This window comes from Rhodoplanes sp. (assembly GCF_013377085.1).
Taxonomy (GTDB): Bacteria; Pseudomonadota; Alphaproteobacteria; order Rhizobiales; family Xanthobacteraceae; genus Rhodoplanes.
Genome location: NZ_JACAAX010000003.1, coordinates 1 through 115,343 on the forward strand (window position 1 = coordinate 1; position 115,343 = coordinate 115,343).

Genomic DNA, 115,343 nt, shown 5'->3' on the forward strand with positions numbered 1-115,343 from the left:
ACTGCTTCGCAACAGTCTCGGAATCCTCCGAGTCAATCACCCGGAAACCGTATGACGTCTGCGCGCGGGGCTTCCCCCCACCCCCGACCCCTCCCCGCCGCTTCGCGGGGGGAGGGGAGCCGCAGCGCCGTCTTCTCCCCTCCCCCCGCTCGCGAAGCGAGTGGCGGGGAGGGGTCGGGGGTGGGGGGCTGCAGCCGAGCTGACCAGCTAAAACGCGGATGACATGCGGGCCGCCCGGGCGCGTGCCCGAACGCCGTCAGCCCGGCAGCCAGCCGTCGAGCGCCCCGAAAGTCTGCAGCAGCAGCACGACGTTGAGGAGCGACACCGCGACGGCGCCGACGATCGCGGCGGTCTGCAGCACCCGCCCGTTGGCGTGCTCGCCCATGATGTCGTGACGGCCCGTGAACCACACCAGCGCCACCATCGGGATCGGCAGAGCGAGGCTGAGCACCACTTGGCTCATCACCAGCGCATCGGTGGCGTTGGCGCCGAGCGCCACCACGACGAAGGCCGGGATCATGGTGACGAGCCGACGCAGCCACAGCGGAATCGAGAAGCCGACGAAGCCCTGCATGATGAGCTGGCCCGCCATGGTGCCGACCACCGAGGAGGAGATGCCCGAGGTGATCAGCGAGATCAGGAACACGGCGGCGGCCGCGGCGCCGAGCAGCGGCGTCAGGGTCTTGTAGGCGGTCTCGATCTCGCCGACGTCGCTGTGGCCGAGATGGAAGGCGGCCGAGGCCATCATAACCATGGCCATGTTGACCAGCCCGGCGATGCCGAGCGCGATCACCACCTCGCGGTTAGACCAGCGTAACAGAGCGCGACGCTCACGCGTGTCGCGGGCCGGGGCGCGGGCCTGGGTCAGCCCCGAATGGAGGTAGATGGCGTGCGGCATCACGGTGGCACCGATGATGCCGACCGAGATGGTCAGCGCCTCGGCCGACGGGATGCTCGGCGTCACCAGGCCGACCAGCGCCTCGCCCCAGGCTATGGGCGCGATGAACACCTCGGCCAGGTAGCAGAGGCCGATGATCGCCACCATGGCGCCGATGATGATCTCCATGGCGCGAAAGCCGACCCGCTCGAACAGCAGGATGCCGTAGGTGATCACCGCCGTCAGCGCCATGCCGGCCATCAACGGCATGCCGAACAGCAGCGACAGGCCGATGGCGCCGCCCAGAAACTCGGCCAGATCGGTCGCCATGGCGGCGATCTCGCCGACCACCCACATGCCCCACACCACCGGCTTGGGGAAATGGTCGCGCGAGATCTCGGCGAGGTTCCGGTTGGTGATGATGCCGAGCTTGGCGGACAGGCCCTGGAACACCATGGCGACCAGGTTGGCGAGCAGCACCACCCACAGGAGCGTGTAGCCGTATTTGGCGCCGGCCTGGATGTTGGTGGCGAAATTGCCGGGGTCCATGTAGGCGATGGACGAGATCACGGCCGGGCCGGCGAACAGCAGGAACGACAAGCCGCCGCGCCGTCGCCCCGCCAGCACGTCCCGGATCGCATCGGTCGTGCGGTCGGACGGCTGGTCGCCGGTTGCTTCTCTGGAGCCGATCACCATGGGGCGCCCCGAATGTTCACGCTCGCATTATAGCCGTTGCTATACATTGGGGGTATTGCTAATTCGTCAAGGGTGCCATCCGGTCGCGCCATACCGGCGCGATCGACGCGCCATACCGGCGCGGGGATCCCCGCCCCTGTCGGCGGCGTGGCCGGGCTGCCGAGACGCGGGGTGGTCCCGCCGGCCGGCAGCGGTAGAATGAGCCTGGATCACGCACCGGCGACTTGCGGATGACGGCCCGATGACGATCAAAAGACGACAGCCCCGGGACGGGCGGGACGACCCGACCGCGTCGGCCGGTCCGCTGCAGCCCGAGGCCCGTGCCGAAAGCTTCCGGCAGGCCCGGCACGCGCGCCGCATCGAGCTGTCCGAGGACTATGTCGAGCTGATCGCCGACCTGATCCGGGCGGCCGGCGAGGCCCGCCAGGTCGACATCGCGGCCCGGCTGGGGGTCGCCCAGCCGACGGTCGCCAAGATGCTCAAGCGGCTCGCCGAGGAGGGGCTGGTGCAGCAGCGCCCCTATCGCGGCGTCTTTCTCACCGAGGCTGGCGAGGCGCTCGCCGACCGCAGCCGCTCGCGCCACCGGGTGGTGGAAGCCTTCCTTTGCGCGCTCGGGGTCAGCCCGGAGACGGCGCGGCTCGATTCGGAGGGGATCGAGCACCATGTCAGCGACGAGACGCTGACCGCGATGCGCCGCTTCACCGAGCGGGCCCGCAAGGCCGGGCCGGCGAAGGGGTGACAAGGGGGGCCGGCGCCGATGGCCGGCTCCCACTCCCCCTCACCCGGATCGCTGACGCGATCCGACCTCTCCCCGTCGGGGAGAGGCGAAAAGAGCGCTCGCTCGCTCCGTTGCGCCCGGAAGTCCTTTCCGCCATCCTGCCGGAAAACCAACTCTCCCGAGGAGCCGGCAGCATGGCCGTGTCGAAACGCGTCGGCCTCCTGGTCACGTGCCTGGTCGATCTGATCCGCCCATCGGTCGGTTTCGCCGCCGTGGGGCTCCTCGAGCACGCCGGCTGCACCGTCGAGGTGCCGCCGCAGACCTGCTGCGGTCAGCCGGCCTTCAACTCCGGCGACCGCGCGACGGCGCGAAAACTCGCCGAGCAGGTGATTTCGGCGTTCGAGCCGTTCGACTATGTGGTGGTGCCGTCCGGCTCCTGCGCGGGGCAGGTGCGGGTGCATTATCCCGAGCTGTTTCAGGGCGATCCCAACTGGCAGCCGCGCGCCGACGCGGTCGCCGCCAAGACCTACGAGCTGACCCAGTTTCTGGTCGACGTGCTGGGCGTCAGCGGCGTCGAGGCGCGCGTGCCCGGCGCCGCGACCTATCACGACTCCTGCTCCAGCCTCCGCGAGCTGGGCGTTCGCCTGCAGCCGCGAAAGCTGCTCGCCACGGTCGAGAGCCTGAGCGTGACCGAGCTCGCCGACAGCGACGTCTGCTGCGGCTTCGGCGGCACCTTCTGCGTCAAGTATCCGGAGATTTCCGACCGCATGGTCGGCAAGAAGGCCGCGGCCGTGACGGCGACCGGCGCCGGCCTGCTGCTCTCCGCCGATCTCGGCTGCCTCCTCAACATCGCCGGCAAGCTTCTACGCGACGGCGCTGCGGTCCAGGTCCGCCACATCGCCGAGGTGTTGGCCGGCGATCTCGACGCGCCGCCGATCGGGATGCCTGCCGCCGCGCCAGCGCCTACACCTACTGCGGAGGCAAAGCGATGAGCCGCGCCGCTCACATGCGCCGGTCATTCCGGGGCGCCGCGCAGCGACGAACCCGGAATCCAGCCACGTGCACCGAAATCGCCGCTGGATTCCGGATCGCCTCGCTGCGCGAGGCGTCCGGAATGACGACCGTTGATCATGGAGGCGCCGCATGAGCCGCGCCGCGACGTCGGAAAAATTCGACGACAACGCCAGGCGCGCGCTCGCCGATCCGGCCCTGCAGGGCGCGCTCGCCTTCGTCGAGGCCAATTTTCCGGCGCGCCGCCGCGCCGTGGTCGACGCGCTGCCCGAGTTCGACGCGCTGCGGGATTCCGCGCGCGACATCAAAGCCCACACGCTCGCCCATCTCGACCTCTATCTGGAGGCCTGGGAGGCGCGCGTGAAGGAGCAGGGCGGCCACGTGCACTACGCGCCGACCGCCGCCGACGCCAACCGCATCGTCCTCGACATCTGCCGTGCGGAAAACGCCCGCACGGTCACCAAAGGCAAGTCGATGGTGGGCGAGGAGATCGGCATCAACGAGCATCTCGAGCAGCACGGCATCGTGCCGGTCGAGACCGATCTGGGCGAGTACATCATTCAGATCCGCGACGAGCTGCCGTCGCACATCATCATGCCGGCCGTGCATCTCAACCGCCAGCAGATCGCCGCCGACTTCCGCCGCGTCCACACCGACCTGCCGAAGGACCGCGACCTCGACACCGCGATGGCGCTGCTGTCGGAGGCCCGCACGACGTTGCGCAAGAAGTTTCTGGCGGCCGATGTCGGCATCACGGGCGCGAACTTTCTCATTGCCGAGACCGGCTCCTCGGTGATCGTCACCAACGAGGGCAATGGCGATCTCACCTGCACGCTGCCGCGCGTCCACATCGTGCTCGCCTCGATCGAGAAGCTGGTGCCGACCATGGAGGACATGGCCCAGCTCCTGCGCGTGCTGGCGCGCTCGGCGACGGCCCAAGAAATGTCGGTCTACACCACCATCACGACCGGCCCGCGCCGGGGCGAGGATCAGGACGGACCGGACCAGTATCACGTCGTCATCGTCGACAACGGCCGCTCCGCCATGCTGGCCGGCGAGTTCCGCGACATGCTCCGCTGCATCCGCTGTGGCGCCTGCATGAACCACTGCCCGGTCTATCACGCGGTCGGCGGCCATGCGTATGGCTTCGTCTATCCGGGGCCGATGGGCGCCGTGCTCACCCCGAGCCTGCTCGGCGTGGACCGGGCCGGTCGCCTGCCCAACGCCTCCACGTTCTGCGGCCGCTGCGAGGAGGTGTGCCCGGTCAGGATTCCGCTGCCGCGGCTGATGCGCTTTTGGCGCGACCGCGAGTTTTCACGTCAGCTCTCGTCGCCGGTTTCTCGCGCAGGCCTCGCGGCCTGGGGCTTTTTCGCGCGACGCCCGTGGCTTTATGGCGCCGTCACCGGAATTGGCGTGCGGGCACTCGCCTGGGTCGGCCGCGCACGCGGAAAATTCGGCTGGCTGCCCCTCGCCGGCGGCTTTACGGCGACGCGCGACATCGCCGCCCCGCAGGGCCCGACGTTCCAGGCGCAATGGCGGCGACGCGCGGGGACGCAGGGCGTGGCGGAGCATGCCCGCACGGTTCCGTCCGGAAACCCGCACGGCCGCGGCAGCGAGCCGCAACTCACCGAGCCCGCTGCGTCCGATCCGGAGTCCCGGCCATGAGCGCCCGCGACCAGATCTTCGGAAGCATCCGTCGTGCGCTCGCCGTCACGGGCGAGGAAGCGTCGCGCAAGAAAATCGTCGCCGATCGGATTGCCGACCATCCGCGCGGCGTCATCCCGGCGCGGGGCCAGTTGCCGGACGCCGAGCGCCTCGCGCTCCTGGTCGGCAAGATCGAGGCGGCGGCCGGCAGTGTCGTGCGGCTGGCGACGATCGAGGAGGTGCCGGCCGCGGTCGCCGACTATCTGCGCACCGACGGGCTGCCGCTCGCGGCTCGGCGCGGCGCCGATGCGCGGCTCGCCGCGCTGCCCTGGGAGCGCGAGCCGGCCCTCGCCGTGACGGTCGGCGCCTCGAGCGGCGACGACCTCGTCGGCCTTTCGCATGCGACCGCGGCGGTCGCCGAGACCGGCACGCTGGTGCTCCTGTCCGGCCCCGACAACCCGACGACGCTGAATTTCCTGCCCGACCATCATCTCGTGGTGGTCGCGGCCGCGACGGTGGTCGGGGATCTGGAGACCGCCCTGGCACGGCTTCGCGAGGAGCGGGGGGCGGGCGGCACGCCGCCCAGCGGGCTGCCGCGCGCCGTGCATCTGATCACCGGGCCGTCGCGCACCGCCGACATCGAGCAGACGCTGATTCTGGGCGCCCACGGCCCGCGGCGGCTGCACGTGATGCTGGTGGGTGGGCCGGCCTGACAGCACCCGAATCTGAAAGCAACTCTCAGTCATTCCGGGGCGCCGCGAAGCGGCGAGCCCGGAATCCATATCCCCTGTCTGTGAGTATGGATTCCAGGCTCGCGGGCCTGCGGCCCGCGCCCCGGAATGACGGACTTCTTCGAGAACCCGGCCTCCCAAAGCCGCACCACGAAACCATGATCCTCCGCCGGCGTTGAGGTCCGGACATCCCGCACGCGCGCCGCCCCCGCGGCGTGCCCTGTCGCGCGGAAACCCCCGAGGAGCCGTCCATGCCCAACGCCGCCGAGAAGAAGCCCGCCGTCGAAACGAAGCGCCGCGAGAAGCTGCCGCTCGGCAAGTCCAAGGAGGCCCTGGACCGCAAGCTCGACGAGGCTCTGGAGGAGAGCTTTCCGGGGTCCGACCCGGTCTCGATGAGCCAACCGGCCCCGAGCCCGGCCGACAAGGAGGAGACGTGACGCCCCAAAACCTCAAGTTATTGTGCTTGTTGATGTTATCGGCCCCGCCCCGGGTCCGGTGAGCAGCGGCCGGGTCGAGCACCGCAGCCTCTCCTCCGTCGTGCTCCGCGAAGGCGGAGCACCCGGGACGCCGCAGCGGTTCGAGTGACACGATGGAGTCCGGTGGACACTGGATCGTCTGCCTTCGCGGGCGATGACGACCGAGAGGGCGATGGCCGCGCCGGATGCGCCGTGACGGACCCTCGCCGCATTCACGATAAGACAATTTTCTTAAAGCGCGCCCGGCCCCGAAGCCCTACAATCCGCCCAAACCCGGCCGCGCGAAAAGCCGCGCCGCCGGAACGATTCACGATTCTTCCCAGGGGCCTCATGTCTCGCAAATATTTCGGCACCGACGGTATCCGTGGGCGGGCCAACGGCGTCATCACGGCGGACTTGGCGTTGCGGGTCGGCCAGGCGACCGGTCTCGTCTTCCGGCGCGGCGAGCATCGCCACCGGGTGGTGATCGGCAAGGACACCCGCCTGTCCGGCTACATGATCGAGACCGCCATGGTGGCGGGCTTCACCTCGGTCGGCTTCGACGTGCTGCTGCTCGGCCCGATGCCGACGCCGGCCGTCGCCATGCTGACCCGCTCGATGCGGGCCGATCTCGGGGTGATGATCTCGGCCTCGCACAACCCCTACGACGACAACGGCATCAAGCTGTTCGGCCCGGACGGCTACAAGCTCTCGGACGACGACGAGCGCGAGATCGAGCAGATGATCGACGCCGATCTCACCAAAAAGTTCGCCAAGTCGGCGGCGCTCGGCCGCGCCAAGCGCATCGAGGGCGTGCACGACCGCTACATCGAGTTCGCCAAGCGCACGCTGCCGCGCAACATGTCGCTCGACGGATTGCGGGTGGTGGTCGATTGCGCCAACGGGGCGGCCTACAAGGTGGTGCCCGAGGCCCTGTGGGAGCTCGGCGCCGAGGTGATCCCGGTCGGGGTCGACCCCGACGGCCTCAACATCAACCACGAATGCGGGAGCACGTCTCCCGAGGCGTTGCGCGCAAAAGTGCGCGAGATGCGTGCCGATGTCGGCATCGCGCTCGACGGAGACGCCGACCGGGTCGTGATGGTGGACGAGCAGGGGCACCTGGTCGACGGCGACCAGCTCCTCGCCGTCATCGCCGAGAGCTGGCAGGAGGACGGCCGGCTGTCGAAGCCCGGCATCGTCGCCACCGTCATGACCAATCTCGGGCTCGAGCGGCATCTCGCCGGCCTCGGCCTGTCGCTGGTGCGCACCGCGGTCGGCGACCGCTACGTGCTCGAGCAGATGCGCGAGCAGGGCTACAATGTCGGCGGCGAGCCGTCCGGCCACATCATCCTGTCGGACTATGCGACGACCGGCGACGGCTTCGTCGCGGCCCTGCAGGTGCTGGCGGTGCTCAAGAAGCTCGACCAGCCGCTGTCGAAGGTGTGCCACCGTTTCGATCCGCTGCCGCAGGTGACCAAGAACGTCCGCTACAAGAGCGCCGGCGGCAGGCCGACCGAGCACGCCAAGGTCCTGGGCGCCATCGCCGACGCCGAGCAGCGCCTCAACGGCCACGGCCGGCTGATCGTGCGCCCCTCCGGCACCGAGCCGGTGATCCGCGTCACCGGCGAGGGCGACGACCCGGACCTGATCGAGGAGGTGGTCGACGAGATCGCCGCCGCCATCACCGAGGTCTCGGCCGGCTGATTTTTTCGCGCATCGCGCTTCGACGGGCGGACGAGCAGCCGGCGCACCCGGCGCACCCTCTATTCATTTCTCCCGGCGCGCCGGAGAGGGATGCACAGATCTCGTTTTGTCGAGACGATCCGGTGGTGAGGCAAGGCGCGCGCCTTTCCCGCCGTCGTCATCGCTGGGCTTGACCCGGCGATCCATCGTCCTGCGACCAAGCCGTTTTTGCGAAGCTCGAGGGATGCGTGGGTCGAGCCCGCGCATGACGGCTCCCATGCATGGCAAGCGAGATGTGCATGCGGTAGCCAGCGTGCGGGGAGAGGCGAAACGCAGCCGCGCCGCGCCCGAGACAGCGATTCGCTGCGGTGCGGCGGCCCGTTCTGCAACCCCCACGATCATGCCGCGTGGCCCGGATCGGCGTCGCCGCGGGCCGCGGGCGGGTGTCTTCGCGACGCCGCCCGGCGCACCGCCGAATCCGCGTTTTTCGTTCCGGGGCAGGCGCTTGTCACCCGTGTTAAGCTTTCATAAATGCTTAATTCTCATTAATCATTAGGGTTAAGTTTTAGGGTTAAGCCCCTTTTAACCGTTGGTTGTCAGGATGGTCCGGCCAGTGAGTAACAAGTTGGGTCGCGTCCTCGCGCCCTGCCACACGGAAGGACGAAGTCATGGCAAGCGTGAAAATCTCAGCAGTCGCGGGGGCGGCCGTGCTCCTCTCCCTGAACGCGGCCGGCGCCGCGGACCTCCCCCTCGCACCGCCTCCGATGCCGATTCCTCAGGAGTACTCGGGCTGGTATCTGCGCGGCGACATCGGCTTCAGCAACCAGCAGGTCAAGAGCATCGACAACGCCAACTATCATGGGGCGTCGATCACCGGGGTCAACGTCAACAACAAGAGCTTCGATGCGGCGCCGTTCTTCGGCCTCGGCGTCGGCTATCAGTTCAACAGCTGGCTGCGCTTCGATGCGACCGGCGAATATCGGGCCAATGCCAACTTCCACGGCTCCGACATCATCACCAACACCTCCTACGGGCTCCCGAGCTGGGAAAGCAACACGTTCACGGCGAGCAAGTCCGAGTGGCTGGTGATGGCCAACGCCTATGTCGACCTCGGAACGTGGTGGTGCGTGACGCCGTTCATCGGCGCCGGTATCGGTGCGTCGTACAATCGCATCAGCAACTTCCAGGACCACTCGACGTCGCTGCAGTACTATGGACCGAGCATCGGATACGCCACGGGCGTCGGTGCCGCCTTCGGCGCGGACACCGGCAAGTGGAACCTCGCCTGGGCCCTGCACGCCGGTCTCGCCTACAAGGTGACGCCCAACTTCACGGTCGAGCTCGCCTACCGCTATCTCAATCTGGGCGATGGCCTCGCGGGCGACCTGTACACCTACACGGGCGGCAACAGCTATTATAACCCGACGGAGTTCAAGACGATCACGTCGCAGGACCTGAAGCTCGGCCTGCGTTGGATGCTGCAGCCGCCGGAGCCCGTCTATCAGGCCCCGCTGATCCGCAAGGGCTGAGCGGTCCGGACGTCCGAGCTCTCGAGAATTCTCTTCCGCCGGGCCGTATAAGGTCTCGCGTAACGGCACCGGCGGCGACAAACGGCGCGGAGCGATCCGCGCCGTTTTTATGTTTGTCCGACCCTTTTTCGACGCGCATGAAATGCTTTTTGCGTGCATCTCCCATAAGCCCCGCACGGGCCAGTAACCGCGCATTAAGGTTAATGCCCGATGATGGGCGTGGTCGCGGGAGTGCGCGGCCCGGACAGAGGATCAGTCCATGCGTATCGCCGGCCTGTGCGGCCTCGGGCTCGTCGCCCTCACCACCTCGTCTTTCGCCGCCGACATGCCGACTCTGCGCGGCTCGCAGGCATTTGCCCCGGCCGAGCCGGTCTATTTCCGCTGGCAGGGCGTCTATTTCGGCGGGCACGCGGGCTATTCGACCGGCAGCGCGGACCTGTCGCAGGGGACCAAGGACCTGGTCGCCTACATCATGCGCAACACGATGGAAGAGGAGCAGATGAACGTGTCGTCGTGGACGACGCTGCCGACGCACAACGGCGTGTCCGGCGCCGGCTGGGGCGGCTTCATCGGCTACAATGCGCAGTGGGACGACGCGGTCCTCGGCGTCGAGCTCAACTACACGCGCGTCAACATGCAGGCGAACGCCAGCGATTCGATGTCGCGCTACATGATGCTGACCGACGGCTACTATCACGCGGTCAGCGTCTCCACCAATGCCGGCATCAACCTCACGGATCTCGGCACGGCACGGCTGCGCGGCGGCTGGGCGGCGTCGTGGTTCATGCCCTATGCCTTCATCGGCGTGGCGGTCGGGCGCGCCGACGTGACACGATCGGCGACCGTGTCGGAGCGGGTCTCCGATGCGAACTGGAACCTGCTCTACACCGTCGCGCCACAGACCGCGTCCGACAACCGCACCGCCGCCTACGCGTTCGGCTACACGGCCGGCCTCGGCATCGACGTCGCAATGACGAGCAACGTGTTCCTGCGGGCCGAGTACGAATACGTCAATTTCAGCGACTTCCAGAGCCTGAAGCTCAACGTCAACACGGTCCGGGCCGGCCTCGGCGCGAAATTCTAGAGCGCTTTTCGGCAATCTCGATCCACCCTCCGCGCATTCCCGCGCATGCGGGAATTTAGGGGCCACGCCCGGGGCTTCGGGTCCCCGCTGTCGCGTCACGGGATGCGCACATCTCGGCCCACGCCTTCGGAAACTCCGACCCGTCATGGCCGCGCTCGTCGCGGCCATCCACGTCTCGAGCGCTCGTCGGAAGAAAGGTCGTGGATGGCCGGGACAAGCCCGGCCATGACCAGGGAGGCGAGTCGGCGCAAATGACGGGAGGCTGGTCGTGGCGCCTATGGGGCTCGACCCTCTGGTGACGGCCCCGCGTCGATCGCGGGACTCAGGTCAGCCGATTGAGCGCCCCTGATCCCGCCGTCGTGCCGGACGTCTGTGCGATCATCTGGGATTGCAGCTTGATCAGTTGCTCGAGCATGTTCCAGGTGTTGGTGGTCGAGGCGGCCGTGCCGGTGGTCGACTGGCCGGTCGACGACGAGGCCGGGACGTTCATCGTGACGGTCGACCCGTCGGCGAACGTGATCGTGGTCGATGTCGCGCCGTCGGTACCGGTCGCGCTGCTGCTGCTGGCGCCCTGCGCGGCGGCCATCAGTTGGGCGAGAGGATCGCCGCCGCCGGACCCGTCTCCGTCCTGGTGACGATGGTGGCGATGCCGCGCGTGGCTCTGCTGGGCCGCCGACGTCAGCTCGGCTTGGCTGATCGACCCGTCCGCGTCGGCATCGAGGGCGGAAAACAGCCCGTCGACCTTGGTCGTGTCGGCGCCGGAGCCGAACGCCGCTTCGAGCTCCGACTTGTTCACCGCCCCGTCGCCGTCGGCGTCGAGCTGAGAAAAGATCGACTGGGACCGCGCCGTGATCCGATCGACTCCCGATCCCGCGCTCTGCATCGACAGCATGGCGCCGTACATGTCGGGGCTGAACGCCACGCCGCCGCTCGACGATCCCGACGTCGTGCCGGTGCCGGACGCGCCGGTGCCGGACGCGCTCGTGCCCGACGATCCCGCGCCTGATTTTCCGTTCGGATAGAACGCATCGAGCAGCGTCTGGATCGGATTGGCTCCGGCCTTCGACGATTGCTGCTGCTGCTGCAGGAGGGATCTCAGATACGCATAGGCTCCGCCGGAGCCGACGGCTGACGTCGACACGGTACGCTCCCTTGCCATCGACACGACCGGAACGGTCTGTCCGAGACAGGCAATGCAAGCGGCGGGCCGCGCCGAAGCCGTTGAAATAATGAGATGTCGACGCGGCGACGGGAGTCGATGCGGCGAAATCGACCGACACACTGGGAAATATTTGCTGGCCTGCGCGCCTGCACCGGACCGGCGGGGAAGTTGCTAGCGATCCTGCTGCTCGGGGCGCCCCGCGGCGGCCTCGGTCGGCCGCGACGCGTCGCCGGATCGGTGCCGCAGCGCGTAGACGGCCTGGACCAGATATCCGAGTTGCCGAGCGCTGACGGCCGCGCCGACCTCGCGTTTGATCAGCATCGCGAGCGCGACGGGGCGGGCGGGCATGTCGTCCGACAGAGTCGGCATGAATGCGATTCCTTCGACTGATCGCAATCTTGTCAGATCATGCCAGCTTGCCTGACGTCATCAGGAAGGTCCGATTAAATCTTGTTAATATTTCGCTCCGGCCGGTCCGGCGACAGCTCGGTGACGGCTAGGCGACAGTCGGCGCCGAGCGGCATCAGGCGCGGGTCGCATCGATTTATTCGCGCGTGAAGGGCGACCGAGGGTTGACTCGCGCGGCCCGCTCTCATATTCCCGGCGGCGGGACACCCCTCCCCACCGAGGGGCGCCTATCTGAAAGGGTAGACACCATGACAGACGCTCCTGCCGCGCGCCCGCGCGTGCCGAATTTCTCGTCCGGCCCCTGCGCCAAACGGCCCGGCTGGTCCCTCCAAAACCTCGCAGACGCTCCGCTCGGACGCTCGCACCGTGCCAAGATCGGCAAGGCGAAGCTCGAGCGCGCCATCGAGCTGACCCGCTCGGTGCTCGGCGTTCCCGCCGACTATCGCATCGGCATCGTGCCGGCCTCCGACACCGGCGCCGTCGAGATGGCGCTGTGGTCGCTGCTCGGCGCCCGCCCGGTCACCATGCTGGCCTGGGAGTCGTTCGGCGAGGGCTGGGTCACCGACGTGACCAAGCAGCTCAAGCTGAAGGACGTGACGGTATCGACCGCCGCCTACGGCACGCTGCCCGATCTCTCCAAGGTCGACTGGTCGACCGACGTGGTCTTCACCTGGAACGGCACCACCTCGGGCGTCCGTGTCCCGAACGGCGACTGGATCGCCGCCGACCGCCAGGGCCTTTCGATCTGCGACGCCACCTCGGCGGCGTTCGCGCAGCCGCTCGATTGGCAAAAGCTCGATGTCGTGACGTTCTCCTGGCAGAAGGTGCTGGGCGGCGAGGCCGCGCACGGCATGCTGATCCTGTCGCCCCGCGCCGTCGAGCGTCTGGTCACCTACAAGCCGGCCTGGCCGCTGCCGAAGATTTTCCGGATGACCTCGGGCGGCAAGCTCAACGAGGGCATCTTCAAGGGCGAGACCATCAACACGCCGTCGATGCTGTGCGTCGAGGACTATCTCGATGCGCTCGACTGGGCCGTGTCGATCGGCGGCCTCGACGCCCTGATGGCACGCGCGAACGCCAATGCCGGGGCCATCGCCGACTGGGTGGCGAAGACGCCGTGGGTCGACTTCCTCGCCGTCGACCCGGCGATCCGCTCCAACACGTCGGTTTGCCTGAAGGTGGTCGATCCGCAGATCGCGGCCCTGTCGGCGGATGCCCAGGCGGCGTTCGCGAAATCGCTCGCCTCGGCAGTGGAAAAGGAGGGGGTCGGCTACGACCTCGGCGCCTATCGCGACGCCCCTCCGGGCCTGCGCATCTGGTGCGGCGCGACGGTCGAGCGCGACGACGTCGTCGCGTTGACGGCCTGGCTCGACTGGGCCTTTGCCAAGACCAAGTCCGCGCTCGCCAAGGCGGCGTGAGAGTCGCGTCGCATCCTGTAGACGCCGGTCATGCCCCGCGCAGGCGGGGCATCCAGTCATCACCGAGCCTCGCTTCGAACCGAGACGTCACGGACTACTGGATCGTCCGCCTTCGCGGACGATGACGGCGGCAAAGCAAACGATTGGACATCCCATGGCTCCTCGCGTTCTCATCTCCGATGCGCTGTCACCCGCCGCCGTGCAGATCTTCAAGGATCGCGGCATCGAGGTCGACTTCCAGCCGAATCTCGGCAAGGACAAGGACAAGCTCGCCGCCATCATCGGCGACTATGACGGGCTCGCCATCCGCTCGGCCACCAAGGTGACGCCGAAGATCATCGAGCAGGCCAAGAACCTGAAGGTGATCGGCCGCGCCGGCATCGGGGTCGACAATGTCGACATCCCGGCCGCGACCGCCAAGGGCATCATCGTGATGAACACGCCCTTCGGCAACTCGATCACCACGGCCGAGCACGCCATCACGCTGATGCTGGCCTTGGCGCGCGAGATTCCCCAGGCCGATGCCTCGACCCAGGCCGGCAAGTGGGAGAAGAACCGCTTCATGGGCGTCGAGATCACCGGCAAGACGCTGGGCGTGATCGGCTGCGGCAATATCGGCTCGATCGTCGCCGACCGCGGCCACGGCCTGAAGATGAAGGTCATCGCCTTCGACCCGTTCCTGTCGCCGGAGCGTGCCGTGGCGCTCGGCGTCGAGAAGGTCGAGCTCGCCGATCTCTTCCGCCGCGCCGACTTCATCACGCTGCACACGCCGCTGACCGACAAGACCCGCAACATCATCAGCGCCGAGGCGCTCGCCACCACCAAGAAGGGCGTGCGCATCGTCAACTGCGCCCGCGGCGGCCTGGTCGACGAGGTTGCGCTGCGCGCCGCGCTCGATTCCGGCCATGTCGCCGGCGCCGCCTTCGACGTGTTCACCGAGGAGCCGGCGACCAAGAACGCGCTGTTCGGCCATCCCAACGTGATCTGCACGCCGCATCTCGGCGCCTCGACCTCGGAGGCGCAGGAGAACGTCGCCCTGCAGGTCGCCGAGCAGATGTCCGACTATCTGCTGCAGGGGGCGATCTCCAACGCCGTGAACTTCCCCAGCATCACGGCGGAAGAAGCGCCGCGCCTGAAACCGATGGTCGAGCTCGCCGAGAAGCTCGGCTCGTTCGCCGGCCAGCTCACCGAGACCGGTCTCACCAAGGTGCAGATCGTCTACGAGGGCGAGGTCGCCACCATGAACACCAAGGCGCTCACCTCCGCGGCGATCGCCGGGCTGCTGCGCCCCATGCTGCAGGACGTCAACTTCGTCTCGGCTCCGGTGATGGCGCGCGAGCGCGGCATCGTGGTCGAGGAGGTCACCCGTGAGCACGAAGGCGACTACGAGAGCCTGATCACCGTCACGGTCGTCACCGAGAGGCGCACCCGCTCGGTCTGCGGCACGGTGTTCGCCGACGGGCGGCCCCGCATCGTCAACATCAAGGGCATCCGGGTCGACGCCGAGTTCGGCAAGTCGATGCTCTACGTCACCAACGACGACGCGCCTGGCTTCATCGGCCGCTTCGCCTCGCTGCTCGGCGAGGCCGGCATCAACATCGCCACCTTCAATCTCGGCCGCGACGCGCCGGGCGGCAACGCCATCGCGCTGGTCGAGGTCGACGGCGAGGTGCCGCAGGCCGTGCTCGACAAGGTCGGCGCGCTGCCGAACGTGCAGCAGGCCCGCGCCCTGCGGTTCTGATCTTCGCGTTGCCCCCGAGGCCGTGATGGCCGGGCCCGTCCCGGCCATCCACGTCTTTCTTCACGGAAACTCGGACAAGACGTGGATGCCCGCGACAAGCGCGGGCATGACTGCGCTCACCGGACGGCACCGCCTCTCTCACGCCGCTCGCCGCATCCGCCGCCAGGCGCCGGGCGTCTCGCCGGTGGTGCGGACGAAGACGCGCGCGAACCGGCTCCCGCCGGCGGCCGCTCGGCGTCGTGTCTCGATGATCGCAACAACCCCCCCGCACCCCCTGCGAAAGTCGAGGGCGCGCGCCGCGCCGTCATGACAAAACGCAAAGTCGCCGGTTGCAGGATCTGATCGGATCGCAACCGTGTCGTGCTCGCATGCAAGCTCACCAATGAAGTGAAGCCTCGAGCGCCGTTCGGACAAGATCGATTCCGGAATTGCGTCCGGACGCGCTCTGAACGTTCAGAACTCGCCGCTCCGGCGGCCGAGACCAGGGGGAAGACGTTGCGATGAGTGAAGCAGTCTATGCGCGGATCCGCGCCAATCCGAAGTTCGTCGAGCTGGTGACCCGGCGCGGCCGGCTGGCCTGGGCGCTCGCCTGGGTCGTCTGGGTCCTGTTCTACGCATTGGTCCTGACGGTGGCCTTCGCGCCGACCGTCATCGGCATGCGGGTGATGGAGGGGTCGACCCTGTCGGTCGGCATCGCGGCGGGCCTGTTCCAGTTCGTCTTCTTCTGGATCCTGACGGCCTTCTACGTGAACAAGGCCAACACCGATTACGACGCGCTCACGGCCGAGGTGATCGAGGACGCGCTCGCCGCCGGGGCCGCCGAAAGGGGCTCGGGGAGGGCGGCGCGATGACCCGCACGACCTCTCGCACGCCCGTGCGCATGGCCATCCGTACGCTGCTCGGCGCCTGTGCCGGCGTCGCGCTCGCCGCCCCGGCGCTGGCGGCCGGCCCGGCCCTCGGGGCCGAGGCCAAGTCGTCGATCAACATCCACGCCATCTCGATGTTCGTCGCCTTCGTGCTGCTGACGCTCGGCATCACCTATTGGGCGGCCAAGCGCACCCGCTCGACGGCGCATTTCTACACGGCCGGCGGCGGCATCACGGGCCTGCAGAACGGGCTCGCCATCGCCGGCGACTACATGTCGGCGGCGACGCTGCTGGGCCTCACCGCCATGGTCTACACGACCGGCTACGACGGCTACATCTACATGATCGCCTTCTTCGTCGGCTGGCCCATCATCCTGTTCCTGATGGCGGAGCGGCTGCGCAATCTCGGCCGCTACACCTTCGCCGACATCACCTCCTACCGGCTCGATCAGGGCAAGGTCCGCACCATGGCGGCGGTCTCCTCGCTCACCGTCGTGTGCTTCTACCTGGTCGCCCAGATGGTCGGCGCCGGCCAGCTCATCAAGCTCTTGTTCGGGCTCGACTACGTGTTCGCGTTGTTCATCGTCGGCGGCCTGATGATGATCTACGTCACCTTCGGCGGCATGATCGCCACCACCTGGGTGCAGATCATCAAGGCCGGCATGCTCTTGTGCGGCGGCACCTTCGCCATGGTGCTGGCGATGAGCCATTTCGGCTTCAGCTACGCCACCGTGGTCAACGAGGCCACCGCCGTGCACAAGCTCGGCTTCAAGCTGTTCCAGCCAGGCGCGCTTCTGGCCGATCCGGTCAACGCGGTGTCGCTCGGCGTCGGCCTGATGTTCGGCACGGCCGGCCTGCCGCACATCCTGATGCGGTTCTTCACGGTGTCCGATGCGAAAGCGGCGCGAAAATCGGTGCTCTACGCCTCCGCCTTCGTCGGCTACTTCTTCAACGTGATCTTCCTGATGGGCCTGTGCGCCATCGTCATCGTCGGCACCAATCCGGAGTTCTTCGAGGGCGGGCAGGTCGGCGGCCGCATCATCGGCGGCGGCAACATGGTGGTGATGCATCTCGCCAAGGCGGTGGGCGGCGATCTGCTGCTCGGCTTCCTGGCGGCCGTCGCCTTCGCCACCATCCTGGCGGTGGTGTCGGGGCTGGCGCTCGCCGGCGCCTCGGCGATCAGCCACGACCTCTACTCGCGGGTGATCATGAAGGGCAAGGCGACCGAGACGTCGGAGCTGCGCGTCTCCAAGATCGCCTCGATCGGGCTCGGCATCGTCGCCATCACGCTCGGCATCCTGTTCGAGCGGATGAACGTCGCCTTCATGGTCGGGCTGGCCTTCGGCATCGCGGCCTCGGCCAACTTCCCGGTGCTGATCCTGTCGATGTACTGGCGCGGCCTCACCACGCTCGGTGCGCTCGCCGGCGGCTATGCCGGGCTCGTCTGCGCCGTCGTGCTGGTGGTGCTGTCGAAGCTGGTGTGGGTGTCGGTGCTGGGCTTCGCCCAGCCGATCTTCCCCTACGACCAGCCGGCGCTGTTCTCGATGCCGCTCGCCTTCCTGGTCACCATCGTGGTGTCAATGCTCGACACCAGCCGGACCGCGACGGCCGAGAAGAAGGCCTTCGAGGACCAGTGGGTCCGCGCCCAGACGGGCTTCGGCGCCGCCGGCGCGTCCTCGCACTGAGGCGCAACGCCGGTTCGGTCACGCACGAACAAGACAAAGCCCCGGAGCCGTCGCTCCGGGGCTTCTTCTTCTACGGCCTCATCCCTTCCGGCTGTTCTCCTCATGCCAAGGGCGAGGGACGACGACCCGTCCGGACCGTCACCGCCGGACTTGATCCGGCGGTCCATCTCTTCGAAACAAAGCGTTATGAGATGATGGATTCGCGGGTCGAGCCCGCGAATGACGAGTCGAGAGCTCCCGGTCTCCGCCTCAGCCGGCGCGGACCGAGCCGAGGAACTTGCCGACCTCGGTCTTGAGCCGGTTGCTGTCCTGCGACAGCGATCGGGCCGCGGACAGAACCTGCGAGGAGGCCGATCCGGTCTCGGCGGCGCCGCGCTGGACGTCGGCGATGCGGGTGCTCACCTGGATGGTCCCCTGCGCCGCCTGCTGGACGTTGCGGGAGATCTCCCGCGTCGCGGCGCCCTGTTCCTCGACGGCGGCCGCGATGCTCGACGAGATCTCGGACAGCCGGCCGATGGTGTCGCCGATCTCCTTGATGGCGGCGACCGAGCCCTGGGTCGCCTGCTGCATGCCGGCGATCTGCGCCGCGATGTCGCCAGTCGCCTTGGCGGTCTGGGACGCCAGTGCCTTGACCTCCGAGGCCACCACGGCGAAGCCGCGCCCGGCCTCGCCGGCGCGGGCGGCCTCGATGGTGGCGTTGAGCGCCAGCAGGTTGGTCTGCTCGGCGACCGCCGTGATCAGCTTGACGACGTCGCCGATGCGGCTCGCCGCCTGCGACAGCTCGGCGATGCGCTCGTTGGTGTGGCGGGCCTGCTCGACGGCGCCGTCGGCGAGTTTCGCCGAGTCCTGCACCTGGCGGCTGATCTCGTCGACCGACGACGACATCTCCTCGCTCGCCGAGGCGACCGACTGCACGTTGGCGGAGGCCTGCTCGGACGCCGCCGCGACCGTCGTGGTGGCCTCCTGGGTGTGCTCCGCCGTCGACGCCAGCGTGTGGGCGGACGCTTCCAGCTCGGTCGACGCCGACGACACGGTCTCGATGATCTCGCCGAGCGCGTTCTCGAAGTCGCCGGCGAGCTGGAGCATCGCCTGCCTGCGCTGGGCGGCCGCGCGCTTCTCCAGGTCTTTCTGGGACTCCCGGTCGAAACCGAGCTTCGATTGCATCGCCTGGACGTTGCGCAGCGCCGTGCCGATCTCGTCGTCGCGCTGGATCAGGATGCGGCCGTTGAACTCGCCGCGGGCGATCCGGTTCATGGCGGCGTTCAGGCCTTCGAGCGGCCGGACCACGGCCCGGATGGTCAGAACGCCGAGCCAGCCGCCGTAGAGGAGGCCGAGCAGCAGCATGACGGCGACGAAGCCCACCACATAGGCGTATCGGCTCTGCGCGGCGTCGAACTCCGACTTGGCCTCCGTGACCTGGATGGCGACGAGCTTGTCCAGATCCTGCTTCGCGGCGCCGAACAGAGTGGCCCCGGTGCCGGACAGGAGATTCGCCAGCTCGTCGTACTTGCGGTCGGCGAGCAGGGCCAGCCCGGGCGTGACGGCTTCCGCGGCGTATTTCTGACGCTTCGGCGCGAACGAGTCGGCGACCGCCTTCTCCTCCGGGGTGAGATAGGTCGCGAGGTATTCGCCCCAAATCTTGGTGACCGTCGCGATGTTGGTCCCGACGCGCCCGGCGACGTCCCCGGTCGGCGCGCCGGCGCGGCCCTTGGCGATCGCGTCGTACATCGCGATCAAATTGTCCTTCATGCGGTCGTTGATCTCGAACAGTTGCTCGAGCGGGACCGCGCGATCCTCGTAGAGCGACTTGAGCCGCGCATTGCTGTCGCGGGTCGCGAGCACGCCGGCGAGGCCGACGACCACCAGGACCGTCGCCATCACCGCGGTCAGGGTGGTCAGGCGCGCCTTCAGGGTGCCGGTGAAGATGGAGAGGCGGTCGGCCAGCGAGCGTTTGCGTATGAGGCCGCCCGTGACCGCGTAGGCGCCCGCCTTCTTGGCGCGCAGCAGCGCAGAGACGTGCTCGGCCTCGGCGCGTTGCTCGGCGGGCAGCTTGGTGCGGACCGACATGTAGCCGGTGACGGTGCCGTTCTCGAAGATCGGCGTGGCGCTCGCCAGCACCCAGTAGAAGTCACCGTTCTTGCGGCGGTTCTTCACCGCGCCGGCCCACGGCTTGCCCGCCTTCAAGGTGTCCCACAGATCCGCGAACGCCTCCGGCGGCATGTCGGGATGCCGCACGATGTTGTGCGGCTGGCCCATCAGCTCCTCATCGGTGAAGCCCGAGGCCAGGACGAACTGATCGTTGAAATAGGTGAGCTTTCCCTTGGTGTCCGTCTTGGACACGATCAGCGTGTCGTCGGAGAGCGGATACTCGACGCTGGTCACCGGGAGATTCATGCGCATCGGGTTGTTCCATGCAGTTTGCAAACTGCCTCGCCCGAGCGGCGCCCGGACATCTGGCGACACGTGGAGACGCACGGCATCATCCGGCGGATACGCCGTGCCGTGGAACGACGGAGCTGATCAGCAGGCCTGAGAGGGCACGTCGAAATGAAGCCCGACCAGAAGCGATGACGCGACGTTGCGCCGTCCGGGCTCAATTTTGCGTTAAACTGTATATATAAATGACCGACCGAATACTCGTACGTGTAATGCAATCGTTCAGGTGATCCAATCGACCCTAGTCGCTTCTGGTTGGTCGGACTCAATTCTCGTAAATTCGGGTGATGACGGCCTCCACAAACGCGGACTTCTCATGACCGCGCTCGTCGTGGCCAGCCACATCTTGAAAGCCTTCGGAAGAGAGACCGTGGAGGGCCGGGACAAGCGCAGCCGTGATCCGGAGGGTGAGCCTGCGCAAAAGACGGTTGGGACGGGACGCGGCGCGGGGCGGTGAGAACAGCGTCAACGGGCTCTCGCCGCGATCGCCGAAAACCACACCTGACGACGGACGGTGCGGCGCGGGCTGCGGCGGACGCGGCAGCACGGCGCGTGCGGATCGGCTGGTCGCCGATCGTCGCGAGTTTGGCGATCATCACATGGATCACGAACCACGGCCGGGCGCCCCGATCGTGTCGACTCCGTGTTCGGCGTGGTGCAGTCGCCGCTCGCGCTATACGCGATGAACGGCTGAACCAACGTGCTGCCGACCTCGTGCGATCCTGCTCGCCGGCGAACGACCAGATATGATGGACCAGAGCGCCAGCGGACCACGGGCCGGTTTCTGCGGCGCATCGCCGGTCCCTGCCGGCTGTCGGCCGTCGGGAACGCCGTGCCGACGAATGACCGGGACGATGGCGTGCACCACGCGCGGCCCATGAGTGTCGGGCCTGAACGGAACCACCGGCCGTGGGGTCGGGGGCGATTTTGAATCCGTTCTCCAGCGGTCCGATCGTCACGCCGTCATTGACCGGGACCGTTCTGCTGAACGCAAGGTTCTGCTGAAATCAAAGAGGACCCCAGGGGGGCTCCGCCCGGGGTCCTCTTCTCAATCCTCACCTATCGGAGTTCCTTGCTGGGACTCCGGTTCTCCGAATAAGAAGGATCAGTAGCGTGCGACCATCGGAGCACCGCCGCCGAAGCGGTAGTTGAGGCCGATCTTGGCGGTCGAGATGCCCGGCAAATCATGGCTGTTGCAGCCGTAGACACCGACGCGAACATAATTGCCGCATGTCTGGATGGTGTCGTTCATGCCGATATACATGTACTCGGCCTTGACGCTCCAGTTCATGTCGAGCGCGTATTCGAGGCCGCCGCCGACCGTCCAGGTCGTCACCGTCTCGCTCGCGGAGATGCCCACGCCCGTCACGGTGCTGTAGATCGACGCTTCGGCATTCACGAAAGCCGCGCCGCCCTTCACGTAGATCATGGCGCGGTCGAAAGTGTAGCCGACGCGGCCGGTGATCATCCCATACCAGTCGCCGACCTTGCTGTTCGCAGCCAGCGTGGTCAGCCAAGGCGCGTAGGCGTTGCCTTCCAGATTGAGGTAGCCGAACTCGCCCTCGAGGCCGAGCACGAACGGCGAGCCGACCGGCTGCCAGTTGCATCCGACGGTGCCGCCGCCGGTGAAGCTGGCGTCGTTCTTGTAGCTCCAGTTGTTGAGATAATAGCTGTCGGTCGCCGTGTAGTTGCCGGCCCATGCCGCGCCGACGTAAGCACCGACGTAGCAGCCGGTCCACGAGAACACGGGCGCGTACACGGGCGGCGCCTTCACGGGCATCCGTGTCGACAGGTCGGCCGCAGCAGCAACGCCGGTCATGGCGAGCGTCGCGATCGTCGCAAGCAGGATCTTCTTCACGTGAGTTCCCCCTCAGCAGAGTTTTACCGTCGTGGCTACCCCTACGCCGGGTCCTTTCTTCAGTGGTTGCAAATCTGCCACACTCGATAGATGACGCCGCCAATTTGCAGCGTATTCGCTCCGCACCTTCGTTGGAAATTCCGCCATTCGCGGCCGAAACGGGTGCTGTGCACATTGAGATAAACTATTGAAAAATAATATTAAATAGCATTGTCAGGGCGATCCTTGGCTGCCCGCTAGGGCCGGTGCTCGCCCGCGCTTTGGGGCGCGGGTACTTGAAGCTTGAAGTTAAAACAAGGTTAGCGGCCAGTTAATTCGTACGGCGGCCGTTTCGGCGGCTCCGGCCGCCGCCGGGGATATATGCCATGACCTGCCGGATCTTGGTCTTCACCGGATAAATGCCGGGCAACGCCGATATACCAGTCTTCGTCGGCTTCGACCTTCACCGTCATTGCCGGGCTCGACCCGGCAATCCATCGATCTTCGAAAGAAGCTCAATTTCAAGCGATGGATGCGCGGGTCGAGCCCGCGCATGACGAGTCGGAGTTTGTGAAGACAGGTATTATGTCTCGACCGAATCGCCGACGATGCCGGCGACGGCAGACCCGGCGTGAACCGACCCGGCGTGGAAGACTGCGTTACTTCTTGAGGCTCGACGTGGCGTCGATGCCCTTCGGATACGGCAGGTCGGCAATCGGGATCGTGGCCGGCTTGTCCTGGGCGAAAATGGTGTTCAGGTCGAGCGTCAGGTAGGTCAGCCGGTGATTGTAGTCCGTGATCATCAGGCGGTTGTTGGTGAGATCCTTGATCGCGACGAACTGCGTGTAATCGGAGACCAGTTGGTTGCCGTCGCGGCTCTGGGCGATGCCGAGGGGGATGTCCACGGTGTTGAGGATATGCCCGACGGCCTGCACCGCGTCGGCGCCGGTGGCCGGCTGCGTCGCATGGTGGCGCAGGAAGGTCGCCCGCACGAAGCGCGACGGCGGCGTGTAGTCGCCGGGGATGCCGACCATGCCGCCGCCCTGGCCCAGCGCCGTGACGTTCGCCGTGCCGATGCGGACGCTCTGCACGCCGACCGTGGAGACGTTCAGATAATTTCGGACGTTCAGCAGTTGCCAGTCGTAGGTAGGCGCGTTGGTGAGCACGTGCGTCGCATTGTCGTAGAGCCGCAGCTCGCCCGCCACATACTCGACGACGACGCTCGCGCCGGTCTTGTCGGTGAAGACGAAATGCAGGGTCGTGGGCGTGTCGCCGGTGCCCAGCGCGGCGGCGTCGAACCACACCTTGGTGCTCTGCAGCGCCGCTTTCAGCTCGGCGACGGTCGCATAGCTGCCGAGACTCCAGGTGCCGAACGACAGCACCGACACGTAGTTCCGGTCCTGCGGCGTCACCGTCTGGTACTGGGTGAAGCCCGGGAGAAAATTGGCGCTCATGCCGAGGCCGGCCGAGTTCTGCCCCTCCAGCAGGGCGTTGCCGGGGATGACACCGGGCGCGACGCCGACCACCGCGTATTTCGTCGTGATGGTGCGGGCCGGCAGGCCGAGGCTCGGCGGCGCCGACATCGTCAGCGACGTGCCGACCGGCTGGCTCACCAGGGTCCATTTCATGTCGACGGCCCACTCCATGGTGCGGCCGGCGACGACGGTGCCGTCACCGGCGACCACGTCCACGGCCGTGCAGGCGAGCGAGGCATTCAATGTCGCGAGAACGCAGACGGAACTGAGCAACGTTCGCAGCACCATGGGGAGGCTCCCGGCGTCGGTTTGAAATTTCGCTCGGTGTTTAGCTGAGTCGTCCCATCCCCGCTCGCGAAACATGCGGGTGGCCGGGCGGCACCCGACCCGAGCCGATCGAGCGGGATCATACGACCTCTCAGAAGCTCCGACCCGTCATGCGCGGGCTCGACCCGCGCATCCATCTAAACGTGAGATGCAGTTGTCTTCTCTTGATGGATACGCGGGTCAAGCCCGCGTATGACGGCCCAGAAGCTTCGCCTATCGCCTATCTTAGCGCCTATGGGGGCGAGCCCGGCAATGACGGTGAAGGTCGAGGTCGCCGGAACATGCATCAGCCCGGTTCATCGGCGTGGCTGGTCGAGCGCGCCCCCGGGGCTGTGGCGCGGCGCGGGTCAGCTCAGGCGCGGCGTCAGCGGTCGTAGGCGGCGTCGTCCGGATAGCGGCCGACATTCGGCCATGCGTCGAGCCAGCCGCGGCCGACCTTGCGGCCCTCGGCCCGCAGCGTGTCGATGAAGATGCGGCTGCGGTCGTATTTCGACGACACGCGCAGCCCGAACGCCGTCTCCCTGGTCATCTTGATGGTGCGTACCGTGACGGGCTTATAGGTGTGCGCGACGCCGTCGCCGAAGCGGGCGATCATGCTGTTGACGATCAGCAGGAAGTCGAGCTCCTTGTTGAGCGAGAGATTGCCCATCAGCTCGTTCTCGCGGTCGATGATATCGGCATTGGAGACCGGCACGGTCGGGGTCTGCTGCGGGTTGATGCGGATCACCCAGATCTCGTCCGGCACCGCCTCCTTGCGCACGCCGGAGAAGAACTCGCGCACCGGCGGGTTCTGCGAGTAGAGGCCGTCCCAGTAGAAGCCGCCGTCGACCTCCTCGGCCTCGCGCACGCCCGGCAGCGTGCCGGAGGCGGCGGCGCCGCGCAGCGACAGCGGCTTGCGCGTGCGCCAGCGGTTCTCGATCGAGGTGGGGGCGTGCTTCTCGGCCGTCGTCGCCGCCGTCGTCTCGGCCGCGGCGTTGCAGTCGGAGTCGAACACGGTCTCGATGCCGTCGACGATCTCGGAGGCGCCGAGCAGGAGGCGCGTCGGCGCGCTCGTCCAGTCGATCGCGTCGAAGCCCGGGAACGCCGTCTGCAGCAGCACGTCGAAATCGAAATACGTCTCGCGCACGCCGAGCTGCCGGAACGTCGTGATCAGCGCGTGACTGAACAGGCCGCGCGGTGTCAAGCCGAAGCCCGGCAAAGTGAGGCCGAGCAGCGGCACCTCCTGCTCCTGCGCCCTGATCGCGAACTGCGCCGTGCTGTTCTGAAGGATCTCGGCCGGGGTGACGGCGGCGAAGCCGTCCCAGAATCCGTTGAGGGTTCTGATCGCCTCGTCCGGCGATCCGGGCTTGCCGTCCTTGCCGACCAGGCCGTACCAGGCGGCGAGCGCGCACAGGGCGCCGGCCGAGGTGCCCGAGAGCCCGGTCAGCCTGAACCGTCCCGCCGACAGGTCGCCCAAGATTTCGGTCAGCACGCCGGCCTCGAAGGCCGCATGGGTTCCGCCGCCCTGGCAGGCGACCGCCACCGTCGGAATGCCGTCGTCCACGCTCGCGTCCCTCCGATCGCCCGAGACGAGTCAGATTACGTGGATCGTGCCGTCGCGGCCAGCGCGTGATGCACTCTCGGGGCAGCGACGATCCGGATCGGACGCACGGGATGGCGTCGAGAACAATTTCGAGGCCTACGCATGTGTGCGTACGCGGAGATGCGGCGTCGTGCTTAGGTTGACGACATCGGTGCTGCGGATGGGTGCGAGCGAACAGGCCCCTCGGCGCGCTCGAGAGTCACCTCCGTGGAACTGCCAGTTCCAGCGTCACACTCGACATCGACATCGACATCCGCGTTCGTCGACGGCCGCTGATCGCACGCGCGATCGCGTCGACCGCCGCGTCGTGCGTGTCCATGCTGTTGCAGTTGGTTCTGTTGCAGTCGGCACGTGCGCGACGCCGCGCATGTCGGTCCATCACGCCCGCCTCGGCGGCTCGCGCGCATCAGACGAGAGGACAGGCCATGCAAGCCCCAATCGGAAACCGACACGTGTCGACGGGAGCATCATCGGACCAGACCTCGTACGAGGTCACGGCATCGGGTCCGACGAACCCGGGAGCGTGGGCGGAGAGCGACGATCGCGGCGCGCCGCGAGAGGCGTTATATGTCGACGACATGTCCTGGTACACGGCGCCCGTCTGTGCTGCGCCCCCGAACGGGGCCGCGTGCTGGCCCGGACGGCATCCCCTCTTCAGGCAATGACGAGCGGGGACTCGGGACGCCGCGGCGATCCCGAGTCCCGCTCGCACGGAAACGGCGGGAGCCTTGGGCCGCCCTCGGGCCCGGGCCTCGCCATAGCAGGGCTTCGGCCCGGCCGCCGGCGGTTTCACGCGGGCGGCGGCACGGCGGCGCTCAGCGCCACGAACAGCTCAGCGCGACGAACATCAGGGCGCCGACGGCGAGCAGCACCAGCGGGTGCAGCCGCGGCCAGCGGAACTGCAGCGCCGCGACCCCGAGTGCCGTCGCCCAGCCGGCGATGCCGGCGTCCTCGTCGCCCGCCAGGATCGTGTAGCCGCCGGCCAGCACCAGCCCGGCGGCGACCGGCGCCAGCGCGTCCTCGATCAGGCGGTGCCAGGCGGAGCCGCGCCATCGGTTCCACACCTGCGAGGTGACGTAGACCAGCACCGACGACGGCCCGAAGAAGGCGAGCGAGACGGCGACCGCCCCCTGCCATCCGGCCGCCTGCCAGCCGATCAGGGGGGCGAGCAGCGAGCCGGGGCCGGGCGCCGCCCGCGCGATGGCGAACAGGTCGGCGAACTCGCGCTGCGTCATCCAGCCGTGCACCGCCACGGCCTGATGCTGCATCTCGGAAAACACCGACGGCCCGCCGCCGATCGAGACCAGCGAGAGCTGGACGAAGACGACGACCAGCGCCGCCAGGGTCGCGTCGTGGTCACTCATCGGGCGCCTCGCCGCCGGCCTTGGCGGTCGCCCGCCGGGTCAACAGCACGCTGACCGGCACCAGGCACAGCACCGCGGGGACGAGCGGCACCCGCAGCACGCCGACCACCACGAAGGTGCCGGCGAGCACCAGCCAGCCGGTGCGCCCGTTGCCGCTTCGCATCTCCGACCGGATCGCCATGACGATCAAAAGCCCGACGGCGGCCGCCGCGGCGCCGCCGAACAGCGCGTGCAACAGCGTCGCGCCGGCGACCCGGCGGTAGGCGGCCGCGATGGCGATCACCAGCAGGGTCGGCCCGAGCAGCAGGCCGAGCAGCGCCGCGGCGGCGCCGGCAAGCCCGCGCGAGCGCTGGCCGATCAGCACCGCGAGGTTCGCCACATTGGTGCCGGGCAGCACCCGGCAGATCGCCAGCATGGCGGCAAAATCCTTCTCGCCGATCCAGCCGCGGTGCTCGACGAAGGCCCGGTGCACCCAGGCCGACACCCCGCCGCCGAAGCTCGACAGGCCGAGCTGGGAAAAGATCAGAAACAGCCGCAGCGCCGTGGGGTTTTGCGGCGGGTCGACGGCGGCCGCGGCGTCGGCCGGCGGAAGGGCGGGATTTGGCGGGGCCGGCACCGCAGAACCCTGCGGGCCGGGGGAGGGGATGTCGGTGGCCATCGTCGCGCCTCGTGTCGGACCGGGATCGCGGCGCCCCGATCGTCCGCCTATCGAGACCGGATTCTCGGGAAAACCAAGGCCGCCGCGCGCCGGCGTGGCATGCATCGCCATCCGCGCCGAGGAACTTGACGGCCGTCAATGCCATGCGCCCGAAAGCACGGTTCGAGCAGACCGGACAACTCCGGATGGGGGGAGGCACGAGCCGGCCGCCGTCGGAAGGAGGATGTCATGCTCAGGACCTTGTTGGTCGCCGTCACCGCCCTGGCCCTGGTGGTCGCCGCCACGCCGGCCGCGGCGCGTCCGCCCGGAACCGGGTCGGGGCGCGACTGCACCGGCGGGCGCCACTGGGATGCCGTGCAGGCGCGCTGCGTCTGCCGCAGCGGATCGGTGTGGAACGAGGCGCGGCAGCAGTGCATGCGCCCCGCCCCGGCGCCGCCGGCCTGCACGGGCGGTCGCGTCTGGAACGCCGCCGCCGGCCGCTGCATCTGCCCGCCGGACCGCCGCTACTGGGACGGCAAGAGCGGGCGCTGCACGTCGACGCCGATCCCGCCGCAGCAGATCCCGCCGGGAGGTCGCCGGCAGCCGCAGCCGCCGCGGTAGCGGCATGGCGAAGCGTGACGGCCGACGGTCGTGATCTGGTCGTGAGATCGCGGGGTGCCGGCGCTTGCGCGCCGTTGCCCGCGTGGAGCGCGCTGCACTGCAACGCAGATCGCTGTGCTCGCACCGCCACGCACAAGCGAGATCAGAAACGATGAAGCGGGTGTTCAGGTGATTTGATTCTCGCCAAGTGACAGTTATGTGTCATCATTTGTCGATCCCATGCGGCTGAACGACATGGGACCAGGGGCGTCGTTGCCGCGACAGGGGCTGCGCTCGCGAAAAGTCAGGGAAGAAACTGAGAAGGAGGGGACCATGCGAACCCAAGAGATGGGCGATCGTCGGACCTTGGACGCCCACTGCCGCGCCTGCGGCAGCGACGTCGAGGCGCCGCGCTTCTTCGACACCCGCGGCCATCACTACTGCGCCCCCGAATGCTGGGAGACGGTCGGCGATCCCCGGCCGCTGGCCCGCGGCGGGGTGGAGCTGGTCTGATCGCGCGTCGATCGCCGGCGTCGGCGACGCGTCCCCGCGTCGCCGGGCGAGATCGGAGTCCGGGCGCCCGCGCACGGACTCCGGCTGAAGCGGCGGCCCGGCGGATCGCGGCTTTCGCGGGGCCTCCCGCGACTCGAAAAACATTCGTCGGTGCGATGGAACCGATCGGCAAGAGCGGTGTTGTCCTCGCAGACGCGATCGCTGGTCCCCGACGGCCCCCCCTTCTGAGCCGGTGATGTCGTCTCCGAGAAAGCCGCAAGGCAAAGGGTCGCCCTTTTCCCAGGGCGACCCTTTTCGTGTGTGCGACCGACCGATGTGCGACTGCCCGATGTGCGACGGGCCGGCATCCGGAGCCGGCCGCGGTCTGCACCGCGACTGTTCAGCGAACCCGAGGGCCCGTCATGACCATTCCGTGCAAATTCGAGAAGAGCGTTCTCAGCCACGACGAGCACGCCATCGTCGCGCGCAGCCATCACCCGGGCATCTACGAGGTCGGGCTCGACGCGCTGAAGGCGCTGCGCCTGCGGCTGCGCGACATGCGCGACCGGGAGCGGACGCTGGCGCGCGAAAAGCGCGGCGAGGTGCGCGGCAAGCGCGCGCCGCGCGGCGGCAGCTTTCCGGGCACGGCCGAGCATCCGCTGCAGCGCAAGCAGGTCTTCTCCGGCGCCCTCAAGCGGGTGAACAAGGAGATCGACCGCATGGAGAAGCTCGAGGTGCGCTCCGCCCATGTCGAGGCGGCGCGCCGCGCGCTGGCGCTGCGCCGCGCCGCCTGGTTCCCGTCGCCCCCGCCGGGCGGCCCGACGGCGAACCAGGGCATGCGGTCGCTGCCGAGCAGCCGGCGCAAGACCATCGTGCCGCCCTCCCGCATCGGCCGCGTCTCCCAGGCCACCAAGCGGGCGCAGGCCGCCCGCGACGCGCGGACCTAGCAGGACGTCGAAACTCGGTTTCCGGTCGTTCCGGGGCCGGCCGAAGGCCGGAGCCCGGAACCCATAACCCCTGTCTTTCCGTAACAACGTCGACCGGGCTTATGGATTCCGGACAGCCGCTTCGCGGCTTCCGGAATGACGAGCAGGGCTTTTCAACGACCTGCCAGCGCTTGCTGGAGGCGCAGGGTGGGCCGAGCGCAGAGGCGTCGCAGAGGTGTAGGATGCGTCGAGCGCAGCGAAACCCATCATTCCGATCGGGGCGAGCAAGCGATGGGTTTCGCCTCCGGCTCGACCCATCGACGGGCTCCGCAATCAGCACCAATCGTCGCGCTGCCGTAATTACGGTAATTACGGTGACAGTGCACTTTATTCCTGCTTTGGTTTAGGGCCGCGTTTGGCGGGGCGCAGCTTGCGGCCGGTCGAACGCTCGACGGCGGCCAGGAACATCTCGTCGCCGAGCGGCCGGCCGATGCTCTCCGCGGACCGTAGCCGCGCGAACGCTTCGGCGTCCTCGGCCCCGGCCAGGAACGCGGCGAAATCCGGAATGCGCTCTCGAACCGGGGCCGTCGCCGTGAGGCCGTCGTCGCGGCCGGTCAGTTGCGCGCGCGTGCTCGCCCACCGCCAGTCGCGCGCCCGCGCCACCAGCCGGGCGCGCACCGGATTGAGCGCCACATAGGCGAGCGCGGCGAAGAGATGCGCCTCGTCCAGGGCGACGGCGCCGAACCGGCCCTGCCAGAAATGGCCGGTGCGCCGGCGGCGCGCCTGGACGATGCCGGCGTAGCGCCGGTGCACCGGCGCGAGCGCCCGACGCAGCCCGTCGGCGTCGGCGGGCACCAGGATCAGATGGACGTGATTTGGCATCAGGCACCACGCCCAGATGGCGACGCCGGCCGTCCGGCAGTGCTCGGCGAGCAGGTCGCGATAGAGGGCGTAGTCGTCGTCGCCGAAGAAGGTGCGGGCGCGGCCGTTGCCACGCTGGGTGACGTGATGCGGATGATCCGGAACGACCACGCGGGCGAGACGAGCCATGCCGCATGATCACCGAAATCCATGCTCTCGTCAATTTAGTGCACTGTCACCGTAATTCGCCGTAATTCGCGCTATGCTCGCTGGCAGTTAATCTGTCAGAAAGCCCGCCGGGCGCTCCGATAGGTCTTGCGGGAGGAGGTGCCGAGGCCCAAAATTCCATTCAATAACGTGCCGATTCTTAGCGCGGATCCTTACCACTCCCGGTGCTTGGCATGGAAATAGATGCCATTGCGAGGCTTGCCCAAGCTTGTTTTACAAGCGGCCCTGTCGTTGTGTTGGGTAGCGGTGCGTCAGCTCCGCACGGCCTTCCCGGTATGGATGCTCTCAAAGATTGTTTGTTGGAAGAAGTTGTCCCAGCCGGCCCGGAAGAAGAAGCCGCATGGTTGCTTGTTAGAACCGCTCTTGCCAATGGTGACCATCTTGAGCAAGCGCTCGTCGGAAAGGTGCTCCCCCACTCTTTGATCAAAAAAATAGTTGCCTCTACGTGGGCGTGCATAAATAGCAAAGATCGTACGCTTTTTTTTAGAGCGGTACAGCTACAGGAGCGGTTTCCTGTCGGCGATTTGATGAAAGCATTGTTCCAAAGCAACCAGAAAACGGTTGATGTCGTGACGACGAATTACGATCGGGCTGCAGAATATGCATGTAATTCGATGGAAATCGTTCATTCGGTGGGGTTTCTGCCAGGCTACATACAATCACGTGAAGGAACTGCCCCCATCTCATTCCATCGAAGCGGGAAGCCGCTGCGAACCGTCCGAATCTGGAAGGTCCATGGCTCTCTTGATTGGTTTGAACGGCCAGATGGAACGACAGTCTCAGGGCCATTTTTTGAGTTGCCTGCCTCAACTCTTGCGCCTCTAATCGTAACGCCTGGGTTTAATAAGTACGAACGAACACACGATGAGCCGTTTCGTTCGGCTATTCAAGGGGCCGACCGTGCACTTGAAGGTGCGGAAGGCTATCTTTGTGTTGGATTCGGATTCCGAGATTTTCATATCGAACCTAAGATGCTTGAGCGCTGCCGCCGGAAGAATATACCGATCGCCGTAATCGCTCGCACATTGACGGATGAAGCTAAAGCATTTCTTAAAGGGAAGGCAGGCTCGAAGTACGTTGGCTTGGAGGCGACCTCGGCCGGCTCTCGAGCCTATATCGCGGAAAGACCGGATGGGATCGACTTGCCGGTTCGTAACCTATGGTCTCTCGATGGTTTTCTCAAACTTGTCACGTAGGTTAACATGTCTATATTTGACTATACAGATGATGAGACCCTTGGCTGTGTGATCTCTGTTGATACCGCGACCGTGACTATTCGGGTCGATGCGATCGAGCGACTGAGGCGGATCCAAGTTAATCGACTGGCCGTTTTACAAAGCAGTAGGGCGGGCCAACATTTGATCGGTGTTGTGACCCGCATAACCCGTCGAGCGGATGATGAGCGCGAAGTTCAAGCGAGCTCTATTGGCCCGGATGAAGAAGCTCCGCCGAAAAATAATCTCGTTCGCATTACATTGATAGGAACGCTGCTCGATCGTGTTGGAATGCAAGAAAATGTCTTTCGTCGGACGCTTGAGACCGTTCCAGAAATCGACGCAAACTGTTTTTCTATGGAAGGGGGGCGCCTTACGAAGTTTATGCAAGTTATATCCAACGTCGGGGCGGGCGGACCCAGATTATCGTTGGGTGCATTTACTATCGACGAAGAAGCTGAAGCTTTTTTAAATGGAAATAAGTTATTCCAGAGACATGCAGTTATCGTTGGTAGCACAGGCTCCGGAAAATCATGGACGACCGCTCGCTTGCTCGATCAGGTAGCCCAACTTCCGCAAGCCAATGCAATTCTGTTTGATATTCATGGCGAATACAAGCCCTTGGATGGCGATGAGTTTCGGCACATCAGGATAGCTGGGCCTGTCGATATCGAGCGAGGGGTCGGCCTTGCGGATGGGGTTCTCCATTTGCCTTATTGGCTGCTGGGGTATGAGGCATTATTATCTTTATTCGTGGATCGCAGCGATCAAAACGCACCTAATCAAGCTATGATGATGACTCGCTGTGTTACCGATGCGAAGAAGGCAACACTTGCCGATCCGGCCCACAAAGACATCCTTGCAAATTTTACAATAGATAGCCCGGTTCCCTTCGATATAGGCTCGGTGCTGGCGGAGCTGGAACGTTTAAATAGCGAGATGGTCCAAGGTGCTCGCGGCGACAAGCAAGGGCCTTATTTCGATAAGCTGAGCCGACTGATCGCGCGATTGGAGGCGAAGCGACAGGACCGCCGTCTTGGCTTCCTGTTTCAGCCGCCAGTCGAGTGTATGGACATGGGCTGGCTGGAGAAAATTGTTCACATCCTCATCGGCGGGCGCGGCTCTCAACCAGACAGTAAGGGCGGCATCAAAATCGTTGATTTTTCTGAAGTTCCGTCGGATGTCCTGCCGCTTATGGTCAGCTTGTTAGCAAGACTTATCTTCACGACAAATCAGTGGACTGAGCTTTCAAAACGACACCCGATCGCTTTGCTTTGTGATGAGGCACATCTCTACATTCCCGAGCGCGCAAACGCGGACAGCAGTGATGCCGTTTCTGTTCAAATCTTCGAACGGATTGCTAAGGAAGGTCGAAAATATGGTATTGGTCTTGTTGTTATAAGTCAAAGACCAGCGGAGGTTAACAGAACAGTTCTCAGCCAGTGCAATAACGTGATTGCGATGCGTTTGACAAACGGAGACGATCAAAGTGTTATTCGTAGATTATTGCCGGACAGTCTTGGAAGCTTTGGCGATCTTTTGCCTGTACTTGATATTGGGGAGGCGCTAGTTGTGGGTGATGCGAGTTTACTACCAACGCGCGTGCGCGTCGCTGAACCTCGTAGGAAGCCCAACAGTCAGACGGTCGCATTCTGGGATTGCTGGAACGAAGATACTCCAAAGTCGGACACCCCTAACGCCGTGAAGACTTGGCGGAGGCAGAGTTTCCAAAAGTAATATGTGGAACGTTTCTGATTAAAGTCATATTGCGACCAATGATCTGGGCGCATCACCCGCGTCCGCCTGTGGCGCCGGTTCAGCTCCGGTCGATCTCTCCCTCCAGCGCCGCCTCGAGGGGCGGGAGCGCGCGTAAAACCGTATCCCACACGAATTGCGCCGCCACGTCCTCGTAGTCGTGACGATACACGTTGCCGGCGCCCGCCATCTGCTTCCATGCGATGTCGGGGTGGCGGGCCTTCAAGGCGTCCGGCAGGCGGCGCGAGGCTTCGGAGATGATTTCCAGGCAGCGGGTCACGGCATAGATCGTGCGCAGGTCCTGCTTGAACGTCGCGGCCGTGAAGCCGCGCGTAAATTCGGTCGCGAGGTCGATTTGATGCAGGATGTCGCGCAGCGCGGCTTGCGCCGATTTAGAAGGCGCCGAATTAGAAGGCATAGTGCGCGTCGGCGGTCGCGGCCGGCCCGACATGGGGCTTGAGGCTGTCGCGGTTCACCACGTCGACGGGGCCGTCGAACAGGCTGGCGATGTAATCCTTGAGGTCGACGTAATCGTAAACCGTCAGGTGCGCCTCGGGATCGATTTCGACCATGATGTCGAGGTCGCTGCCGGGCCGGTTGTCGCCGCGCGCGACCGAGCCGAACACGGCGGCGCGCCGCACGCCGCGCGCGCGCAGAGCCGCCTCTGAATGCTTCAGGGTTTCGAGGGCATCGGCGCGGGTCATGAGACAAACATAACATGCAGCGCGCGGTTTTGGAGGTCGCACCCCGGTCGGCTCAGAGCGAATTCCGGTGATGAAGAATCGGATCCTATTTCCGTTCGTCCCCGCGAAAGCGCTACGGGATGCACAGATCTCGTTTTGTCGAGACCATCTGGTGGTACGGCAAAAAGAGCGCCTTCCCCACCGTCGTCATCGCCGGGCTTGACCCGGCGATCCATCATCCTGCGAACAAAGCATTTTTGCGAAAATCGATGGATGCGCGGGTCGAGCCCGCGCATGACGCTCTCATGCATGGCAAGCCTTGTGTGCATCCCGTAGCGCGAAAGCGGGGACCCAGGAGCGGCTCGACGTGTGGGACCTGGATTCCCGCTTTCGCGGGAATGAGCGGAGGGTGGGGCGAGTCAACGGAAATGGCTCCAATTGGCGCGACCACGAGGTCCGGAATCGGTGATTTTGTCCCGGACTTACAGCCCTGCGCCCGCCATTCCGGTTCCACCAACCCCGCTCGACCAATTCCTCCCTCTCCGTCATCCCCCACTCGACCGCCCCCTCCCGAAGCGGTAAACACCCGCCGGCGGCTCGGACTCGGTCCGGGGGCTGGATTTCCTCGAAAATCCGGCGCCAAGGCGGGCCGGGCGGTTTTGGCGTGCCGCAATCTCGGCACGGCGAGGGTGCAGGGGTCCGGGACGGCACCGGCGAAGCCGGCAAGGCATACCGGCGAAGCCGGCAAAGCATACCGGCGAAGCCGGCAAGGCATACCGGCGGAGCCGGCGAGACATACCGGCGAGAGGCCGGCGAGACACACCAGCGAGACAAGAAGGCAGCACATGGCGAACGTCGTGGTCGTCGGCTCCCAGTGGGGCGACGAGGGGAAGGGCAAGATCGTCGATTGGCTGTCCGAGCAGGCCGACGTGGTGGTGCGGTTCCAGGGCGGCCACAATGCCGGCCACACGCTGGTGATCGACGGCAAGACCTACAAGATGTCGCTGCTGCCCTCCGGGGTGGTGCGCGGAAAGCTCTCCGTCATCGGCAACGGTGTGGTCTTGGACCCGCGCGCGCTGGTGGAGGAGATCGAGCGGCTGGCCGGGCAGGGGGTGGCGATCAGCCCCGAGACGCTGCGGATCGCGGAAAACACCTCGCTCATCCTGTCGCTGCACCAGGAGCTCGACGCCAACCGGGAGGCGGCGGCGAGCGAAAAAGCGCGGCTCGGCACCACCAAGCGCGGCATCGGCCCGGCCTACGAGGACAAGGTGGGGCGGCGCGCCATCCGGCTGATGGACCTCGCCGACCTCGACTCGCTGCCTCCAAAAATCGAGCGGCTGCTGGTGCACCACAACGCGCTGCGGCGCGGCCTCGGACTGCCCGAATACGACCCGAAGAATCTCTATGACGAGCTCGCCGCGGTGGCCCCGAAAGTGCTGCCCTACATGGATTCGGTGTGGGTGCTGCTCGATCACGTGCGGCGCGAGGGAAAGCGCATCCTGTTCGAGGGCGCGCAGGGCGCGCTCCTGGACATCGACCACGGCACCTATCCGTTCGTCACCTCGTCCAACACGGTGGCGGGCCAGGCGGCCACCGGCTCCGGCATGGGGCCGTCGGCGATCGGCTATGTGCTGGGCATCTGCAAGGCCTACACGACCCGGGTCGGCGCCGGGCCGTTCCCGACCGAGCAGGACAACGAGATCGGCCGGCTGATCGGCGACCGCGGCCACGAGTTCGGCACCGTCACGGGACGCCGGCGGCGCTGCGGCTGGTTCGACGCCGTGCTGGTGCGCCAGACCGTGCGCACCAGCGGCATCCACGGGCTGGCCTTGACAAAGCTCGACATTCTGGACGGGCTCGACGAGATCCAGGTCTGCACCGGCTACCGCCTCGACGGCCGCACCATCGACTACCTGCCGGCCAGCGAGCACGCGCAGGCGCAGGTGGAGCCGATCTACGAGACCATCCCGGGGTGGAAGGACAAGACCGCGGGCGCCCGCTCGTGGGCGGAGCTGCCGGCCCAGGCGATCAAATACGTGCGGTGGATCGAGGAATTGGTCGGCTGCCCGGTCGCTCTGCTCTCGACGAGCCCGGAACGCGATGACACTATCCTGGTGCACAATCCCTTCGAAAGCTGAGCCTCGGGGGCGAGGATCGCTCGAGAACTGCTGAACCTGATGGCTGACTACTATCCCCTGATCGCCAAGGCGGTCGCCGGCCTCGAGAAGAACACCGGGGAAGCGCGCCGCATTCTCTACGAGCGGGCCCGCAACGCACTGGTCACCCAGTTGCGCGGCGTGACGCCGGCGTTGGGTGAATCCGAGATCACCCGCGAGCGGCTGGCGCTCGAGGAGGCGATCCGCAAGGTCGAGGCCGACGCGGCCCGAAAGGCGCGCAGCGATTCGATGCCCGGCCGGGCCGAGCGGGCCGAGCGCACCGAGCGGGAGCGGGCGGAGCGGGCCGAGCGCACCGCCGAGCGGGCCGAGCGGACCGCGCTGGGGTCGCCGGCTTCGAGTAGCGCAGTCGACAGGGCGGGTGCCGACAAGCCGGCCGAGAAGCCCGCCGACAAGTCGGCCGACAAGTCGCCCGATCGGCCGGGCGACCGGCCGGGCGGTCTCGGCGCGGCGCCGTCCGCGCCCGATCGGCCCGTCGGCGCCGGAATCGAGGGGCGCAACGAGGGGCGCGAGGCGGGGCGCGAGGGGCGCAACGAGGGGCGCGAGGCGCGGCGGCCGCTCGGCCCGTCGCTCACCGACCGTGGCCTCAAGGGCTTTCGCGATGTCGTCGCGGAGGCCGAGAGCCTCGGCGAAGCTACTGCCCAGGCTTCGAAAACCGCCCGCGAGGCGTTCGCCGCCACGGCCCCGAGCCGCGACGGCACCAGGATCGAGCCGCATGTCGAGCCGGAGGGCCTGCGCCCGTCCGGCAAGCGCGGCTCGCCGGCCCCGCTGACGCGCGAGAACCCGCCGTTTTCTCGTGATATTCCAAAGCGTTCGCCGCCGGCCTCGGAGGCGCCGCCGCGCTCCCCCGGAGGCTCCGACAGCGGCCGTGGCGACAGCGCGGATCTCGACTTCAGCACCAAGTCCGGGGTGCGTCCGTATCTCGACGACCACGATTATCGCGAGACCTCGGGACGCCCGTTTCCCCTGCAGCCAGAGGCACTTCCGCGCGGCGAGGAGGATCTCGGCTCACCCCTGCGGATGCCGATCGGCGGCAAGCTGATCAAGGGCGCGGTGGCGCTCGTCGCCGTGCTGGCCGTGGTCGGCCTCGGCTGGTTCGCCTGGCCGACCCTGTCCGGCCTGTTCGGCCCATCCAAGTCCGTGGTGACGGCGCCGGCCCAAACCCCCTCGGGCGAGCCCGGCCGCGGCGGCAAGATCACCGACCGGGTCGGATCGCAGCAGCCGGGGGCCGGCGCGCGGCCTCAGCAGGACGCCCCGGCGGTCGCCCAACGCGTTGTTCTGTATGAGGAAGATCCTGCCGACCCGGGCGGCAAGCGCTCTGTCGGCACGGCGGTCTGGCGGACCGAGACGATCGTCGCGGCGCCCGGACAGGCGCCCGACATGGTGGTGCGCGCCGACATCGAGATCCCCGAGCGCAACACCTCGGTGCGCTGGTCGCTGCGCCGAAACTCCGACCGCTCGCTGCCGGCGAGCCACACGATCGAGATCATGTTCACCTTGCCGCCGGACTTTCCGAACGGCGGAATCTCCAACATTCCCGGCATCTTGATGAAGCAGGCCGAGCAGACCCGCGGGGTGCCGCTGGCCGGCCTCGCCGTCAAGGTGACGACCGGCTTCTTCCTGATCGGCCTGTCGTCGACCGACACCGACATGCAGCGCAACATCCAGCTCCTCAAGGAGCGGGCCTGGTTCGACGTGCCGGTGGTCTTCGGCAACGGCCGCCGCGCCATCATGGCGATCGAGAAGGGCACCCCGGGCGAGCGCGCCTTCGCCGAGGCCTTCGCCGCCTGGGGCGAGTAATATCGGCGTTTCGATGAACCGATGTCGGCGCCCTCGTTTCGAGGGCGGGGCTCGTCGTGCCGGATCAGATTCGATCGTCGGCGAGCACCGCAGTGGCCGTGATCGCAATGTGGTCGCGAAGCGTCGCGACGGCCTTCTCGACATCGCCGTCGAGCACGAGTGACATGATCTCTTCGTGCTGGCTGCTGCCGATCTGTTCGGAAAACCCCATCTCCTTGAGCATGCGGCGGTATCGCGTCATCTGCGTGTAGAGATCCTCGCAGAACTGCTTCAGCGCGGTGAGCGGGCACGCGGCGATCAGGGCGAGATGGAAGCGGCGATGGCGCTCCTCGTATGCATCCAGCCATTCCTCGGAACGAGAGTCGCGCCGATCGATCTCCCATTTGAGCAACTGGAAGCTGGTGAAGATCTCTTCCTCCCACGCCTCGGTGCGGTTGGCGATGGCGTGACGCAGAGCCTCTCCCTCGACGATCTGGCGCGTCTGGGTGATGTCCACCAGATGGGAGCGGCTGACCGGCGCGACGCGAAAGCCCTTGTTGGATTCGATGTTGACGAACCCGCCCGAGGCCAGTTGTGCCAGCGCCTCCCGCATCGGGCTCGCGCCGATGCCGTAGCGCTCGGTCAACTCGCGAATCTTGAGCTTCCGGCCCGACGGAAGCACGCCGCGGATGAGGTCGCGCTTCAATCTCTTGAGCGCCGCCTCCGTGGCCGTCGACGGGGTGTCGTCGTCCGCCTCGTCCGGCCGGAACAACCGAGACGCCGGTTCCGCCACCGGACACGATCCTGATTTCACGTCCACGCTCCGATTGGCTCGTCGTTCCACGATGACCGTCGTTTCTGCTGGCCGATTCCTTGACCGTTCGATCCGGGCCCCCGGCATCCGTCATCGTACTTATACGCCCACAGGGTCGTTGCCGGTAGCCAAAAATAGCGATAAACACATTTTTATCGATAAAAAGAGGGCGAGCCATGCCTCCTGTCCTGATCGACCTGTCAGTCGCATTGCAGAACGATCTGCCCGTGGACAGACCCGGAAATGGGCCTTCCATCAGATACTTCAACCACCAGGAGACGTTCGCCGCGCTGGCCAAGCCATTTGCCGGGCTGCAGTCATCCGACCTTCCGGACGGAGAAGCCTGGGCGGTGGAACGCGTCGATCTTTCGACCCACAACGGCACTCACCTCGATGCGCCGTGGCACTTCGCGTCCACCATGAACGGTGGCGAGCGCGCCGCCACGATCGACGAGGTGCCGCTCGAGTGGTGCTTCTGCCCCGGCGTGAAGCTCGACTTTCGCCGCTATGCCGACGGCTACGTGGTGACTGCCACCGACGTCGAAGCCGAATTGAAGCGGATCGGTCATGTTCTGAAGCCGCTCGATATCGTGCTGATCAACACGTCCGCAGCAGCACGATATGGCGAGCAGGACTATCTCGACTCCGGCTGCGGAATGGGGCGGGACGCCACCCTGTATCTCACCGAGCGCGGTGTTCGCGTTACCGGCACCGACGCTTGGTCGTGGGACGCTCCGTTCGTATCGACTGCCAAACGCTATGCCGCGACCAAGGACCCTTCCATCATCTGGGAGGGCCACAAGGCCGGGCGCACCATTGGGTACTGCCATCTGGAGAAGCTGCACAATCTCGAGCAGCTCCCTCCCACGGGCTTCACCGTCGTCTGCTTTCCGGTGAAGATCCACGCGGCTTCCGCGGGCTGGACGCGGGCCGTCGCCATTCTCGAACAATGAGGTGCATCGCATGTCCCCTCCCTTCGCAGCAGGGCGGCTCGACGCCGCCCGATTTCTCGGCGCCTGGAAGCTCCACACGTGGGACATTCTGTACGCGGACGGGCGCGCGCCGACCTATCCGTTCGGCGCCGATGCGGCCGGATGGATCATGTACACGCCCGACGGGCGTATGTCGGTGACCATCTGCCGGCCGAAGCGAGCGCACCTCGCCACCGAGAACGTGCGCAAGGCGCCCGTGGAGGAGAGGTTGGCCGCGTTCGACAGCTACTTCACCTATTCGGGCCCCTACACGATCGAGGATACCGACGTGGTGCATCACGTCGAGTTCTCGCTCAATCCGAACTTCTGCAATACCGAGCAGCGGCGCCACGTGACCTTCGAAGGCCGCCGTCTGACACTTTCCACAGACGACGAGGTCGGCGGGGTTCGCCGCACGCACCGGCTTGTCTGGGAAAGGCCCGACTGATCCCCGTCCTCGAGCTCTCGGGCGACGCGACAAGGCCCTACTCACGGCGCGCGACGACCGTCATCGCGCAAGGCTGACGATCGCGGCTGCGGAGTCCCGAGTCCGCCTCGACCCCAGGCCATCCAACAATCCCTGCGCACGGCCGCTCGCGGCCGAAGGAGAACTATTGTGTCGCAAGCGTCCAAACCCGCGGCCAACTCACGGGCCGTCATCATCACCTGCGCGATCACCGGTGGCGGCGACACCGTCGGCAAGCATCCCGCGATCCCGGTCACGCCCGAGCAGATCGCGGCCTCGGCGCTCGAGGCAGCCGATGCGGGTGCAGCGATCGTGCACATTCATGTCCGCGATCCGAAGACCGGCAAGCCGAGCTCCGAGCTGGAGCTTTACCGCGAGGTCGTCGATCGCATCCGATCCGTCAACGACGACGTCATCGTCAATCTCACCACGGGCGCGGGCGCCCGGTTCGTTCCGTCGCAAGACCATCCTCACATCGGCGGCGAAGGCACGACCATGGCGTCTCCCGAAAACCGGGTTCGCCACATCCAGGCCCTGACACCCGAGATCTGCACGCTCGACATCACCACGATGAACTTCGGCGAGTTCGTGTTCATCAACACCCCGAGCCACCTTCGCATCATGGGCAAGGCGGTCGCCGACGTCGGCGTGTTGCCCGAGCTCGAGTGCTTCGACACCGGCAATGTGCGGCTCGCCCTGCGCCTGATCGAGGAAGGCGTGATTCTCGCACCGGCGATGTTCCAGATCTGCCTTGGTGTGCCGTGGGGCGCCCCTGCAACGACCGAGGCGATGATGTTCATGCGCGACATGCTTCCCGAAGGCAGCTTCTGGACCGGCTTCGGTATCGGCAGCGCACAGTTCCCGATGGTCGCGCAGGCGGTTCTGCTGGGAGGCCATGTCCGCGTCGGCCTCGAGGACAATCTCTATCTCGGCCCTGGTGTGCAGGCACCTTCGAACGCCAGGCTCGTCGACAAGGCGGCCGCCATCGTGCGTGCTCTCGACCGCGAGCCGGCGACACCGTCCGAAGCCCGCCGCTTCCTCGCGCTTCCGCGACCTGCGGCCGGCCTCGCCTCCCATTCGACCATGACGGCCGGCGCGTAGAGCGTCGGCGCGAGACAACCGAAACGGGCGAGCTGCCATGGGAAAGAAACCGCTCTACAAGACGTTGTATTTCCAGGTCATCGTCGGACTGATCCTCGGCGCGATCTTCGGATATCTCTATCCGAGCTACGGCGCGCAGATGAAGCCGCTCGGCGACATGTTCGTGAAGTGCATCAAGATGCTGATCGCGCCGCTGGTGTTCGTCGTCCTGGCGGTCGGTATCGCCCAGCTCGGCGATCTCAAGCGAGTAGGACGCGCCGGCGCGAAGGCGGTCGTCTATTTCGAGATCGTCACTACGCTGGCGATGATCATCGGCATCGCCGCAATGTATCTGACGCAGCCCGCGGCCGGCATGAACATCGATCCCGCGTCGCTGGATTCGTCCTCGGTCAAGATGTACATGGCGCCCGGATCGATGCCGACCTTCTTCGGCGTCGTCCTCGGCCTGATCCCCAACACCTTCGTCGGCGCGTTCGCCGAGGGCAACAGCCTGCAGGTCGTGGTCCTCGCCTGTCTGTTCGGCGTGGTTCTTGGCAATTCGGGAGCCGTCGGCAAGCGAACGACCGACATGTTGAACGACTTCGTGATCATCCTGTTCCGAGTCATCAACATCATCATGTACCTGGCGCCGATCGCCGCGTTCGGCGGCATCGCCTTCACGGTCGGTCGCTTCGGTCTCGGGTCGCTCATGTCGCTCGGCAAGATGGTGGCTGTCGTCTATCTGACGAACATCATCTACGTCGCCGTCGTGCTGGGCGGGAGCTGCTGGCTCGCCGGCGTCAGCCTGTGGAAGTACATCAAGTACATCCGCGAGGAGATCCTGATCGTCTTCGCCACCTGCTCGACGGAGCCGGTGTTCCCGCAGATGATGCGGAAGCTCGAGAAGCTCGGCTGCCAGCGCTCGATCATCGGGCTTGTTCTGCCGGCCGGCTATTCCTTCAATCTCTGCGGCACGGTCCTCTATGTGGCGATGGGCGTCCTGTTCATCTCTCAGGCCGTGAACAAGCCGTTGAGCCTCCAGGACCTGCTCATGCTCATCGCCATCATGACCGTGACGACCAAGGGCGTCGCCGGAGTAGCGGGCATCGGCTTCATCACTTTGGCGCTGACGCTGTCGACCCTCGACGGTCTGCTCCCGATCGAAGGCCTGGCCCTGCTGATCGGCGTCGACCGCTTCATGTCGGAGGCGCGTGCCCTCACCAGCCTGATCGCCAACGGCGTCGCGGTGCTGACCGTCGCCCGGTGGGAGAACGCGATCGACCTGACCGTGGCGCGCCGCGAGCTCGACCGCGGTCCGCAGCCGGACCTGGTGGTGGCCGAAGCCGGCGCCGGGTCTGCGAACACCCAGATGGCGACGAGCCACTGACCGGCGGGATCACGATACGAAACCGCCGTGGAACAAAGACCGTCCCGGACGCCGTCGTCCGGGACGTCGATACCGTGAGCCGCTACGAAAAACCGCCACTCGAACGAGCGGCGGTTTTTACTTTTGCCAAGGCGGCGTGCCCGGAGGCTGCGCCAGGCGGCACCGTGCCTCAGTGGGCTGACGCTGCCGCCGCCGATATCGTCTCGCGGGCGGCCGCCGGCTGCTCCATGGTGGCAATGCGGTTGCGCACCGCCTTCTGGACCTTCTCGAACGCCCGCACCTCGATCTGCCGGACGCGCTCGCGCGATACGCCGAACTCCTCGGCGAGCTCTTCCAGCGTCACCGGGTCGTCCGCCAAACGGCGGGCCTGAAAGATGCGCCGCTCGCGGTCGTTGAGCACGTCCATCGCCTCGGACAGCGCCTTGCGGCGGTTGCCGAGCTCCTCGCTCTCGGCGAGCCGCGTCTCCTGGCTGTCGCTGTCGTCGACCAGCCAATCCTGCCATTCGCCGGAATCGCCGTCGTCGCGGATCGGGGCGTTGAGCGAGGCGTCGCCGCCGAGGCGGCGGTTCATGTCGATGACGTCCTGCTCGCCGACGCCGAGACGCTTGGCGATGATCTTCACCTGGTCGGGCCGCAGATCGCCTTCCTCGAGGGCGGAGATCTTGCTCTTGGCCTTGCGCAGGTTGAAGAACAGCTTCTTCTGGTTGGCCGTTGTGCCCATCTTCACCAGCGACCATGACCGCAGGATGTACTCTTGAATTGCGGCCTTGATCCACCACATCGCGTAGGTTGCGAGGCGGAAGCCCTTGTCCGGCTCGAACCGCTTCACGGCCTGCATGAGGCCGACATTGCCTTCCGAGATCACCTCGGCGATCGGCAGGCCGTAGCCGCGATAGCCCATGGCGATCTTGGCGACGAGCCGGAGATGGCTGGTGACGAGCTGCTGGGCTGCGGTACGGTCGCCGTGCTCACGCCACCGCTTGGCGAGCATGAATTCCTGCTGCGGCTCCAGCATCGGGAACCGGCGGATCTCGTCGAGATAGCGGGCGAGGCCGGATTCGGCGGTGATCAGCGGCAACGCTGAGGTTTGGGCCATGGAAGCGCCCTCCTTGTTTTGCCCCCGTGTCGCGGCGGGCGGTTCGGCGCCGCCGCTCCAGGAGCCGACGACGCCCTGCTGTGCGCGACCACTTCGGTCGATCGCGCAGTGCAGCATACACGGGTGGGTCCTTCGAAGAAACACGTAGGGCCGTCACTGTGGCGTGACGACCCTGTGACCAATCGCCATACGAATGATGACGCGCTGGGCGCTGTCGCTCGTCCGAATAATCGGCGCACGCAGCATCAACGCCGCGCAAGGTCGATGGTTCCCCCACCCAGCACCTTATGTAGGTGGGCCAGGTCGGAAGGCAAGCCGGCGCGGTAAACCAAGTGTTTCTTCGTCTTGGGGTGCTGTATTCCAAGCAGATAGGCGTGCAGGGCCTGTCTGCCAAGCTCCTCGAGGACCGCCTGCGCCTCGGCCTGAAGCAGCGCCGCCTTGGTGCGGAAGCCGGGCCCATAGACCGGATCGCCCATCAGCGGATGGCCGATCGAGGCGAGATGCACGCGTATCTGGTGTGTGCGGCCGGTCTCCAGCCGGCAGGCGAGCAGGGCGGCGATCGGCTCGCCGGCCTTCCCACGATACCGCTCGACCACCTCCCAGTGCGTGATCGCCTCGCGCCCGTCGGCCCGGACGGACATTTTGTCGCGGGCCTGCGGGTGGCGGCCGATCGGCTTGTCGATGGTCCCGCGCGGCCGATCCGGCGCGCCCCAGACGAAGGCGAGATAGCCGCGCTCCAGCGGCCCGCTGCGGCCGTGGTCGGCGAACTGGCGGGCGAGCGAGCGGTGGGCGCGGTCGGTCTTGGCCACGACCATCAAGCCCGTGGTGTCCTTGTCGAGCCGGTGGACGATGCCGGGCCGCGCCACCCCACCGATCCCCGACAGTGAGTCACCGCAATGGGCGATCAGCGCGTTCACCAGGGTCCCGCTCCAGTGGCCGGCGGCCGGATGCACGACCAGGCCGGACGGCTTGTTGATCAGCAGGAGGTCCTCGTCCTCGTAGACGACGTCGAGGTCGATCGGCTCGGGCTGCGGCTCCGGCGGCTCCGGCGGCGGCACCGTCACGCGCACGCGGTCGTTCGCATTGACGCGCTGACCGGGATCGCGGATCGTGCGCTCGCCGATCGCGACGTGTCCGCCCAGGATCAGGCTCTTGAGGCGGGAGCGGGAGAAATCGGCGAGGCGGGCGGCGAGCACACGGTCGAGCCGGTCGCCGGCCTCGGCAGGCGCCACGACGACCGTCTCGATCCGGCGATCCTCCTCAGTCATGGTCTCTCCGCAGTCTCCCGTCGACAAACCCGGCCCCGACGACAAGCCGCTTGACCCCGAGCAGGCGAGCTTCATGGCGCGGGTCAAGCTGCTGATGGCGTTGTCGGGGGTCGCCACCTTCCTCGGCATCGCCGTGGTGCTCGGTGTCGTGGGCTACCGCGTTTCCCGCAGCGGGGGAAGCGCCGAGACCGACGCCACTGTGCTGCTGCCCAAGGGGGGCCGGGTGGTGGCGACCGCGGTCGCCGGCGACCGCATCGTCGTCACGGTCGAATCGGGCGCCGGGCTGGAGATTCGCACCTTCGACGCCCAGACGCTGAAACCGGCCGGCCGCCTGCGCTTCGCGGTCGAGCCCTGAGGTCGGGCAGGGCGGCCGGGAAGGTGTGCCCGCGGGCACGCGGCGCGGCGGTCTTTTGCAGGCGCGTGCGGGTTCGCGCCGGGCCGCCCGGACAGCGTGCTCAGCCGACTTGCGCTCCGGAACGATCGAGGCTATGTCGAGCGCCACGCTCCCTTCGTCTAGCGGCCCAGGACGTCGCCCTCTCACGGCGAAAACAGGGGTTCGAGTCCCCTAGGGAGCGCCAACCGGCTGCTCTTCAATTTGATTTCCCTACAGAATTGGCGTGATTCCCCAAACCGGTCGACGCGGTTTGGGTGGACCTGTTCGCCTTGTGGGCTTCTCCGCGCGCGATCGTCACGCGGCCGGTGCGGCGCCGGTCCGCCTCGCGGGTGTACCGCTCGGCCCCGGCCTGGGTTGTGTGGCCGAGCACGGCCATAATTCCGAGAGCAGAAGATCAGCCCCCCAAACTGCATCGATCTCCTGCCAAGTCTTTTTGTGCACGTCGACGCGGGCTGTTCCGGCGCAGAGCATCAAGACTCGTGTGTGACGGCGCTCGCTGTCCCGCGGCGACGCTCACCGCAAGTCGGGCGAGGCTCGACGCTCCGTGTTCGGCACAGGCGATCGAAGCGTCGGCCAGCTCGCCGAACACGCGGCGCAAATCGATCAGAGATGTATGCGGCCGGCGGCAGAGCCACAGAATGACCCGGCTCGGTGCAGCGATCAGCCGATGATCATCCCCTCGACTTTGGCCGCGAGCGCGTCCAGTGCGAACGGCTTCGTCATGACCTCCATGCCCTGTTCCATTCGGCCGTTGCCGACGGCGGTTGCATACTCGGCGTATCCGGTGAGAAACAGAACCTTGAGGCCGGGACGATGCTCCCGCGCCGCATCGGCGAGCTGACGTCCGTTCATTCCGCCGGGCATGCCGACATCGGTGAGGAGGAGATCGATGCGGGCGCGGGACCTCACGATATTCAATCCCGACTGCCCGTTTTCAGACTCCAACACCTTGTAGCCGAGATCCGAGAGCGCGTCGGCGACGACCATCCGCACCGCACGCTCGTCGTCGACCAGCAGCACGACCGCATCCGTCTTCGCCTCCGGCGGCTTGTTCCGGGCGTTGGCCTTCTCCACTTCGACCACCAACCCGATATGCCGCGGCAGGTAGACAGACACCGTGGTGCCCCGCCCCTCTTCGCTGCTCAGGAGCACGTGGCCACCCGACTGCTGGACAAAGCCGTACGTCATCGACAGGCCGAGGCCCGTGCCTTGCCCGATCGGCTTCGTCGTGAAGAAAGGATCGAAGGCGCGCGCGATCACGTCCGGGGGCATTCCGATGCCTGTGTCGGTGACGAACAGACCGATGTATTCACCGGCGGGCATTTTGCCCGCCGGCGTATCGTTTGCCCCGCCGTGCCATGCGGGGAGGACACTGTTTCTGGTCTCTATCAGCAAATGCCCGCCATCGGACATTGCGTCACGGGCGTTGATGACAAGATTGAGCAGCACGTTTTCGAGTTGGTTCGAGTCGCACAGGGCCGGCCACGGGTTGCCTGCCAGCTTGGTCTGGATCTGAATTCCCGGCCCTACCGTGCGCCTGAACAGGTCCTCCATTCCGCCGATCAACTTGTTTACGTCGGTCGGCTTGGGGTCGAGCGTCTGGCGGCGCGAGAAGGCGAGCAGCCGGTGGGTCAGTGCGGCTGCGCGGTTGACCGAGGTCGTCGCAATCTCGATTTAGCGGCCGATTTCCGCCGCGCGCCCCTGGCTTATACGGTTGCGGATCATCTCCAGGCTTCCGGACATGCCGGTCAACAGGTTGTTGAAGTCGTGCGCCAGTCCCCCGGTCAGCTTGCCGACGGCCTCCATCTTGAGCGACTGGCGCAGCGTCTCCTCGACTTGCCTGCGCTCCTCGGCCTCGGCGTGCAGTTTGGCGTTGGCGGCGGTCAGTTCGCGGGTGCGTTCAGCCACCCGATCCTCTAAGGCGGTTCGGAGCCGTGCCTCGCTGTCGCGCACCTCCTCGATAACGCGGATGCGGTCCACTGCGGCAGCCAACAGATTGGCGTAGCTGCGCAGGAACAGCGTGTCGCTTTCGGTGAACTGGCGAGGGATGTGGCTGTCGATCTGCAGGACGCCGAACGGCGGTTTTCCGTGTCCGCCGATGATGACGACGTTGGCGACCGCTCTGACATTGTTGTCGATCAGGAACTGCGCGTACTTGAATCGCGTCTCGGTCGCGATGTCGGGGGAGATCATCGGTTCCCCGGTCCGGAGTGCGTGGCCTTCCGAGGTGTCGCTCTCGGCCGTGATGGTGGCCGCTCCGACGACACCCGGCTTCCACCCGACCCCCGCGCGCACCAACAGGGTCTTGCCGTCCGCTTGCAGTTCCACAACCTTGGCGAGATCGGTGCCCAAGGCTTCCCCCGCCAGACGGCACGCCTCGGTCAGGATCTCGTCCAGGTCGTCGGACCTCAGGGCGAGTTCCCCGAATCGGGCGAGGGTGGTCTGCTGCCGCAGCAGTTCGTTGTCTCCGCCTGCCACTGCTTTGCCCAAGTACCCACTCCACTGCGGCCACGGCGAAGCACTTGGAGCATCGCTTTCGGCGATAGAAGGTTCAGTTCCGACCCGCCTTGGGGTTCAGGAACTCTCACGGCATTAAGTGCGCCCTTGAAGGCTGGGTCTGTGCAGAACCGCTCATCGCCCCGGCACATTCGCTCGCCCTGGAAACAGATGCCCGGCGAAAAGGTTCAGTGCTCGCCTCGCCGCGGGCGGTGAGCGTTGCTGATTTCGGCTTCGGCAGGGGACGGGCCGAAGTCCGCTCCGATCGAAGGTCTGGACGGATCGGCGGCGGGGAGACCGTGATTCGGTTTGGGGTGGCCGAGAGATAGCTCTTATGCGGCACCGCGCGCTCGTCTACCCAAATTCTCTACTAAAAGATTGATACAATGGAGAATATAGGCGCCGCCAGGGAGCGCCAATTTACTCTTCGAGATCAGAGCCCTTTGTCTTCGGTGGCCGCTCCGCGGGACCTTGTCCACGGTGCGGATGCGACCGTAGATCGCCACGACGGTTTGTCGGCTCAAACCTTGGGATGGCATGCGGTCCGGATGGCCTGCCGGTCGAGGGCCTTCAGGCGACCGAGCGGATCCTGGGTGGGCCGCGCGCGGCGCAGGCCCGGCCGGCGGTCGGACGTTCCGTCCGGCCGGCGCCGACGGATCGACGGCTGCGCGCCGAGGGACTTGCGCATCAGATGGTGCAGCACCCCGACGACGAGCGCGACCAGGAGGCCGACCCCGGCCGCGACCGCGATCGTGATCATCGTGTCGTCCTCGGCGGCGCCGCGCCGCGCCCTGAGCCCGATCGACTCGCCGAGAATCTCGAAGGCCCGGCGCAGCGGATTGTCCCATCCGCGCGGTTGGGCCGACAGCGGCGGCAGCGGCTCGACGGTCCGCGGCGCGTCCGGTTCGGACAACGGGTCGCGCGCATCCTGAGTCGGCGTCGATAGACCCGCTGCCCGGCTCTCTGCCGCTGTGGTCGAAGGCCGGCTGTCCCTGGTCAGGATCGGGCTGAGCGACCCGCTGCCGCTCAAGGACAAGCCGCCGAACTCGACCGTCGGCACGCTCGCCCGCTGGTGCGGGAGGACGAGCGCATGCTGCCCGGAGCGTAGGTCCGTCACCTCGATCTGTCCGCGCACGACGTCCACGCTGGATCGGAGATCGCCGAGCGTCACCCGAAACTCGGCGTCGCCGCCGACCGCGGCGAGATAGGGCGTCCTGATCGCGAGCGACCGTGTGAGGCTTTTCTCGGCCTTGACGAGAATCGAGCCGGCACGATGGAGGATCGTCGAGGTCGTGTCGGGGTTGGCCGCGGCTGGAATCGCGACGACGGAGTCCGGCGCGATCAGGATCGACTCGTCCCCCTCGCCATGGACGAGGAGAACCCTGCCGTTTCGGCCGGTCGACGCGGTCTCGCCGGGGCCGACGACGGTGTCGGCCGTCAACACCGCGGTCCGCGCCGCCGGCGTCGTCAGACGGGCGTCGCCCGACACTTTGGCGACGCGCCACATCGGCTCGGCGGCCATCGACGACGTTCCGACGCTCGTGGTCGCGACGAGCGGCAGGAGCGCGAACCAGAGGATTTGCGATGCACGGCCCACGACGACCTCGTCGATACAGGCGGCTCGGGTCAACCAGAGACGCCGAAACGACTTCCGGGGCGCATCCTAGACAAAAGAACCGAAAAATCGCTTAGCGGTATTCTGGTCCATCCGAGCGATCGACGCTGTGTTTCGTTGACCACGTTTAGTCGACAGCGTGCGGTTGACGGTCGGCGAGAGCCGCTGGTTCCGGTCGCGGCGAACGCCGGCCGCCTCGCACAAGCGGGTCTCGCGCAAGAAAAAAGGGCGGCCCGCGAAGGACCGCCCATTTCATCGCGCACCGCTCACCCCCGTGAAGCGGCGCGAGGAGAACCGTAGGGCGCCGGCCATGGTCACGCCTTGACCTATGTCAGTCGGATCACAAAAGTCGACCCGGAGTCCGCCCGTCGGTCCGGGCACGCTCGGTGCCGGCGCGGGTCCTCACGCCTGCGCCGCATAGTCGGCGAGGTGCGTGCGCAGCACGGCCAGCATGGCGTCGCGGACGGGATCGCGCGAGCCGCGCATCCAGGCGGCGGCGAGCGGCAGCCTGGTCATCGGCCCGGCGCCGAGATCGAGCCGGATGTAGCGCACGCCGGGCGCCGCCATCCGGGAGGTCCAGCGCGGCACGATCGCCACCCCGAGCTCGGCCGCGACCAGGTTGACGATGGTCTGCTTCTCGTCGGCGACCTGGGCGACCGTCGGATGCAGTCCGGCCTCGGCGAACAGCTTCATGGTGAGGTCGTGGCTGTGCGGGCGCGAGCGGCGCTCCGGCACGATCAGGGGCGCATCGGCGAGGTCGCGGATCTTCAGGCGCTTGCGGGCGGCGAGCGGGTGATGGCTCGACACCGCGACGACCGCCGTCTCGTTGAACAGGAACATGAGCTCGACGGCGGGGCCGGTGTTTTCCGGCGGGCGCACGAAGGCGAGGTCGAGGCGGCCCGAGATCAGCCGCGGCAGCAGCCGCACGGTCTTGTCCTCGACGAGCTGCACCGCCACCTCGGGGTGGTCGCTGCGAAAATCGCGCAGCAGCAGCGGGACGAGACCGGCGGCGGCGCTGTCGATCGCGCCGATGCGCAGCGTCGCGGCGTGATCGCGGCCGCGCGCCTGAAACCGCGCCGCGAGCAGATCGGCCTGCGTCAGCAGGCGGCGTGCCTCCTCGACGAAGGCGGTGCCGTCGTTCGTGAGCGCGACATTGCGGGTGGTGCGTGCCAGGAGCCGGGTGCCGAGCTCCTCCTCGAGCAGGCGGACATGGCGCCCGAGCGCCGACGGCAGCATGCCGAGCCGCTGCGCCGCGCGGCCGAAATGCAGCTCGTCCGCCACCGCCACGACACAGCGCAACTGGTGCAGGTCCATGACCCTTTTCGCAGACCTCCGCGCTCACCCTCCGCTGGAGGGGGAGGGTCGGGCGTCCGCGAGGCGGACGACCGGGGTGGGGTGAAGCCGCAAACGCCGGCTTCGCCGAACACCCCCTCCCGACCGACCTGCGGCCGGTCGACCTTCCCCCTCCTGGGGGAGATAAGACTCACGGTATGCCGGACGGCGACCGTGGATTTCAATTATTATATCAAAAATTTGTACAATCCAACGACGATTGAACCCGCGTCGGGATCGGGCGGAAGCTCCCGGTCCGGCGCATCCGTCGCGGTGCGCGGACAAAACATAAAAAGACCCCCGGGACCGGAGACTCCAATGGCCAGCGAGCTCGAGACGCGCGTGCTGCGCAAGATCAGCCTGCGCATCGTTCCCTTCATCATGCTCCTGTACTTCATCGCCTTCATCGACCGCGTGAACATCGGTTTCGCGGCGCTGACGATGAACAAGGACTTGGGCTTCTCCCCGACCGTGTTCGGCTTCGGTGCCGGTATCTTCTTCTTCGGCTATTTCCTGTTCGAGGTGCCGTCCAACCTGGTGCTCAACAAGGTCGGGGCGCGCCTCTGGATCGCCCGGGTGATGATCACCTGGGGGCTGATCTCCGGCGCCATGGCGTTCGTCCAGGGCCAGACGAGCTTCTACACCTTGCGCTTTTTGCTCGGCGCCGCCGAGGCCGGCTTCTTCCCCGGCATCATCCTGTATCTCAGCTTCTGGTTTCCGGCCCGCAAGCGTGCCGCCGTGACGGCGATCTTCATGGCGGCGGCGCCGCTCTCCGTCGTGCTCGGCTCGCCGGTCTCGGCCGCGCTGCTGGAGATGAACGGCATCCTCGGGCTTACCGGCTGGCAGTGGATGTTCATCATCGAGGCGGTACCGGCGCTGGTGCTCGGCGTCGTCGTGTTGTTCTACATGACCGACCGGCCCGAGCTGGCCACCTGGCTGAAGGACGACGAGCGGCAATGGCTGGTCGACGCCATGGCGGCCGAGCAGGCCGGCAAGGCGGCGGTGGCGAGCCATTCGATCTGGCGTGGCCTCGCCGATCTGCGGGTGCTGGCGCTGGCGCTGGTCTATTTCGGCACCTCGGCCGGCCTCTACACGCTCGGCATCTGGGCGCCGCAGATCATCAAGCAGCTCGGCCTCTCCTCCATGACGGTGGGATTCCTCAACTCGATCCCGCCGACCGTCGCCGTCATCGTCACCATCCTGTACTCGCGGCATTCCGACGTCACCGGCGAGCGCACCTGGCACGTGGTCGCCGCCTGCCTGTTCGCCTCCGCCGGGCTCGTGTTCGCCGGCAATGCGGCATCGGTCGTCTCGGTGATGGCGGCGCTGACCATCGTCAACGTCGGCATCACGTCGGCCAAGCCGCCGCTGTGGAGCATGCCGACCCTGTTCCTGTCCGGCCCCGCCGCGGCGGCCGGCATCGCCACCATCAACTCGATCGGCAATCTCGGCGGCTTCGTCGGACCCGCCATGATCGGCTGGATCAAGGATCTGACCGGCAGCTTCATGGGGGGCCTTTACTTCGTGGCCGGCCTCCTGGTTCTGTCGGCCGTGCTCACCTTGGTGCTCGCCGGCACCGGACGCAGGGCTGCTGCTGCCGCCGCCGCCGCTGCCGAGTCGAAGCCGGCTGCCCAACACTGACATCGAACGAACAGACGGAGACGCACCATGCGTGAATATTCGATCGCGGCCATTCCGGCCGACGGCATCGGCCCCGAGGTGATCGCGGCCGGCCTGAAGGTTCTCGACGGGCTGCAGCAGCGCACGGGCGAGATGAAGTTCAACGTCACCAGCTTCGACTGGGGGTCCGCCTATTATCGCAAGCACGGCCTGATGATGCCGGCCGACGGGCTGGCGACGCTGAAAAAGTTCGACGCGATCTATTTCGGCGCCGTCGGCGCACCGGACGTGCCGGACCACATCACCCTGTGGGGTCTGCGGCTGCCGATCTGCCAGGGTTTTGATCAATACGCCAATGTGCGGCCGACCAAGATCCTGAAAGGCATCACCTCGCCGCTGCGCAATGTCGGCCCCGGCGATCTCGACTGGGTGATCGTGCGCGAGAATTCCGAGGGCGAGTATTCCGGGAACGGCGGGCGCGCCCATCGCGGCCTGCCCGAAGAGGTGGGCACCGAGGTCGCGATCTTCACCCGGGTCGGCGTCACCCGCATCATGCGCTACGCCTTCCGCATGGCGCAGTCGCGGCCGCGAAAGCTGCTGACCGTGGTGACCAAGTCGAACGCCCAGCGCTTCGGCATGGTGATGTGGGACGAGATCGCGGCCGAGGTGGCCGACGAGTTTCCCGACGTCACCTGGGACAAGATGCTGGTCGACGCCATGACGGTGCGCATGACCCTCAAGCCGCAGAGCATCGACACCGTCGTCGCCACCAACCTGCACGCCGATATTCTGTCGGATCTCGCCGGTGCGCTCGCCGGCAGCCTCGGCGTGGCGCCGACCGGAAACATCGATCCCGAGCGGCGCTTCCCCTCGATGTTCGAGCCGATCCACGGCTCGGCCTTCGACATCACCGGCAAGGGCATCGCCAATCCGGTGGCGAGCTTCTGGACCGCCGCCCAGATGCTCGATCATCTCGGCGAGGCCGAGGCCTCGATCCGTCTGATGCGGGCCGTCGAGCAGGTCACCGGTGCCGGCATTCTCACGCCGGACGTCGGCGGCACCGCCACCACCAAGGAGGTCACCGACGCCGTCGTCGATGCGATCTTCAGCTCGAACGTGTGAGGTTGCCGGGCGTCGGCGGTCATATCCCCCGGGCGTGTGTCGAGGATACGTCGTACGGAGAATCGGCAGACGATCCCGCGGGTTCTGAAATCTCGACGCCGACCTGCGGACGACCCCGAAACGTCAGGGCAAGACGATGCGTTGCGATTGTCACGTTCATGTCGTCGACCCGATTGGGCAAAGCGCCCAGGTTCCGCAACGGACCTATCTCGCGGCGCCCGCGCCTCTCGAGACGCTCGTTCGGCTCGGCGGAGCACGGGGCATCGACCGCTTCGTGATCGTGCAGCCGAGCTTCTATGGTGACGACAACTCCGTGCTCCTGAGGGCGTTGACCGATCTGAACGGGAGAGGGCGTGGCGTGGCGGTGCTGCATGCCGGCTCGGCGCGCAGTCTCGACCTCGTCGCCCTGCGCAGGCAGGGCGTACGCGGATTACGGGTGAACCTGTACAGTCCCGCGGCGGGGCGCAATCACCAGCCGTCGTCCGTCATGTTCGGCCAGGCGGCCACCATTGCCGAAAGCATGCAGTGGCATGTCGAGATCGTCGCGTCGCTGCAGGTTCTCCTCGACAACGAAAGCGAGATCGTGCGCTCGCCCGTGGCCGTGGTGATCGACCACTACGGACTGTACGGGAACGCCAGGCCGACGAGCCCCGAGGGGCGACGCCTGCTCGACCTGGTCGGAGCGGGCCATGTCTGGATGAAGCTGTCCGCTCCTTATCGTCACGACAAGGGGCCACTGGCCGTCGAGCCGGACACGGAGTGGCTGCGGGCCCTGTTGTCTGCGGCGCCGGACCGATGCGTCTGGGGAAGCGACTGGCCGCATCCTCCGCCACACGACACCCACACGGGTCCGGACGTGATCACGGCCTACCGGCAGATCGCTTACGGCGCGCTCGTGGATCGGTTCGTCGACGCGATCGGGTCGCCATCGACGATCGATGCCGTCTTCGGAGGCAATGCTGCTCGTCTCTACGGGTTCTGAGGCCGCTCGGGCGGCTGCCCCTTCGAACAGGCAGACGACGTCCGAGCGTCGATGAGACGCCGGCCGTGGTCGTCACGGCCGGACCGGACAAGGGGTGTTCCGTGACCCTGTGATCACGGCGGAAGTCGTCACGGCAGAAGACATAAAGCCGTTCCGTGCCGGCCGGCATCAGGGACGGGCCAATCGGTGGGAGGCATCCATGCGACACACGTCGTCCAAGATCCGTCGCCGGCTATCTGCGATCTGCTCGTCTTCACTGGTGCATGCGCTCGCTGTCGTCGGCATGATCGGCGGAATGCCCGCGCACGCATCGTCTTTCCCCACTCGGAACATCACGATCGTCGTGCCGTTCGCTGCCGGCGGAGCCGCGGATACGACGGCCCGCATCATGGCGGATGCCATGTCGAAGAGGCTGGGGACGTCGATCACGGTCGAGAACATCGGCGGAGCGGGTGGGGCGATCGGCACGATCCGGGTCAAGGCGTCCGATCCGACCGGCTACACAATCGGTCTCGGCCATATGGGCACGCTCGCCGCGGCGGTGCCGATCAACCGGAAGCTGGGCTACAACCCGCGTACGGACTTCGAGTATCTGGGGCTCGTCAGCGTGAGCCCGAACGTCGTCTATGTGAGGAAGGGGTTTCCGGCGAACGACCTGCAGGAGTTCATCCTCTATGCGAGGAAGAACGGGTCCAAACTGACGATGGGGCACGGAGGGATCGGCGCCGCGTCCCATGTGACATGTGTCATGCTGTTTCAGCTCATCGGAGTCGAGCCGACGCTGGTCGCCTATCGTGGGTTTGGTCAGACCGTGAACGATCTGCTCGGCGGCACCATCGACGGCGGCTGCGATCTCCTCGCGTCGGTGAGCGCCCAGGCCCAGTCGGGCAACCTGAGGGTTCTCGCTGTCGCGGCGGACGAGCGGTCGCTGGTCTTGCCGAATGCCCCGACATCCACCGAAGCGGGCCTCGCGGCGTTCAAGACCAGCACATGGACCGGGCTGTTCGTCCCGGCGGGAACGCCGGCACCCGTCGTCGAAACCCTGAGGGGGGCGGTGCTCGACGCGCTCTCCGATGCCGCCGTCCAGAAGCGCCTCGCCGATATCGGTGCGGAGGCACCGAAGCCGGAACAGCGCGGCGGCCCTTACATGAAGCGGCTCGTCGACGACGAGGTCGCCCGCTGGACCGCGATCCTCACCAAGGCGAACATCGAGCTCAGGGATTAGGGCGGCGAACGGACGCCGGGCCGTCCGGAGATCGATGATGCCCCAGACTGCCGGAGCCGGCCCGGCCGCGTCGCGCCGTGGTCCGTCAGCAACTGTAGACGCCCTGCAGATGCATGATGTGCTCCTGCAGCCGCATCTCGCGGATCACCTCGGCGTGGTGCCAGACGAGCTCGGCGAGCAGATCCGACCGCGACAGCAGATCGACCACCTGCCCGTCCGCCGTCACGGGCAGGTGGTCGAGTCTGTCCTGCAGCAAGGCCAATGCATCCGGGACGGTGGTGTCGAGCGTCGCGTGGACGGTCGTCGCCGTCATGGCATCGCGAACACGCAGATCGCGCGGCGCGCGGTCCGGATGCCGGGCCGCGGCGGCGGCGAAGCTCCTTTCGGCCAGCACGCCGACCGGTCGATCGCGCTCCGGGTCGGCGACGCCGAGGACCACCACGGCGGCGACGGCATGCGTCGCCATCAGGTGCGCCGCGTCGGCGAGCGGTGCGTCGGCCGAGATCGTGTGCACGGCCGGCTGCCGCAGGTCGAGCAGTCGTCGCATCGTTCGAAACGGTCGGTCCACGCCGGCGCACCTCGGGATAGAGCCCACCCGATCGAAGCTTAGGGGCGTTCCGTGGCGCCGGGAAGGCCCGGCGCAGTCGATGCGCCGCGGCCGACGAGTCCGGCTGGACAAGGCCGGCCCGCATTGGCATGACGACGAGGTCCGCGGGCCGGGGCCCGCGGCCTGCCGCCTGCGCGAGACGCCATGCCGTCCGACCAAGACATGATCCTCGTCACCGGCGCGGCCGGGTTCATCGGCTTCCATGTGGCGCGCCGCCTGCTGGAGCAGGGGTGCCGCGTCGTCGGCATCGACAATCTCAATACCTATTACGACCCCGCCCTGAAGCAGGCGCGGCTCGACGCGCTCGCACGCTTCGAGGCGTTCCGCTTCGAGCGGCTCGACCTCGCCGACCGGCCCGCCGTCGCGAGCCTGTTCGCCCGCGAAAAATTCCCGGTGGTGATCCATCTGGCGGCGCAGGCCGGGGTGCGCCACTCGCTCACCGATCCGTTCGCCTATCTCGATTCGAACCTGGCGGGCTTCCTCGCCGTGCTGGAGGGCTGTCGGCACAACGGGTGCCGGCATCTCCTCTACGCCTCGTCGTCCTCGGTCTACGGCGCGAACACCCGGGTGCCCTTCGCCACCGACCAGAACGTCGACCATCCGCTCAGCCTCTACGGCGCCACCAAGAAGGCGAACGAGCTGATGGCGCACGCCTACAGCCACCTGTTCGCGTTGCCGGCGACGGGCCTGCGCTTCTTCACGGTCTACGGTCCCTGGGGCCGTCCCGACATGGCGATGTGGCTGTTCACCGAGGCGATCGCCCGTGGCAAGCCGGTCCGCCTGTTCAACCACGGGCAAATGCGGCGCGACTTCACCTATGTGGACGATGTCGTCGAGGCGGTGGTGCGGCTCGTCGACCACGCGCCCGAAGGCGATCCGCATTGGTCCGGCGACGCGCCCGATCCGGCCGCGAGCCGGGCGCCGTGGCGGGTCTACAATATCGGCAACAACCGGCCCGTCGACGTGCCCGAGGTGGTCCGCCTGATCGAGGAGGCACTCGGCAAGAAGGCTGTCCTCGAGATGCTGCCGATGCAGCCGGGCGACGTGCCGGAGACCTGCGCCGACGTCGATGACCTGATGAACGCCGTCGGCTTCCGCCCGGCGACCCCGATCGCGGAGGGCGTCGCGCGATTCGTCTCGTGGTGGCGGCGATTTTTCGACGAGCGATCCGGCGGCTGATGCGGCGCCGGAGTTTCCGCTTTGTGTCCGGTCGGCCCGCGCGCGTGCCGACCGTCGCGCGCGGCCACGTCGAGCGGTTGCCGAACGCGTGGATTCGCGGGTGCGCAGCGGCTGGGAATCAGTAAAAGCGTTTACATCGGAAGCTGTTCGAGCGGAGCCGCTATTCCGGAATGGCAGTGCTTCCGGATATCCTCCCCGCCCTTTCGAGAGTAATCATCTTTCGGGTCACGAAAGAGGGCCTCCAAACCCGCCGCCGCCTTTCCGTTCAGCGAAAACCTTCGACGAAACGCGCTCCGCGGGTCGACGCCCGAGACGGCGCCGACCGGACAGGCTGGCCGTGCCCACGCCGACCCCCGAGCCCCGGGCGTCCTCACCGACGCCGCCTGGACAATCGAATAATCGACTCGGAGCAGGTCATGAGGATTCTGAAAGCCATCAACAAGGTCCCGGGTGGGCTGATGGTCGTGCCCCTGTTCATCGGCATGGTCATCAACACCTTCACGCCCAATCTGCTGAAGATCGGCGGCTTCACCGAAGCGCTGAGCGGCATCGGCTATCCGACCGTGCTGGGCATGTTCCTGTTCACGGCCGGCACCAAGATGACGCTGCGGACCGCGCCCCGCATGCTCAAGCGCGGCTTCGGCATCCTTCTCGCCAAGGTCGGCATCGCCACCACGATCGCCTTGTCGGTCGCCTATTTCCTCGGCGGCGACCTGTTCGGCCTGAGCACGCTCGCGCTGCTGGTCGCCATGAGCGACACCAATGGCGGCATGTTCCTCGCCCTCACCAGCGCCATGGGCGACAAGGAGGATGCCGGAACCTACGTGCCGCAGAGCATCGAGACGGGCCCGTTCCTGACCATGATCATCCTGGTCGGCGCCGGCCTCGCCAACATCCCGTGGATGACCATGGTGTCGGTGATCGCCCCGATCTTCGCGGGCGCGCTGCTCGCCAATCTGGACGAGGATCTGCGCGAGTTCTTCGGCTCGCACGAGCCCATCATCGTCCCCTTCATGGCCTTCACGCTCGGCCAGAACATCAACCTGATGAACGTCCTCACCGGCGGCCTGCCGGGCATCGTCCTCGGCATCATGACGCTGGTGATCACCGGCATCTGCTGCATCCTGGCCGACAAGCTCCTCGGCGGCTCGGGCATTGCCGGCGCGGCGGCGTCGAGCACGGCCGGCAACTCGGCGGCGGTTCCCAAGGCGGTCGCCATGGCCGACCCGACCTATGCGGCGATCGCCCCGATCGCGACCGTGCAGGTCGCGGCGTCGGTCATCGTCACGGCCGTGTTGACGCCTCTGCTCACCTCCTGGATGTTCAATCGCGTCCAGAAGCAGCGGGCAGCCGAAGCGGCGAGACGGCCGGTACCCGCCGCGGCCGCCGTTGCGGATTCCGTCCCGGTCGGCGCCTCCGATGCGCCCGCCGCGCCCGCCGCACGGTGATCATCGTCCAACAGACGAGGGCAGAACGTCATGAACACCATCACGCTCGACACCGCCAGCAAGCTGATCGCCCGCGCCCTCAGCCAGGCGTCCGCCGACTACCAGCGCCCGATCTGCGTCGCGGTCTGCGACGGGACCGGGACCCTGATCGCCTTCGCCCGGGTCGACGGTGCGCCGCTGCGCAGCGTCCAGATCTCCATCGGCAAGGCGTATTCCTCCGCCCGGCTCGGGGTGCACACCGACGCGTTCCTCGAGCGGCTGCACCGTGAGAAGATCACGGCCAGCGACTTCTGCGACGACAAGATCACGTCGCTGCCCGGCGGCGCGGTGCTCAAGAGCCAATCCGGCGAGGTGATCGGCGCCGTCGGCGTCAGCGGCTTGAAGTCCGAGGAGGATCAGGCGATCGTCCACACGCTGGCAGGCCTCGTCGGGTCCGGAACGCTCTGAGCCGGATCCGGACGACCGGTCTTTGTCGGTGAAGGCCCTGCACCCGGATTGCGCGGCGCGCGTCCGGGTGCGAGCCGTCTCTCCGGACGACGTCCGCGGTTCGCCGGCGCCGTCTCCGATCGTCGCCACTCGATCATCCGGTCCCGGATGAAAAATTCCATCGAACACAGAACCCGAGATCTCCCATGTCCAAGCCGAAAGTCCTCATCACGCGAATGATCCAGCAGGAGAACATCGATCGCCTGCGCGAGCATTTCGAGGTCGAGATCAACCCGGACGATCGCGCCTACTCGAAAGCCGAGTTGATGGCGAAGGTGAAAGGCAGGGACGGGGTTCTGTCCATGCTCACCGACACGATCGACGGCGAGGTGCTCGACGCCGCCGGATCGCAGTGTAAGATCGTCGCGAACTTCGCGGTCGGCTACAACAATTTCGACGTCGCCGCGGCGACCAGCCGCAAGGTGATCCTGACCAACACGCCCGGCGTTCTCGACGACGCCACCGCGACCCATACGATCACGCTGATGCTGTCGGTCGCCCGCCGCATCGTCGAGGCGGACAAGTTCGTCCGCGCCGGCAAATGGGGAAGCTGGGCGCCGCTGTTCTTCATGGGCCTCGACGTCGACGGGCAGACGCTCGGTCTCGCCGGGGCCGGACGGATCGGCAAGAACGTCGCCCGCAAGGCGGCGGCCTTCGGCATGAAGATCATCTACAGCGACGTGAAGCCCGACCCGGACTTCGAGAAGGCCCTCGGAGCCCGTTTCGTCGACAAGGCCACGCTGCTGCGCGAGTCGGATTTCGTCACGCTGCACGTACCGCTGATTCCCGAGACGCGTCACTACATCGGCGAGAAGGAGCTCGCTGCCATGAAGCCGACCGCCGTGCTGATCAATGCCAGCCGCGGTCCGGTGGTGGACGAAAAGGCGCTGGCGCGCGCCCTCAAGGACAAGGTGATCTGGGGCGCCGGCCTCGACGTGTTCGAGAACGAGCCGGCCGTCGAGCCGGAGCTGCTCGGCCTCGACAACGTGATCGTGGTGCCTCACATCGCCTCGGCCACCCCGGAGACCCGGATGAACATGGGGCGGATCGCCGTGCGCAACATCGTCAAGGTGCTGACCGGCGAGGCGCCGGAGACCTGTGTCAATCCGGACGTCCTGAAGAAATAGGATCGTCGATCCCGACAGGCCGACGCCGGCGAAACCGCCGGCGTCCTGCCGCCCCGAGGCGTCAACGCACCGCGGTGGCGTCGAAGGGGACGAACTCCTGGTGGACGCAGCGGTCGGTGCCGATCGCCGTACGGGTGTCCACCACCTTCTCCTTCTGGATGAAGAACGCGTAGTACACCGCGCCGCTCGCCTTGGGCTCCGCCTTCAGGCAGACGATCCAGGCAGGGCCGCCGACCCGTTCGATCCAGCGAGGCTCGGCGATCTGCAGCCCGGCTGGGTCGATCGGGCTGCTCAGCGTCTTCATAGCGGCGGAGACCAGCTTCCGATAGGGCGGAACCGGCTCGGGCGAGAGCACCTGGCTCTTCTCGAAGCTGTCGTCGAAGAAGGGGCCGCTCAGGCTGCAGCCCGACAGGGTTAGCGAGAGCGCCAGCGCGGCCGTCGATCGGCGGCCACACGCGACGCGCGATTCCTTGCATGCCGCGTGGGCATGGTGGCTGGAGCTTCTGCCGGTCGTCGATACCGTACGCAATACGCCCGTCCCGTCGATGCCGTCCCGCCTTTCCGGGTGCCGGAGAGTTGCGTCGAATTTGCGGTGGCCTTGTGAGGGACTGCCGGATGCACGGCCGTGGCCACGGGGCCGGCCCCGGCCTCGCGTCACCCCCGCATCAGCGCCGTCACGTGGACGGCGACCGAGCGCGCCAGGCCCTGCAGGTCGTAGCCGCCCTCGAGCAGCGACACGACGCGGCCGCCGCAGCAGCCGTCGGCGACCTCCATCAGCCGCTTGGTGACCCAGGTGAAGTCGGATTCCAAGAGGTTGATGTTGGCCAGAGGATCGCGCATGTGGGCGTCGAAGCCGGCCGAGATGACCAGGAGGTCGGGGCGGAAGTCGACGAGGCGCGGGATGATGACGCTCTCGAACGCCTCCTGGAACTCGTCGCCGCCGTCGCCGGCGCGCAGCGGCGCGTTGACGATGGTGCCGTGCTCGCCGCGCTCCGAGGCCGCACCCGTGCCGGGATAGAGCGGCATCTCGTGGGTCGAGCAGTACATGACGTTGCGGTCGGCCCACAGGATGTCCTGGGTGCCGTTGCCGTGGTGGACGTCGAAATCGATCACCGCGACCCGATCGGCGCCGTGCCGGTCGCGGGCGTGGCGGGCCGCGATCGCCGCGTTGTTGAAGAAGCAGAACCCCATCGGCTGGGTGATCTCGGCATGGTGGCCGGGCGGCCGCATGGCGCAGAAGGCGTTGGCGACCTTGCCGGTCATCACCTCGTCGACGGCCAGCACGGCGCCGCCGACCGCCCGCAGGGCGGCCTCGTAGGTGCCGGGCGACATCGAGGTGTCGGCGTCGAGCCTCACCATGCCCTCGGTCGGGCTCGCGTCACGGATCGCGTCGATATAGTCGGGCGTGTGGCACAGCGCGATGCGGTCGATCGCCGTCACCGGCGCCTGTTCCCGCGCGAGCGACTGGAACGCCTCCTGCTCGAGCACGCGGTCCACCACCCGAAGGCGGTCGGGCCGCTCGGGATGCCCGAGAGGGGGAATGTGATCGAGGCCGGCCGGATGGGTGATGTACAGTGTCGTCATTGGATGTATCGGTTATGGGAATTCAACCATATCGCGTCGTCCGCCCCCCGGTGTCAAAAAGAAATTGGGCGAAGGCGGCAGCCGGCCGCGGCCGGGGGGCGTGGGAGCCGGCCGCGCCGGCGCCCGGAGCGCCCGGTGCACGGCCCGGCAGGTGCCGAAACGGCCGGCTCGAATTCGGCGTGCCGTCCGCCCGCGCGTGTTGATCCCGGCCGACGGGGCACGTATGGTCCGCCCGCGCGGCCCGCCGCCTTGGGGCGTAGCCAAGTGGTAAGGCAGCGGATTTTGATTCCGCCATTCCCTGGTTCGAATCCAGGCGCCCCAGCCAGCCCTTTTCAAGTCTCTGTCAAGGCTTGCGAATCCTCGGCTGAAAATCCCGAATCGCGGTGATGCGCGGCGCTCCGACACACCGGTGGGCCGCGGGCGGGCGCACGCGCCGCTGGTGTCGTCTCGCGAGCGTGGCGATCCGCCGTCTCGCGTTCGCCCCGATGCCGTCGCGGAACGACGCGTCGTGCCGCCCTCGTCGGCCGAGCTCCGCCCCGCGCAGCCGACCGGCTGTTTCAGCAGGCATTCGTGGCTTGCCCTCCATCGCTGCTCGCGCCATGTTCGACGGCGACATCGCCAACGACAGTGACGCTCGACGATCCGCGCGCCCCGCCAGTCCGTGCCTTCATGCAGAAAATTTCCGCGCAGGAGATCGGCCCTCACGGCCATCCTGTCGAAGACCCTCCGCAAGGCGCGAGGCGCCCCGCCAGTGACTTCACCATCAGGGCCTGAGACCTGTTCGAGATGACGACATCCGACGAGGCATGCGAGGACAGCTACGCGTCGCAGGCGACGGGGCCGCTGACCGGCGTGCGTATCCTCGATCTGTCGCGGCTGTTCGCCGGCAATGTGCTGACCCAGGTGCTGGGCGATTTCGGCGCCGAGGTCGTCAAGGTCGAGCCGCCGGCCGGGGACACGCTGCGGGCCTGGCGCACGCGCGGCGTGTCCACCCACTGGAAGATATACGCACGCAACAAGAAGAGCCTGGCGCTCGAGCTGCGCCGGCCGGAGGCGCGCGAGCTGCTGTTGCGGCTGGTTCCGTCCGCCCGGATGCTGATCGAGAGCTTCCGGCCCGGTACGCTGGAGAAGATGGGGCTGGCGCCGGAGCTGCTGCTCGAGCGCAATCCCGGGCTCGTCATCGTCCGCATTTCCGGTTGGGGGCAGGACGGCCCCTACAGCCGGCGTCCCGGCTTCGGCACGCTGATCGAGGGCATGTCCGGCTTCGCCTCGATGAACGGCTTCGCCGATCGCGAGCCGGTGCTGCCGCCGATCTACCTGGCCGACGGCATTGCCGGCCTGTACGGGGCCTCGGCGGCCATGATCGCGCTGCGCGAGGTCGAGGTGAACGGTGGCCGCGGCCAGGTGATCGACCTGCCGCTGCTCGATCCGCTGTTCTCCGTGCTCGGGCCGCATGCCGCCAATCACCGGCTCACCGGCAAGGTCAAGCAGCGCACCGGCAGCCGGTCGACCAATTCGGCGCCGCGCAACGCCTTCCTGTGCCGCGACGGCCGCTATGTCGGGCTGTCGGCCTCGACCGAGAAGATGGCCCGCCGGCTGTTCGAGGCGATCGGCCGCCCGGAGCTCGCCCAGGACCCGCGCTTCGCCACCAACGCGGAGCGCGTCGCCAACGCCGATGCGCTCGAGCCGATCATCGCCGCCTTCATCGCCGAGCGCACCCAGGCCGAGAACGTCGCCTTCTTCGAGAAGGCCGAGGTGACGATCGGGCCGATCTACGACATCGCGCAGATCGTCGAGGACCCGCACGTGAAGGCGCGGGAGATCGTCGCCGACTATCCGGACGCCGACATGGGCCGCGTGCCGATGCACCATGTCGTGCCGCGCCTGCTGGGAACGCCGGGCTCGATCCGCAGTCCGGCGCCGACCATCGGCGAGCACAACCGCGGGCTGCTCGCCGAACTCGGCGTTTGCGATGACGAATATGACCGGCTGCTCGCGGCCGGCATCGTCTCCGAGGGGGAGCCCGCCTCGTCGCCCGACGCCGAATGACGTGATTGCCCGCGCCGCAGCGCGGCCCAGGGAGTGTCCGCCACGATGTTCAGGTCGCTGCTCTATGTTCCGGCGAGCTCCGAGCGGTTCGTCGCCAATGCGCATACGCGCGGCGCCGACGCCGTCGTGCTCGATCTCGAGGACTCGGTCGCGCCCGACCAGAAGGATGCCGCCCGCGCGGCTCTGGCCGCCGCCGTTCCGTCGGTGTCCCGCAACGGCGCCAAGGCGTTGGTGCGCATCAACGCCGAGGAGGAGCGTCATCTCGCCGATGCCGCGGCGGCCTGCCGGGCCGGCGCCTTCGGCATGCTCGTGCCCAAGACCAACGATCCGGAGCGGCTGGCGCGGCTCGCCGCCCATCTCGGCGAAATCGAGCGGCAGGCCGGCCGCACCGACCCGGCCGTGCTGGTGCCGATGATCGAGGACCCCGGCGCGGTGTTCGACGCCCGCATCATCGCCAAGGCGACGCCGCGCGTGTTCGGCCTGATGGTCGGCGGCGAGGACATCGCCACTGCCATGGATGCCGAGCCCACCCCGGAGGTGCTGCGGCTGCCCAAGCTGCTGGTGCACATGGCCGCGAAGGCGGCGGGCGTGCGCTCCTTCGGCCTGCTGCGCACGGTCGCCGACTTCAAGGACATCGATGCCGTCGAGAAGGCCGCGCACGAGGCGCGGACGTTCGGCTTCGACGGCGCCACCTGCGTGCATCCCAGCATCGTGCCGATCCTCAACCGAGTGTTCTCGCCGTCGGCGGAGGAGCTCGACCGCGCCCGCCGGCTGATCGCGACCTACGACGCCGCTCTCGCGGCCGGCACCGGCGCCTGCATGTTCGAAGGCAAGATGATCGACGTCCCGGTGATCGCCCGCGCCCGCGCCCTGCTGGCGCGGCAGGGATGAGCGTGGAAGGAGCAAGGACCATGAGCCGTGCCGGATCGCGTCCTCGCCTCGCCTGGGCCTCGGCCGTGTTGACCGCCTGTGTCGTCGCCACCGCCGTGGCGGTCGCTCAGCCGGCTCCCGTCGCCTGGCCCAAGCAGATCACCCTGGTGGTGCCGTTCCCGCCCGGCGCCAGCAACGACACCTTCGCCCGCGCTCTGGCCCAGAAGCTCGGCCCGCGCCTCGGCGCCACCATCGTGGTCGACAACAAGCCGGGTGCCGGCGGGTCGATCGGCGCCGGCATGGTCGCCAATGCGCCGCCCAACGGCGCGACCCTGATGCTGACCTCGTCGACCTTCGCCACCAACGCGGCCGTGCAGCGCAAGCTGCCCTACGATCCGGTCAAGAGCTTCACGCCGGTGGCGCTGGTCGCCAAGGGGCCGCTGGTGATCGCGGTCGGTGCGGCGACGCCGTATCGCACGCTCTCCGACCTGCTCGACGCCGCCCGAGCCGACAAGTCCAAGCTCAGCTACGGCTCGGCCGGCTTCGGCTCGATCAACCACATGGGCATCGAGATCATGAACTCGCTCGCCCAGGTCGAGATGACGCATGTTCCCTACAAGGGGATCTCGCTCGCCATCACGGACGTGATCGGCGGCCATATCCAGTTCACCCTCGCCACGCTGCCGTCGGTCGCCAGCCAGGTGACGGCCGGGCATGTGCGGGCGCTGGCGGTGTCGTCGAAGGAGCGCTCGTCGCTGGTGCCCGACCTGGCGCCGGTCTCCGACACGCTGCCGGGCTACGACGTCGAGATCTGGTGGGGCGTGCTGGCGCCGCCCGGCATGCCGGGCGCGATGGCCGAGGCCCTGAATGCCGAGATCCGGACCGTGGTCGACGAGCCGGACATGCGGGCGCGCTTCGCCCAGGAGGGCGCCGAGCCGGTGATCACGATGACGGCGGCGCAGGTCGCCGAGCATGTGCGCCTCGACATCGAGAAATGGCGGACGATCGCGCGGCAGCGCAACATCTTGGCGGATTGAGCGCGTCCGTTTGCCCGGTTCTCGGAGCCCGCCCCGATGACGTTGCTCGGTGTCATTCCGTCAAAAGACGCATGGCAGCCTTGATGTTTGCGAATTTGCACCCATATCAGGGAAGTCGATAGACGGCGAGAAGACGTGGCTCCACGCTGATCATCAGCATCGCGCCGACGATTATCTTTCCCGAAAACGCGATTTCGACGGCTCGCGACAGCGGGCGAGCGATAATTCCGTACACGAAAGGCGGTCCTGATGGTCAAGGGAACCGTGAAGTGGTTCAACGCGCAAAAGGGCTTCGGCTTCATCGCGCCAGACAATGGGGGCGCTGATGCATTCGTTCACATCAGCGCCGTCGAACGCGCCGGTCTCTCCGATCTGCGCGAGGGCCAGAAATTGAGCTTCGAGCTCGTGTCCGATCGCAAGACGGGCAAGATGGCCGCCGAAAAGCTGGAAGTTCTGGACTGATTGCAGCGTCGGCGCCGGTGCTCGCCACCGGCGCGCCGGCGACCGGCATCGGTGCGCCCCGAGTCGACCACGGATGAACCGTCGGCTCGACAGGACCGATGCGGCCGCAATCTGCCCGACGGGGCGCTTCGGCGCCTTCCTGGCCCCGCACCTCGTCGAGGTCGCGGGGCTTTTCGTGTCTGACCGAGCCGCAACCGCGGATCGGGTGACGCAGGAGGACGGCATGGCCAAGGGACAGAAGCACGGCAATCGGGAAATCAAGAAGCCCAAGAAGAAAAAGGAGCCGCCGGCGGCTCCGATCGGCCTGACCAAGGGCATGACCTCGTCGAACGGGCTTCTGAAGAAGAAGGCCTGATCCGCGCCCTCGTCGGCTCCGACCCGGTTTGCGCGATGCGGAGTTTCCGGTGAGGGCTCCGCAGCGTCGGGTTGTCGTGCGCACGGCGCGCTCACCGTGAAGGAGAGGATCGATGCTGCACTATCTCGGCGGGCTGTCCGGCGCCGGAGATCTGATCTGCGGCGACCGGACGATCGCCCGCGCCGACTATGATTTCGACGGCTTTCTCACCAATCCCGGCCAGGTGACCAGCAGCGGCGAAATCCGCATGTCGGCTGGCATCATGAAGGATGTGTTCGGCCGGAAGGGTCTTCTGTTGAAGACCGACGACGGGCGGCTGCTCCGGCTGCACTTCTCCGAAAAGCGGCTGGCGTCGTCGAGCGAAGCCGCTCATGTGGACGTGGTCGGCGAACTGCCGGCCGAATCCGAGTGGCACCACTAGGGCGCTCTCGCGCGAAACGGAACCCGGATCGTGTGAAGTAAAGCGCTCTTCGTCATAAATCTGGAGCGCGATCGAACGCAAAGTCGCAATCCGCTTTCGTCGAACGCGCTTTGACCCGGAGACCGGCGGCTCCGCGGTTTGCTCGATGCCGGTCGGAGCTGCGCTCTGCCGACCGTCCGTCCTCGTCGGTCGTCGCATCGTGCGCCGTGGGACCGCCGCGGCAGATCCTGCTGTGTCCCCGAACGGTTCGCCGGTCGCGTCTTTCGTGAGCCGACCCCGGCCAGAAAGGCAGTTATGACCTCGATCCTTCGCCGTGTGCTCGCAAGACGCCGCGCCTCTTCGCCATGGGCCGACAAGGCGCCGGTGCGGGAGGAGCTGTTCGGCGTCGAGCGGCTCGAGCAGCACGCGGAAAGCCTTGCAGCCGCCCAGTCCGTCACGGACCGACCGATATCGGTCCTGCCGTTGCGCCGTCGCCTCGACGACAATGCCGCCACCTTGCTGGCCGCCTACCGCGCGAGCGCGGCGGAGCTGGACAGCGGCCGCGGGGTCGTTCCCGCCGCCGAATGGCTGCTCGACAATTATCACCTCGTCGAGGAGCAGATCCGCGAGATCCGCGAGGACCTTCCTGCGGGCTACTATCGCCAGCTTCCGAAGCTGGCGACCGGGCCGTTCGCCGGCTATCCGCGCGTGTTCGGTCTCGCCTGGGCGTTCAATGCACACACCGACAGCCATTTCGATCCCGAAACGCTGCGCCGGTTCATCGCCGCCTATCAGCGGGTCCAACCGCTCACGATCGGCGAGCTGTGGGCGGTCGCGATCACGCTTCGCATCGTTCTCATCGAAAACCTGCGCCGGCTCTCCGACCAGATCACCGCGGGGCGCGCCGCGCGGGCCGATGCCGATGCGCTCGCAAACCGGCTTCTCGCGACGGGGGGCGCCCGCTCGGCCCTCGACACCGACATCGCCGGCCGTTCGTCCGGACCGCTGTCGGAGCTTTTCGCCGCTCAGCTCGCCAAGCGACTGAGAGACCAGGATCCGCGCACGACGCCGACGCTCGGCTGGCTGGAGGAGCGGCTTGCCCGGCAGGGTGTCTCGATGGACGACGTGGTCCGGCATGCCCAGCAGCGGCAAGGCGCCTCCAATGTCTCGGTGCGCAACGTCATCACCAGCATGCGGCTGATCTCCGACGTCGACTGGTCGGAGCTGTTCGAGAGCGTGAGTCTCGTCGACGCGCGGCTGCGCGCCGCAAGCGCCTTCGCCGCGATGGACTTCCCGACCCGCAATCTGTACCGGAGCGCCATCGAGCTCTTGGCCCGCGGCTCGTCCTGCACCGAGCTCGACATCGCCGACCACGCGCTGAAAGCGGCGCACGAGCGGACGGCCGATACGTGCGACGTGGTCGAGGCCGAGCGGGCCGGTGACCCCGGCTACCATCTGATCGCCGAAGGCCGCGGCGCGCTCGAGCGCGCGATCGGGTTCCGGCCGCCGGTGCGGCTGCGGATCAGCCGCTTCAATGTTCGCCTCGGTATCGGCGGCTATGTCGGTGCGATCCTGCTCGTCACCGCGGCGTTGCTGGCCGGCGTCCTGTGGGTGCTCGAGCCCGGGCCGGACTTCGGCCGCTTCGTCCTGCTCGCCTTGGTCGGCGCTCTTCCGGCGAGCGCCGCGGCGACCGCCCTCGTCGACCGGGCGATCACCTGGAGCTTCGGCGCGGTGACGCTGCCCGGTCTCGGACTGACGGAGGGCGTTCCGCCATCGCTGCGGACACTCGTCGCGGTGCCGACGCTGCTGACCAGCGAGGCCGACCTCCTGGAGCAGGTCGAAGGCCTGGAGGTGCATCACCTCGCCAGCGGCGGCGACCTCACCTTCGCGCTCCTGTCGGACGGCGTCGACGCGGACCGCGAGGTCGTCGAGCGCGACGCCGATCTTCTCGCCAAGGCCGCCGCCGCGATCGGAGAGCTGAACCAACGTTACGGTCCCGGTCCCGACGGCGAGCGCTTCCTGCTGCTGCATCGCCGCCGCGTCTACAACGCCGGGCAAGGCAAGTGGATGGGATGGGAGCGCAAGCGCGGCAAGCTGCACGAGCTCAACCAGCTCCTGCGCGGCGCCACCGACACGACCTTCGTGGCGGTGGCCGGGCAGGCGCCGCACGTGCCGGCCGACGTGCGCTACGTCATCACGCTGGATGCCGACACGCGGCTGCCGCGGGACGCGGCGCTCCGGCTGATCGGCAAGATGGGACATCCGCTCAATCGACCGAAGTTCAGCGATGCGGAGCAGCGCGTGGTGAACGGCTACGCCATTCTCCAGCCGCGCGTCACGCCGTCCTTGCCGGTCGGGCGCGAGGGCTCGCTCTATCAGAGGATCGTGTCGGGCCCCGGCGGCATGGACCCTTATGCGGCCGCCGTCTCCGACGTCTATCAGGACCTGTTCGGCGAAGGCTCCTACACGGGCAAGGGCATCTACGACGTCGACGCCTTCGAGCGGGCGCTCGCCGGCCGCGTCCCCGAAAATGCGATGCTCAGCCACGATCTGTACGAGGGCATTTTTGCACGCGCGGGCCTCGCCTCCGACGTCGAGGTCGTCGAGGACTTCCCGTCGCGCTACGATGTCGCCGCCAAGCGCCAGCACCGCTGGATGCGCGGCGACTGGCAGCTCATCCCTTGGGTGTTCGGACATCGGACCGGATTGCGTGCGGTGCCCGCCGTCGGCCGCTGGAAGATGCTCGACAATCTCCGGCGCTCGCTGCTCGCGCCGTTCACGCTGGCGACCTTCGGGGCGTGCTGGCTGCTGCCGCTGCACGCAGCCGCGCTCGCAACCTTTCTGGTGCTTGCCGCCATCGCCGTGCCGGCCTTTCTCCCGACCGTCTTTTCGGTGCTGCCGCGCCGCAGCGGCATCCGCTTTCGCAATCACATGGGCTCGCTCGTCGCTGACCTGCGGCTCGCGGGCCTGCAGGCGCTGATGTCGGTGACGCTGACGGCCGATCAGGCGTGGCGGGCGGGCGATGCGATCGTGCGAACGCTCGCCCGGCTGTTCGCGACGCGCCGCCATCTGCTCGAATGGACGACGGCGGCGCAGTCGACCGGCCGGCCGCGGCTCGGGGTTCAGGGCTTCTATCGGGACATGGCGGGCGGTACCGCCCTCGGGGTCGCGGTCGCGGCGGGCGCCGTCGCACTCGCGCCGGCGTCGTGGCCGCTCGCGCTGCCGTTCGCACTGCTGTGGCTGTCGGCGCCGGCGCTCGCGCAGCGGGCCAGCCGGTCGCCGACAGTCGCCGGACGCCTGGCGATCTCCGACCAGGACCGGCAGGACCTGCGCCTCGTCGCGCGACGGACCTGGCGGTTCTTCGAGACCTTCGTGACGCCGGCCGACAACATGCTGCCGCCCGACAATTTCCAGGAGGATCCGAAGCCGGTCGTCGCGCATCGCACGTCGCCGACCAATATGGGCCTCTATCTGCTCTCCGCCGTCGCGGCCCGCGATTTCGGCTGGGCCGGCACGATCGAGACGGTCGAGCGGCTGGAGGCGACGATCGTCTCCATGCAGGCGCTGCCGCGCTTCAAGGGACACTTCTTCAACTGGTACGGGACCCTCGATCGGCAGGTGCTCGACCCGCCCTATGTCTCGTCGGTCGACAGCGGCAATCTCGCCGGCTACCTGCTCGTGCTCGCCAACGCCTGCGAGGAATGGATCGATGCCCTCCTGGTGGCGGATGCGCGGCACGGCATGCTCGACCATCTCCGCCTTGTGCGTGACGCCGCCGGCATTCTGCCCGCCGCGACCAGCGAGCCCGGGCGGCAACTCGGCGCCGTTCTCGACGAGATCGACACCCAACTGAAGGGGGGACAGGCGATCGAGACGGTGTCGCCGACCCTGAAGCGACTTGCCGAGAAGGCCGGCCGCATGGCCCGCGACCTCGTGCCGGCGGGCGCCGGCGACGGCCCGTCGGATCTGGTGTTCTGGATCGACGCGTTACGCAAGACCGTGGTCGAGCACGGCCGCGACAGCCTCGGCGCAGCGGCTCCGCAGGCCCTGAACGGCCGACTGAAGGTGCTCGCCGACACGGCGCGCGCCATGGCACTGGCGATGGACTTCGCCTTCCTGGTCGACCCGGAACGCAAGCTCCTGTCGATCGGCTATTCGGTTCCCGATCGTCGGCTCGACCACGGCTGCTACGACCTGCTCGCCTCGGAGGCGCGGCTCGCCAGCCTGTTCGCGGTGGCCAAAGGGGATGTTCCGACCCGGCACTGGTTCCGCCTCGGCCGCACCGCGACGCCGCTCGGCAACGGGTCGGCGCTGATCTCCTGGTCGGGGTCGATGTTCGAGTATCTGATGCCGGCGCTGGTGATGCGGGCGCCGGCCGGCAGCCTGCTCGAGCAGACCAGCCGGCTGGTGGTCGCGCGCCAGGAGGCTTATGGACGCTCGCTCGGCATTCCGTGGGGCATCTCGGAATCGGCCTACAACGCCCGCGACGCGGAGTTCACCTACCAATATTCCAATTTCGGCGTGCCCGGGCTCGGCCTCAAGCGCGGCCTCTCCGACAATGTGGTGATCGCGCCCTATGCGACGGGGCTGGCGACCATGGTGGATCCGCAAGGGGCGCGCGCCAACTACGCGCGGCTCGCCGACATGGGCGCATGCGGCCGCTACGGTTTCTACGAGGCGCTCGATTTCACGCCGTCGCGGCTACCGGACGACGAGCGCTTCGCCATCGTGCGCACCGTCATGGCCCATCATCAGGGCATGACCATCGTGGCGATCGCCAACACGGTCCAGGACGGCCGGATGCGCGCCCGGTTCCACCGCGAGCCGATGATCCAGGCGAGCGAGCTCTTGCTGCAGGAGCGCATGCCCCGCGACGTCGTGGTCGCGCATCCGCGTGCCGAGGAGCTCAATGCCGCGACCACGCAAGGCCGCACCGCGCCGCCGACGGTGCGCCGCGTGTCGGCGTCGGCCGGCCATGCTCCGATCACCCACCTTCTCTCCAACGGCCGCTACGCCGTGATGCTGACGGCCGCCGGGGCCGGCTACAGCCGCTGGCGCGACATCGCCGTGACGCGCTGGCGGGAGGACGCGACCTGCGACGACTGGGGGTCGTTCATCGTGTTGCGCGACACCCGCAGTGGTCATGTCTGGTCGGCCGGTGCGCAGCCGATGGGAGCTGCCGCCGACGACGAGGCGGTCGTCTTCGGCGAGGACCATGCCCAGTTCGTCCGTCACGACGGGACATTGGCGAGCATCATGGAGGTCCTGGTCTCGGGCGAGCACGACGGCGAGGTCCGCCGCGTCACGTTGACCAACAGCGGGCGCCAGCCGCGCGAGATCGAGCTCACGTCCTATGCCGAGGTGGTGCTGACGACGCCGGCCGCCGACGCCGCGCATCCGGCGTTCGCCAAGATGTTCGTCGAGACCGAGCACGTCGCCGAGTTCGGGGCTCTCGTCGCCACGCGCCGCCCGCGCTCGCACGGCGAGCCCCAGGTGTTCGCCGCCCACTTCGCCGTGGTCGAGGGCGAGATCGCCGCCGATCCGCAATACGAGACCGACCGGGCGCGCTTCATCGGCCGCGGCCGGACCGTCGCCACGGCGGCCGGCTTCGTCGATGGCCGCCCGCTGTCGAACACGGTCGGCACCGTGCTCGATCCGATCTTCTCGCTGCGACAGCGGGTGGTGGTCCCGCCCGGCCGGATGGTGCGGGTCGCGTTCTGGACCGTGGTGGCATCCTCGCGGACCGAGCTCCTCGACCTCGTCGACAAGCTCATCGACCGCAACGCCTACGACCGCGCCAGGACGCTGGCCTGGACCCAGGCCCAGGTGCAGCTTCGCCATCTCGGCATCGATGCCGAGGAAGCGGCCGATTTCCAGGGCCTGGCGGCGCCGATCCTGTATGCCGACCGACGGTTCAGAGCGACCCCGGACGCGATGATGCGCGGGGCGGGCTCGCAGACCGGCCTGTGGCCGCTCGCCATCTCGGGCGACCTGCCGATCGTGCTGTTGCGCATCGACGATGTCGAGGACATCGCCCAGGTCCGCCAGCTCCTGCGGGCGCACGAATACTGGCGCATCAAGCGTCTCGCCGTCGACATCGTCATCGTCAACGAGCACGCCTCGTCCTATCTGCAGGATCTGCAGGTGGCGATCGAGACCGCGGTGCGCAGCAGCCAGACCCGGCCGCGCTTCGGCGACGAGCTCGCGCAGGGGTCGGTCTATACGCTCCGGGCCGATCTGATGAGTGTCGAGGTTCGGGCGCTGCTCCAGTCGGTCGCCCGGGTCGTGCTGGTGGCACGTCGCGGATCGATCGCGGCCCAGCTCGCCCGTCTGCCGGTGTCGCTGCTCCGCGCCGCGCCGGCCCGCGCCCCCGCGGCGCGTGCGCGCACGCCGTCGATGCCGCTGCGGCGTTCTCCGGTCCGCTTGCCCGTCGACCTCGAGTTCTTCAACGGCCTCGGCGGATTCGACCAGAACGGCCGCGAATATGTGACCATGCTCGAGGACGGCCGGACGACGCCGGCCCCGTGGATCAACGTGATCGCCAATCCCGGCTTCGGCTTTCACGTGGCGGCGGAGGGAACCGGCTACACCTGGGCCGAGAACAGCCGCGAGAACCAGATCACGCCGTGGTCGAACGATCCGGTGGTCGACCCGGCCGGCGAGGCGTTCTTCATCCGTGACGAGGGGACCGGGGATCTCTGGTGCCCGACCGCCCGGCCGATCGGGGACGGCGGGACCTATGTGGCGCGCCACGGTCGGGGCTACAGCCGCTTCGAGCACCAGGCCAACGGCATCGCGTCCGACCTGCTGCAATACGTGCCGCTCGCCGATCCGATCAAGATCTCGCGGCTGACGCTGCGGAACCTCTCGGGTCAGCCGCGCCGGCTGTCGGTCACTGCCTATGCCGATTGGGTGCTCGGCGTGTCGCGGTCGGCATCGGGTCCGTTCATCGCGACCGAGATCGACCGCGCGACCGGCGCGATCCTGGCCCGCAATCCGTGGAGCATCTCGTTTGCCGGGCGTGTCGCCTTCGCGGATCTGGCCGGCCGCCAGACCGCCTGGACAGCCGACCGGACGGAGTTTCTCGGCCGCGACGGCTCGCTCGCGGCCCCTGCCGCATTGCTCGGGCGGACGCCGCTGTCGCGCACGACCGGCGCGGGCCTCGATCCGTGCGCCGCCCAGCAGGTCATCGTCGATCTCGCCGCGGGGGAGACCGTCGAGGTGGCCATGTTCCTCGGACAGTGCGGGTCGGCCGACGAGGTCCGGGCGCTGATCGGCCGCTATCGCGAGGCCGACCTCGACGTCGTCCTCGCCGAGGTGACGGCGCATTGGGAGACGCTGCTCGGGGCCGTCCAGGTGAAGACGCCCGACCGGGCCATGGACATCATGCTGAACGGCTGGTTGCTCTACCAGACGCTCGCGTGCCGCATCTGGGCCCGCTCGGCCTTCTATCAGGCAAGTGGCGCCTACGGCTTTCGCGATCAGCTCCAGGACACCATGGCGCTCACCTTCGCCAAGCCCGATGCGATGCGGAGCCATCTGCTGCGCGTCGCGTCGCGGCAGTTCGTCGAAGGTGACGTCCAGCATTGGTGGCTGCCGAATACCGGGCTCGGCGTGCGCACGCGAATCTCGGACGACCGGGTCTGGCTCGCCTTCGCGACCGCCACCTATGTGACGTGGTCTCACGACACCGGCGTGCTCGACGAGATGGTGCCGTTCCTCGAGGGGCCGGTGCTCAAGCCAGGCGAGCACGACATGCTGTTCCAGCCGATGGTCGGCGACGAGCCGGCCTCGCTGTTCGAGCACTGTGCCCGCGGCCTCGACCAGTGCATTGCGCTCACCGGCGAGCACGGCCTGCCGCTGATCGGCAGCGGCGACTGGAACGACGGCATGAACCGTGTCGGTCAGGACGGCCGTGGCGAGAGTGTCTGGCTCGGCTGGCTGCTGGTGCGGGCGATCGGGCTGTTCGCGCCGCTGGCGAAGGACCGCGACGCCGACCGCGCCCGACGCTGGACCGCGCACGCGACCGCGGTGCGCGAGGCGATCGAGCGGGTGGCGTGGGACGGCGATTGGTATCGCCGCGCGACCTTCGACGACGGCACCTGGCTCGGCTCGAAGGACAGCGAGGAGTGCCGGATCGATTCCATCGCGCAGTCCTGGGCGGTGCTGTCGGGCGCCGCCGATCCGGTCCGCGCCGCGACCGCGATGGCCTCGCTGGAGCGCCATCTCGTCCGCCGCGAGGACGCTCTCGCGCTGCTGTTCGCGCCGCCCTTCGACCAGACGACGCACGACCCCGGCTACATCAAGGGCTATCCGCCGGGCCTGCGCGAGAACGGCGGGCAGTACAGCCACGCCGCCATGTGGGCCATCCTGGCGTTTGCGGCGCTCGGCGAGGGCGACAAGGCGGCCGCGCTGTTTGCAATGGTCAACCCGATCAACCATGCCCGCACGCCCGCCGCGGTCGACCGCTACAAGGTCGAGCCCTATGTGGTGGCCGGCGACGTCTATTCGGTTGCGCCGCATGTCGGGCGCGGCGGCTGGACCTGGTACACGGGCGCGTCCGGATGGATGTACCGGGCCGGGATCGAGGGCATTCTGGGGCTGCGCCGGGAGGGCGCCGTGCTCGTCGTCGATCCCTGCATGCCCCGTGCTTGGCCTGGGTTCGAGGCGCAGGTGATCGTGGGATCGACCCGTTACGACATCCGGGTCGAGGCGGCGCCGCAGGGCGAGGCCACGCATGCGCTGCTCGATGGCGTGCGGATCGCCTCGGCCGGAGCCGTGCGTGTTCCTCTCGACGGGATATCCCACACGCTGCTGGTCGGTATCGATCCAAACCCGGCCACGGATGTCGCCGCGCGCCAGGACCAGAACGACGACGGCGAACGGCTCGCGCCGGCCGTCTCGCGAAAGCAGGCCGTGTAGCTGCACCATCTGGCCGCGCGGAATGAAACGCCTGCCGAGGGCCGGAAGCCGCGCGCTCCGCGGCACGGCCGGGCCACTGCTGGCGCCGCGGGCGCCATCCCGCACTGCACCATAACTTTCAGATATCCCTTGGGGTGAGGTCGCTATTGGACGGCCTTCGCCCCCCGCTCCTAACGTCGGCCAACGACGAGCGCCGGACTGCGATCCGCGCGCCCCGAGCGGAGCGAGCACATGAGCATCACCGAACCCGGTACCGGGATCGTCTTCGTCGAACTCAGCCATCCCTGGGGGCATGGCACCCCGATCAATCCGGGTGACCCCGACATCCGGATCGAGCGGGCCGTCTATCACGCGGCGCACGGCGTGCTGAGCCAACGCATCACCACGATCATGCACGTGTCGACCCACGTGAACGCGCCGTTGCACCTCGTGCAGGGCGGCGCCGACGTGGCGAACATGCCGATCGACCTGTTCTTCGGCAACGGCGTCGTGCTCGACATCCCGAAGGGCCGCTGGGAGTACGTGACGGCGGCCGACCTCGCGGCCGCGACGCCGGCGGTCGAGAAGGGCGACATCGTCCTGATCGACACCGGTTGGCACAAGAAATACTCGGACAGCCAGGAGTATTTCGGCCAGGGCCCCGGGCTCGCGAAGGATGCGGCGCAGTGGCTGATCGACCGCGGCGCCCGGCTGGTCGGCGTCGACACCGCCTATGTCGATCATCCGCTGGCGACCTCGCTCGGCCTGCACCGCGGCGGCCCGCTGATGAAGCGGCTGCCCAAGCTCTACGAGACCGAGACCGGCCGCAGCGCCAAAGCCGACTTCCCGGACTGGAATCCGGCGCACAAGCTGCTGCTGAAAGCCGGCATCCCCACCATCGAGAATGTCGGCGGCGACCTCGCCGAGGTGGCGGGCAAGCGGTGCACTATCCACGCCTATCCGTGGCGGTTCAGCCAGGGCGACGCCTGCGTCGTCCGGCTGATGGCGATGTTCGATCCGTCCGGTGCGTATCGCATCGAGTCCGGCCGAGCCAACTGACCTGCGACGGTCGACCCACACGAGAACACGGACGACATCACCATGGGCGAGATCATCGGAGCCAACGGGCTGCGCTACTACGAGCTCAGCAACGTCTACGGGCACGGCGTGCCGCAATGGCCCTCCGCCGCGAACCTGAACGTCAGGGTTCACAAGTTCCACGCCAACGACGGCATCTTCGTGCAGCAGATCGAATCGATCATGCACCGCAGCACCCACATGGATGCGCAACTGCACGTCACCGAGAACGGCAAGTCGCTGACCGGCTACGACACCTGGCGGTTCTTCGGAACCGGCGTCGTGGTGTCGATCCCGAAGGGCAAGTGGGAGGTCATCACGCCGGACGACCTCGAGAAGGCGAACCCGAAGATCCAGCGCGGCGACATCCTGATCATCAACACCGGCTCGCACCACAAGCTCGGCGACAACGACGACTACTTCGCCTACTCGCCCGGCCTCTACAAGGAGGCGGCCGAGTGGATCGTCGAGCGCGGCGTCAAGATGCTGGGCATCGACGTGCAGGCGCTCGACCACCCGCTCGGCACCAAGCTGGCCGACCACGGGCTCGGGCCGTCGCATCCGCATCTCGACGGGGAGTACAAGGCGCTCACCGGCCGCCACATCCTCGAGGACTTTCCGCACTGGGAGCCTGCCCACAAGATCATGATGGGGGCCGGCATCCCGGGCATCGAGAACATCGGCGGCGACGTCGATCTCGTCACCGGCAAGCGTTGCACCATCATGGCGTTCCCCTGGCGCTGGCACACCGGCGAAGGCTGCGTGGTCCGGGTCGTCGCCGTGCTCGATCCCGAGCAGAAATTCCGCATCCCGACGGGGGCCTGACATGCAGCTCACCCGCTTCGCCGAGGCGAAGCCCTACGAGGCCAAGCGCCATCACGCCATGGTGGCGCTGCAACTCCAGGGCGGCGCCGCCAGCGACACCGAGGCGTTCACCTGCGGGCTCTCGCATTTCCTGCCCGGCGGCGGCGCCGAGATGTCGGCCTCGGCCTCCGAGAAGGTCTACATCGTGGTCAGCGGCGAGGTGACGGTGCTCACCGACGCGGGAGCGGTGACGCTCGGCCCGCTCGACTCGTGCCACCTCGCCCCCGGCGAGGCGCGCGCCATCGAGAACCGCGGCAATGCGGTGGCCAGCATGCTGGTCATCCTGTCGAAGACCAAAGGGTGACGGCGATGATTTCCGAACCGCTCCGCAATCCGCTGTCGCTGTTCGACGTGCGCGGCAAGTCTGCGATTGTCACCGGCGCCTCCGGCGCGTTCGGGCGCGCCACCGCCCTGATGCTGGCCTCGCTGGGCGCCACCCTCACGCTCGCCGGCGGCTCCGCCAAGGAACTCGCCGAGGTCGCCGCCGAGGTCGAGAGCCTGGGCGGACGCTGCATCACGGTGCCGCGCCGGCCCGACAGTCTCGAGGACGCGCAGGCGATGGTCGACGCGGCCCTCGCCGCGTATGGGCGCCTCGACCAGCTCGTGGTCGCGTCCGGCTACAACAAGGCCGGGTTCATCCACGAGATGAAGTACGAGGACTGGCAGGCCGTGATGGACGCCAATGTCCGCGGCGCCTGGTTCATGGCCAAGGCGGTCGGCGCCCACTTCATCGCCAACCAGGTGAAGGGCAAGGTGCTGCTGATGTCCTCGGTGCGCGGCCGCCACGGCAACGTCTCGGGCTACACGGCCTATTGCACCTCGAAGGGCGCCACCGACGCGCTGACCCGCGTGCTCGCCACCGAATGGGCGAAGCACGGCATCACGGTCAACGCCATCGCCCCGACCGTCTTCCGCTCCAAGCTCACGGCCTGGATGTTCGGCGACGACGAACTCGGGCAGGCGACCAAGAAGCGGTCGCTGTCGCGCATTCCGCTCGGGCGGCTCGGCGAGGCCGAGGATCTGATCGGCATGGCGCTCTACCTGCTTTCGCCGGCGTCCGACTTCTGCACGGGACAGGTGATGTATGTCGACGGAGGCTACACGGCCGGCTGATCGCGCCGTCGGCGTGATCGGCGCCGGCCGCATGGGTGTGGGCATCGCCCAGATCTTCGCGGCCGGCGGGTTCCGGGTCCATCTGGTGGACCCGATTGACGACGCGCGCGCCAAGGTGCCCGAGCGGCTCGCCGCCATCACGGCACGCCGGCGCCAGGCGGCCGACGTGGTCGACCGCGTGTCGCTGCACGCCACCGCGCCGGCCGAGATCGCCGGCTGCGTGCTGGTGATCGAGGCTGCCCCGGAGACGGTGGAGCTGAAGCAGCGGATTTTTCGCGACCTCGACGCGCGCTGCGGTCCGGAGGTCGTCCTCGCGACCAACACGTCGGTGATCCCGGTCTCGCGGGTCGCCACCGACGTTCGCCACCCCGGGCGCGTGCTCGGGATGCACTTCTGGAATCCGCCCTACGCGGTGCGCCTCGTCGAGGTGATCCAGGCCGAGCGCACCGACCCGGCCCTGATCGCTCCCGCGATGGCGCTGCTCGCCGAGGTGGGGCAGAAGCCCGTCCACGTCCGCAAGGACGTGCCCGGCTTCATCGGCAATCGCCTCCAGCACGCCCTCAAGCGCGAGGCGATCGCGCTGGTCGAGAACGGGGTGTGCGACGCCGAGACGGTCGACTTCGTGGTCAAGAACAGCTTCGGCGCGCGACTGGGGCTGATGGGACCGCTCGAGCAGTCGGATCTCGTCGGTCTCGGCTTGACCTTGGCGATCCATTCCGTGCTGCTGTCGGATCTCGACTGCAGCCGCGCGCCGCAACGCCTGCTCGTCGACAAGGTCGCGGCCGGAGAGACCGGCGCCGCGGTCGGCCGCGGCTTTCGCGACTGGACGCCGGAGGCGCGGGCGGAACTGGAGAACCGGCTCGACGCCGCCCTGCTCGACGCGGCGGGCGGGTCCGGGGAGACGAAGAACACTGGGTGAAAGACACTGGACGAACCAGACGCCACTGAACCGGTCGGGAAAGGGAGAGAAGCCATGACGAAAGTCTTTGCGGCCTTGCTGGGAGCGTGTCTCGCGCTCGCCGCGGGCCAAGCGGTCGCACAGACCGTGACGCTGAAGCTGTCCTTCTTCGCATCCGATACCGAGGTCAATTACGCGAAGGTCATCAAGCTCTGGGTCGATGCCGTCAACGCCGACCCCAGCGGTGCCGTGAAGATCGACGCCTATCCGAACGGAGCCCTCGGCAAGAGCCTGCCGGCGCAACCGCAGCTCGTGCTGGACGGCGTCGCCGACATCGCCTTCATCAATCCGAGCCTCGTTCCCGGCCGCTTTCCGGACGACCAGGTGTTCGAGCTGCCGGGTCTCCTGAAGGATCTCGAGGAAGGCACCAACCTCTACGCCGCGCTGGTGAAGTCGAACAGCCTGCGTGGCTACTCCGACTACTACGTGATCGGGTCGTTCGCGAACGCCAATTACAACATCTATTCCCGCCGGCCGATCCGCTCGAACGCCGATCTCAAGGGCATGAAGGTGCGGATCGTCGGTCCGATCGTCGGCCAGACCGTCAAGGAGCTCGGCATGGTGCCGATCCTGATGCCGCCGAACGAGATCGTCGAGGCGATCGGCCGCGGCACCGTCGACGCCGCGACGCTGGTGCCCGCGGCCGTGATCGACTTCGGCGTCGACCGGGTGACGAGCCACAGCTACCTGCTCGACCTCGGCTGCGGCCCGCTCGCCGTGGTGATGAACAAGGCCAAGTTCGATACCCTGCCGAAGGCCGCGCAGGACGTGATCGCCAAGTATTCCGGCGCCTGGATCAACGGCCTCTACATCAAGGCGCTGATCGAGCACAACGACGGGATCATCGCCCGCTTCAAGGCCGATCCCAAGCGCACCGTGGTGACGCCCTCCGCCGCCGACCTCGCCGCGGCCAAGGCCTCCTACGAGAAGGTCACGGCAGAGTGGGCCGCCAAGGATCCGAACAATGCGAAGATTCTGGCCAAGGTGAACGAGCTGCTGCCCCAGATCCGGGCCAAGTGACCATGGCGACGTTCGAGAGGGTGGTGAGCGCCGTCGCCAACGGCCTCGCGGTGGCGGGGCTCACCCTGCTGCTGATCATGGCGACCTTCACGATGCTCGACGGACTCCTTCGGGCCTTCGCCAACTACCCTCTCGATTTCGTCCGTGAGATCGGGGACCTGATCGCGGCGATCAGCGGCGCCGCCTGTCTCCCGATCGCCCTGCTGCGTGAGACCAACATCGTGCTGAAGTCGCTCGGCAAGGTGCTTCCGGCCCTGTTGGCGCGCGGCGTCGACCTGGTCGCGGCGCTCGTCGTCGAGGTCGTGATGATCGGCATGGCGTGGCAGTTCTGGCTCTACGGCGTGAAGGCGTTGCGGGCCGGAGAGGTGACCTGGATGCTCAATCTGCCGCGGGCGCCGTTCTGGTTCGTCGTCGACGGCATCCTGTGCTTCGCGGTCCTGGCGCAGGCCGTCGTCGTGCTGCGCCGTTTCCGCGGTGCCCCTGAAGAAACCGGTCCGGAGTTCACGGCGTGACAGCGACCCAAATCGGCATTGCGGGCCTGGTGGCGCTGTTCGTCCTGGTGGCGCTGCATGTCCCGCTCGCCTTCGCGATGATCGCGGTCGGCATCGTCGCCTTCGCGCTGCAGACGAACTGGGGGCCGGCGCTCACCTTCCTGGCGACCGAGCCGGCCCAGGTGCTCAGCAGCATGGATCTGACGGCCGTGCCGCTGTTCCTGATCATGGGCGCGTTCGTCAACGTCTCCGGATTCTCCAAGGATCTTTACGGCGCGGCCGCCGCCCTGCTGGGCCACCGGCGGGGCGGCCTGTCCTATGCCACGATCGGCGGCAGCGCCGCTTTCGGCGCCATCTGCGGATCGTCGCCCGCGACGGTCGCCACCTTCACGCGCGTCGCCTTGCCGGAGATGCTGAGCCGCGGCTACTCGCCGAGCTTCTCGGGCGCCACCATCGCGGCGGGCGGTGCCATGAAGGCGCTGATTCCGCCTTCTCTCAGCATGATCATCTACTGCGTCGTCGCCCGCGCCTACATCTTCGACGTGTTCATCGCGGCCGTCGTTCCGGCACTGATCACCATCACGGCGAACGTGATGGCGATCACGCTGCTGGTCCGCTTGACTCCCGGCATCGCTCCGATCTCGGAGCGGGTGCCGCGTGCCGAGCAGCTCGCGGCACTCAGGCGTGCGGCGCCCGCCGTGCTGCTGATCGGAACGATCTTCACGGGACTCTACAGCGGCATCTTCACGGTCAACGAGGCCGCCTCCGTCGCCGCCGTCGTGTCGTTCGGATTTGCCGCATTGCGACGGACGATCACGATCGAGAACTTCGTCGTCGGGATGCGGGACACGGCGGCGACGGCGGGCATGATCTACTTCATCCTGATCGGGTCCTCCGTCTTCACCTATTTCATCAGCCTGCCGATGATTCCGGAGCAGTTGATCAAGCTCGTCGGCGAGGTCAGCCTGCCGCCGGCCGGTATCATCGTGCTGATGCTGTGCGTCTACCTGATCCTCGGCTCGGTGTTCGACGAGCTCGCGGCCATGATCGTCACGCTGCCCTTCGCGCTGCCGATCATCCTCCATCTCGGCTATGACCCGGTCTGGTGGGGGATCATCAACGTCATCATCGTCGAGCTCGGCTTGATCATCCCGCCGATCGGGCTCGTCATCTTGATCATCAACGCGATGCGGCCGGACATTCCGCTGCCGAGCCTGTACCGCAACATCGTTCCCTTCGTGGTGGCCGACATCGTGGTCCTCGGCCTCCTGACGGTGTTTCCGGATCTCGCGCTCTGGCTGCCGGCCCTGCTGCGCGGCTGATCGGCGTGCTGCTAGAGCAGTTTTCGGTGGCGATGAATCGGACCCGAATTCCGCTCGTCCCCGCGAAAGCGGGGACCCAGGGGCGGCTCGACGTGTGGCCCCTGGATTCCCGCTTTCGCGGGAATGAGCGGAGGCTGGGTCGAGTTCAGCGGAAAAGACTCTAGGGCTCGGCAGCCCGCCCGGCCCGGCCGGCGGCACCACGGCCGGGGAGCGGTCGATCTTGCGGGAGACCTCCGATCGTGCCAAAGCGGTCCAATCGACTAGGCTCTGCCTCCTCGACGGCCCCCGAGGGCGGACTGGTGCCGCCCGTTCGGGGAGCAGGATCGCGCCTGATGCACTCCCGTCTGCTCCGCCATTTCCTCGCCGTCATCGATCACGGGCGAATCAGCGCGGCGGCGGAGGCGGTCCACATCAGCCAGCCGGCGCTCACCAAGAGCATCCACCAGCTCGAGACCAGCCTCGGCGTGCCTCTGTTCGAGCGGCGTCCGAACGGCGTGGTGCCGACGCCCTACGGCGACATTCTCGCTCGCCGCGTGCGGTTGATGGCGCTCGAGTATCACCACGCCGTGGCCGAGATCCAGGCGATCACCGGCGGTCGAGGCGGCACCATCCAGATCGGGGCCGGGCCGGTCTGGATGCTCCGCCTGCTGCCGCCCGTGATCGCCAAGTTCCAGCGCCAGCAGCCGAGCGTGAAGATCAGCATGCGGACGGGCGTCATCGACACGCTCGTCCCGGCGCTGCTCGGCGGCGAGCTCGACCTCATCTGCTCGACCCTCGATTTCCCGAGCCATCCCGAGATCGTCAAGGAGCACCTGACCGACATCCATCACATGCTCGCGACGAGCGCACGGCACCCGCTGGCGCAGGGCGACGACATCGCGGCCGCCGATCTCCTGAAATATCCGTGGATCGCGCTGGCCAACGACTTTGTCGGCTCCAGCCGGGTCAACTCGTTCTTCGCCGCCAACGAACTCGCGCCGCCGCGCGTCGCGGTGGAAACGAGCTCGATCGCCAGCATCCTGTCGCTGCTGCAGGCCGGCGACTACATCGTCAACCTGCCGACCGTGATGCTGCCCTACATGGAGGCGTTCGGCCTCACCCGGCTGGCGATCCACGGCACCCTGTGGGAATTCTCGGCCGGGATCGCATATCGGCGCACCAATACCCCCATCCCGGTCGTCAAGGCGTTCTCCGCGATGCTGCGCGCGTCCTTCTTGCCGCCCGATCCCGATCCTCTGGACCTCGATCCGATCTGAGTGCAGCGAGCCGATCGCTCATCCTGCCGTCGGACGCGCCAGCCCCAGAAGATCGCGCGCCTGGTCCGGCGTCGCCGGCACCGCGTCGAGCGCCTCGACGATCCGCAACGCCTTGTCGACCAGCGCGGCATTGCTCGGTGCCAGCACGCCTCGCTCGATATAGAGATTGTCCTCCAGTCCCACCCGGACGTGCCCGCCGAGCAGAACGGCCTGCGCCACCATCGGGAACTCGTGCCCCCCGATCCCGAACCCGGTCCAGAACGCGTTCTTCGGAAGCATGTCGCGCATCAGCAGCAGCGCCTCGATGGTCGCCGGCGCGCCCCACGGGACCCCGAGGCAGATCTGGAACATCGCCGGAGTCGCCAGGGCACCCTCCTCGATCAGCCGCAGCGCCAGGCGGATGTTGCCGGTGTCGAACAGCTCGAGCTCGGCCGTCGCGCCGGCAGCCCGCACGCGCGCCGCCATGGTGCGCAGATGCGCCGGGGTGTTGACGAAGACGAACTCGCCGAAATTCATCGTCGTGATGTCGAGCGTGCAGATCTCCGGCCGCAGCGCCTCGATGTGGCGCACCCGCGCCTCGGGCGTGGCGAGCGTGCTGCCGGCGCCGCCGACCTTCGGATCCTCGACCGACGGAATGAAGCGCGCGCCCGCGCCGGTCGTGAGATTGATGATGACGTCCGTGTTCTCGGCGCGGATCCGCTGCACCACCTCGGCGTAGTGCTCGAGCCTGGAGCTCGGCTTGCCGGTGGCGGGATCGCGGACATGGATGTGGACGATCGCGGCACCTGCCCGCGCCGCCTCGAGCGACGAGACGGCGATCTGCTCCGGCGTCACCGGAATCGCGGGATGCTTGCCGACCGTGTCCCCGCCGCCCGTGATGGCGCAGGTGACGACGACGGGGCGCCTTCCGGACGGGGATCGGGGCTTGTCTGGCATGGTTTTGCTCGGTGATGGACAGACGCTCCGCGGGGTTGCGGCTGGACGATCGAGCGTCGCATCGGCGGATCATGCCGGTCGCGGTCGCCGGGACGAAATAGAATCGGCGACAGGCTCCATAGCCTGGGGTTATCCCGCGGTCCGCCGCACGCGCCGGCCGAGCAGGGCCCGGCCCGTCGCCGTGTCGCGGATGCGGGCGACGAATTGGCGCCGAGGCGGCCCAAGACGAAGGGTGTTCGTCCGCTACGGCTACGCCGCGAGGCGATCCGGCCTTGCGGCGAGCAGGCAGCGCGTGTGCTCGTGTCGGTCGTCGGCACCGAGGTCGCGGGCGGCGCAGCGGTCGACGATGCGGCCGCGATGCATCACCAGAACCTCGTCGGCGATCCAGCCCACCACGTCCGGATCGTGGCCGACGAACAGCATGGCGAAGCCGCGCTCCTGCTGCAGCCGTCGCAGCAGCATCAGGATCTGCACCTGGACGGTGGCGTCCAGCGCCGAGACCGCCTCGTCGCAGACCAGGAGGTCGGGCTCGCACAGGAGCGCCCGGGCGATGCAGACCCGTTGGCGCTGTCCGCCCGAGATCTGGTGCGGGTAGCGGCCGAGCAGCGCGGGGTCGAGCCCGACGGCGGCGATCGCGTCGGCGACCCGGTCGCGGGATTCGGCGCGGGACATGCCGGCGAGGCGCATCGGCTCGCCGGCGAGCCGCTCGATGGTCAGGCGCGGATTGAGCGCGCCGGCCGGGTTCTGGAAGACGAGCTGGCAGCGCCGCCGCAGCGCCTGCGGGATTGTCGGGCGCTCCGCCGTCAGGGTGCAGCCGGGCAGCCGGATGCGCCCTTCGGCCGGTCGCCGCAGGCCGACGATGGCGGCCGCCAGCGTGCTCTTGCCGGAGCCGGATTCGCCGAGCAGGCCGAGCGTGCGCCCGCGCGCCAGCGTGAAGCTCGCCCCGGCGAGCGCGCGCAGCGGCTTGCCGAACAGGCCCTTGCCCGGATAGTCGACCGCGAGACCCTCGACGGCGAGCACCGGCTCGTCGCTGCCCGGCCGCTCGGTCGCAGGGGCGCTCAGCAGAATGCGCCGCGCCGAGACGAGCCGCTCCGTATAGGCGAGCCGCGGCGCGCTCAGCACGCGGGCGGCCGGGCCGGCCTCGACGATCTCTCCGGTCCGCATCACCGCGATCTCGTCGGCCAGCGTGCGGGCGAGCGCGAGGTCGTGGGTGATGAACAGCATCGCCATGCCGCGGCTGTCCTGCAGGCGAAGCAGCAGCCGCGTCACCTCGGCCTGGACGCTGGTGTCGAGCGCGCTGGTCGGCTCGTCGGCGACCAGCAGGTCGGGCGAGCCGGCAAGCGCCATGGCGATCATCACGCGCTGCTGCTGGCCGCCCGACAGCTCGTGCGGGTAGCGGCGAGCGTAAGCCGGATCGGCGAGCTCGACCTCGCCCAGCAGCGCGAGGGTTCGCTGCCGGCGTGCCGTGGCTCCGCGCAGGCCGGCGCGCTGGAGGGCCTCGGCGATCTGGGCGCCGATCCGCAGGAACGGGTTGAGGCAGGACATCGGGTCCTGGAACACCATGGCGATGCGGCGCCCGCGTAGCGCCCGCATGGCGGGCTCGTCGCCGAGCGCGAGCGGCGCGCCCTCGAAGGTGGCCCGGGTGCCGGGCCCGACCTCGAGCCCGGGCGGCAGCAGGCCCATCGTGGCCAGCGCCGTGAGCGACTTGCCGGAGCCGGATTCGCCGACCAGCGCCAGCGTGCGGCCGTGGGCGACCTCGAAGGCGACGTCGCGCACCAGCGCGCCGTGCGGCGCCAGCACCGAAAGGTCACGGACGACGAGCAGCGGTGCGGCGGTCATGCGGTCACCCTCGGGTCGATCAGACGATGCAGGATGTCGGTGAGCGCATTGATCACCACCAGCGCGACCGCGATCACCACGATGGTCGCCTGGATGACCGGATAGTCGCGGCCATGGATCGCGTTGAGCAGCAGGCTTCCCATGCCGGGCAGGCCGAACAGCACCTCCATGGTCAGCGTCCCGGCGACGAGGCCCGCCAGCACCAGGCCGGACAGCGTGAGGGCGATCGGCAGGGCGGTCGGCAGCAGATGGACGACGACGACGCGCAGCGGATGCAGGCCTTTGGCGCGGGCGGTGCGGACATGCGCGGCCGCGGTCGCCTCGCGCAGCTCTTCGTAGAGCGGCTTGACGATCTGGCCGGCGCTGTCGATCCCGACGATCAGCACGGGCAGCACCATGCTGCCGAGCACCGGCAGCCAGCCGAGCCACACCGAGAACACGAGGATGCCGAGCACGCCGACGCAGAAGGTCGGGAAGGCGATCGACCAGATGTTGACCGCATCGATCAGCGCGGTGGTGCGGCGGCTGCCGCTGGTCGCCGCCATGACGGCGAGCCCGAAGGCGATCACCAGGCCGACCACGAAGCTCATGCCGGCGAACCTGAGAGTCGTGGGCAGGGCCGTCGCCAGCATGCCGGCGACCGGCCGGCGGAACCGGATCGACTCGCCGAAGTCGCCGGCGAGCGCGGCGCTGCTCCAGGCGAGAAGCTGGGCCCCGATCGAGCGGTCGAGGCCGAGCTCGTGACGCATCACCTGCTGCTGCGCGTCGGTCAGGTCGCCTTGCGTGGCCAGCACGTCGACGGTGTCGCCCGGCACCACCCGGGCCAGCAGGAACACCAGGACGACGATGGCGGCGGCCTGCAGCAGCATCTTGCCCAGACGTAACGCGAGGCCGGCGAGCGTGTTCATGGCTGCGGCTCCGGTCCGGCGGCGCCGCGCGCATGGCGGAGCGGATCGAGGCGATGCCGCAGGTCGTCGCCGATCAGCGACAGGCTCGCGGTCAAGACCACGATGGCGATCACGGGCGCCAGGATGGCGTGCGGCGCGATCTCGATATAGCGGCTCGAGTCGGCGACCATGCGGCCCCAGGTGGGCGCGTCCGGCGAGGAGCCCAGCCCGAGGAAGCTCAGCACCGATTCGGTGACGATGCAGCGCGGCAGCACGATCGCGGCCTGGGTGATCAGAGCGCCGGCGAGATTGGGCAGGACGTGCAGGCCGAGCACGTGCAGCGGGCCGCCCCCGAAGGTGCGTGCCGCCACCACATAGTCCTGCGCCATCTCGCGGCGGTATGCGGCGCGCGCCACATAGGCGAAGAACGGCGCAAACGACAGGCCGAGCGCGATCGCCACCGAACCGACGCCCGCCCCGAGCGCCACCACCAGCAGCAGCGCCAGCAGGATCGGCGGGAGGGCGCGGACGAGATCGACGGCGCCGAACACCAACGTGTCGGCGACGCGCCCGAGGGCCAACGCGACAAGACCGATGCCGCCGCCGATCAGCGAGGCGATGGCGGCGCCGCCGACGCCGATCAGCAGGGTCGTGCGGGTGCCGACCAGCAGGCGGGACAGCACGTCGCGGCCGATATGGTCGGTGCCGAGCCAGTGCGCCGCGCTCGGCGCCTGGTTGAGGGCGAGCAGATCCTGATCGAGCGGATCGTAGGGAGCGATCGCCGGCGCGACCGCGGCCACGACCACGATCGCGGCGACCAGCAGGCCGGCGACGACGACCGTGACGGGCGGCCGGTCGGAGCGTCGATCGAGCCGTGTCGCAGACGTCAGCGCGAGCGACATGGCGTCAGCCTGCGAGCCAGGTCCGGGCGAGGCCGCCGCTCGCCCAGTTGGGCGACCAGGTGAAGCCGGGATCGTAGCCCTGCACCTGACGACGGAACGCGATCAGATCGGCGGCATGGCCGAGCACGACCGTGTAATAGTTGTCGATCACGCGCTGCCAGGCCGCCGTGTAGGATGCCTTGCGGCCGGCGGGATCGGGCGCCGCGACGGCGGCCTTCACCAACCGGTCGAACTCGGGATCCTGCACGCCGCCCCACAGCACCGGGTTGGGGCCGTCGCTCATCAGCCGCACATAGCGCAGGAACACGTCGGCGCGCGGACCCGAATGGATGACCGTGACGTCCCAGTCGTACTGGCCGAGCCGCTTCTGCGTGCCGATGTCGTCGAGCGCCACGTGGTTCACCTGGAAACCGAGCCGGCGCAGCATCTGGACGGCGACCTGCGGATAGCTCTCCTGCCAGGAGACCAGCTCGATGCGCACCTCCGCGGGCTTGACGCCGGCCTCGGCGAGCAGCGCCTTCGCCTTGTCGAGGTCCGGCCTGGCGTGGGCATCGCGGTCGTGCTGCGCCTGGTCGAAATAGACGTTGCCGGGCGCCACCATCTGGTTGGTGACGACGCCGTTGTCGCCGGCGACGAACCGCATGAAGGCGGTCTTGTCCATGGCGTAGGCGATGGCGCGGCGCACCCGCAGATCGTCGAAGGGCGGGCGCGGCTTGCGGTTGTTGAACGAGAGAAAGTACCAGCTCGTGTCCTTGAGGGGCCGCACCGCGATCTCGCCGGACTTGGCGAGCTGCGCCGCGACGTCACGCGTGACATTGGCGATGTGAAGGTCGCCGGCGCGCAATGCCAGGGCCTTGTCGACGTCGTCGCGCAGGTCGCAGTCGACCGCCTCGAGATAGGGCATGCCGGCGCGCCAGTATCCGGCATGGGCCGGCGCCGTCAGCCGCACCTTGGGCTGCCAGGGTCCGAACCGGAACGGCCCGGTGCCGATCGGTGTGCGGACGGTGTCGGTCCAGCCGTCCGACCTCGGCGACACGATCCACAGCTCCGACATCAGCCCGAGCAGCGGGCCGTAAGGCTCCTTCAGCGAGACGACGACCGTGCGGGCGTCGGGCGCGGTGGCCGCGTCGACGAGCTTCATGGCGGAGGCGAGCCAGCCGCCGGAGATGCGCGTCTTGACGCGCTCGATATTGGCGACCACGTCGGCCGCCGTCAGCACCGCGCCGTCATGGAACGTCACGCCGTCGCGCAGCGTGAAGCGGTAGGTCTTGCCGTCCTCGGAGATGTCGAACGACTCAGCCAGGAACGGCTCGATGCCGCCGTCCGGCCCGATCGAGGTCAGCGCCTCGACATAGAGCTGCTGCACCCCGATGCTGCCGGTGTGGCGGTGCGGATCGGAGGTGTCGAGGCCGAGCGTCGCGTATTTCAGCACGCCGCCGCGGCGCGGCGCATCCGCCGCGCGAGACGGGCCGGGCAGCGCGGCGGCGAGCCCGAGCGCGGCCGCGCCGGCGAGAACGTGGCGGCGGTTCACGGAACGAGGGGCGCTTCGCACGGGGGTGTCTCCTTCGGTTGCGTCTCGGCGCGAGGCGCGGAGCTCTGCAGCGGCCGGCCGTCCATGTCGCCATGGCCGACGCCGAGATGGCGCAGGATGGTCGGGGCGAGGTCGACGACGCGAACCTCTTCGGCGCGTTCCGCGCCGCGGCCGAAGCCGGCTCCGTCGATCATCAGGAACGGCGACTGCTCGAAGGCCGCGAGGCCGCCGTGCTGGCCGCAGCCGAGCCGGTCCGGCTTCCCGTCGCGCGGCTTGGCCGCGAGGCTGGTGCCGGGAACGCCGTGCTGGTTCGGCGTGTCGTCGGCCCGCATCGAGATCGCGAAGGCGAGCCCGTGCCGCGGCGCTTGTCCGATGTCGCCGAGGGCATCGGCAGCGATCACCGCGCCGGCCCAGGGCTGCGCGCGGAAGAACGTGGCGAGCCGCGGCAGGCGGTCATGGTGGTCCGGGTGGACATAGACGAGCGCCGAGGTGCCGTTGGAGATCGCCAGCACGTCGCGCGACGCCTCGCTCTCCTTCAGGCCGGCCGCGATCAGCTCGGCGTCGATGTCGACGATGCCGCCGACCGTCTGGTGGCCGTGGTCGGAGCCGACGATCAGCAGCACGTCGTCGCCACTTTCGCGCAGTTTGTCGACGGCGGCCATCACGGTGGCGGCGTTGCGGTCGGCCGCCCGCAGCGTGTCGAGATGCGCGGGCGAGCCGAGCGGGGCGTTGTGCTGAATGTGGTCGGGCTCGCCCATCCACAGCACCGCGAGTGCCGGGCGGCGCGCGGCCAGGACCTCGGCGACGAAGCGTTCGGTCATGCGGCGGTCGCCCTCGGCGTCGAGCGTGATGCGGAGCTGCTCCGCCTCGGGCAGCGGCGTGCGGCCCGGCCCGAACGAGCCGACGCGGTGATAGACGTGACCGTGGCCGTCGGGGTCGTGGGCGTAGGCGGCGCCGGGCGAGACATTGTTGAAGACGATCGCGCCGCCATGCGGGGCGAGCCGCTCGGCCAGCGTCGGCACCGCGAGCGAGCGGCCGGTGGCCCGGCGCTTGTGTTGCAGGAAGTCCGGATGGCCGGCGTCGTGCGGCACCAGGGCGCCGTTCTCGACGAGGGCGAGCGAGTTGCCCTGCAGCTCGTGGCGGGCCGGCCAGCAGCCGGTCGCGAGCGTCGCCGAGACCACGCGGGTCGCCGACGGGAAGGCTGAGCGATAAAAGGGGAATCGTTCGGCGCGCGCCGCGAAGGCGGCCAGGTGAGGAGTCTGCTCCGCCGTGACGAAGTCGCGGCGCAGCCCGTCGAGAACGACCAGGACGGCGCGTCGCATCAGGCGACTCCATTGATGGCGAAATCGAAGATGTCGAAGTTGCGCAGACCGTTCGCGGCGCGCGCCGCGTAGTCCGCCGTCAACGGATGCGACAGCAGGAACGGCACCGGCTGCTCGGCGAGGCTGCCGTGCGAGCGCAGCCGCTCGCCGGCGAGTTGCGACAGGTCGTGATCGGCGGCCCGCGCCCCGAGGGCGATGCCGCGCGCGGCGACGACGACGATGTCGGCCTCGCGATCGGGCGGAAGCTCGAGCCGTGCGCAGGCCTCGTCGGTGCGCAGCGCGTGCTGGACGCCGGGCAGGGCGCGGACGAAGGCCGCGACCGCGTCGGCATCGAGATCGTCGCGCATCAGATGGACCCGCACGAAGCCGCCGAGCGCGCCGTGGTGGCGCACGAACGGGTCCGTGATCGGGCAGATTACCCGGGTCGCATCGCGCCCGAACGCGTCGTCGAGCCGGTCGCCGAGATAGAGCACGGCGGGCGTGCCGTCGGGCCGGGCCATATCGGTCATGCCGTGGTCGGCGACGATGCCGAGCGTCGCGCCCCGCGCGATCAGCGCGGCAAACCGCGCGTCCACGGCGCGCATGAAGTCGTTTGCCTCCGGCGTGCCGGGCGCGTGCTTGTGCTGCACGTAGTCAGACAGCGACAGATAGAGGAGTTCCGGCCGGCGCGTCTCCAGCAGGCGGATGCCGGCGTCGAGCACGAACAGCGAGAGGTCGGCCGAGTACGGGTCCGGCGTGCCGCGGCCGACCAGCGCCGGCACCTCGTCGATGCCGTGCTCGGGCATGGTCGCGGCGTCGGCCTTCTCGGCCGAGAAGGCGATGCCGTGGAGGTCGTGGCCGAGCGCCTTGCGCAGCTTGTCCTTCGCCGTCACGGCGGCGACGCGCGCGCCGGCCTGCGAGAAGCATGCGAGAATCGTCGGGGCGCGCAGCAGCGAGGCGTCGAGCATCATGATCTCGCGGCCGCTGGCGCGATCGAGATAATAGTTGCCGGAGACGCCGTGCACGGCGGGCGGGGCGCCGCAGACGATCGAGACGTTGTTCGGGTTGGTGAAGGTCGGCATGGCGGCGAGCGCGATGTCATGGAAGCCGCCGCGGATCATGCGTTCGATGGTCGGCACCACGCCGGCGGCGCGCGCCGCGTCGATATAGGCGGGATCGCAGCCGTCGAAGCAGACCACGACGGTCGGCCGGCGCGGCCAGCCATAGGCGCGGCCGTTCACCTCGAGCGCGGCGGCCGAGGGGAGGGGGGCGGAAACGGCGACGGCAGGGATGGGGTTCGGCACGGCTGTCCTCGCGGGGCACCGGTCTCATGGTGGGTGCATCTCCCGTCCTTACCCACACTCGCTGACACATTTGTGACGGTCTGTGCGCAAATGTCCCTTGACGGTCGGGCAGGGCCACCCCGATGGTTCGCTGGCCTGGGAGACCGAATCGAGCGGTGCTGCCGCGCGGGACCGGAGACTTGGAGGACGACGTGGGACAGGTGACGGCGCTCGAGCTCGGCGACGCCCCGTACGACGCGGCGCTCGCGGTGCGGATCTGCTGGTACTACTTCAAGGAAGGCCAGACCCAGGACGCCATCGCCCAGCGGCTCGGCCTCACCCGCAAGCGCGTCAACCGCATCCTCAGCGACGCCCGCGAGACCGGGATCGTGCAGATCACCATTACCGGGCCGGTGGCGCCCTGCGTCGCGCTGGAGAGCCGGCTGATCGCCCGCTTCGGCCTGCGCGAGGCCGTGGTGGTGCCGTCGCCGGCCGAGGGCATGGACGTCCGCGGCATCGTCGGCGCGGCGGCGGGACGCTTCGTGTCGGAGCGTCTGGCGCCGGCGGCGGCGCTCGGTATCACCTGGGGCGGCACCATCCACGCCGCGGGCCAGAACCTCGCGCGCCGGACGGGGCAGAACAACACCGTGGTGCTGCTGTGCGGCGGGCTCGCCGAGAGCACCACCATCAACCCCTACGACAACGCCGCCTCGTTCGCGCGGGCGCTCGACGCCACCTGCTATTACGTGACGGCGCCGATGCACACCGAGACGCGGGAGCTGCGCGACGCGCTGGTCCGCAGCGATCCTGTTCGGCGCGTTCTCGCCATGGTGGAGCGGCTCGACCTCGTGCTGCTGAGCGCCATCGACCTGACCTCGCACTCGAAGGCGCTCGAATACGGCGTGATCACGCCCGAGCTCTGGCGGTCGCTGCGCGAGGCCGGAGCCGTCGGCGACATCTGCGGCCACTATCTCGACGCGGCCGGCCGGCCGGTCGACCACCCGATCGCGGACCGCACCGTCGGCCCGGACCTCGATGCGCTCCGCATGGTGCCGCAGCGCGTGCTCGCCGCCGGCGGCCGGCACAAGGTCGCGGCGATCCGAGCGGCCATCGAGGCGGGGCTCGTCCACGTGCTGATCACCGACGAGGCGGCGGCGCACGACCTGCTGCGATGACGCGGCACGATCTGTCGCGCGTCGCAGCGATCTCGCGCCGGCCGACCTTCCCCGGAACGGCGCGCCAAGGATCAGATCTCCGTCGCGCCGGCCCGCAATGGCACGGATCGCGCATGGCGTCGGCACGTCGGACTGTGCGCGTCAAATAGGCTTTGCCGCGGACGCGCCCGCCGTTATCGAGAGCGCGGGTCGCGCCGCAGCGTGGCCGCGGGGAGAGGACGGATGAGCGGCACGTGGGATTTCTGGATCGACCGGGGCGGCACCTTCACGGACGTGGTGGCGCGCCGGCCCGACGGCACGCTGGTCACCCACAAGCTGCTCTCCGAGAATCCGGAAGCCTATCGCGACGCCGCCGTCGCCGGCATCCGCCATCTGCTCGGCGTCGCGCCCGGGGCACGGATCCCGGCCGGGCGCATCGGTGCCGTCAAGATGGGCACCACGGTCGCGACCAACGCGCTGCTGGAACGCCACCGTGCTCGAACCTGGCGACGCCGTCGTCATCCAGACGCCGACGGCGGGCGGCTATGGCCCGCCGGAGGGCTCGAGTCGGGACTGACCGCCAGTCACTCCGCTCGTCCTCGCGAAAGCGGGGACCCAGGGGCGCGGAACGTGTGGCTCTGGATTCCCGCTTGCGCGGGAATGAGCGGAGACTGTGGCGATCACGCCGGCTCGGGCTGCAGGACCGGATAGTCCGTGTAACCCTTCGCATCGCCGCCGTAGAACGTCGCCTTGTCGGGCTCGTTGAGGGGCGCGCCGCGGCGCAGCCGCTCGACCAGGTCCGGATTGGCGATGAACGCCTTGCCGAAGGCGACGAGATCGGCGCGACCCTGCGCCACCGCCTCGGCGGCGAGCGCCGGCGTGTAGCCGTTGTTGGCGATGTAGGCGCCCTTGAAGGCGCGGCGCAGCGCGCCGTAGTCGAACGGGGCGTTGTCGCGCGGGCCGCCGGTGGCGCCCTCGATGACGTGCAGATAGGCCGGGCCGAGCGTGTTCATGCGGGCCACCAGATGGCCGAACAGCGCCGACGGATTGCTGTCGGAGATGTCGTTCGCGGGCGACACCGGCGAGATGCGGATACCGACGCGGTCGCCGCCGATCTCGTCGATCACGGCGCGAAGCACCTCGAGGGTCAGCCGCACCCGGTTCTCGATCGTGCCGCCGTAGTCGTCGCTGCGATGATTGGTGCTGTCGCGCAGGAACTGGTCGAGCAGGTAACCGTTCGCCGCATGCACCTCGACACCGTCGAAACCGGCCGCGATGGCGTTGGCAGCCGCTTGCCGATAGGCATCGACGATACCGGGGAGCTCGCCGGTGCGCAGCGCGCGCGGGGTCGAGGTCTCGACGAAGTCGCCGCCGACCCAGGTCTTGGTCTTTGCCGCGATCGCCGACGGGGCCACCGGCGGGCGGCCGCCCGGCTGCAGCGACACGTGCGAGACGCGCCCGACATGCCAGAGCTGGATGAAGATGCGTCCGCCCTTCCGGTGCACGGCGTTGGTCACGGTGCGCCAGCCGGCGATCTGCTCGGGCGAATGAATGCCCGGCGTCGCCTCGTAGCCCTGGCCCTCGGGCGAAATCTGGCTCGCCTCGGTGATCAGCAGGCCGGCCGAGGCGCGCTGCGCGTAGTACTCGGCGGCGAACGGACCCGGCACGTTGCCGGCCGATGCGCGGTTGCGCGTCAGCGGCGCCATCACGATCCGATTGCGAAGCTCGATCCCCCCGAGCCGGAATGGCTCGAAGAGCGTGCCCGAAGGAGCGGGGGTGTTCGTCATGATGTCCTCGTGAGCGGCGTCGGAAATTTACGTCCGGGGGTTGCGCCGAGCTTGGCCGCGGGGCGCGCATGAACGGAGACGCCGGTCGAGGACCGGCATCCACGCTTCACTTGGGTGCGGTGCACGCGTCCGTCAATGGCGGTGCCGCGAAGAGAAGATCCGGCGCATCAAAGCATCCGCTCGAGCAACAGTATTGCTCGTCGCGGCGTCGTGACGAAATTGCGTTCGCCCGAGGGTGCGCAGCGGCTGTCAGGCCACCGCCTCGGCTCCGCTCGCAAAACCGGCGCGGGCGCTCATGGTCAGCAGGTCGTAGCGCGCCACCGTCTCACCGTCCTGATTGAACACCTCGACGTCCCAGCGCACCTCGCCGTATTCCGGCTTCCGAGCCGGCCGCTTCTCCTTGACGGTGAGCCGCACCTTGATCGCCTCGCCGGGCGAGACGGGTTTGAGGAAGCGCAGAGTGTCGAGCCCGTAATTGGCGAGCAGCGGCCCCGGCGCCGGGTCGACGAACAGGCCGGCCGCAAACGACAGGATCAGATAGCCGTGCGCGACGCGGCCCGGGAAGAACGGGTTCGCCTTGGCGGCCGCCTCGTCCATGTGGGCGTAGAACGCATCGCCGGTGAAGTCGGCGAAATGCTCGATGTCGGCGATCGTGATGGTTCGCGATCCCGTCTCGACGGTGTCGCCGACCGTCAGCGCCTCATACTCGCGCTTGAACGGATGCACGGCGGCGACCGGGGCCGGCGCGCCCTTGATCCAGCGCCGCGTCAGCGCGGCGAGACGCGCCGGCGAGCCCTGGAGCGCGGTGCGCTGCATGTAGTGGAAGACGCCGCGCAGGCCGCCCATCTCCTCGCCGCCACCGGCGCGGCCGGGTCCGCCGTGCACGAGGTTCGGCAGCGGCGAGCCGTGGCCGGTCGACTCCTTGGCGCAGTCGCGGTCGCCGATCAGCAGGCGCCCGTGCCACGGTGCGATCCCGTAGACGAGATGATCGGCGACCGCATCGTCATGGGTGAACACCGAGGCGACGAGGCTGCCTTCTCCCTTGGCGACCAGCGCCACCGCGTCGTCCAGCGTGTCGTAGGGCATCAGGGTCGCGACCGGGCCGAACGGCTCGATGGTGTGCACCCGGGTGGCGCGGAGCGGCTCGTCACAACACAGCAGCACCGGCGCCATGAAGGCACCCTTGTCCATGTCGCCGCCGATCGGCGTGGCGTGCAGCGGGTCGCCGGCGACGATCTCGGCCTCGGCCAGGAGATCGGCGATGGCCTCGCGCACGGCGGCGCGTTGTGCGAGCGAGGCCAGCGGGCCCATGCGCACCTCGTCGCGCCGTGGATCGCCGAGCGGCGTCTTCGAGAGCTGCGCCGCGATCGCCTCGGTGACGGCGTCCGCGAGCGCGCGCGGCACGATGACGCGGCGGATCGCCGTGCATTTCTGCCCGGCCTTCACGGTCATCTCGCGCACGACCTCTTTCACGAACAGATCGAACTCCGGTGTGCCTTTGACGGCGTCCGGGCCGAGCACGGCGGCGTTGAGCGAGTCGCGCTCGGCGATGAAGCGCACCGCGTTCTTGCCGATCGACGGATGATTGCGCAGCCGGTCCGAGGTGTCGGCCGATCCCGTGAAGGAGACGACGTCCTGGCCGCCGAGATGATCGAGCAGATCGCCGGCGGAGCCGCAGACGAATTGCAGCGCGCCCTTGGGCAGCAGGTTGGCCTCGGCGATCAGCCGCACCAGCGCCTCGGCCACATAGGCCGTGGCGGTCGCCGGCTTGGTGATGACGGGAACGCCGGCGAGAATCGTCGGCGCGAGCTTTTCCAGAAGTCCCCAGACGGGGAAGTTGAACGCATTGATGTGGACGGCGACGCCGGTGAGCGGGGTGAGCACATGCAGGCCGACGAAGCTGCCGCCCTTCGACAGCGCCTCGGTGTCACCCTCGACGACGAAGCGCTCGGCGGGCAGCTCGCGCCGCCCGCGCGAGGCGTAAGCGAACAGCGTGCCGATGCCGCCGTCGACGTCGAAGAAGTTGTCGCGCTTGGTCGCGCCGGTGTCGGCCGCGAGCGCGTAAAGCGTCTCCTTGTGCCTGGACAGAAAGGTCGCCAGCACCTTGAGCCGGTCGGCCCGGTCGTGGAACGTCAGGGCGCGCAGCGCCGGGCCGCCGACCTCGCGGGCATGCCGCGCCGCCGCGGCGAAGTCGACGCCGTCGCTCGACGCACGCGCCACCACGCGGCCGTCGATGGCGCTCGGGATGTCCACGAGCCCGCCGGTCGCCGCAACCCAGCGGTCCTGGACGTAGCTTTCGAGAGTCGGGATCATCGGGGTTCCTCCTGCCGGGCCGCGGCGTATCTTTTCGGGGCCGTCGCCGCTCGCCCGACGTTGACAAGGGCGCCCCGTTCGCTAGATTGGCTCAAAGATTAACCGATCGATCGGTTAATTCAAGGGCCCGCAGAGCCTGACCAAGGGAGAAGTTCGTGGAGCCTTCGGTTCTCGTGGACCGTCGCGACGGGTGGGTGATCCTCACCCTCAACCGGCCCGATCGCCTGAATTCGTTCAACGCCGAGATGCACGGCCGTCTCGCCGGCGCGCTCGACGAGGTCGGCGCCGACCAGGGCTGCCGCGCCGTGCTGCTCACCGGCGCCGGGCGCGGCTTCTGCGCCGGCCAGGACCTCTCCGACCGGGTCGGACCGGCCGATCTCGGTGCCACCATCGACGCCTTCTACAATCCGCTGGTGCGGCGCCTGCGCGGCTTGCGCAAGCCGGTGGTGTGCGCCGTCAACGGCGTCGCGGCGGGAGCGGGGGCCAATATTGCGCTCGCCTGCGACATCGTGCTGGCCGCGCGCTCGGCCAAGTTCATCCAGGCGTTCTCGAAGATCGGCCTGGTGCCGGACTCGGGCGGCACCTTCTTCCTGCCGCGCCTGATCGGCGACGCCCGCGCCCGTGCCCTCGCCATGCTGGCCGAGCCGCTGACGGCCGAGCAGGCCGAGGCCTGGGGCCTGATCTGGAAGGTTCTCGATGACGCCGCGCTGCGCGGCGAGGCGGAAAAGCTGACGGCGCATCTCGCCACCCAGCCGACCATCGGGCTCGCGCTGACCAAGGAGGCGCTCAATGCCTCCGCCGCCAACGACCTCGATGCGCAGCTCGATCTCGAGCGCGACCTGCAGCGCAAGGCCGGCAGCACGCCCGACTATGCCGAGGGCGTGCGCGCCTTCATGGAGAAGCGTACCCCCACCTTCACCGGGAGATCGTCGTGACGGCCCCTTTCACCTCCGCGCGCACGCCGGACGAGACCGCACGTCTCGCCGCCGACACCATGTGGGAGAACGACCCCGCCTGTCGGAATCTCGGGATCGAGATCCTCGACGTCGGCCCGGGGACCGCGACCCTCGCCATGAAGGTCGTGGACACGATGGTCAACGGCCACGACACTGCGCATGGCGGCTACATCTTCGCGCTCGCCGACACGGCCTTCGCCTATGGGTGCAACTCCTATGGCACCGTGACGGTCGCGGCCCAATGCAGCATCACCTTCATCCGTCCGGGCCGGCGCGGCGACCGGCTGGTCGCCTCCGCGCGCGAGGTGTCGCGCCAGGGACGCAACGGCATCTACGACGTGACGATAAGCGTCGACGGCACCGTCATCGCCGAGTTCCGCGGCCATTCGCGCATCGTCGGGGGCTCGTTCATCGACGGCGACGTCTCCAAGGTCGACACCCCGGCACCATAACGAGAAGACGATTGGAGGAACGATGACCATGGCACCCCCGGTTGCTGCGTTCGACCGCACCCTAGTGAACGGGCTCGATGCCGCCGAGCGCGCGACGCGCGACGCCATTCAGGCGCTGCAGCGCGAGCGCCTCGCCTGGTCGCTGCGCCACGCCTACGAGAACGTGCCGTTCTATCGCAAGACGTTCGACGAGGCCGGCGTGCACCCTTCCGATTTTCGCGAGCTGTCGGATCTCGCCAAGTTCCCGTTCACGATGAAGAACGACCTGCGCGACAACTATCCGTTCGGCCTGTTCGCAGTGCCGCGGGAAAAGCTCGCCCGCATCCACGGGTCGTCCGGCACCACCGGCAAGCCGATCGTGGTCGGCTACACCCAGGCCGATATCGACATGTGGGCCGACGTGATGGCGCGCTCGATCCGCGCCGCCGGCGTCAAGCCCGGCATGATGGTGCATATCGCCTACGGCTATGGCCTGTTCACGGGCGGGCTCGGCGCCCATTACGGGGCCGAGCGGCTCGGCTGCACCGTGGTGCCGATGTCGGGCGGGATGACCGAGCGGCAGGTGCAGCTCATTCACGACTTCCGGCCCGACGCCATCATGGTGACGCCGAGCTACATGCTGGCGATCCTCGACGGCTTCGTGAAGGCCGGGCTCGATCCGCACGGCTCGTCGCTGAAATTCGGCATCTTCGGCGCCGAGCCGTGGACCAATGCGATGCGCGAGGAGATCGAGCGCGCCTTCGGGCTCGACGCGACCGACATCTACGGGCTCTCCGAGGTGATCGGCCCCGGCGTCGCCCAGGAGTGCGTCGAGTCCAAGGACGGCCTGCACGTCTGGGAGGATCACTTCCTGCCCGAGATCATCGATCCGGTCACCGGCGTGGTGCTGCCGGAGGGCGAGAAGGGCGAGCTGGTCTTCACCTCGCTCACCAAGGAAGCCTTCCCGATCATCCGCTACCGCACCCGCGACCTCACAAGGCTGATGCCCGGCACGGCGCGGCCCGGCATGCGCCGCATGGAGAAGGTGACGGGGCGCTCCGACGACATGATCAATCTGCGCGGCGTCAACGTCTTCCCGACCCAGATCGAGGAGATCCTGCTCGCCTCCGAGTTCTGCTCCGGCCACTATCAGATCGAGCTGACCCGCGACGGGCGACTCGACGAGATGACGGTGCATGCCGAGGTCCGCGAGGACCGCGCCGCAAGCATCGATCGGGCCGCGAGCGAGAAGGAGCTGGTGAAGCACATCAAGAACATGATCGGGGTGACGACGCACCTCGTGCTGCACCCGCCCGGCGGCGTCGAGCGCACCGTGGTCGGCAAGGCCAAGCGCATCGTCGACAACCGCCCGAAGGGGTGAGGGACGGCCACACGCACAAGCACAGAAGCGTCGTCATTCCGGGGCGCTGCGAAGCAGCGAACCCGGAATCCATAGCCCCTGTCTGTGTGTATGGATTCCGGGCTCGCGGGCCTTTGGCCCGCGCCCCGGAATGACGGGTGCAGAAACTCACACCTGATCGTAATCGATCACCACGGTCGGCGAGGTCGGCCGCGACTGGCAGGTGAGCACGTAGCCGGCGGCGAGTTCCCACGGCTCCAGCGCGTAGTTCACCGTCATCTCCACCGTGCCCTCGACCACCTTGGCCCGGCAGGTCGAGCACATGCCGCCCTTGCAGGAGAAGGGCAGGTCGAGGCCGGCGCGCAGCGCCGCGTCGACGATCGCCTCGCCCGCGGCGACCGGGACCTCGCGGCGCTTGCCGTCGACGATCAGCGATGCCATGTGGGCGGGCGGTGCATCGGGCGCCACCACGATTTGCGGCCGCGGCCGGCCGCCGAGCGCCGAGACGAAGCGCTCCACATGGATGCGGTCCTCGGCGATGCCGAGCGCCGCGAGCGTCGGCACCAGATCCTCGATCATGGCGGTCGGGCCGCACACGAAGGCGTGGTCGACCACGGCGGCCGGCACCAGCGTGCCGAGGAGGCGGCGCACCTTGTCGCCGTCGAGCCGTCCGTTGAGGACGTCGAGATCCTGCTCCTCCTGGCTCAGCACGTGGAAGATCGACAGGCGGCCGAGGAACCTGTCCTTCAGCTCCTCGATCTCCTCGAGGAACAGCATGCCGGCGGTGGAGCGGTTGCCGTAGAACAGGAAGAAGCGGCTGTTCGGCTCGCGCGCCAGCACGCCGCGCATGATCGAGATCACGGGCGTGATGCCTGAACCCGCCGCGAAGGCGACGTGCACGCGCCCGTCGCCAGGCTTGTGCGCGAGACCGAAGCGGCCGGTCGGCGTCATCACGTCGAGCGTGTCGCCGGCCTTCAGGCTGTCGTTGATCCAGCAGGAGAACAGGCCGTTCTCGACGCGCTTCACCGCGATGCGCAGCTCGCCGTCTTCCGGCGCCGTGCAGATCGAGTAGGAACGCCGCACCTCCTCGCCGTCGATCGTCGTGCGCAACGTCAGGTATTGCCCGGGCTCGTACGCGTAGTCGGCCGTGAGATGCGCCGGCACCGCGAAGGCGACCGACACGGCGTCCGGCGTCTCGCGCCGCACGTCGGCGACCGTCAGCGTGTGGAACCGCGGGGCGACGCCGGTGGTCTCGGTCGGCGCGGTCGTGGGTGCGGCGGGGAAGGCCGTCTCGGTCGCAATCGACATGCGTCACCTGTTCCGTGGCATCTGCTCAATGGCACTTGAAATAGTCGAACGGCTCGCGGCAGGCGTTGCAGCGCCACAGCGCCTTGCAGGCCGTCGAGCCGAAGTCGGCGATCACGGCCGTGTCGGTCGCGCCGCAATGCGGGCACGCCACCTGCTCGACGCCGAACAGGGCGCGGCGGCCGCTGCCCTTGTTCGGCGGCGCGATGCCGTAGTCCTTCAGCTTGGCGCGGCCCTCGTCGGTCATCCAGTCGGTCGTCCAGGCCGGCGACAGCACGGTGTTGACCTTCGGCCGGCCGAAGCCGGCCTTCTCCAGCGCCAGCTCGATCTCCATGGTGATCATGCTCATGGCCGGGCAGCCGCAATAGGTCGGCGTGATGTCGACCTCGATCCCCGAGCCGACGACCCGCACGTCGCGCAGTACGCCGAGATCCGCGATGGTGAGCACCGGGATCTCGGGGTCCGCCACCGCGCCGGCGACGCGCCAGGCCGCTGCCCGGATGCCTTCGCCCGACTCCGCGCTCGGAGCCGTGGCTTCGTCGATGGTGCTTTCGCTCACCAGGTCGCTCCCGGCACGGTCCGCTGCATGTATTGCAGCTCGGTGAGCAGATGGCCCAGATGCTCGCTGTGCCGGCCGCTGCGCCCGCCCTTCTGCATGTAGGCGTCCTCCGGCATTTTCAACGTCGCCCGCGACAGCACGTCGGACACGGTCTGACGCCAGGTGTCGCGCAGCGTGGCCGGATCGACGGCGATGCCGGCGTCGATCATGGCGCGCTCGACGTCGTCGGTTTCAAAGAGCTCGCCCGTGAACGGCCAGAGCTGCGCGAGCGCCCGCGCCGTGCGCTCGTGGCTCTCCTGCGTGCCGTCGCCGAGCCGCACCACCCATTCGGCGGAGTGGCGCAGGTGATAGGCCATCTCTTTCTCGGCCTTGGCGGCGATCGCCGCCAGCGTCGCGTCGCGCGACGCCATCATGGCGCGCCAGTACGGATCCGCGAAAGCGGCGTAGAGGAGCTGACGCACCATGGTCTTGGCGAAGTCGCCGTTCGGCTGCTCGACCAGCAGCAGGTTCCGATAGGCACGCTCGTCGCGCAGATACGCGAAGGCGTCCTCGTCGTGTCCGGCCGCTTCCGCCTCGCCCGCACAGGTGTAGAGCGCACGCGCCTGGCCGATCAGGTCGAGGCCCATATTGGCGAGCGCCATCTCCTCTTCCATCATGGGCGCGTGGCCGCACCACTCGGAGAGGCGATGCCCGAGCACCAGCGCATCGTCGGCGCGGCGCAGCACGGTGGTGACGAGCGGGGTCTCGGTGACGCGGATGCTGGTCATGGTGTTCTCGTTCGCTGTCGGCTTGTGGCAGCCGGCTTCAGTCCGCCCGTGCGGTTCTATCGTTCCCTCCCCCCTTGTGGGGAAGGGACAGGGAGGGGGGTAGGCCGCAAGCTCGGAGTTCGGGGCTCACCCCCCCTCTCCACCTCTCCCCCACAAGGGGGGAGAGAGCAGGCTGCGGCGGGCGGGGCCGCACGGGCCTCGCACTCTCACATATGTCCGACTTCGTCGGGGATCTCGTAGAAGGTCGGATGGCGGTAGATCTTCGAGGCCGTCGGCTCGAACATCATGCCCTTCTCGGCGGGATCGGACGCCGTGATGGCGCTCGACGGCACCACCCAGATCGAGATCCCTTCGCCGCGCCGCGTGTAGAGATCGCGCGCGGCCTGCAGCGCCAGCGTCGCGTCGGGCGCATGCAGCGATCCCACATGCTTGTGGGAGAGGCCGTTGCGGGCGCGGATGAACACCTCCCACAGGGGGATCTTCGGCTCGGTCGCGGCGGGTTGGGTCAAGGCGGGCTCCTTGGGCGTTTCCTGATTTTTTGTCTCTTGTCATTCCGGGGCGCCGCGTAGCGGCGAACCCGGAATCCAGCGCAGTGCTCTGAGTTCTTGGTTGGATACTGGGCTCGCAGGCCTGCGGCCCGCGCCCCGGAATGACGGACTCTTTAAGCCGCCGCCTGGTGGCGGTTCTTTTCCTTCTCCGCAAAAGCGCGGGCGGCGTCGCGCACCCAGGCGCCATCCTCCTCGGTCTTGCGGCGCGTCTCCATGCGGTCGGCGTTGCAGGGACCGTTGCCGGCGACCACCTGCTTGAACTCCTCCCAGTCGATCGTGCCGTGCTCCCAGTGCCCGGTTTCGTCGTTGAACCTCAGATCCGGGTCCGGCACCGTGAGGCCGAGATAGTGGGCCTGCGGCACTGTCGCGTCGATGAATTTCTGCCGCAGCGAGTCGTTGGTGAACCGCTTGATCTTCCAGCGCGTCGAGGCGTCGGTGTGCTGGCTCGCGGCGTCGGGTGGGCCGAACATCATCAGGCACGGCCACCACCAGCGATCGAGCGCGTCCTGCGTCATCTCTTTTTGTGCGGCGGTGCCGCGCGAAAGCGTCAGCATGATCTCGTAGCCCTGGCGCTGGTGGAACGACTCCTCCTTGCAGACACGGATCATGGCGCGCGCATAGGGGCCGTATGAGCAGCGGCACAGCGGGATCTGATTCATGATGGCGGCGCCGTCGACCAGCCAGCCGATGGCGCCGATGTCGGCCCAGGTGAGGGTCGGGTAGTTGAAGATCGACGAGTACTTGGCCTTGCCGGCCAGAAGCTGGTCGACCATCTCCTCGCGGGCGACGCCGAGCGTCTCGGCCGCGGCGTAGAGATAGAGCCCGTGGCCGCACTCGTCCTGTACCTTGGCGAGCAGCGCGGCCTTGCGGCGCAGCGACGGCGCCCGGGTGATCCAGTTGCCCTCGGGCTGCATGCCGATGATCTCGGAATGGGCGTGCTGCGAGATCTGGCGCACCAGCGTGCGGCGATAGGCCTCGGGCATCCAGTCGTTCGGCTCGATGCGGTCCTCGGCGTCGATGCGCGCCTGGAAGCCCTGCAGCATCGCTGCATCCTCGAGCTGCCGCTCGCCGCTCTCCGGGCCGGTGTTCAGGCCTTGCGTGTACATGCGCGTCTCCCGGGGGGTTCGAGGTTTCGTCCTCGTGCTCGTTGGAAAAATCTTATGTAACAGGATTGGAGGCTGCAACCGTATTTTGTAACATGATCGCGAGCGTCGACCCGGCGATGCGCCGCCGCGGCATGGAATTGCGGCGCTGGTCGCGCGACGCTCGGCGGGGCGGCTGCCGGCAAGCTCTTGGTCGGACTATTGATCGACCATCCGGTTAATGTATTTTCGGGTGAACCGCCGCCGCGACCCGCGCCGTCGGCCGCGACAATCGACCGCAGGGAAGGGGAGCCGGAATGGCTCGTACGCGCGCCCAGGACTACGACGCAAAGCGGGATGCAATTCTGCACCGCGCCGCCGAGCTGTTTGCCCGCCACGGCTATTCGGGCACCTCGATCACCATGATCGCGGAGGCCTGCGGCATGTCCAAGGCGCTGCTCTACCACTACTATTCCGACAAGGAGGCGCTCCTGTTCGACATCCTGTCGGCGCATCTGCAGGAGCTCATCGCGGCGGTGGAAAAGGCCGCCGCGAAGGCCGATGCGGCTGCGGACGAGCGCCTGTTCGCCATCGCGGCGGCGCTGCTGGACGAGTACCGCGACGCCGACGCCGAGCATCAGGTCCAGATCGCCAACCTGAAGCTCTTGCCGGACGCCAAGCAGGAGCAACTGCGCGCCATGGAGCGCAAGCTGGTCGGGATCTTTTCCGATGCGATCGCTGCAGCGGTGCCGTCGATCGGCGGCGGCCCGCTCCTGAAGCCACTCACCATGTCGTTGTTCGGCATGCTGAACTGGCACTATCTCTGGTTCCGCCCCGGCAAGGGGCTGGGCCGCGAGGACTATGCCCGGCTGGTCACGACGCTGATCGCGGCCGGCGCCGAATCGGCCGGCGCCGCCCTGGCGGCCCCGAGCGCTTCGGCGCCCGCCCGGCGCGCCGGCGGCGCATGAGCGCACGGCACTCCTCTCCTGTGGTGCGAAAACTGCCGCGCGCCGCGCTCGGCCAGATCGTCGATCGGCTCCACCACGAGCCGTCGCGCACCTGGTCGATCATCGTTACGGTCTACGGCGACGCGATCGTTCCGCGCGGCGGCAGCGTGTGGCTCGGCACGCTGTTGCTGTTCTTCAAGGAGCTGGGGATCGCCGGTGGGGTGGTTCGCACTGCGATGTCGCGGCTCGCGGCGGACGGCTGGCTCGAGCGCCACAAGGTCGGCCGCAACAGCTTCTACCGGCTTGCCGACAAGGGCCGCGAAACCTTCGCGGCGGCGACGCGGCACATCTATTCGGCGCGGCCGCCGGAATACCGCGGGCGGGTCGATCTCGTGCTGCTCGCCAACGGCCCCGGCCGCGAGGCCGTACGCGGCGCGTTCGATGCCGCCGGCTGGGGCTCGCCCTTGCCCGGCGTGTTCGTCGCGCCCGGATGGTCGCTGCCGACGGCGGCGGCGGGAGAGCTGGTCCTCGCGGTCGCCGGCGACGCGCCGGCGCTGCGAGACCTCGCCGCCCGGAGCTGGCCGCTCGACGCCACCGCCGACGCCTACCACCACTTCGTCGAGACGTTCGAGCCGCTGCGGGCCGCCCTCGGCAACGGGGCGGTCCCGAGCGACGCCGATGCGCTGGTCGCCCGCGTCCTGCTGATCCACGAATACCGACGCATCGTGCTGCGCGATCCGCTGCTGCCGGCCGCGCTTCTTCCGGAGGACTGGCCCGGCACCGCCGCCCGAGCGCTCTGCACCGCCCTCTACCGCGAACTGCTGGAGCCGTCGGAGCGCTGGCTCGATGCCCATGCGATCGACGAGAACGGCGCGCCGCTGCGGCGTGGCAAGGACGTGCTGCGCCGGTTCCGCTCCTGAGCCTCGGGCCGCCTCGCGCCCGACGAAGGTCGGTCTCGGCAGCCGCCGCCGCGCCGGCTACACCGGAAACACTGCGACGAAACGGCATCCCCCCCCGAGCGCACGAAATCATTGACCAATCGTTCGGTTAATCTTAGGCTTCGAATGGCCGCCTCGCTCGCCTCCGTGCGGGCAGCGGCGTGAGAAGGCGGACCAACCGTCCTCGTCGACACGTCGACCCTTTGGGAGCAACGCCAGATGCAACAGACCGCCGCCCGCCGGGCGCTGCGCGCCGCCGCCGTCGTCACATCCGTCACGATCACGTCCGCCCTGACGATCGGCCCGAGCCTCGCGGCCGACCCGATCAAGATCGGCTCCGTCCTCTCCGCCACCGGACCCGCGTCGTTCCTCGGCGATCCGGAGCAGAAGACGCTCAAGCTGTTTGTCGAGGCACTCAACAAGAAGGGCGGCATTCTCGGCCGGCCCGTCGAGCTGGTGCTCTACGACGACGGCGGCGACGCCAACAAGGCGCGCACCTTCGCCACCCGGCTGATCGAGGACGACAAGGTCGTCGCCATGGTGGGCGGCACCACCACGGGCACCACCATGGCGATGATCCCGGTGTTCGAGGACGCCAAGATCCCGTTCATCTCGCTCGCCGGCGCCATCGAGATCGTCGAGCCGGTGCGTGCCTTCGTGTTCAAGACGCCGCACACCGACAAGACCGCCTGCCAGAAGATCTTCGAGGACATGAAGGCGCGCGGCCTCACCAAGATCGGCATGATCTCGGGCACAGACGGCTTCGGCAAGTCGATGCGGGCGCAGTGCATGAAGGTGATCGGCGACTACGGCATCACGGCGCTGGTCGACGAGAGCTACGGCCCGACCGACGCCGACATGACGCCGCAGCTCAACAAGATCAAGAACACGGCCGACGTGCAGGCGGTGCTCAATCCCGGCTTCGGCCAGGGCCCGGCGATCGTGACGCGCAACTACGCCCAGCTCGGCATCAAGCTGCCGCTCTATCAGTCGCATGGCGTCGCCTCGAAGAGCTTCATCGAGCTCGCCGGGCCGGCCGCCGAAGGCGTCCGGCTCCCGGCGCCCGCGCTGCTCATCGCCGACAAGCTCGCCGACACGGATCCGCAGAAGCCGGTCGTGATGGACTACAAGAAGAGCTACGAGACGGCGACCGGCCAGCCGGTGTCGACCTTCGGCGGCTACGGCTTCGACGGCATCCAGCTCCTGGTGAGCGCGATCGAGCGCGCCAAGTCGGTGGAGCCGCAGAAGATCCGCGACGCCATCGAAGGCACCAAGGGCCATGTCGGCGCCACCGGCCTCTACACGATGACGCCCACCGATCACCTCGGCCTCGGAACGGAATCGTTCCACATGCTGGAGATCAAGGGTGGCGACTGGGTGCCGCAGGACAAGAAGTGAGCTTTACCCGAGCCGCGCGGCACAGTCTCCGTCGTTCCGGGGCGCGGGCTGAAAGCCCGCGAGCCCGGAACCCATAACCCCGGTCGGTGAGTATGGATTCCGGGCTCGCCGCTTCGCGGCGCCCCGGAATGACGGGCCTGAATAGCGAGTCCCGTGTCAGACACGCCGCGCCGAAGAGAAGAAGAATGGCCGAATTCCTCCAGCTCGTCTTCTCCGGCCTGACGATCGGCGCCGTCTATGCGCTGGTCGCGCTCGGCTTCACGCTGGTCTACAACGCCTCCGACGTCATCAACTTCGCCCAGGGCGACTTCGTGATGATCGGCGGCATGGGGACGGTGTTCCTCATGGCCGCCGGGCTGTCGCTGCCGGTCGCCGCCATGATCGCCATCGTGGCCGCCGTGCTGGTCGGCCTGCTGCTGCATCGGCTCGCCATCGAGCCGGCGCGCGGCGCCTCGCCGGTGTCGCTGATCATGATCACGATCGGCGCCTCGATCTTCATCAAGGGCGTGGCGCAGCTCGTCTTCGACAAGCAGTTCCACTCGCTGCCCGCCTTCTCCGGCACGGCACCCATCGCGATCGGTGGCGCCACCATCCTGCCGCAGAGCTTCTGGGTGATCGGCGGCATGTTTTGCGTGGTTGCCGGCCTGTGGCTGTTCCTGGAAAAAACCCTGATCGGCAAAGCCGTGCTGGCGACCGCCGCCAACCGGCTGGCGGCGCGGCTGGTCGGCATCAACGTCACCGTGGTGCTGGCGCTCGCCTTCGGCCTGTCGGCGGCGATCGGCGCGGTCGGCGGGATTCTGGTCACGCCGATCACGTTGACCCGCTACGACGTCGGCACGCTGTTCGCCCTGAAAGGTTTTGCCGCCGCCATGGTGGGCGGGATGGGCAATCCCATCGGCGCCGTCGTCGGCGGTCTGCTCATCGGTCTGATGGAAGCCTTCGGGGCCGGCTATCTCTCCTCCACCTACAAGGACGCGGTGGCCTTCGTCGCCATCCTGGTGGTGCTGCTGGTGATGCCGCAGGGCCTGTTCGGCCGCCGCGCCGTGGAGCGGGTGTGATGGCGCGAGCATGTGATCGGAATCGTCGGGGAGAGCCGTCGGACCTTTCGTTCGGCGTTCCGCTGCATTCCCCCCACCCCCGACCCCTCCCCGCCATTCGCAACGGCGAATGGGGGGAGGGGAGCCGCAGCGCCTCTGCTCCCCTCCTCCCGCGCGCGAAGCGCGTGGCGGGGAGGGGTCGGGGGTGGGGGGCAGCGGCCTGCGCCCAGCATGCGGGGATCCAATGATGCTCCGAAAAATCCTCTCGTCCCGCATCGCCGTGCTGCTGCTGCTCGCTGCCATGATCGCGATCGTGCCGGTGCTGGCCCCGTCGTCGTTCTATCTGCGGGTCGCGGCGCTGGTGTGGATCTTCGGGCTCGCGGCGCTGGGGCTGACGATTCTCACCGGCTATGCGGGGCAGGTGAGCCTCGGGCACGCCGGCTTCCTCGGCATCGGCGCTTATGCGGTGGCGGTCGGGCCGGCCAAGCTCGGGCTCGATCCTCTGCTCTCGCTCCTGCTCGGTGCCGTGCTGTGCGGCCTCGTCGCCTATGCGGTGGGAAAGCCGATCCTGCGGCTGAAGGGCTACTATCTCGCCATCGCGACGCTCGGCTTCGGCCTGATCGTTGCGCTGGTGTTGACCAGCGAGGGGGCGATCACGGGCGGCCCGGACGGCATGCAGGTGCCGCGGGTGGTGCTGTTCGGCTGGCGCATCGCCGGCGTCGTCCCCTGGTACTGGATTTCCGGGGGCGCCCTGCTGATCGGCGCGCTGCTCGCCCTCAACATTCTGGCGAGCCCGAGCGGACGGGCGCTGCGCGCCCTGCACGACAGCGAGGTTGCGGCGGCTGGCGTCGGCGTCGACGTCGCGGCCAAGAAGCTCGCGGCTTTCGTCATCAGCGGCGTCTATGCCGGCGTCGCCGGCAGCCTGCTGGCGCTGATGAACGGCTTCATCACGCCGGAGGCGGCCGGCTTCATGCACTCGATCGAGCTGGTCGCCATGGTGATCATCGGCGGGCTCGGCTCCGTGGTCGGCGCCGTGGTCGGCGCCGCCTTCCTGGTGGTGCTGCCGCAGGCCCTCACCGTGCTGCAGGAGTACGAGCAGGCCGTGCTCGGCCTCTTGATCATGGTGTTCATGATCGTGCTGCCGGCCGGCATCGTGCCGTCGCTCAGGCGCCTCGTGCTGGAGCGCGCCGCATGACCATCCTCCAGGTGAACGATCTCGGCATCACGTTCGGCGGCCTGCGCGCCGTCGACGGGGTGTCGTTCCAGGTGTCGCTCGGCGAGGTGTTTTCCATCATCGGGCCGAACGGCGCCGGCAAGACGACGCTGTTCAACCTGGTCACCGGCATCTATCGGGCGGGGCGCGGCAGCATCCGGCTCGCCGGCGAGGACGTCACCCAATTGGCGCCGCATCTGCTGGTCCGCCGCGGCATGGCGCGCACCTTCCAGAACCTGCAGATCTTCTTCCGCATGACGGCGATCGAGAACGTCATGGTCGGCAACCATCTCTCCGAGCGCACCTCGCTGCTCGCCGATCTGTTCGCGCTGCCTTCGGTCGCGCGGCAGAACCGCCGCACCCGCGAGCGCGCGCTGGAGCTGTTGGAGCGCGTCGGCCTCGCCCATCACGCCGAGACGACGGCCGGCGAGTTGTCCTACGGCGTGCTCAAGCGGCTGGAGATCGCCCGCGCGCTCGCGGCCGATCCGAAGGTGCTGCTGCTCGACGAGCCCGCCGCCGGCTGCAACGCCGTCGAGACCGAGGCGATCGACCGGCTGATCGGTCAGATCGCCGAGAGCGGCGTCGCCGTGGTGCTGATCGAGCACGACATGAAGCTGGTGATGAAGATCTCCGACCGCGTTCTGGTGCTCGCGCACGGCAAGCGCCTCGCCGAAGGCTCGCCCAGGGTGGTGCGCAACGATCCGGCCGTCGTCGCCGCCTATCTGGGCGAGCACGGCGCCAGGGAGGCCGATCGTGCTCACGGTTGATGGTCTCACCTCGGCCTATGGCCGCATCGAGGTGCTGCACGCGGTGTCGCTCGACGTGGCGGCGGGCGAGATCGTCGCGCTCGTCGGCTCCAACGGCGCCGGCAAGACGACGCTCTTGCGCACGCTCTCCGGCGTGCAGCCGGCGAGCGGTGGCCGCATCGTGTTCGAGGGCGAGGAGATCCAGCGCCTTCCGGCGCATGCCCGCGTCGTGCGCGGCATCTCCCAGTCGCCCGAGGGCCGGCAGGTGTTCGGGCCGCTGTCGGTCGAGGACAATCTGCGGCTCGGCGCCTTCCGCCGCAACGACGGCACGGTGAACAGCCGGCTCGACGCCGTCTACACGATGTTCCCGGTGCTGTCCGAGCGCCGCCGCACGGCGGCATCGAGCCTGTCGGGCGGCCAGCAGCAGATGCTCGCCATCGGCCGCGCCCTGATGGCGCAGCCCAAGCTCCTGCTGCTCGACGAGCCCTCGCTCGGCCTCGCGCCGCTGCTGGTCGATCAGATTCTCGAAGCCGTCGTGGACCTCAAGCGCAAGGGCATCACGGTGCTGCTGGTGGAGCAGAACGCCTCCGCGGCGCTCGCCATCGCCGACCGCGGCTATGTGCTCGAGGTCGGCCGCATCGTCCACGAAGGCAACGGTCAGGCCCTGCTGCAGGATCCGAAAGTGCGGGCGGCGTATCTGGGGGTGTGAGCGTGGCGGGCGTGTACGGGCCGGGGCGTTGTTAATCGAAACAATGTGCCGTGAAGCACCCCCCTCCCTGTCCCTCCCCCACAAGGGGGAAGGGAACGATGGACCCGCGGCTTTCTTTGTTTGCGGCTTTCCTTGCTTGAAGCCCGGCATTAATGGGTGTCGAGAGCGTTGCGACCCACCGCAGCCTGCTCCCTCCCCCCTTGGGGGGGAGGGTCGGGGAGGGGGGTAGGCCGCAGGCGACGGCCTGCGATGGGAGTTCCAAGCGCCGCGCTACCCCACCTCGGTCCATGTCGAAAACGTCGCCGCGGTGCCGCGCAAGGTGCCGGCTTCGTCGAGGAGCTGCCACACCAGCCCGTCCTCGATCCAGAACGTCTTCCCCGACTTCTTCACCCGCAGGCCGCGATAGCCGGCCACGTATCCGTTCGCCGCGACGGCGTCGAGGAAGCTCTGGCGCTCGGCGCGTTCCGGCGCCTTGGCCGAAAGGCGCGACGGCAGGCCGATGAACTCGTCCCAGGCGTATTCGAAACAACGCTGCCCGGCCGCGTTGGCATAGACGAAGCGCGGATCGGCCTCGGTGTTGTGCGCCACCACGACGAAAGGCGCCTGCTCGTACAGCCACGCCGCGTCGGCGCCGGGCGGCACCAGCGGTCGGCCGGTCAGCCGCGCGTAGCTCTCGGTCAGCAGCGCGAAGAAGTTGTCGTCGGTGCGGAGATCGGCGGAGAGGTCGGGCATCGAGTCACTCGTTCCATGGGCACGAGGCCGCGTGGTAGCCGGGATTGTTTACGGCGCAAAGCCCGGCAGGCGCCCGCCGGCCTGTGCCGCGGCGGGGACCACGGGCGGACTGAGGGCATGACCGGCGCAATGCCCGGCGGAGCGCGCAGGTCTGCAGTGCCGGCTTCTCTTGCCTCAGTCAGTTGACTGACTGAGGCGTCTGTGGTGGGCTCCGTGCCGCGCGCGGCTCGCGCCGAGATCGACAGGGGCCGCAAGGAGAGCGACGTGCCGCGGGAAAGACGAGCGCCGGCGACCGGAGGCGAGGCGGCAGCGGACGACGCCGCCACCCCGGCGCGCATTCTCGACGCCGCCGAGGCGCTGTTTGCCGATCGCGGCTTCCATGCCGTCTCGGTGCGCGAGATCACGACGGCGGCCGCCGTCAACGGCGCTGCGATCTTCTATCACTTCGGCCGCAAGGAGGATCTGCTGGCCGCCGTGCTGGAGCGGCGCGCTGCGCCCCTCGCGGCCGAGCGCCGGCGCCGCCTCGACGCGCTTCTGGACGGACCCGGCGAGGCGCTCACGCTGGAGGCGCTGATCGAGGCGTATCTGGCGCCCGGCCTCACCATCGGGTTCGGCTCGAGCGAGGCGCGCACCCGCTTCGGCCGGCTGCGCGGCCGTATCACGGCCGACAGCGGCGACGCCCGCGTGCAGGAGATTCTGCGTCGCCACTATCGCGAGCCCGGCCGCCGCTTCCTCGACGGCGTCGCCTGCCTGCTCCCCGATCTCACGCCGCCCGACCTGCAGTGGCGCTATCACGTGATGATCGGCACCCTGATCCACATGCTGAGCAAGCCGGGCCGCGTGCAGGCGGTCGCCGGCGATTCCCCCGAAGACACCTACGATCCCGACGACATGGCGACGGCACAGCGCGTGCTGGTGCCGCTGCTCGCCGCCGTGTTTCGCGCTCCCCCCACTCTCACGGACGCGGCCGACACGCCGCGCCGGCCCCGCCGCAACGACAAGAACGATCCACAACCCTGAGGCCCCGGGAGGTTCTCGTGCCCAAATCCGTGCTGTTTCGCGCGGCCGTCGTGGTCGCGCTCGCGATGCTGCTGGTGCCGTTCCGGCCGGGGCCCGCCCGCGCCGAGTATCCCGACAAGATCATCCGCATCATCAATCCGTTCCCGCCCGGCGTCTCGACCGACGTGCTGGCGCGCGGGCTGGCGCAAAAACTAACCGAGTATCTCGGCCAGTCCGTGATCGTCGAGAGCCGGCCGGGCGCCAACGGCATCCTCGCCTCGACCACGGTCGCCAAGTCGGAGCCGGACGGCTATACGATGCTCCTCACCACCGGCTCGCACGTGGCGAACCCGATCGTGCAGAAGCACGTGCTGTACGACCCGGTGAAGGACTTTTCCGCCGTGACCCTGCTGGCGCAGTCCTACGGGCTGGCGCTGGTGTCGAACCTGCCGGCGAGCTCGCTCGCCGACATCGTCGCGCTGGCCAAGGCGAAGCCGGGCACGCTCACCTATGCGACCTCGGGCGTCGGCAATCTCACCCATGTGGCCGGGCGGCTGTTCGAGGTGCGGGCCGGCATCGGCATGACGGCCGTGCCCTACAACACGCCGGCCCTTATGACCGACGTGATCGGCGGCACCGTGTCGATGACCTTCGTGTCGACCGTCACGGCGGTGCCGCTGGTCAACGCCGGGACCGTCAAGGCCTTCGCCATCACGGGCACGCGCCGCACGCCGGCGCTGCCCGACACGGCGACCATGCAGGAGCTCGGCTACAAGGACTACGAGCTGCTCGGCTGGTTCGGCGTGCTGTTCCCGGCCAACACGCCGCGCGACCGCGTCGAGCGCATGCACCGCGAGATCGCCCGCGCCCTGCAGACCCCCGAGCTCAAGAAGCTGATCGAGGACTCCGGCCTTTATGTCGACGGTGCCGGACCCGACGAGTTCCAGGCCTTCCTGCGCAAGGACTTCGACTATCAGACCCGCCTGATGGACGAGATCGGCCTCAAGGCGCAGTGACCACGACACCCTGGAGACGACCATGAACGATGCTTCCTCGCCCGCCGCCGGCACGCCTGTGGCCGGTCCCGTGGAGACCATCGTCGAGACCGTCACGACGGCACGCGGTCCGAAG

The 115,343-nt window shown here is 68.1% G+C and carries 100 protein-coding genes and 2 tRNA genes (1 of these 102 running past the window's edge); 65 read left to right on the top strand and 37 right to left on the bottom strand.

Annotated elements, in window-relative coordinates; all coding sequences use genetic code 11:
* Positions 1-256: 256 nt before the first annotated feature.
* Complete coding sequence (locus HXX10_RS03190; RefSeq protein ID WP_296520067.1) at positions 257-1,573, bottom strand: Nramp family divalent metal transporter; 1,317 nt, start codon at positions 1,571-1,573, stop codon at positions 257-259.
* A gap of 241 nt (positions 1,574-1,814) precedes the next feature.
* On the opposite strand from HXX10_RS03190, the gene mntR reads away from it, so the two are divergent.
* From mntR to HXX10_RS03230, 8 genes are all read left to right on the top strand, one after another.
* On the top strand, positions 1,815-2,312 hold the full coding sequence (gene mntR, locus HXX10_RS03195) for a manganese-binding transcriptional regulator MntR (protein ID WP_296520069.1): 498 nt from the start codon (positions 1,815-1,817) through the stop codon (positions 2,310-2,312).
* Between the two features lie 173 nt (positions 2,313-2,485).
* Positions 2,486-3,283: a (Fe-S)-binding protein gene (locus HXX10_RS03200; RefSeq protein ID WP_296520070.1), complete on the top strand. Its 798-nt coding sequence runs from the start codon at positions 2,486-2,488 to the stop codon at positions 3,281-3,283.
* Positions 3,284-3,434: 151 nt separating this feature from the next.
* Complete coding sequence (locus HXX10_RS03205) at positions 3,435-4,967, top strand: LutB/LldF family L-lactate oxidation iron-sulfur protein (RefSeq protein ID WP_296520072.1); 1,533 nt, start codon at positions 3,435-3,437, stop codon at positions 4,965-4,967.
* Positions 4,964-5,659 (top strand): lactate utilization protein, encoded by a 696-nt coding sequence (locus HXX10_RS03210; protein WP_296520074.1) that lies wholly within the window; start codon positions 4,964-4,966, stop codon positions 5,657-5,659. The genes HXX10_RS03205 and HXX10_RS03210 overlap by 4 nt, the downstream gene beginning before the upstream one ends.
* Before the next feature lie 269 nt (positions 5,660-5,928).
* On the top strand, positions 5,929-6,114 hold the full coding sequence (locus HXX10_RS03215) for a hypothetical protein (protein ID WP_296520075.1): 186 nt from the start codon (positions 5,929-5,931) through the stop codon (positions 6,112-6,114).
* Between the two features lie 369 nt (positions 6,115-6,483).
* The gene (glmM, locus tag HXX10_RS03220) at positions 6,484-7,836 is read left to right on the top strand and encodes a phosphoglucosamine mutase (protein WP_296520076.1); all 1,353 of its coding nucleotides are present in this window, start codon (positions 6,484-6,486) and stop codon (positions 7,834-7,836) included.
* 647 nt (positions 7,837-8,483) lie between these two features.
* Positions 8,484-9,344, top strand: coding sequence for an outer membrane beta-barrel protein (locus HXX10_RS03225; RefSeq protein ID WP_296520077.1), 861 nt, complete (start codon positions 8,484-8,486; stop codon positions 9,342-9,344).
* A gap of 259 nt (positions 9,345-9,603) precedes the next feature.
* Positions 9,604-10,428 (top strand): outer membrane beta-barrel protein, encoded by an 825-nt coding sequence (locus HXX10_RS03230; RefSeq protein ID WP_296520078.1) that lies wholly within the window; start codon positions 9,604-9,606, stop codon positions 10,426-10,428.
* Between the two features lie 322 nt (positions 10,429-10,750).
* On the opposite strand, the gene HXX10_RS03235 is transcribed toward HXX10_RS03230, so the two are convergent.
* Together HXX10_RS03235 and HXX10_RS03240 are read right to left on the bottom strand one after the other, a co-directional pair.
* Complete coding sequence (locus tag HXX10_RS03235) at positions 10,751-11,569, bottom strand: EF-hand domain-containing protein (protein WP_296520079.1); 819 nt, start codon at positions 11,567-11,569, stop codon at positions 10,751-10,753.
* 192 nt (positions 11,570-11,761) lie between these two features.
* Complete coding sequence (locus tag HXX10_RS03240; protein WP_296520080.1) at positions 11,762-11,959, bottom strand: hypothetical protein; 198 nt, start codon at positions 11,957-11,959, stop codon at positions 11,762-11,764.
* A 287-nt stretch (positions 11,960-12,246) separates the two neighbouring features.
* Between HXX10_RS03240 and HXX10_RS03245 the strand changes: the two genes are divergently transcribed.
* The 4 genes from HXX10_RS03245 (at position 12,247) to HXX10_RS03260 (ending at position 17,708) form a co-directional block, all read left to right on the top strand.
* Entirely contained in the window at positions 12,247-13,416 is a 1,170-nt protein-coding gene (locus HXX10_RS03245) for a phosphoserine transaminase (RefSeq protein WP_296520081.1), read from the top strand.
* A gap of 154 nt (positions 13,417-13,570) precedes the next feature.
* Positions 13,571-15,157, top strand: a complete 1,587-nt coding sequence (gene serA, locus HXX10_RS03250; protein ID WP_296520082.1) for a phosphoglycerate dehydrogenase — start codon at positions 13,571-13,573, stop codon at positions 15,155-15,157.
* 500 nt (positions 15,158-15,657) lie between these two features.
* A complete protein-coding gene (locus HXX10_RS03255) occupies positions 15,658-16,008 on the top strand; it encodes a DUF485 domain-containing protein (protein ID WP_296520083.1) in 351 nt (116 codons plus the stop codon).
* A gap of 29 nt (positions 16,009-16,037) precedes the next feature.
* Positions 16,038-17,708, top strand: a complete 1,671-nt coding sequence (locus HXX10_RS03260) for a cation acetate symporter (RefSeq protein ID WP_296520323.1) — start codon at positions 16,038-16,040, stop codon at positions 17,706-17,708.
* Between the two features lie 249 nt (positions 17,709-17,957).
* On the opposite strand, the gene HXX10_RS03265 is transcribed toward HXX10_RS03260, so the two are convergent.
* The 6 genes from HXX10_RS03265 to HXX10_RS03290 all read right to left on the bottom strand — a co-directional run bounded on the left by HXX10_RS03265 (position 17,958) and on the right by HXX10_RS03290 (position 27,387).
* Positions 17,958-20,108, bottom strand: a complete 2,151-nt coding sequence (locus tag HXX10_RS03265; protein WP_296520084.1) for a methyl-accepting chemotaxis protein — start codon at positions 20,106-20,108, stop codon at positions 17,958-17,960.
* 1,141 nt (positions 20,109-21,249) lie between these two features.
* Positions 21,250-22,002, bottom strand: coding sequence for an outer membrane protein (locus HXX10_RS03270; RefSeq protein WP_296520085.1), 753 nt, complete (start codon positions 22,000-22,002; stop codon positions 21,250-21,252).
* 638 nt (positions 22,003-22,640) lie between these two features.
* Positions 22,641-23,744, bottom strand: a complete 1,104-nt coding sequence (locus HXX10_RS03275; protein ID WP_296520086.1) for a choloylglycine hydrolase family protein — start codon at positions 23,742-23,744, stop codon at positions 22,641-22,643.
* 403 nt (positions 23,745-24,147) lie between these two features.
* Complete coding sequence (locus HXX10_RS03280; RefSeq protein ID WP_296520087.1) at positions 24,148-25,326, bottom strand: patatin-like phospholipase family protein; 1,179 nt, start codon at positions 25,324-25,326, stop codon at positions 24,148-24,150.
* 854 nt (positions 25,327-26,180) lie between these two features.
* Positions 26,181-26,729 (bottom strand): chromate transporter, encoded by a 549-nt coding sequence (locus tag HXX10_RS03285; protein WP_296520088.1) that lies wholly within the window; start codon positions 26,727-26,729, stop codon positions 26,181-26,183.
* Positions 26,722-27,387, bottom strand: coding sequence for a chromate transporter (locus tag HXX10_RS03290; protein WP_296520089.1), 666 nt, complete (start codon positions 27,385-27,387; stop codon positions 26,722-26,724). Before HXX10_RS03290 ends, HXX10_RS03285 begins: the two co-directional genes overlap by 8 nt.
* A gap of 228 nt (positions 27,388-27,615) precedes the next feature.
* Here HXX10_RS03290 and HXX10_RS03295 point away from each other — a divergent pair, with 228 nt between their 5' ends.
* The 3 genes from HXX10_RS03295 to HXX10_RS03305 all read left to right on the top strand — a co-directional run bounded on the left by HXX10_RS03295 (position 27,616) and on the right by HXX10_RS03305 (position 29,405).
* Positions 27,616-27,987, top strand: coding sequence for a hypothetical protein (locus HXX10_RS03295; protein ID WP_296520090.1), 372 nt, complete (start codon positions 27,616-27,618; stop codon positions 27,985-27,987).
* Between the two features lie 312 nt (positions 27,988-28,299).
* Positions 28,300-28,479 carry a hypothetical protein gene (locus HXX10_RS03300; protein WP_296520091.1) on the top strand — a complete coding sequence of 60 codons (180 nt, stop codon included), beginning with the start codon at positions 28,300-28,302 and terminating at the stop codon, positions 28,477-28,479.
* Positions 28,480-28,880: 401 nt separating this feature from the next.
* Complete coding sequence (locus HXX10_RS03305) at positions 28,881-29,405, top strand: hypothetical protein (protein ID WP_296520092.1); 525 nt, start codon at positions 28,881-28,883, stop codon at positions 29,403-29,405.
* A 366-nt stretch (positions 29,406-29,771) separates the two neighbouring features.
* Here the strand turns inward: HXX10_RS03305 and HXX10_RS03310 are convergent, their stop codons facing one another.
* Positions 29,772-30,434 (bottom strand): transposase, encoded by a 663-nt coding sequence (locus tag HXX10_RS03310; RefSeq protein ID WP_296520093.1) that lies wholly within the window; start codon positions 30,432-30,434, stop codon positions 29,772-29,774.
* A 212-nt stretch (positions 30,435-30,646) separates the two neighbouring features.
* Between HXX10_RS03310 and HXX10_RS03315 the strand changes: the two genes are divergently transcribed.
* Together HXX10_RS03315 and HXX10_RS03320 are read left to right on the top strand one after the other, a co-directional pair.
* Positions 30,647-31,669, top strand: coding sequence for an SIR2 family protein (locus HXX10_RS03315; protein ID WP_296520095.1), 1,023 nt, complete (start codon positions 30,647-30,649; stop codon positions 31,667-31,669).
* A gap of 6 nt (positions 31,670-31,675) precedes the next feature.
* A complete protein-coding gene (locus HXX10_RS03320) occupies positions 31,676-33,424 on the top strand; it encodes an ATP-binding protein (protein ID WP_296520096.1) in 1,749 nt (582 codons plus the stop codon).
* A gap of 79 nt (positions 33,425-33,503) precedes the next feature.
* Here HXX10_RS03320 and HXX10_RS03325 read toward each other — a convergent pair whose 3' ends face one another.
* Together HXX10_RS03325 and HXX10_RS03330 are read right to left on the bottom strand one after the other, a co-directional pair.
* Positions 33,504-33,893, bottom strand: a complete 390-nt coding sequence (locus HXX10_RS03325) for a HepT-like ribonuclease domain-containing protein (RefSeq protein WP_296520098.1) — start codon at positions 33,891-33,893, stop codon at positions 33,504-33,506.
* Positions 33,850-34,146 carry a nucleotidyltransferase family protein gene (locus HXX10_RS03330; protein WP_296520099.1) on the bottom strand — a complete coding sequence of 99 codons (297 nt, stop codon included), beginning with the start codon at positions 34,144-34,146 and terminating at the stop codon, positions 33,850-33,852. The genes HXX10_RS03325 and HXX10_RS03330 overlap by 44 nt, the downstream gene beginning before the upstream one ends.
* 824 nt (positions 34,147-34,970) lie before the next feature.
* On the opposite strand from HXX10_RS03330, the gene HXX10_RS03335 reads away from it, so the two are divergent.
* Entirely contained in the window at positions 34,971-36,263 is a 1,293-nt protein-coding gene (locus HXX10_RS03335; protein WP_296520100.1) for an adenylosuccinate synthase, read from the top strand.
* A 39-nt stretch (positions 36,264-36,302) separates the two neighbouring features.
* Positions 36,303-38,099, top strand: coding sequence for a hypothetical protein (locus HXX10_RS03340; protein ID WP_296520101.1), 1,797 nt, complete (start codon positions 36,303-36,305; stop codon positions 38,097-38,099).
* A 64-nt stretch (positions 38,100-38,163) separates the two neighbouring features.
* Here HXX10_RS03340 and HXX10_RS03345 read toward each other — a convergent pair whose 3' ends face one another.
* Positions 38,164-38,871, bottom strand: a complete 708-nt coding sequence (locus tag HXX10_RS03345) for a GntR family transcriptional regulator (RefSeq protein ID WP_296520103.1) — start codon at positions 38,869-38,871, stop codon at positions 38,164-38,166.
* Positions 38,872-39,068: 197 nt separating this feature from the next.
* Between HXX10_RS03345 and HXX10_RS03350 the strand changes: the two genes are divergently transcribed.
* From HXX10_RS03350 to dctA, 4 genes are all read left to right on the top strand, one after another.
* The gene (locus tag HXX10_RS03350) at positions 39,069-39,845 is read left to right on the top strand and encodes a cyclase family protein (RefSeq protein ID WP_296520104.1); all 777 of its coding nucleotides are present in this window, start codon (positions 39,069-39,071) and stop codon (positions 39,843-39,845) included.
* Positions 39,846-39,855: 10 nt separating this feature from the next.
* Positions 39,856-40,311 (top strand): lipocalin-like domain-containing protein, encoded by a 456-nt coding sequence (locus tag HXX10_RS03355; protein WP_296520106.1) that lies wholly within the window; start codon positions 39,856-39,858, stop codon positions 40,309-40,311.
* A gap of 168 nt (positions 40,312-40,479) precedes the next feature.
* The gene (locus tag HXX10_RS03360) at positions 40,480-41,430 is read left to right on the top strand and encodes a 3-keto-5-aminohexanoate cleavage protein (protein ID WP_296520108.1); all 951 of its coding nucleotides are present in this window, start codon (positions 40,480-40,482) and stop codon (positions 41,428-41,430) included.
* A gap of 37 nt (positions 41,431-41,467) precedes the next feature.
* The gene (dctA, locus tag HXX10_RS03365) at positions 41,468-42,796 is read left to right on the top strand and encodes a C4-dicarboxylate transporter DctA (RefSeq protein WP_296520110.1); all 1,329 of its coding nucleotides are present in this window, start codon (positions 41,468-41,470) and stop codon (positions 42,794-42,796) included.
* A 169-nt stretch (positions 42,797-42,965) separates the two neighbouring features.
* Here dctA and rpoH read toward each other — a convergent pair whose 3' ends face one another.
* A complete protein-coding gene (gene rpoH / locus HXX10_RS03370; RefSeq protein ID WP_296520111.1) occupies positions 42,966-43,892 on the bottom strand; it encodes an RNA polymerase sigma factor RpoH in 927 nt (308 codons plus the stop codon).
* Between the two features lie 245 nt (positions 43,893-44,137).
* Positions 44,138-45,160: an RluA family pseudouridine synthase gene (locus tag HXX10_RS03375; protein ID WP_296520324.1), complete on the bottom strand. Its 1,023-nt coding sequence runs from the start codon at positions 45,158-45,160 to the stop codon at positions 44,138-44,140.
* Positions 45,161-45,233: 73 nt separating this feature from the next.
* Here HXX10_RS03375 and HXX10_RS03380 point away from each other — a divergent pair, with 73 nt between their 5' ends.
* Together HXX10_RS03380 and HXX10_RS03385 are read left to right on the top strand one after the other, a co-directional pair.
* Complete coding sequence (locus HXX10_RS03380; protein ID WP_296520112.1) at positions 45,234-45,515, top strand: hypothetical protein; 282 nt, start codon at positions 45,234-45,236, stop codon at positions 45,513-45,515.
* 147 nt (positions 45,516-45,662) lie between these two features.
* Positions 45,663-45,738 (top strand) — tRNA-Glu (locus tag HXX10_RS03385).
* 476 nt (positions 45,739-46,214) lie between these two features.
* On the opposite strand, the gene HXX10_RS03390 is transcribed toward HXX10_RS03385, so the two are convergent.
* From HXX10_RS03390 to HXX10_RS03405, 4 genes are all read right to left on the bottom strand, one after another.
* A complete protein-coding gene (locus HXX10_RS03390; protein ID WP_367141922.1) occupies positions 46,215-47,108 on the bottom strand; it encodes an ATP-binding protein in 894 nt (297 codons plus the stop codon).
* 120 nt (positions 47,109-47,228) lie between these two features.
* Positions 47,229-48,044 carry a GAF domain-containing protein gene (locus HXX10_RS28930; protein WP_367141923.1) on the bottom strand — a complete coding sequence of 272 codons (816 nt, stop codon included), beginning with the start codon at positions 48,042-48,044 and terminating at the stop codon, positions 47,229-47,231.
* Positions 48,045-48,570: 526 nt separating this feature from the next.
* Positions 48,571-49,647, bottom strand: a complete 1,077-nt coding sequence (locus HXX10_RS03400; protein WP_296520113.1) for a hypothetical protein — start codon at positions 49,645-49,647, stop codon at positions 48,571-48,573.
* Between the two features lie 420 nt (positions 49,648-50,067).
* Positions 50,068-50,979 carry a LysR family transcriptional regulator gene (locus HXX10_RS03405; protein ID WP_296520114.1) on the bottom strand — a complete coding sequence of 304 codons (912 nt, stop codon included), beginning with the start codon at positions 50,977-50,979 and terminating at the stop codon, positions 50,068-50,070.
* A gap of 336 nt (positions 50,980-51,315) precedes the next feature.
* On the opposite strand from HXX10_RS03405, the gene HXX10_RS03410 reads away from it, so the two are divergent.
* The 4 genes from HXX10_RS03410 (at position 51,316) to HXX10_RS03425 (ending at position 55,946) form a co-directional block, all read left to right on the top strand.
* Positions 51,316-52,638, top strand: coding sequence for an MFS transporter (locus HXX10_RS03410; protein ID WP_296520115.1), 1,323 nt, complete (start codon positions 51,316-51,318; stop codon positions 52,636-52,638).
* Positions 52,639-52,665: 27 nt separating this feature from the next.
* Entirely contained in the window at positions 52,666-53,739 is a 1,074-nt protein-coding gene (locus HXX10_RS03415) for a tartrate dehydrogenase (RefSeq protein WP_296520116.1), read from the top strand.
* Between the two features lie 136 nt (positions 53,740-53,875).
* Positions 53,876-54,721 (top strand): amidohydrolase, encoded by an 846-nt coding sequence (locus HXX10_RS03420; protein ID WP_296520117.1) that lies wholly within the window; start codon positions 53,876-53,878, stop codon positions 54,719-54,721.
* Positions 54,722-54,830: 109 nt separating this feature from the next.
* The gene (locus HXX10_RS03425; protein WP_296520118.1) at positions 54,831-55,946 is read left to right on the top strand and encodes a tripartite tricarboxylate transporter substrate binding protein; all 1,116 of its coding nucleotides are present in this window, start codon (positions 54,831-54,833) and stop codon (positions 55,944-55,946) included.
* An 85-nt stretch (positions 55,947-56,031) separates the two neighbouring features.
* Here the strand turns inward: HXX10_RS03425 and HXX10_RS03430 are convergent, their stop codons facing one another.
* Positions 56,032-56,493: a CBS domain-containing protein gene (locus HXX10_RS03430; protein WP_296520120.1), complete on the bottom strand. Its 462-nt coding sequence runs from the start codon at positions 56,491-56,493 to the stop codon at positions 56,032-56,034.
* A gap of 204 nt (positions 56,494-56,697) precedes the next feature.
* Between HXX10_RS03430 and HXX10_RS03435 the strand changes: the two genes are divergently transcribed.
* The 4 genes from HXX10_RS03435 (at position 56,698) to HXX10_RS03450 (ending at position 60,793) form a co-directional block, all read left to right on the top strand.
* Complete coding sequence (locus tag HXX10_RS03435) at positions 56,698-57,732, top strand: NAD-dependent epimerase (RefSeq protein ID WP_296520121.1); 1,035 nt, start codon at positions 56,698-56,700, stop codon at positions 57,730-57,732.
* Positions 57,733-58,148: 416 nt separating this feature from the next.
* A complete protein-coding gene (locus tag HXX10_RS03440) occupies positions 58,149-59,180 on the top strand; it encodes a 2-keto-3-deoxygluconate permease (protein WP_296520122.1) in 1,032 nt (343 codons plus the stop codon).
* Between the two features lie 30 nt (positions 59,181-59,210).
* Positions 59,211-59,627: a heme-binding protein gene (locus tag HXX10_RS03445; protein WP_296520124.1), complete on the top strand. Its 417-nt coding sequence runs from the start codon at positions 59,211-59,213 to the stop codon at positions 59,625-59,627.
* A gap of 185 nt (positions 59,628-59,812) precedes the next feature.
* Complete coding sequence (locus HXX10_RS03450; protein ID WP_296520125.1) at positions 59,813-60,793, top strand: D-glycerate dehydrogenase; 981 nt, start codon at positions 59,813-59,815, stop codon at positions 60,791-60,793.
* 61 nt (positions 60,794-60,854) lie between these two features.
* Here HXX10_RS03450 and HXX10_RS03455 read toward each other — a convergent pair whose 3' ends face one another.
* Both HXX10_RS03455 and HXX10_RS03460 read right to left on the bottom strand, forming a co-directional pair.
* Positions 60,855-61,322: a hypothetical protein gene (locus tag HXX10_RS03455; RefSeq protein WP_296520126.1), complete on the bottom strand. Its 468-nt coding sequence runs from the start codon at positions 61,320-61,322 to the stop codon at positions 60,855-60,857.
* 125 nt (positions 61,323-61,447) lie between these two features.
* The gene (locus HXX10_RS03460; protein ID WP_296520128.1) at positions 61,448-62,377 is read right to left on the bottom strand and encodes a histone deacetylase family protein; all 930 of its coding nucleotides are present in this window, start codon (positions 62,375-62,377) and stop codon (positions 61,448-61,450) included.
* Positions 62,378-62,627: 250 nt separating this feature from the next.
* Between HXX10_RS03460 and HXX10_RS03465 the strand changes: the two genes are divergently transcribed.
* From HXX10_RS03465 to HXX10_RS03545, 17 genes are all read left to right on the top strand, one after another.
* Positions 62,628-62,702: transfer RNA gene (locus tag HXX10_RS03465), tRNA-Gln, on the top strand.
* 461 nt (positions 62,703-63,163) lie between these two features.
* Complete coding sequence (locus HXX10_RS03470) at positions 63,164-64,426, top strand: CoA transferase (protein ID WP_296520130.1); 1,263 nt, start codon at positions 63,164-63,166, stop codon at positions 64,424-64,426.
* Positions 64,427-64,471: 45 nt separating this feature from the next.
* Entirely contained in the window at positions 64,472-65,317 is an 846-nt protein-coding gene (locus tag HXX10_RS03475; RefSeq protein WP_296520131.1) for a CoA ester lyase, read from the top strand.
* A gap of 20 nt (positions 65,318-65,337) precedes the next feature.
* Positions 65,338-66,333 (top strand): tripartite tricarboxylate transporter substrate binding protein, encoded by a 996-nt coding sequence (locus tag HXX10_RS03480; protein ID WP_296520132.1) that lies wholly within the window; start codon positions 65,338-65,340, stop codon positions 66,331-66,333.
* A 249-nt stretch (positions 66,334-66,582) separates the two neighbouring features.
* Positions 66,583-66,795 carry a cold-shock protein gene (locus HXX10_RS03485; protein WP_296520133.1) on the top strand — a complete coding sequence of 71 codons (213 nt, stop codon included), beginning with the start codon at positions 66,583-66,585 and terminating at the stop codon, positions 66,793-66,795.
* A 223-nt stretch (positions 66,796-67,018) separates the two neighbouring features.
* Positions 67,019-67,150: a hypothetical protein gene (locus HXX10_RS03490; RefSeq protein WP_296520134.1), complete on the top strand. Its 132-nt coding sequence runs from the start codon at positions 67,019-67,021 to the stop codon at positions 67,148-67,150.
* A 112-nt stretch (positions 67,151-67,262) separates the two neighbouring features.
* The gene (locus HXX10_RS03495) at positions 67,263-67,571 is read left to right on the top strand and encodes a hypothetical protein (protein ID WP_296520135.1); all 309 of its coding nucleotides are present in this window, start codon (positions 67,263-67,265) and stop codon (positions 67,569-67,571) included.
* 294 nt (positions 67,572-67,865) lie between these two features.
* Complete coding sequence (locus HXX10_RS03500; RefSeq protein ID WP_296520136.1) at positions 67,866-76,472, top strand: glucoamylase family protein; 8,607 nt, start codon at positions 67,866-67,868, stop codon at positions 76,470-76,472.
* Between the two features lie 231 nt (positions 76,473-76,703).
* Entirely contained in the window at positions 76,704-77,510 is an 807-nt protein-coding gene (locus HXX10_RS03505; RefSeq protein WP_296520137.1) for a cyclase family protein, read from the top strand.
* Positions 77,511-77,552: 42 nt separating this feature from the next.
* Positions 77,553-78,353, top strand: a complete 801-nt coding sequence (locus HXX10_RS03510; RefSeq protein WP_296520139.1) for a cyclase family protein — start codon at positions 77,553-77,555, stop codon at positions 78,351-78,353.
* 1 nt (position 78,354) lies between these two features.
* Positions 78,355-78,696, top strand: coding sequence for a cupin domain-containing protein (locus HXX10_RS03515; protein ID WP_296520140.1), 342 nt, complete (start codon positions 78,355-78,357; stop codon positions 78,694-78,696).
* A 5-nt stretch (positions 78,697-78,701) separates the two neighbouring features.
* Positions 78,702-79,505, top strand: coding sequence for an SDR family oxidoreductase (locus HXX10_RS03520; RefSeq protein WP_296520142.1), 804 nt, complete (start codon positions 78,702-78,704; stop codon positions 79,503-79,505).
* The gene (locus tag HXX10_RS03525; protein ID WP_296520143.1) at positions 79,477-80,424 is read left to right on the top strand and encodes a 3-hydroxyacyl-CoA dehydrogenase NAD-binding domain-containing protein; all 948 of its coding nucleotides are present in this window, start codon (positions 79,477-79,479) and stop codon (positions 80,422-80,424) included. Before HXX10_RS03520 ends, HXX10_RS03525 begins: the two co-directional genes overlap by 29 nt.
* A 54-nt stretch (positions 80,425-80,478) precedes the next feature.
* Positions 80,479-81,483, top strand: coding sequence for a TRAP transporter substrate-binding protein DctP (gene dctP / locus HXX10_RS03530; protein WP_296520144.1), 1,005 nt, complete (start codon positions 80,479-80,481; stop codon positions 81,481-81,483).
* Between the two features lie 2 nt (positions 81,484-81,485).
* A complete protein-coding gene (locus HXX10_RS03535; RefSeq protein ID WP_296520145.1) occupies positions 81,486-81,995 on the top strand; it encodes a TRAP transporter small permease in 510 nt (169 codons plus the stop codon).
* Positions 81,992-83,296: a TRAP transporter large permease gene (locus HXX10_RS03540; RefSeq protein ID WP_296520146.1), complete on the top strand. Its 1,305-nt coding sequence runs from the start codon at positions 81,992-81,994 to the stop codon at positions 83,294-83,296. The genes HXX10_RS03535 and HXX10_RS03540 overlap by 4 nt, the downstream gene beginning before the upstream one ends.
* 332 nt (positions 83,297-83,628) lie before the next feature.
* A complete protein-coding gene (locus HXX10_RS03545; protein WP_296520147.1) occupies positions 83,629-84,552 on the top strand; it encodes a LysR family transcriptional regulator in 924 nt (307 codons plus the stop codon).
* 18 nt (positions 84,553-84,570) lie between these two features.
* On the opposite strand, the gene HXX10_RS03550 is transcribed toward HXX10_RS03545, so the two are convergent.
* From HXX10_RS03550 to phnA, 7 genes are all read right to left on the bottom strand, one after another.
* The gene (locus HXX10_RS03550; RefSeq protein WP_296520148.1) at positions 84,571-85,488 is read right to left on the bottom strand and encodes a 3-keto-5-aminohexanoate cleavage protein; all 918 of its coding nucleotides are present in this window, start codon (positions 85,486-85,488) and stop codon (positions 84,571-84,573) included.
* A 249-nt stretch (positions 85,489-85,737) separates the two neighbouring features.
* Complete coding sequence (locus tag HXX10_RS03555; protein WP_296520149.1) at positions 85,738-87,327, bottom strand: ABC transporter ATP-binding protein; 1,590 nt, start codon at positions 87,325-87,327, stop codon at positions 85,738-85,740.
* Positions 87,324-88,235, bottom strand: coding sequence for an ABC transporter permease (locus tag HXX10_RS03560; RefSeq protein WP_296520150.1), 912 nt, complete (start codon positions 88,233-88,235; stop codon positions 87,324-87,326). Before HXX10_RS03560 ends, HXX10_RS03555 begins: the two co-directional genes overlap by 4 nt.
* Positions 88,232-89,116, bottom strand: a complete 885-nt coding sequence (locus HXX10_RS03565; RefSeq protein WP_296520151.1) for an ABC transporter permease — start codon at positions 89,114-89,116, stop codon at positions 88,232-88,234. Before HXX10_RS03565 ends, HXX10_RS03560 begins: the two co-directional genes overlap by 4 nt.
* 4 nt (positions 89,117-89,120) lie before the next feature.
* Positions 89,121-90,668: an ABC transporter substrate-binding protein gene (locus HXX10_RS03570; RefSeq protein ID WP_296520152.1), complete on the bottom strand. Its 1,548-nt coding sequence runs from the start codon at positions 90,666-90,668 to the stop codon at positions 89,121-89,123.
* Positions 90,644-91,969 (bottom strand): alkaline phosphatase family protein, encoded by a 1,326-nt coding sequence (locus HXX10_RS03575; RefSeq protein WP_296520153.1) that lies wholly within the window; start codon positions 91,967-91,969, stop codon positions 90,644-90,646. The genes HXX10_RS03570 and HXX10_RS03575 overlap by 25 nt, the downstream gene beginning before the upstream one ends.
* Entirely contained in the window at positions 91,969-93,252 is a 1,284-nt protein-coding gene (gene phnA / locus HXX10_RS03580) for a phosphonoacetate hydrolase (RefSeq protein WP_296520154.1), read from the bottom strand. Before phnA ends, HXX10_RS03575 begins: the two co-directional genes overlap by 1 nt.
* A 179-nt stretch (positions 93,253-93,431) precedes the next feature.
* Between phnA and HXX10_RS03585 the strand changes: the two genes are divergently transcribed.
* Positions 93,432-94,406 carry a sugar-binding transcriptional regulator gene (locus HXX10_RS03585; RefSeq protein ID WP_296520155.1) on the top strand — a complete coding sequence of 325 codons (975 nt, stop codon included), beginning with the start codon at positions 93,432-93,434 and terminating at the stop codon, positions 94,404-94,406.
* A gap of 222 nt (positions 94,407-94,628) precedes the next feature.
* Positions 94,629-95,096 carry a hydantoinase/oxoprolinase N-terminal domain-containing protein gene (locus HXX10_RS03590; protein WP_296520156.1) on the top strand — a complete coding sequence of 156 codons (468 nt, stop codon included), beginning with the start codon at positions 94,629-94,631 and terminating at the stop codon, positions 95,094-95,096.
* Here the strand turns inward: HXX10_RS03590 and HXX10_RS03595 are convergent.
* Complete coding sequence (locus HXX10_RS03595; protein ID WP_296520158.1) at positions 95,066-96,172, bottom strand: alkene reductase; 1,107 nt, start codon at positions 96,170-96,172, stop codon at positions 95,066-95,068. The two genes, HXX10_RS03590 and HXX10_RS03595, sit on opposite strands and share 31 nt — an antisense overlap.
* Positions 96,173-96,421: 249 nt before the next feature.
* The gene (paaZ, locus tag HXX10_RS03600; protein WP_296520159.1) at positions 96,422-98,485 is read right to left on the bottom strand and encodes a phenylacetic acid degradation bifunctional protein PaaZ; all 2,064 of its coding nucleotides are present in this window, start codon (positions 98,483-98,485) and stop codon (positions 96,422-96,424) included.
* A gap of 173 nt (positions 98,486-98,658) precedes the next feature.
* On the opposite strand from paaZ, the gene paaG reads away from it, so the two are divergent.
* The 3 genes from paaG to paaK are packed head-to-tail and all read left to right on the top strand — an operon-like array spanning position 98,659 to position 101,253.
* A complete protein-coding gene (gene paaG, locus HXX10_RS03605; RefSeq protein WP_296520160.1) occupies positions 98,659-99,420 on the top strand; it encodes a 2-(1,2-epoxy-1,2-dihydrophenyl)acetyl-CoA isomerase PaaG in 762 nt (253 codons plus the stop codon).
* Positions 99,411-99,893 (top strand): hydroxyphenylacetyl-CoA thioesterase PaaI, encoded by a 483-nt coding sequence (paaI, locus tag HXX10_RS03610; protein WP_296520325.1) that lies wholly within the window; start codon positions 99,411-99,413, stop codon positions 99,891-99,893. The genes paaG and paaI overlap by 10 nt, the downstream gene beginning before the upstream one ends.
* A 28-nt stretch (positions 99,894-99,921) precedes the next feature.
* Positions 99,922-101,253 (top strand): phenylacetate--CoA ligase PaaK, encoded by a 1,332-nt coding sequence (paaK, locus tag HXX10_RS03615; protein ID WP_296520326.1) that lies wholly within the window; start codon positions 99,922-99,924, stop codon positions 101,251-101,253.
* Positions 101,254-101,400: 147 nt separating this feature from the next.
* Here the strand turns inward: paaK and paaE are convergent, their stop codons facing one another.
* The 5 genes from paaE to paaA form a co-directional block, all read right to left on the bottom strand.
* Entirely contained in the window at positions 101,401-102,540 is a 1,140-nt protein-coding gene (gene paaE, locus HXX10_RS03620) for a 1,2-phenylacetyl-CoA epoxidase subunit PaaE (RefSeq protein ID WP_296520161.1), read from the bottom strand.
* Between the two features lie 25 nt (positions 102,541-102,565).
* The gene (paaD, locus tag HXX10_RS03625; protein WP_296520327.1) at positions 102,566-103,039 is read right to left on the bottom strand and encodes a 1,2-phenylacetyl-CoA epoxidase subunit PaaD; all 474 of its coding nucleotides are present in this window, start codon (positions 103,037-103,039) and stop codon (positions 102,566-102,568) included.
* A 53-nt stretch (positions 103,040-103,092) separates the two neighbouring features.
* Positions 103,093-103,863, bottom strand: a complete 771-nt coding sequence (paaC, locus tag HXX10_RS03630) for a 1,2-phenylacetyl-CoA epoxidase subunit PaaC (protein WP_296520162.1) — start codon at positions 103,861-103,863, stop codon at positions 103,093-103,095.
* A 206-nt stretch (positions 103,864-104,069) separates the two neighbouring features.
* A complete protein-coding gene (paaB, locus tag HXX10_RS03635) occupies positions 104,070-104,372 on the bottom strand; it encodes a 1,2-phenylacetyl-CoA epoxidase subunit PaaB (RefSeq protein WP_296520163.1) in 303 nt (100 codons plus the stop codon).
* Positions 104,373-104,524: 152 nt separating this feature from the next.
* A complete protein-coding gene (gene paaA, locus HXX10_RS03640) occupies positions 104,525-105,517 on the bottom strand; it encodes a 1,2-phenylacetyl-CoA epoxidase subunit PaaA (RefSeq protein WP_296520164.1) in 993 nt (330 codons plus the stop codon).
* A gap of 293 nt (positions 105,518-105,810) precedes the next feature.
* Here paaA and HXX10_RS03645 point away from each other — a divergent pair, with 293 nt between their 5' ends.
* The 7 genes from HXX10_RS03645 to HXX10_RS03675 all read left to right on the top strand — a co-directional run bounded on the left by HXX10_RS03645 (position 105,811) and on the right by HXX10_RS03675 (position 112,481).
* A complete protein-coding gene (locus tag HXX10_RS03645; RefSeq protein ID WP_296520165.1) occupies positions 105,811-106,461 on the top strand; it encodes a TetR/AcrR family transcriptional regulator in 651 nt (216 codons plus the stop codon).
* Positions 106,458-107,360 (top strand): phenylacetic acid degradation operon negative regulatory protein PaaX, encoded by a 903-nt coding sequence (gene paaX / locus HXX10_RS03650; protein ID WP_296520166.1) that lies wholly within the window; start codon positions 106,458-106,460, stop codon positions 107,358-107,360. Before HXX10_RS03645 ends, paaX begins: the two co-directional genes overlap by 4 nt.
* A gap of 237 nt (positions 107,361-107,597) precedes the next feature.
* Positions 107,598-108,776 carry an ABC transporter substrate-binding protein gene (locus HXX10_RS03655; RefSeq protein WP_296520167.1) on the top strand — a complete coding sequence of 393 codons (1,179 nt, stop codon included), beginning with the start codon at positions 107,598-107,600 and terminating at the stop codon, positions 108,774-108,776.
* A gap of 185 nt (positions 108,777-108,961) precedes the next feature.
* On the top strand, positions 108,962-109,834 hold the full coding sequence (locus HXX10_RS03660; RefSeq protein WP_296520168.1) for a branched-chain amino acid ABC transporter permease: 873 nt from the start codon (positions 108,962-108,964) through the stop codon (positions 109,832-109,834).
* Between the two features lie 226 nt (positions 109,835-110,060).
* Positions 110,061-111,008 carry a branched-chain amino acid ABC transporter permease gene (locus tag HXX10_RS03665; protein ID WP_296520169.1) on the top strand — a complete coding sequence of 316 codons (948 nt, stop codon included), beginning with the start codon at positions 110,061-110,063 and terminating at the stop codon, positions 111,006-111,008.
* Positions 111,005-111,793, top strand: coding sequence for an ABC transporter ATP-binding protein (locus HXX10_RS03670; RefSeq protein ID WP_296520170.1), 789 nt, complete (start codon positions 111,005-111,007; stop codon positions 111,791-111,793). The genes HXX10_RS03665 and HXX10_RS03670 overlap by 4 nt, the downstream gene beginning before the upstream one ends.
* Positions 111,780-112,481, top strand: a complete 702-nt coding sequence (locus tag HXX10_RS03675; RefSeq protein ID WP_296520171.1) for an ABC transporter ATP-binding protein — start codon at positions 111,780-111,782, stop codon at positions 112,479-112,481. Before HXX10_RS03670 ends, HXX10_RS03675 begins: the two co-directional genes overlap by 14 nt.
* A gap of 270 nt (positions 112,482-112,751) precedes the next feature.
* On the opposite strand, the gene HXX10_RS03680 is transcribed toward HXX10_RS03675, so the two are convergent.
* Positions 112,752-113,213 (bottom strand): MEKHLA domain-containing protein, encoded by a 462-nt coding sequence (locus tag HXX10_RS03680; protein ID WP_296520172.1) that lies wholly within the window; start codon positions 113,211-113,213, stop codon positions 112,752-112,754.
* A gap of 213 nt (positions 113,214-113,426) precedes the next feature.
* Here HXX10_RS03680 and HXX10_RS03685 point away from each other — a divergent pair, with 213 nt between their 5' ends.
* The 3 genes in view from HXX10_RS03685 to HXX10_RS03695 are tightly spaced (at most 22 nt apart) and all read left to right on the top strand, a layout consistent with a single transcriptional unit that may run on beyond the window.
* A complete protein-coding gene (locus HXX10_RS03685) occupies positions 113,427-114,233 on the top strand; it encodes a TetR/AcrR family transcriptional regulator (protein WP_296520173.1) in 807 nt (268 codons plus the stop codon).
* Between the two features lie 17 nt (positions 114,234-114,250).
* The gene (locus tag HXX10_RS03690; protein WP_296520174.1) at positions 114,251-115,228 is read left to right on the top strand and encodes a tripartite tricarboxylate transporter substrate binding protein; all 978 of its coding nucleotides are present in this window, start codon (positions 114,251-114,253) and stop codon (positions 115,226-115,228) included.
* Between the two features lie 22 nt (positions 115,229-115,250).
* On the top strand, positions 115,251-115,343 hold the start of the coding sequence (locus HXX10_RS03695) for a CocE/NonD family hydrolase (protein WP_296520175.1). Its footprint extends 1,668 nt past the window's final position; the window shows 93 of its 1,761 coding nt (coding positions 1-93); its start codon is at positions 115,251-115,253; its stop codon lies beyond the right edge, outside the window.

Excerpts from the sequence above, each read along its gene's own strand:
- HXX10_RS03490 (WP_296520134.1), top strand. The coding sequence starts at position 67,019 with ATGGCCAAGGGACAGAAGCACGGCAATCGGGAAATCAAGAAGCCCAAG.
- HXX10_RS03525 (WP_296520143.1), top strand. The coding sequence starts at position 79,477 with ATGTCGACGGAGGCTACACGGCCGGCTGATCGCGCCGTCGGCGTGATC.
- HXX10_RS03295 (WP_296520090.1), top strand. The coding sequence starts at position 27,616 with ATGCTCAGGACCTTGTTGGTCGCCGTCACCGCCCTGGCCCTGGTGGTC.
- rpoH (WP_296520111.1), bottom strand. The coding sequence starts at position 43,892 with ATGGCCCAAACCTCAGCGTTGCCGCTGATCACCGCCGAATCCGGCCTC.
- HXX10_RS03665 (WP_296520169.1), top strand. The coding sequence starts at position 110,061 with ATGCTCCGAAAAATCCTCTCGTCCCGCATCGCCGTGCTGCTGCTGCTC.
- HXX10_RS03285 (WP_296520088.1), bottom strand. The coding sequence starts at position 26,729 with ATGAGTGACCACGACGCGACCCTGGCGGCGCTGGTCGTCGTCTTCGTC.
- HXX10_RS03430 (WP_296520120.1), bottom strand. The coding sequence starts at position 56,493 with ATGCGACGACTGCTCGACCTGCGGCAGCCGGCCGTGCACACGATCTCG.
- HXX10_RS03340 (WP_296520101.1), top strand. The coding sequence starts at position 36,303 with ATGGCTGACTACTATCCCCTGATCGCCAAGGCGGTCGCCGGCCTCGAG.
- HXX10_RS03460 (WP_296520128.1), bottom strand. The coding sequence starts at position 62,377 with ATGACGACACTGTACATCACCCATCCGGCCGGCCTCGATCACATTCCC.
- HXX10_RS03275 (WP_296520086.1), bottom strand. The coding sequence starts at position 23,744 with ATGGTGCTGCGAACGTTGCTCAGTTCCGTCTGCGTTCTCGCGACATTG.
- HXX10_RS03660 (WP_296520168.1), top strand. The coding sequence starts at position 108,962 with ATGGCCGAATTCCTCCAGCTCGTCTTCTCCGGCCTGACGATCGGCGCC.
- HXX10_RS03575 (WP_296520153.1), bottom strand. The coding sequence starts at position 91,969 with ATGCGACGCGCCGTCCTGGTCGTTCTCGACGGGCTGCGCCGCGACTTC.
- HXX10_RS03325 (WP_296520098.1), bottom strand. The coding sequence starts at position 33,893 with ATGTCGGGCCGGCCGCGACCGCCGACGCGCACTATGCCTTCTAATTCG.
- HXX10_RS03260 (WP_296520323.1), top strand. The coding sequence starts at position 16,038 with ATGGCCATCCGTACGCTGCTCGGCGCCTGTGCCGGCGTCGCGCTCGCC.
- HXX10_RS03515 (WP_296520140.1), top strand. The coding sequence starts at position 78,355 with ATGCAGCTCACCCGCTTCGCCGAGGCGAAGCCCTACGAGGCCAAGCGC.
- HXX10_RS03410 (WP_296520115.1), top strand. The coding sequence starts at position 51,316 with ATGGCCAGCGAGCTCGAGACGCGCGTGCTGCGCAAGATCAGCCTGCGC.
- HXX10_RS03350 (WP_296520104.1), top strand. The coding sequence starts at position 39,069 with ATGCCTCCTGTCCTGATCGACCTGTCAGTCGCATTGCAGAACGATCTG.
- HXX10_RS03355 (WP_296520106.1), top strand. The coding sequence starts at position 39,856 with ATGTCCCCTCCCTTCGCAGCAGGGCGGCTCGACGCCGCCCGATTTCTC.
- HXX10_RS03305 (WP_296520092.1), top strand. The coding sequence starts at position 28,881 with ATGACCATTCCGTGCAAATTCGAGAAGAGCGTTCTCAGCCACGACGAG.
- HXX10_RS03215 (WP_296520075.1), top strand. The coding sequence starts at position 5,929 with ATGCCCAACGCCGCCGAGAAGAAGCCCGCCGTCGAAACGAAGCGCCGC.
- HXX10_RS03310 (WP_296520093.1), bottom strand. The coding sequence starts at position 30,434 with ATGGCTCGTCTCGCCCGCGTGGTCGTTCCGGATCATCCGCATCACGTC.
- HXX10_RS03645 (WP_296520165.1), top strand. The coding sequence starts at position 105,811 with ATGGCTCGTACGCGCGCCCAGGACTACGACGCAAAGCGGGATGCAATT.
- HXX10_RS03475 (WP_296520131.1), top strand. The coding sequence starts at position 64,472 with ATGTTCAGGTCGCTGCTCTATGTTCCGGCGAGCTCCGAGCGGTTCGTC.
- HXX10_RS03315 (WP_296520095.1), top strand. The coding sequence starts at position 30,647 with ATGGAAATAGATGCCATTGCGAGGCTTGCCCAAGCTTGTTTTACAAGC.
- paaE (WP_296520161.1), bottom strand. The coding sequence starts at position 102,540 with ATGTCGATTGCGACCGAGACGGCCTTCCCCGCCGCACCCACGACCGCG.
- HXX10_RS03435 (WP_296520121.1), top strand. The coding sequence starts at position 56,698 with ATGCCGTCCGACCAAGACATGATCCTCGTCACCGGCGCGGCCGGGTTC.
- serA (WP_296520082.1), top strand. The coding sequence starts at position 13,571 with ATGGCTCCTCGCGTTCTCATCTCCGATGCGCTGTCACCCGCCGCCGTG.
- HXX10_RS03655 (WP_296520167.1), top strand. The coding sequence starts at position 107,598 with ATGCAACAGACCGCCGCCCGCCGGGCGCTGCGCGCCGCCGCCGTCGTC.
- mntR (WP_296520069.1), top strand. The coding sequence starts at position 1,815 with ATGACGATCAAAAGACGACAGCCCCGGGACGGGCGGGACGACCCGACC.
- HXX10_RS03415 (WP_296520116.1), top strand. The coding sequence starts at position 52,666 with ATGCGTGAATATTCGATCGCGGCCATTCCGGCCGACGGCATCGGCCCC.
- HXX10_RS03405 (WP_296520114.1), bottom strand. The coding sequence starts at position 50,979 with ATGGACCTGCACCAGTTGCGCTGTGTCGTGGCGGTGGCGGACGAGCTG.
- HXX10_RS03390 (WP_367141922.1), bottom strand. The coding sequence starts at position 47,108 with ATGGAGGACCTGTTCAGGCGCACGGTAGGGCCGGGAATTCAGATCCAG.
- paaC (WP_296520162.1), bottom strand. The coding sequence starts at position 103,863 with ATGACCAGCATCCGCGTCACCGAGACCCCGCTCGTCACCACCGTGCTG.
- paaA (WP_296520164.1), bottom strand. The coding sequence starts at position 105,517 with ATGTACACGCAAGGCCTGAACACCGGCCCGGAGAGCGGCGAGCGGCAG.
- HXX10_RS03595 (WP_296520158.1), bottom strand. The coding sequence starts at position 96,172 with ATGACGAACACCCCCGCTCCTTCGGGCACGCTCTTCGAGCCATTCCGG.
- paaX (WP_296520166.1), top strand. The coding sequence starts at position 106,458 with ATGAGCGCACGGCACTCCTCTCCTGTGGTGCGAAAACTGCCGCGCGCC.
- paaK (WP_296520326.1), top strand. The coding sequence starts at position 99,922 with ATGGCACCCCCGGTTGCTGCGTTCGACCGCACCCTAGTGAACGGGCTC.
- HXX10_RS03200 (WP_296520070.1), top strand. The coding sequence starts at position 2,486 with ATGGCCGTGTCGAAACGCGTCGGCCTCCTGGTCACGTGCCTGGTCGAT.
- HXX10_RS03680 (WP_296520172.1), bottom strand. The coding sequence starts at position 113,213 with ATGCCCGACCTCTCCGCCGATCTCCGCACCGACGACAACTTCTTCGCG.
- HXX10_RS03450 (WP_296520125.1), top strand. The coding sequence starts at position 59,813 with ATGTCCAAGCCGAAAGTCCTCATCACGCGAATGATCCAGCAGGAGAAC.
- HXX10_RS03560 (WP_296520150.1), bottom strand. The coding sequence starts at position 88,235 with ATGAACACGCTCGCCGGCCTCGCGTTACGTCTGGGCAAGATGCTGCTG.
- HXX10_RS03300 (WP_296520091.1), top strand. The coding sequence starts at position 28,300 with ATGCGAACCCAAGAGATGGGCGATCGTCGGACCTTGGACGCCCACTGC.
- HXX10_RS03445 (WP_296520124.1), top strand. The coding sequence starts at position 59,211 with ATGAACACCATCACGCTCGACACCGCCAGCAAGCTGATCGCCCGCGCC.
- HXX10_RS03225 (WP_296520077.1), top strand. The coding sequence starts at position 8,484 with ATGGCAAGCGTGAAAATCTCAGCAGTCGCGGGGGCGGCCGTGCTCCTC.
- HXX10_RS03555 (WP_296520149.1), bottom strand. The coding sequence starts at position 87,327 with ATGACCGCCGCACCGCTGCTCGTCGTCCGTGACCTTTCGGTGCTGGCG.
- HXX10_RS03500 (WP_296520136.1), top strand. The coding sequence starts at position 67,866 with ATGACCTCGATCCTTCGCCGTGTGCTCGCAAGACGCCGCGCCTCTTCG.
- glmM (WP_296520076.1), top strand. The coding sequence starts at position 6,484 with ATGTCTCGCAAATATTTCGGCACCGACGGTATCCGTGGGCGGGCCAAC.
- HXX10_RS03485 (WP_296520133.1), top strand. The coding sequence starts at position 66,583 with ATGGTCAAGGGAACCGTGAAGTGGTTCAACGCGCAAAAGGGCTTCGGC.
- HXX10_RS03510 (WP_296520139.1), top strand. The coding sequence starts at position 77,553 with ATGGGCGAGATCATCGGAGCCAACGGGCTGCGCTACTACGAGCTCAGC.
- HXX10_RS03330 (WP_296520099.1), bottom strand. The coding sequence starts at position 34,146 with ATGACCCGCGCCGATGCCCTCGAAACCCTGAAGCATTCAGAGGCGGCT.
- HXX10_RS03440 (WP_296520122.1), top strand. The coding sequence starts at position 58,149 with ATGAGGATTCTGAAAGCCATCAACAAGGTCCCGGGTGGGCTGATGGTC.
- HXX10_RS03380 (WP_296520112.1), top strand. The coding sequence starts at position 45,234 with ATGGCGCGGGTCAAGCTGCTGATGGCGTTGTCGGGGGTCGCCACCTTC.
- HXX10_RS03520 (WP_296520142.1), top strand. The coding sequence starts at position 78,702 with ATGATTTCCGAACCGCTCCGCAATCCGCTGTCGCTGTTCGACGTGCGC.
- paaZ (WP_296520159.1), bottom strand. The coding sequence starts at position 98,485 with ATGATCCCGACTCTCGAAAGCTACGTCCAGGACCGCTGGGTTGCGGCG.
- HXX10_RS03230 (WP_296520078.1), top strand. The coding sequence starts at position 9,604 with ATGCGTATCGCCGGCCTGTGCGGCCTCGGGCTCGTCGCCCTCACCACC.
- HXX10_RS03670 (WP_296520170.1), top strand. The coding sequence starts at position 111,005 with ATGACCATCCTCCAGGTGAACGATCTCGGCATCACGTTCGGCGGCCTG.
- HXX10_RS03480 (WP_296520132.1), top strand. The coding sequence starts at position 65,338 with ATGAGCCGTGCCGGATCGCGTCCTCGCCTCGCCTGGGCCTCGGCCGTG.
- dctP (WP_296520144.1), top strand. The coding sequence starts at position 80,479 with ATGACGAAAGTCTTTGCGGCCTTGCTGGGAGCGTGTCTCGCGCTCGCC.
- dctA (WP_296520110.1), top strand. The coding sequence starts at position 41,468 with ATGGGAAAGAAACCGCTCTACAAGACGTTGTATTTCCAGGTCATCGTC.
- HXX10_RS03265 (WP_296520084.1), bottom strand. The coding sequence starts at position 20,108 with ATGCGCATGAATCTCCCGGTGACCAGCGTCGAGTATCCGCTCTCCGAC.
- HXX10_RS03290 (WP_296520089.1), bottom strand. The coding sequence starts at position 27,387 with ATGGCCACCGACATCCCCTCCCCCGGCCCGCAGGGTTCTGCGGTGCCG.
- HXX10_RS03470 (WP_296520130.1), top strand. The coding sequence starts at position 63,164 with ATGACGACATCCGACGAGGCATGCGAGGACAGCTACGCGTCGCAGGCG.
- HXX10_RS03255 (WP_296520083.1), top strand. The coding sequence starts at position 15,658 with ATGAGTGAAGCAGTCTATGCGCGGATCCGCGCCAATCCGAAGTTCGTC.
- HXX10_RS03420 (WP_296520117.1), top strand. The coding sequence starts at position 53,876 with ATGCGTTGCGATTGTCACGTTCATGTCGTCGACCCGATTGGGCAAAGC.
- HXX10_RS03190 (WP_296520067.1), bottom strand. The coding sequence starts at position 1,573 with ATGGTGATCGGCTCCAGAGAAGCAACCGGCGACCAGCCGTCCGACCGC.
- HXX10_RS03320 (WP_296520096.1), top strand. The coding sequence starts at position 31,676 with ATGTCTATATTTGACTATACAGATGATGAGACCCTTGGCTGTGTGATC.
- HXX10_RS03245 (WP_296520081.1), top strand. The coding sequence starts at position 12,247 with ATGACAGACGCTCCTGCCGCGCGCCCGCGCGTGCCGAATTTCTCGTCC.
- HXX10_RS03505 (WP_296520137.1), top strand. The coding sequence starts at position 76,704 with ATGAGCATCACCGAACCCGGTACCGGGATCGTCTTCGTCGAACTCAGC.
- HXX10_RS03535 (WP_296520145.1), top strand. The coding sequence starts at position 81,486 with ATGGCGACGTTCGAGAGGGTGGTGAGCGCCGTCGCCAACGGCCTCGCG.
- HXX10_RS03545 (WP_296520147.1), top strand. The coding sequence starts at position 83,629 with ATGCACTCCCGTCTGCTCCGCCATTTCCTCGCCGTCATCGATCACGGG.
- HXX10_RS03210 (WP_296520074.1), top strand. The coding sequence starts at position 4,964 with ATGAGCGCCCGCGACCAGATCTTCGGAAGCATCCGTCGTGCGCTCGCC.
- HXX10_RS03550 (WP_296520148.1), bottom strand. The coding sequence starts at position 85,488 with ATGCCAGACAAGCCCCGATCCCCGTCCGGAAGGCGCCCCGTCGTCGTC.
- HXX10_RS03240 (WP_296520080.1), bottom strand. The coding sequence starts at position 11,959 with ATGCCGACTCTGTCGGACGACATGCCCGCCCGCCCCGTCGCGCTCGCG.
- HXX10_RS03565 (WP_296520151.1), bottom strand. The coding sequence starts at position 89,116 with ATGTCGCTCGCGCTGACGTCTGCGACACGGCTCGATCGACGCTCCGAC.
- HXX10_RS03590 (WP_296520156.1), top strand. The coding sequence starts at position 94,629 with ATGAGCGGCACGTGGGATTTCTGGATCGACCGGGGCGGCACCTTCACG.
- HXX10_RS03205 (WP_296520072.1), top strand. The coding sequence starts at position 3,435 with ATGAGCCGCGCCGCGACGTCGGAAAAATTCGACGACAACGCCAGGCGC.
- HXX10_RS03375 (WP_296520324.1), bottom strand. The coding sequence starts at position 45,160 with ATGACTGAGGAGGATCGCCGGATCGAGACGGTCGTCGTGGCGCCTGCC.
- HXX10_RS03495 (WP_296520135.1), top strand. The coding sequence starts at position 67,263 with ATGCTGCACTATCTCGGCGGGCTGTCCGGCGCCGGAGATCTGATCTGC.
- HXX10_RS03335 (WP_296520100.1), top strand. The coding sequence starts at position 34,971 with ATGGCGAACGTCGTGGTCGTCGGCTCCCAGTGGGGCGACGAGGGGAAG.